This window comes from Paenibacillus oceani, assembly GCF_014705615.1.
In the GTDB taxonomy this organism is placed as follows: domain Bacteria; phylum Bacillota; class Bacilli; order Paenibacillales; family NBRC-103111; genus Paenibacillus_AB; species Paenibacillus_AB oceani.
Window position 1 is genome coordinate 1 of record NZ_JACXJA010000037.1, and the last position, 109,836, is coordinate 109,836.

Genomic DNA, 109,836 nt, shown 5'->3' on the forward strand with positions numbered 1-109,836 from the left:
GGGGAGGGGGAAGAACTGTCCGTTTTCCAGAAGAAGAGTTCTAACCCGCTGGGAAATGCCCTTCTTTTTACAGTTCAGAAACACCCCCTCCCGTTCTTCAACATTGATTCCATGCGCTTTCGAAATTCAGGGTTGGTAAAGCTTAAGCTCGAACCGGGGTCAAACAAAATGGCAGGTCCGCTGGAAACTGTTCCTAGGAAAAATTGCACGGAGATGGGAGCTGTACCGTCAGCACAGGTAATCGTTCAACTTGCGAAAAAATTACGCGCATCCACTCCAACAGCGGTATAGATAGTCAGTGGTGTTGCTACGGCGATCAAGAAATTAGAACAGACTTTATCTTGAGCCATGTGTTCTTCTTTGCAACATGTAAACAGCATTCTTCTTTTGAACCCTTATCACAGTTACAACCGCCCAGTGCTCCCTCCTTTGTAAGTTTACATATATATCCACCTACTTTGCGGGTAGTGTCAGCTTCGCTGGTTAAACCCTAAATGGACTGTCGTTCGCCAGCAATTTAAGAAGATGTGAGTAGACATGAGATTACAAGTACATGTACAAGACGTTTTTTTGAATCCGGAACTTGGACTATTTGACCGATCAGGCGTATGTTGTTGAGACGACAAGAACAGCCCGATTCAAATCCGCATAACTTGCGTTTTTTTGATTGTTGCGCGCCTGGCCAAGCTAAGCACAACTAGCCGGTGAGGGTCCGGCCGAGGTAAGAGCCGAGTCTCCTCGTAGCTGACAGGCAACTGGTGGGGAGATCCTATGGTTGAAGCCCTGTGACAAAGTAACTCCATTAAGGAGTTCGAGCAAAACAGCAGACCGTAACAGAAAGTGAATCCTGCTACATCGTCAGAATTGACTCGTAAGGGGCAAGAGGGAGCCAAGCCCCGTGCTTTGGGCGAAGGCACATGGAACGTGTGAAGCCTTGGAAGCGCAGCACCGAAGAACCCTCTGCTTTAAGGGGAACGGTATGTTGTGAACGTTGTGTCTAGACCCTACGCCGCACGAGATTTAACTCATAGTGAGCGGACCTATAAGCCCAAAAGGTGAAAAGGCTAGCTGTGGGAAGGGAGTCGGAGGGGGCGTACTACCGAGGAAACGAGGACAACAAAGCCTCGTGGAGGAAACCCCTGATTTTCCACGTACCGAAGTCGATCGGATAAATGTTTGAAGAACTTGCAAAAAGAGACCCCCGTTACACGATTCTGCAGGAACATGGTCGTAATAAAATTTAACTTGTGACAAGTCCATTGACATTATGACTTTTAAGTCATAATATATGACTATAAAGTCACAAATAACTGCGGAGGAATTACATTGCCTAAAAGAACTTTTAACCGACTGGATGAAGAGAAGAAAGAAAGAGTCATACGAGCAGCCATAGAAGAATTTCAGGCTCACGGTTTCGAAAAGGCGAAAATAGAAATAATCGCCCAAAATGCGGAAGTCGCCAAGGGTAGCATCTATCAATATTTTGATGATAAAAAAGAATTGTTTTTGTATTCCGTCACATGGGCGCTGAACTATTTTATGATGGTGATCGACAGACAAACTCCATTGAAAGAGATGGATGTCTATGATTACTTTCTCTCTGGAAACCGCGAACGTTTTGAGCTGTTAAAGAAAGAGCCTCTGCTTGTTGCGTTCTCGACGGATATCGCATCAGGCAAATACGGCAACCTGACGAAGGAAGCCAATGACGAATTGAACAGGATCGGTGAGGAATATGAGCTAAAGCTGATTGCTAACGGCAAAAAAAGAGGAACGATTCGCAACGACCTGGACGACAGCATTCTTTTGCTGTTTTTTCAGGGGGTAACGGAAAAGTTTACGGCAGTCATTATGGCAAAGGCCAAGGAGTTTGAGGGCGAGCTTACGGAAGAACAGCTTAACGAAGTGGAGAGCCTTTTGAAAAGCATGGTTACCTTATTAAAACAAGGAATGGAGAGATAAGTCTGAAATCCTTAGCCAACGCACGCAGTAACGGAAATGAGCATGCCAAACAAGCCGTTCTCTAAACGACTTTTGGTAATTTATGGTTTAATCAAAGTCAAGTCTTAGCGGCCATAATACGGTAACCCTGGGCTTGAGCCAATTTAATCGCCTGTTCTACCGTGATTTCACGGTCTACTGGGCGAATGTCGGATTTCTTGTACAAATCAGGGTTATAAGGTTCTTTGTTCTTCATAATGTGATAGATGGCCGTTAACAGCATTCGCGCAATCGCAATAATCGCGCGATTTGTGGCCTCTGCGCCTCTTGAGTTGCAAGTAGCGGTTTCGAATTTCGGGATGCTTTTCGCTTTTGACGACAGCGGTGGCACACTGAACCAAAAGCGGCTTGATGTAGATGCCAGCTCTCGAAATCCTGACTGACTTTCTCTTGCCGGCGCTCTGATCATTAGAAGGTGTAAGTCCTGCCCAAGAACACAAATGCTTGGCTGTCAGGAACACGTCCATATTTACACCGATTTCCGAAACCACGGCAATGGCGGAAAAGATGTTTTTGAAGGACGGAACAGTCAAGATCAAGTGGAGTTCTTCTGAGTAGGCGTCGGCAAGGGAAAGGATAATCGCTTCCAATTCAGCTTTGCGGGATTCAAGGTCTTCGTAATGTTGTCTAATGACCTTGATTTTCCCGGCCTGCTCGGGTGTAATAAAGCCGTCAATCGCAAGCGCAAGTTCAGGAAGTTTGCCTTTCAAGGAGCCGTGAATCAGCGGTTCAAGATCAAAAGAGGTATCCGCCGGATCGTCCAGCAGCTTGTCGATGATATTCATGGCGCTTTTGCCGAATGTATCCGAAACGACACTGCCAAGCTGGATATTCGAAACCGTCAGGCTGTTTTGAAGCCGATTCTTCTCACTTGACGTAAAGTTCGTTAGCTTGAAGCGGTAACGCATCAAGTCGCGCAACTGTCGGATCGGCAAGGGTGGCATAAAGCTTCCAGCGACAAGATCGTGTTTGAACAAGTCGGCAATCCACTTTACATCCTTCTTGTCTGTTTTCTTGCCGCGAATGGCTTTGACGTACTTCGGATGCGCGAGTGTGATGTTGCAGGAATGCTCCAGCATGTTGAACACGGGAATCCAGTATTTCCCGGTCGATTCCATGCAGACATCTTTGCAGTCATGCTCACAAAGCCACTGTGACAGCTCATTCAACCCTTTGGTGAAGGTAGAAAAGCGATGGCTTTTGAAAGTCGTGACGCCTTTGCTATTGGTGGAAGCGATGCACGCGACCACGAAGGTTTTGTGCACGTCGATTCCGCAGCAAATGGGATAAACAATTTTTAAGGCCATAGAGAAGCTCCTTTCTGTGAGGTACAGAGATAGCCAGCAGGGACTGATTGCCCAGCTATAAACGAGTTGTTTATCAAAGATAAGTCTGCGTGCTCGAGGCGACACTTATTTGTGCTTGGAAAGGCAATCTACACATATAACTATGCGGTCACCCGATAAAAGCAGTGGCCCACTCACCTCCGCGTGATTTGTAGTGTACTGAATATCTCTGCAACTCTAGAATACAAAAAAATCGCCCGAGGCGAACGGATTTCATTCCGTTTTGTGCCTTGAGCGAAGCGAAAGGAATGGGCATAACTATGTTTATTGCGGTTGAGGATTTGAAAAAGAACTATTATACAGGCAAAAGCAAAACTGAGGTATTGAAAGGGGTAAGTCTTGGGCTTGAAAAAGGACAAACAGGTGTCATACTCGGCCCTTCCGGCTCGGGAAAATCAACGCTGATGAACATTATCGGCGGCGTGGACCTTGCGGACAGCGGCAGTATCTGTGTAGACGGACTGGAGCTCGCTGCGCTTAACGACGATCAACTGACGGATTACCGCAGGGATTCGGTTGGCTTTATATTTCAGTTTTACAATCTCGTACCGAATCTTACCGTCATGGAAAATATCGAGGTGGTATCCAATATATCCAAAGCTCCGCTCGATATGAACGAGGTGCTGAAAGCGGTTGGCCTGGAAACGAAAAAAAAGAAATTCCCTAGAGAGCTATCCGGAGGTGAGCAGCAGCGTGTCGCGATAGCCCGCGCCATTGTCAAGAATCCGAAGCTGCTTTTGTGCGACGAGCCGACCGGTGCGTTGGATTATGAGACATCCCGCAGTGTGCTTTCTCTTTTACAGAAAATAAATCGCGATTTGGGAACGACCATCCTGATGATCACCCACAACGCCGCTATCGGCGAAATGGCGAATGTGGTCTACAAGGTACGCAGCGGGGAGATCGTGGAGACAATCCGGAATGAAGAAACAACCGCAGCGGAAAGGATTGAGTGGTAATGACACTGCTAAAAAAAGTAACAAGGACCATGCTGGAGCATAAATCCAGGTACATTGGCTCTATACTTCTATTGATGATCAGCAGTATGATGCTTGTCATGTTAAATATGACATCGGCCAATTTGATTCATACGTTCAATACGTTTTCCGAACGGAACGTTTTGTCCGACGCGGAGTTTTCTACCGATACCGCGATTGACGCGACCGCTCTCAGCCGACAATTTGCCGCGAAGCTTGAACTTGGCGGCACGGCGGACAGCGAGGTGAAGCCCGGTCAAACGCTGCGGGTGTTTCCGATGATGAACGCCGTCAATATTCCCGCCGTTCAGGAGGGGAACGTACCGGGCCGTTCGGAAATTATGCTCGACCGCCTGTTTGCCGAAACAAACGGCTACCAAATCGGCGACACTATCCATGTTGAAAACAAAAATTATACCGTTTCGGGTTATATGCTACTGCCTCATTTTATTTATATTATCCAGTCGAAAGATACAATGATGAACGACCCTAAAACCTTCGGCGTCGGTGTTGTCGGCAAAGCGGATTTTGATTCCATGCCGGATCGGAATAAGGTGTACGCCATTCGATTCGACGAGAGAGGAAATATTAAATCTCAGGAAGCGGCAGTAAAAAACGCGCTGCGGTCGCAGGGCGTCCACATAACGAACTGGCAAAGCACAGAAAAGAAAGTTAATGTATCCTACGTTCCTATGAAGGCAAGCGTACAATCCACGATGAGCGCAGTTGTGCCGCTTGCCATGCTTGCGCTCACCTGTGTTTTGCTTGGAATGCTGATGTGGCGGATGATCAGAAGCGAATCCGTCATCATCGGGACATTGTACGCGCAAGGTTATAGAAAACGGGAATTGCGCCGCCACTATTTAATGTTCCCGTTAATAGTGTCGGTCATCGGCTCGGCGGTCGGTTCCATATTGGGGTTATTGATGGTGGGCCCCGTATTTAACTTTATGCTGGTGGCCTTTCCTATGCCGGTTTATGAAACGATATTGAATCCATGGCTGGTGATTATCGCCGTGCTGCTTCCGGTTATTATTCTTTGCAGCGTCACATGGAGCGTTATCGGCAAAGTTTTAAAAACGCCTCCGGCCATACTTATGAAAGGCGGAGAAACCAAAAGAAAAACGAATTTTATAGAACGGAACCTGCGGCTTGACCGTATGAATTTCAATACAAAGTTCCAGATCAGAGAGCAGGTTCGCAGCTTATCGAGAAGCTTATTGCTGTTGTTCGGGGTCGTTGTCGCCACAATGCTTATCTTGTACGGTTTTGCGATGAAAAGCTCAGTTGACTATATGCTCAATAAAGGCGTGAAGGAGATGTACAACCTTAAATATGAGTATGTTTTCAAATCGGAGAAAACCGGAACTGCGCCCGCAGGAACCGACCCGTTCGGCGCAGCGTATGTAAGCCTTGTAAATAATGATGAAATCAGCTTTTATATTACCGGCGTTCTGCCCGGTACCGAGAAGATCATACTGAAAGACGGCTCCGGGCAAACGCTTAAGCAGGATTTCAACATTATAACGGCGCCGCTGGCGCAAAAGCTGAGTGTGAGCGCAGGCGACAGCGTAACCGTGTTCGATATGGAAAACGGGAAGGAGCATACGTTTGTAATTGAAAAAGTGGCGGAGACGTATGCCGGCGAATTTCTGTTTATGCCGCTCGACCGATTTAATAAAGAGTTTGGCTTGCCTACGGATGCTTACATCGGTATTTGGAGCGACGAGCCGATGAACTTTTCTCAGGGCGAGCTTCAGAATACCAAATCCATCGATGCTATCATCGCAGGCTTCGGCAGCTTGATCAATCAGATGGCGCCAATGATTTACGGCTTAATCTTTGCTGCATTTATTGTCGGTCTGATTATCATCTATATTGTAACCGGCATGATGGTTGACGAAAGCCGGGGTAGCATATCGCTAATGAAGGTGTTCGGATACAAAAAGAAGGAAATCCATATATTGGTATTGGGCAGCAATACCCTCATTGTTGCGGCAGGATTTCTGCTTGGTATTCCCGCTTTGCTGGGAAGCATAGGCGCGCTGTATCAATCGCTCACAGAGTCGTTGCAGCTCGTAATGCCGGTCAAACTTAATTTCCTCTATATGGTGCTCGGTTTTGTTATTGTAATGATTACGTTTGAGTTTGCAAAGCGGATGTGCAGAAAAAAAGTAGCCCGTATCCCGATGAGCGAGGCATTGAAGGCGGGGGCGGAATAAGATAATCGCATTTTTAAAGGAGGAAACCTAATGGAACATGAAATGAAGAACATCGCGGATAGCGCGGCACCGGTGAATGGTCGGCAAAAGCGATGGGGGATGAAGCGGCCGACAGAGGCTCGCATCCCGCTGATGGATGTATCCGCACTATCGGAAGAACAGCGCAAGATAGCTGGAATTGGAGCGTCGAACGTTCTTAGAATGCTTGCTCACCGCGGGGATTTGATGGAGACTTGGTTGGTTTTCGGAGCGCATCTCGTAACCGGAGGGGGGGCCCTTCCGGACACGCGAGATGGCGATTCTGCGGGTCGGACTTCGTTCCTCCTGCGAGTATGAGTGGGCCAACCATGTTCCCGGAGCCCTCATTGCCGGCGTAACCGCATCCGAGATTGAATCCCTTGCGAAAGGCACGGGTACGTGGTCCGACGCTGACGCGGCAGTACTGGACTTGGTCGATGACCTCTGTGCGGACAACTGCGCTTCAGAAAAGACCTGGAAGGCGCTGACAGCGACTCGCGACGAGGGAGAGATCATCGAATTGCTGATGCTGATCGGCTTCTACCGGATGAACGCCGGATTGCTGAATTCACTGGGGGTACAGCCCGAGCCTGGGCGCCCCCGCCTCGGCCAAAGTATGTCCTACGAGGTGCCTATGCCTTCGAAACGGCCGATCAGTACCTCTGCGGCTGGAACACCATCAGAGGCGAAACCGGACGGGACATGGCAGTTGAAATTTCACCACCCCGCCGCGACGCAGGAACTCCAGCTCGTGATAGAGACGAGGGAGGGTGTCTTGTCCGGAACGCTTGCCAATGAGGCAGCAGGTATCATCGTACCGATCTCAGATGTTTCGGTAAACGGGTGCCATGTAACGTTCACGTCTGAGATGACGAAACCGTTTCCGGTAACCATCACCTGGAATGGAACGATCGACGGCGACTTCTTCGCGGGTACAACCACGTTCCGTGATGCAGGCTCGTTCCCGTTTGATGGTACGAGGGTCGGTTAGATCAACTTAAGCCAATGCTTTAGTTCGACAAGCGGATCAGCCTGAAGATTATACCGGGTTTTTCGTCCGACCTTCAGAATTGCGCGATACATGGAAAGATTTGATAAATAGCATATTCTATTCTTCGACATATCAAAACACCAGAACCCCGTCGTAAACGGATTTCTGGTGTTTTTGAATATCTTCAAGAAGAAGATTTGTTGCCTGTAGTGGAGCTAAGAATATGAATCTGCTCTCCTAGGACAGTACTTGCTTTGCCTAAAAACTGTGTAATGAGCTCAAGTTCTTCAACCGTATAGGAGGAAGCCAGTTTAACCAACGCGCTGTGAAGCGGAAGGTAAGCATTGCTCACCTCTTGTTTATTTTCGTACAAAGGGACAATAATCACTTTGCGCCGGTCACTCGGATCATTTTGCCTACGTACATAACCCAGCTTTTCAAGCCGGTCAATTAATGCCGTCACGCTGCCCGTTGCAAGTCCTGTTAGTTTTGACAATTCACCGGCCGTGATCGGACCTTTTTCACGTAGGATATCCACGGAGATAAAATCATTATTGTTTAGCCCGAGTGAGGCAGCTATACGATCCTGGTATAAAATCATTCGGTCTCCCAGTCCACGCATGCTTAAGGTGAAATTTTCCTGTAATTCAGTTGGTTGATCTTTTTGATGGCTTGACAAAAAACAAACCTCCCTTAGCTTCTGTGGCCGGTCCGTTGCTCGGTGGATTGCTTGTGGAGGCAAACCTTTTTGATTTAGGCTGGCGAACTAGTTTTTTGGGTAAACGTTCCAATTGGTATCCTATGCCTTATTCTTGGCATTCGATTTTACCCGAATCACATGAACACAGCTCTACGAGACTCGACCTGATTGGTGCATTTCTCGCTGCACATGCATCCGTATTCGTGCTATTACCTCTCGTACAGGGCCGTGAATGGGGGTGGCCTTGGTGGAGCTTTGCGCTGCTTGCCTTGTCCATTCCGACAACAGCGCTCTTGATTGCGAGGGAGAACGGTTTGGCGGCACGGGGCGTTCAACCGATACTCGACCCAGCCCTTTTTCGCGGCAGGGCATTTACCACCGGCCTGTGTGCTTCGTTGTTATTCTATGGTTGCATCGGCTCCTTTTTTCTCTTGCTTGCGCTCTACCTTCAACTCGGCACTGAACGGGATGCGCTTGAAACCGGCCTGATCATTCTTCCTTACGCGCTTGGATCTCTCATTACATCGGGAATTGGCGTCCAATTTGCTTATCGTGCCGGTCGTGCCTTACTAGTGTCCGGCAGTTTACTTCTCGCGCTCTCCCAGTTGTATAAAAGGTGCTAATAGTTGAAAGGGATGCTCTTCCTGATAAACCCGTAAATCGAACCGGCACTCCCCAAGCCTTTCAACCCCATCGATTAACCCTCGCGGCAGTTTGATTCTAGGGCGGTTCTTCCCAGACTTTATAGAGGAGTTACTGGAAAACGGAGCCCCATCGAGTCAAGGAAAGCCTTTTCACTTGATCTTTCCTCACGGAAACATGAAAATAGTAACCCCGGGGAAGGATGCGATGTTCTGTCCGATGCGCTGTAATTATTGGAATCGTTATTCGCGCAGCTTGTAGAATTCAAAGTACTGTTCGCTGTGCTAACATTATCATTTGTCGAAGAGTTATCGGCGTTGATCGTATTGTCCGTTTCGTTATCGCCCGTCCTCGCCGATGAACTATTGGTCGAAGTATTGTCGCCCGTTGTCGAAGTGCTTGGCCCCGCACTTGATGTAGCATCCGTATCCGACGTATTGTTCGACCCGGCTTTGCGTGTATTTGTTTTACTTACGGAGGCTGTGAAGGTTGTGCCTGTCGAATTGTTTATACGCTTTTTCAAAGTTTTCGTTCGTGGTTTTCTTTTACATCGCCGTTTTTTACTTTTCTTTTCCGCTTACCGACGGTCACAAGTTATCTTTAGCTTTTTTAGTCCGACCATTTCTTTTTTTTGTTTTTTCGACGGCTTGCCTTGTCTCTATGCCCGGTCTGATTTCTCATCATTAACCTCCTCGTTCGAAATATGAAGACATAGTATGCTATTGGTGCTTGATAAATCAGAAACGGCATTTATTCCTCGGACAAACGTTCAATTATGACCGCAGTTTATTCTACGTACATTCCGCAGCAATTTAAATCCGCAAAGCTAATGAAAGAAGATAACATTCAGGAAGATAAGTCCGAAATGAAAAAAATAACTTGCGCGGCGTGGAAGTGCGAAGAGTCTGTTTACGGAATGGGTGTCTGTAAAGCTCATTACGACGAATGGAATATGGAATCAGTCGGCGGGTCGGCTGAAACTAGAACGAAAGGACGTAAAACTAAACAACGCTAGCACGATCTTATTTACGAAAAGAAGTACCCGAGGATTATTCAACTATATCAGGGATCGTACATATAGGATGGAGGTCAGGTGAATTCATTTGCCTGCTCCGGCGAATCAATCAGGTCGAGTTCAGAAAAGGAAGCGGAAATCCGGGTGCAGTATGTCTACACCGGAGAAGTGATGCGGACGGAACTGACAACATCTGAGGAGGGGCAGCCGAAGTGGCAGAACATTAGCGAAGTGCCGCCACTCCTGACCTCTGTATTTCTGCAAGCGGTCTGGCAGCATCTGATGACGGAGGGCTGCCTGCACAAGGAACGGATGTATACGGGTACGATGGCCGTAGACCATACGGGCCGACCGTTGGTGCACTGGAATGAGCTGATAGACCCTCTCGTATTCTGAAAAGCCAACCGTTCATCCATTCAGATAACCTGATCCAGACTCCTCCACAGTAACGTCATGGGTACAATTCGGTCCCCGATCAGTCCCGGCCCGCCTCATAAAGCTTCTGCGCCACCATGGCCGGCCTTGTGCGCGTATCCGTAAAGTGGTCCCCATCGCCGACGATCAGGCGGAACAAACCTAGCCGTGCGGACATATGCGGATTCCAGCCGAAGCCTTCTCCTTGCGGCAGTACGTTGTCTTGGTAGAAATAGACATAGCTTTTGGGCGTAGGCAGCGTATAGAACACTTGTAGATCCAGTTTCTCGAATAGCGGCTTCGCCGGCTCCGGACGGACACTTGTGTAAAACTGTTTGGCTTGCTCCAAGGTTGCCGTATTGACGAACAACTCCCGAAACAGCGGAAACGGAAGCGGGATGGTATCGTCCTCCGATCCGGCTCTGAGCTGCTCGAAGCTTTGCCTTGTCTGAGGCGGCAGCTCGTCGGCAACCGACTCGCCGTCTTTCAGGACGAACGCGTCCCAGAACACGAGACGTTTGATGCGGTCCGGTATCTGCTCGGCCGCCTTCTGGATGACCGATCCGCCGAAGCTGTGCCCGACGAGAACGATATCGCGCAGGTTGAGCCTCATGATAAAGGCGACGACGGACTTCGTGATCATCGCATGCGAGACATGTTTGTTCGGATCTGTGCCGTGACCTGCGTACTCTGGCGTATGAACGTCATGCCCTTGACTGCGCAGCGCCGCAGCTACGCCGTCCCAAAAGTGAGCGTCGGCCCAAGAGCCATGCACAAGCACGAAAGTAAGCCGCTGCTGGTCGGACATCCGCCAGCTTTCGTCCGATTCTAAAGCGCGACGCCTCCAGTGCAATCCGCCTTCGGAATAGGGGGAACTATAATGTCCGCGGGGACGAAACCAATAATCGGAATAGGGAAATTGATGAATTTCCGGGCGATAAGGAAACAAGGTAAACATCCTCTCCACAATGACATAGCTCAGTTTATGTCCAATGTGTTGGAGAGGTACCCGAGCACGATCCTTCGCTAACGAACAGGACACGATTGTAAAGCGATCCTATCTTCATTGGACGTGGTCCTTCCACCGGCCGAGTGAGCAAATTGAAACAAGCATAGCATCCCAGCCCATGCTGTGGTATAATCGCCAGAGTGAAATGAGCTTGACTCTAGTGAAAGAACTGTATCAGCCAGTAGGTGCCCAGTGTTCGGTGCAAGACGACCGGATGCCGGGTTAAAAGGGAAGCCGGTGCGAATCCGGCGCGGTCCCGCCACTGTGTATCGGGGAGAACTCCACAAGCCACTGTTCCTTACGAGGGATGGGAAGGCGGGGAACTCGCAATGCCCGAGAGCCAGGAAACCTGCCTATCTGCGCTTCAGCCAACGACATCCTTCGCGGAAAAGGATTGGGCTATCCAGCGATTTGATTTTTACCAGCATGGTTGCAGCCATGCGCGTGAGCGGACCGGTGACGGGCGCGACGCGCTGCAGCGCCGTTTTTTTGGCGTCATGGCGGCGTTCCGCCGTTGCGCCGTGCCTGGCAAATCCTTGATGTGCTGCCCCTTCCTCCGGAACGGGGTTTTTGATGTTGCGCCGTACGGCGGATACGGGCTTTCAGCACCCTCAAGCCGTTCTCTACAATTTCAAACCGGAGAGGAACGAAACGCTTCATGAACAAGATTACCGCACTATTACTCGTTATCCTTCTTAGCTTCTCGATCGCTGCTTGCGGGGCGAAGAGCGGGGAAGAATCTGCTGTGAAAAACGGGGCGTCCCCGGCGGGAGAGACGGCGGCCCCCAAACAAACAGATGCCGCTGCCACCGCCACCAAATACCCGCTTACCTTGAAAGATACGACCGGAACCGAAATAACGCTGCAAAAAGCGCCTCAGCGCATCGCTTCCACTTCCACGGCCGAAACGGAAATTTTGTTCGCGCTCGGACTGGGCGACCGGATCGTCGGCGTAACGGATTTCGATAACTATCCGGAAGCGGCGAAGTCGAAGCCGAAGCTGGGCGGCGTTTCCGCTCCGAACGTGGAAGCCGTGCTGGCGGCGAATGCCGACCTGGTCATTACCGGCATATCCATCAAGGACGACGCGCTGGGCAAGCTGCGCTCACTGAACCTGCCGCTGTACAAATTCGAACCGAAATCGATCGACGATATTATCGCCAACGTTTTGATCATCGGACAATTGACCGATAAGAATAAGGAAGCCAAAGAACTGGCCGACAAGATGAAGAAGGACATCGACAGCATCAAAACCGCCGTCGGCACCGTCAAGCCGGACCAGAAGAAAAAAGTATACATCGAGTTTTCGCCGGGCTGGACGGTTGGCAAGGGCGAGTTTATGGACGAGGTGCTGACGCTGGCCGGCGGCATTAACATCGCTGCGGATACGAAAGGTTACAACAAGATCAACGAAGAGAAAATTATCCAGGACAACCCGGCTGTCATTTTCTATACGACCGGCACGAAAGATAAAGCGGGTCTTACGCTTGACCAGATCATCAAAGGACGCAACGGATGGGATAAAATCGATGCCGTCAAAAACAACCAGCTCGTCGGCGTCGATCAGGATACGCTGAACCGCCCGGGTCCCCGTATTGTGGATGGCTTGCGGACGATTGCAAAAGGCATCTATCCCGATCTGATCCAATAAGAGACAGCCACTCGCGTTAAGGAAGCCGAAGGGAGTGTCATGCCATGAGAATCATATCGATCAGTCCTAGCAATTCGGAATTGCTAGGTTTTATGGGGCTCGACCGGCATATCGTCGGGGTCGATAAGTATACAGACTGGCCGTCCAGCACGAACGGGCTGCCGAAGCTCGGCTCGGATTTGAACATTGATATGGATGCGGTGGAGGCGCTGCGTCCGGATCTGGTGCTCGCATCGCTGACGGTACCCGGCATGGAGAAGAACATCGCCGCCCTGGAGGAACGGGGCCTGCCGTATATTACGCTTAATCCCAAAACGCTGACGGATATCGCCGAATGCCTGACCGCCCTAGGCGAGGCACTGGACGATCCGGATCGGGCCAGAGCGGCCCGGAACAAATACGAGGACCGCCTCGCTTATTATGCGGAATTGAGCCGGCGCTGTATCGACAAGCCCTCCCTTTATTGGGAATGGTGGCCCAAGCCGGTGTTCACGCCTGCCGGCGGCAACTGGCTGACCGGCATCAGCGAGCTGGCCGGCGCCGTCAACGTATTCGCGGGTGAGCCCGCGGCCAAGGTCAAGACCGATTGGGACGACGTTTTGCGCCGCGACCCGGACTATATTTTACTCGCCTGGGTCGGCGTCAGAGAACAGCAGGTCAAGCCGGACGTCGTCCGCAACCGTCCCGGTTCCGAAGGAATGCGGGCCGTCACCGAGGGACGGATTCACGTCATGGAGGAATCGCTGTATTGCCGGCCGTCGCCGCTGCTTGTAGCGGGCTTGAGCAAACTCGGCCATATGCTGCATCCGGATATCTATCCTCCTTTTGATGCCGAGGAGATAGCGCGCTGGCTGGGCGATAAGGCGATCTGATTGTAGAGATCATCATAAGGAAAGCAGGCTGTCGGCGGTGTCCGGCGGCCTGCTTCTTTGTGGTGCGCGCAATAACCCGGTACTGAGCCACAGATCGAAACTATATGATAAAATATGACATGCTGTTGTCGTATTTACTAGTATATAGTAGTGTCAAACGTGTAAGAGGAGTGATCGCCATGAGCAAAAAAATAGAATATAAAAAAGACTACAAATCCATCTACGTTCCGGGAAGCAGCCCGGTTATTATGGATATCGAAGAGATGCCGTTTATTAGGATTAGCGGTGAAGGCGATCCGAACGGCGAGGAGTTTGCCCGGGCGACAGAAGCCTTGTACAGCTTGAGCTACGCGGTTAAGATGTCATACAAACAGAAAGACGTGCCCGCCGGTTACTATGAATATACCGTTTTTCCGCTTGAGGGAATTTGGGACTTGATCGACAAGTCAAAACCGCCCACGGATAAGAGTAATTTGAAATACACGCTTATGATACGCCAACCCGACTTTCTGACAAGCGCGTTATTCCTTGCATTTGTAGAACAAACGAAAAGGAAAAAACCAAATCCTTACCTCGATCAGCTTACTTTCGGTACGATGACGGATGGATTATGCTGCCAAATGATGCACATCGGAAGCTTTGACAGCGAACCGGAAAGCTTTTTGAGGATGGAATCCTATTACAGGGAACAAGGATATGTGCGTTCCGATAAAACTCACAGGGAAATCTATTTATCCGACCCGCGCAGGACGGATCAGTCAAAAATGAAGACGGTTTTGAGATTTCCAGTAAAACGAAAGTAAGGATAGAGGAGCAATAGGGGAATAAACGGAATGTATAAAATAACGAATGGACCGAAGGTGACCGATCGGCATCGTCTGACGAGCTTCGCCCGCAGTGCTTAGCGGGTGAGGCTATTCGTCGTTTGGATGCGCGCTTGGTTCATGCAAAGTTTAAAATGTTGTTTACAAGACACCAAATGGTGTCATATAATCAAAATAGTCACCGAATGGTGTCTGATTGGGAAGTCGCCACAATGTTTACGCAAAGGGGTATACATGGATGATAAAAGGTACGAGAAATCATAAGATTGATCCATTTTTTAGCAAGGCTAAAAACTGGAAGGAAGAGTTCGAGATGCTGAGAGAAATCGTACTTGACTGCGAGCTGACCGAAGAGTTTAAGTGGATGCATCCTTGTTATACGTATCAGAACAAAAACATCGTATTAATCCATGGGTTTAAAGAGTACTGCGCGCTGTTGTTTCACAAAGGCGCCTTGTTAAAAGATCCTCACGGAATTCTTGTCCAACAAACAAAAAATGTACAAGCAGCGCGCCAGATCCGGTTCACCAGCCTGCAACAAATAGAAGAAATGCAGCTTATTCTGAAATCCTATGTCGACGAAGCGATCGCAGTCGAAAAAGCCGGTTTGCAAGTGAACTATAACAAAAGTACGGACTACATCATTCCGGAAGAATTGCAAAATAAATTCGTCGAAATCCCTGACCTGAAAACTTGTTTCGAAGCATTGACGCCAGGAAGGCAGCGAGCATACATTCTATATTTTTCCGCACCCAAGCAATCCAAAACTCGTGAGTCCAGGGTTGAAAAATATTTGCCGCATATTCTCAGCGGTAAAGGATTAGATGATTAATATCGGAACTTCAGGCAGTTGATCCCAGGGTCGGCTGCTTTTTGATTTTTGTTTCAAAAAAATGGAAAAATGCTAACCGGAAAGCATCGGTGACCGCATCAGGATTGCCGGGCTTGAGCAAAAAGGAAATATTGTGCAAAATGAGAGTATGGGACAAGCAGAAAAAAATCTGCGGGCAAAACAAATAAAGGATTGAAATTTGTGCACACGTTTGTTATTCTGTATTCAGATCTGGAGGGTAGGCTTACAATCATGATTACAATCAAAGATATTGCTAAAGCAGCAGGTGTTAATCATTCAACAGTTTCACGGGCGCTCAGGGACGACTTGCGTGTCAGCACAGCCATGCGGGAGAAAATACACACGATTGCAAAACAGATGAATTATGTTCCGAATTTGGCGGCCAAAAAGCTGGTAAGGCAAAAAACCAACTTCGTCGGATTAATCTGGCCGCCGCGGGAAGGGCTGTTTTTCTACAACATGAACTTGCAGCTCCAGCTGGAAGGGATTAAACGGGGCTACCGGGTGATGCAGATTATGGACGGCCTGACGGACTCGCTGCAAGCGTTCCGGCAGTTTGGCGTCGATCATGTGATGTTTTGGGATGCGTATTCGGCGCTGCCTGCGTCATTTGCAGTGGAGCGTCAGCGGTTCCCGGGGCGAGTGCTGGCGCTGGGTGGGTACAACAAATCGGAGGGGGTGGATTGGCTGGCGGTCGACCGCAGCGGAGCGCTGCTGCAAGCGGTGCGTCACTTGTCGGCATTGGGCCACCGGCAGTTGGCCTACGCGGGAGGGCAGAAAAACAAGCAAAAAATGTACGGTTTCTTGCAAGGGATTGCCGAATGCAAGGCGGACTATACGCCGGAACACTTTTTCGACTATTTCGGAACTACGTTTGAAGATGATGTGCACGCGGTTTTCCAGAAGCCTGATCGACCAAGCGCGATCGTCGTCGATTCGCAGCATTGTCTGTTTCGGTTGATGCGTGCGCTGCGGCCCATCCGTGTGCGCGTCCCGGATGATGTCTCAGTCGTTGTCTACGACGATACACCGGAGATGAGCGCATTTGAGATCGCTTTCACGACAGTTGGCCCGTCCATCCCGGAGCTGGCCGTCAAGGCGTGGGACATTATGACCGCTGAGCCGGAGCCTGGCGGGGAGCGTGAACTGGTGGAGGCGATGATCGGAGCGGTACTGGTGCCTCGAGAGTCGGCAATTCCGTTCAGACCGGAGACGGGATGCTCGTTCCATGCGTCAGCGACAGGGAACAAGCCCGAGTAGAAGCTGGGCGGGCGGACAGGTAGCGGGAGTACGGAGGGGGTGCCGCGTATGACGGTGGAGCGAGGTTTGGTCAGCCGCAGGAAGCTGCATGCTCCCAGCCTGGCCGCGGCGCTGCCGTATGCGGACAGACGCCGGCCGGTGATCGGCAGCTTGGCGGTACTGTCGCTTCCGCCGTATACGAAAGAGACAGTTGGGGAGAGCGGTTCTACCTTTCGGCTGCCTTCTGGCGCATTTTTGAGAGCGCTTCCATATCGATCGGATACGTACTGGGTCATCCAGAACGCGAGTCAGACCGGCTTTGCGATGCAGGGAAAGAACGATCAACGGCTAACGAAATAAACATGCGGAAACCATTGGTGAATGGGGAATGGGGACCTCGATCCGCAGAAGCGCGGAGCGTAACCGCTTTGATGAACATGGGATCGACCTTAATAAACAAGGGGGATTGACAGGATGATCAGAGCGATGCGAAGTACGGCGGCAGCAGTTTGTCTCACGACTGCGATGCTCGTCAGTGCATGCGGGGGAAGCGCGGGCGGAAACACAGCCGGACAACCGAAAACGCCGGAAGGCGTAACGAACGTACCGGAAAAACCGAAAGAAAACATTACGCTGAGAATGCTGCAGGATGGAGCAACCATCTCCGACGAGGAGTTCGCCAATCTGATCGCCGCGCCGGTAAAGGCGAAATTCCCCCACATTACGGTGGAAATGGTCCGGCTCGGCAAAGGAGAGGCGAGTATCGAGAGCATGCTGGCCCGAGGTGACTTCCCGGACTTTATGTTTACCACCTATCCGCGTATCAAGGCGCACCGGGATCTCGGGACTGCGCTCGATCTGAGCGCTTTGATCCAAACCCACAAGCTCGATATGAACCGGTTTGACGCGGCGGCTCTGGAGACTTCGCGCGTGTACGGCGACGGCAAATATTACGGGATTCCGTTTTCGCTCAACTTTCTGGCCTTTTTCTACAACAAGGACTTGTTCGACCAGTTCGGCGTCAGCTACCCGAAGGAAGGCATGACTTGGGAGGAAACGATCGCGATGGCGCGTTCCTTCTCCCGCACCGTCGGAGGCGTCACCTTTAAAGGCATCATGCTGCCGGGAATTACGGACTTGAGCACGCAGCTAACGCTGCCCCGGGTCGATCTGAAGACGAATAAGGCGATGATTGCTTCCGACGGCTGGAGACAGGTGTTTGACGTGATCAAGGCCGCCAACGACATTCCGGGTAACCAGAACCAAGTGCTGGACGATTTCCTGGTGAATCAGACGCTGGCGATGCTGCCCAGCTACGACGCCCGGTTCGCAGCGCTGGAGAAGCTGCACGGCACGCCGAACAATTTCAACTGGGACATTACGCAATTCCCCAGCTTTAAGGGATATCCGAACCGGAGCCTGGCTTCGTCAGGGCACTTCCTCCTCGTGTCCGCGTCGACGAAGAAGAAGGATGAGGCGTTCGAGGTCATCAAGCTGCTGACCAGCAATGAGATCCAGAACCTGATTACCGAGCACGGCAGATTTACGTCTCTGCGGGACGAAGCGATTCGCAACCGGTACGGCGTGAATATGAAATCGATGCAGGGCAAAAACATCAGCGTCGTGTTCAAAAGCGCGTTTGCGCCTCCGTTCACGCCTACCCCTTACGACGCGATTGCCTCGAGGCATTTAAACGAAGCGGTGAAAAAGCTGAATGCCGGACAGTCGGACATCAACACGATTATGCGGGAAGCGGAGGAATTAACCAATCGGGATATTGAAGCGGAATTGAAAAAATAGCTGCACCATACAAAGGGAGGAATCGTATGAAGACGCACGATCAAGCGCCGGAGATGCTGCCTGTAAGCAGAAGAAAAATGTTGTTGTCGATGGGAGTCGCCGGAATCTCGATGTTTGCCGGATCGTTGGCAGTGCGGGGGCAAGGCATCGGCGGGACGGTACGGCATAGCGTGTACGGCGGCGGTCCGGAGGAAGAATGCCTGCTGCGCGCAGCGGGAGCGGTCAGCGTAGCGGATTTTGGAGCGGCGGGCGACGGAGTGACGGACGATACGGCGGCGTTCCGCAACGCCGCATTAACCGGCCAAACGCTGATCGTGCCGAAAACGGACGTCTTTTATAAAGTCAGCGGGACGATTGTGATCCGCAATTCGATCTACGGCATCGGCATGCCGGAAATCCGCATGGTGGGTACGGACGGCACAGCGGAGAAGCGTATGCTGGCGATCGTCTCTTACAAGGGCAGCGGGCTGCATGTCTCCGGCCTTCATCTGAACGGCCAATATACAGGCGGTACGGCGGGGGAGCAGTCGCACTTGCTGCGCGTCACCGATTCCCGGCATGTTTACATCCATCACAACCGGTTCAATTCGGCCTACGGGGACTGCGTTTATTTCGGGTCGGACTATTTGGGCCCGTGCGAAGACGTGCATGTATACAGCAATATGCTGATCGATCCGAGGCGATGCGCGATAGCGATCGTATCCGCACGGCGGGTCTGGGTGCGGGACAATGTGATGCTGGACGGGTTTGACTACGTGGCGACGATCGATATCGAGCCGAATCATACTTCTTCGGGTTCGGATATAGTGGAGGACGTCTGGATCGAAAATAACGTATACGATACCGTTGGGGTGTTTATTAATTCGTATAATCCGAACGCTGCATTCAAGAACAAACGGATGACGATTCGCGGCAATCAGGGACAGGCCCGCTATTTTTTTCGCTGCAATGCTGGGGAGATCGGCAATACCGAAGATGTCAGCATTACCGACAACATCTTCTACGGCTCGGTGGGGGATGCGAGGATGTTCACGACCGGACGGGTCCAAAAGGGGCTGGAGATCCGCGGCAACCGCGATGCGGGGACAGGCGCGGCCGGATGGAACATCGCCAATGCCGAGGCGCCGGTCATCTGCCACAATACCATTGAAGTCAATCGTGCTATAGCTATGTCCGTACGAAATTGCAACCGTGTCCTGCTGTGCGGCAACACGATCAAGCATGTGTATTCCAGCTACGGCGCCATCCGGTTTGCAGGTCCCGAGCCGTCCGCGGGCAATGTGATCTCGCATAATGTCCTCGTCGGCACCGATTACGGCATCCGGTTCGACACGGCAGTCACCGACACGATCGTGAGCGGCAATTCGATCGAAGCAGCCAGGCAGTGCATTTTCCTGGCTGTGGAGGCGAGCGGATCGGACGTGCGTATTACTCCGGACAACGTGTTCACCGGTGCCGGCGAACCGGTGGGCAATGCCAGGTATGCGCGGCGGTTGATGACTCCGGAAGGGCTGGCCAAGGGCGCGACGATCAGCTGGGCCGAAAGCGTGCCTACGGCCGGGGATTGGGTACGGGGATCATTGGTGTATAGGACGGACACGAGTTCTTCGGATTACGTCGGCTGGGTATGTGTAACCGGCGGAACGCCCGGCGTGTGGGAGCCGTTTGGCCGGATCGGAGAAGAGCGGCTGGTGCTCCGTTCGCCTTTGGGCAGCCGGTATGCCGTGACCGTAACCGATACCGGTACGCTGCAAACCGCGCCGTTGTGAGCGATCGGGATGAAACGATTTTTGTCTTTACGTGACCCGTACCGTTCAGTAGACTGCAGGAAATAAAAGAAGTGCGGGGGAAGTGAGCAGGGTGTCACATCAGAATCATAGGGAAGACGGGCACGGGGCACGGCGCATTGGCGGATTCGTTCTCGATTGACGGCAGCGTAACAGACAGCTATCGCGATCGCCAGACTACGACTAGATGAGACACGGGAAATGGCGAAACCCAATTGACGGCCGATATGGAAAAACAAAGTACCTTTGCCAATTGGGACTTTACGGACATATGGAGTATCGAAGAAGGCAACGGTTATCCTACTTTGCGATGGCCGGATTAAATACCGGCAAGAAGGAACGCATACGAATGGTTTGTATCCTTTATATTGTGCTAAAACCGGCCTGGACACCGAATAAGAGCGGTTTGAGGCTGTAAAAATCGGCGAAAAGGATGCACATCCCGTCCGTCGGTTGAAATAAGGGGTACAAACCGCCTCTATTCGTCTCTGTCATCCTCTATTGCTGAGAATAAAGGATGGCAGAGACTTTTATTTGGTTAATCAGCGTGATCAGCGTCGCTCGCAAGCGAAGGCAACCGACTACGAACCGAACCGTTTTACCACGATTGCCGCAGCATGAACAGGTCGCGAAGCTCGTCGTTCGACAGCTCGGTAATCCAGCCTTCGGAGGAGGAGATGACGTTTTCGCTCAAGCTCATCTTGCTCTCCAGCATCTCGTCGATTTTCTCCTCCAATGTACCGAGGGAAATGAACTTGTGCACCTGCACGTTGCGCTTCTGTCCCATCCGATAAGCGCGGTCGGTCGCTTGGTTCTCGACAGCCGGGTTCCACCAGCGATCGAAGTGGAAGACGTGGTTGGCCGCCGTCAGGTTGAGGCCGACTCCGCCAGCTTTCAGCGACAGGACGAAAATGCCGGGCCCCGAACCGTCTCCCGCCTGGAACGTGTCAATCATCTGATCGCGTTCCGCTTTGGGTGTGCTGCCATTCAGGTACAGCACGGGCTCGCCCCGGTGCACCCGCAGCACGTCAGCCAACATGCGGCCCATGCCTACATACTGGGTAAAGATCAGACAGGAATCGCCCTCGTCCCGCAGCTCGTCGACCATGGCAACGAGTCGTTCCAGCTTCGCAGACCGGGTGATGAACGCATCCCGGTGTTCTTCGAGCTGTAAGATTTCCTCAGGCGGAACAGCTTCCTTCGTCAACAGCACAGGATGGTCGCACAACTGCTTGAGTTGGGTCAAGGCGGCGAGAATGGCTCCCTTGCGTTCGATCCCCTCCAGATTGTTCATCCGCTCCAGCAACTGCTTAACCGACTGCTCGTAAAGCGCTCCCTGCTCGGCGGTCAGGTTGATATACACTTTCATCTCCTGCTTGTCCGGCAGATCGAGCTGGATGGCAGGATCGGTCTTCTTGCGCCGCAGCATGAACGGCTTGACGAGCTTCTGGAGCTGTGCCGTCCGCTCCGCATCCTGATGCCTCTCGATCGGAGTGGCGAACCGATGCTGGAACCCGCGCTGATTTCCCAGGTATCCCGGGTTGAGGAAGTCGTAGATCGACCACAGCTCCGACAACCGGTTCTCAATCGGCGTTCCGGTCATGGCAATGCGATGTGTTGCCTGAAGGGAACGGATGGCGACCGATTGCTTGTTCTGCGCGTTTTTGATGTTCTGGGCTTCGTCGAGACAAAGGGAGCTCCATACGATCTCCTGCAGCACTTCCTGATCCAGCAGCGCTGTCGTATAAGAGGTGATGACGATATCCGTATCCTTCACAGCCTCAGCAATCTCCCCGCGGGCGAGCCGTCCCTTCCCGTAGTGAAGCGTAACCTTCAGTTCAGGGGCGAATCGGGCAAGCTCCTTCTGCCAATTGCCGAGCACGGAAGTGGGACAGATGAGCAGGGCGGGGAAGGCGGATTCACTCCGGTGCCGGAGCAAATAGGTGATGAACTGAATCGTTTTACCGAGTCCCATATCATCGGCGAGACAGGCGCCCAGCCCGAACGTTCTCAGATGGCTAAGCCAGGTGAACCCTTCGCGCTGGTAGCCGCGCAGCTCAGCGCGAAGTCCGTCAGGTACTGGCAGCGGTGCTAATTCCGACGGCTGCCCGAGCTGGCGGATCAGCGCCAATAGGTGAGTATTCAACTCCACCTCAAGTTGCAACTGATCTTCCTCGTCTGCGGGATCGTCCTCATCTTCTCGGGATGAGCGTCCGTTCTTGCCAGTCCCTTCCTGCTCCGATTCACTTAACAAGTGGAGTTGGAGAACGTCTTGCAGGGACAAGCCTTCTTCCGGATTCACGCTTGCCATGAGCCTCCTGATTTTCTCCAGCAGGGCAGGGTCCAGAACGACCCATTCGCCGCGGAAGCGGATTAACCGCTCTTTACGGCTCAGCAGCTCTGCGAATTCGGCTTCGTTCAGGTCCGCATCGCCGATCGCAATGCGCCAGTCGAAGTCGACCAAGGCGTTCAGCCCGAATAATGACTGGCCTCGGCCGCCTGCATCCGGCGCCACCTGTGCGCGCAGGCGAGGCTTCCGCTTCGAGGCGGCTTCCCACCAGCCGGGCAGCATGACATTCCAGCCGTCACTGAGCAATTGGCGGCTGTCCGTGGTCAGGAAGTGCCAGGCGGCTTCGTCGCTTAACGGGGCAGCGAACAGTTCACCGCGGCTGACCGTGTTCGGAAGCGCCGCCAGGAGTCTCGTTGCCCAACCGGGAGAACGCTCCCGGATGAAAGGGCTCCAGTCGGGCGACCATACGCCGGAAGTATGCCCGTCTGCTGCGAGCCGGACCGGTACAAGCGCCGATCCGTCGCTCTTGTCCTGCAGCACCAGACGCAGGCGCCATTCGTCTTGCTCTTCGTCCGGCTCAAGCAATTGCAGGATAGGGCGGAAGGGGGCCAGATCGGGTTTCCAGCCGAGCGATATGAGCCACTCCTCCTCTGTCAGCGCCAGAGCTGAGTCTGCCGGCTGCGGCCGCTGGAACAAGGCGGGATATTCCCGCCGCAGATCGGATACAGCGGCTTCGTCCGCGTAATGCTTCATCGATACGGCGGCCGAGAAGGCGGAGCGCAATCCGCTCAGGTTGCCGCCGGAGGCGTCCAGACTGGTTAGCGCCTCCCAATTGAGCTGTTCCAGCTCTGCGGAATCCGCATCCCACGTCCATTGCAGATCCCCATTCCGGTAAGCGCTGAAGCTGGGCATGTAACGTCCCGCTTGGGCTTCTTGGTATAGGAGCGGCGCAGCCTCGAATAATCCTTTCGTTCCTTCGTCCCCGCCTTCCCAGCGGAGAACGTCCATATGATTCGGCTCGGCGAAGAAGGGGAGCACCATCTCCGAAGGGAGGACCGTCACGATAAGATCCCCGGCCCGCTGCAGCTCCAGTGTTGTTCCGTAGCAGGAGGGCTCGTGCCAGGCGAACAATAATTTGCGGAATGTCTCTCCGCCAACCGGGCGTCCGTCCTCCAGCCCCCATAACAAGGCGTCTCCGGCATCCGTAATTAAGCCATATATAGTCATATCATGTAGTTTCGCACTCATTCCAGCAGCTTTCCTTTCTTTAATTCCTCATGCAGTGCCCGCAGCCGGCTGTGACGTTCCATGAACCGAGAGAGAAAGCTGTCCCAACGCTCGATCTGCTTCATCTTCTTGTACACTTTTGCCAGCCGTTTCATCAGCTTGACCGCCGCCTTGTAATCTTTGCGGTTTTTGAGGGCGACGTAATGCTCGATAGCTTGATGGTAATAAGGGAGAAGCAGCTCAGGCGCCTCCTTCTCGATAGGCTGCAGGACACTTACCTTATGGTGAAAGGGATCGTGTTCCAGAAGGATCTGCGTCTCGATCCATGCCTTCCAGTTATGCCGCTCGTACAGCATATTCTCGATCACTTTGGCGGAATGGGGAAGCATCTCTTCCAGAACGTTCCATAGCAGCTCCTCGGCTTCAGGAACATGCCGGGCCGCTTCTTTCCAAAACCCGAAATAGGTTAAACGTTCCTTGGTTACAGGACCATAGAAATGCGAGGCTGATCGATTCAGCCAATCCGCCAGCGCGCCCCACTGACCGGAACTGGACAGGAGATCCATAAAGGAGAGCAGCAGACTCGCCGGAGCTTTATCTAACATACCGCCAGCTTCTAACGCCGTCCACGCTTCGCTGCTTTTGGATTGATGCAGAAGCAGGAACGCTTTTGCCGCTGCAAGGGATGAGGAGTCACGCCCTGCGATTTGCCGCTCGACGGCGTCTAACTCTTGAGACACCCAGTAACCGGCTTCGGGCTGGGGGGCAATCCAGTATTTCCACACTGCCGCATACAGGCCGTAACCCAAGTACTTGTGGCCGCTCTCTTCCGCCAACTGCCGCCGCAGGATGCTTAACGTCTGCTCCAGACGATCCGCAGCCATCGTGCAATTGAACTGGGGCGCTGTCTGTTGCAGGAAGGCATGCGCTTCATCGTACAGACGGTATGTGGCATACGAAAAATTAATGACGGGACTCCCCCCGGCGACCAAATCGAAAATCTTCTGCAGAATAAACAAGAACTGATGCAGTTCGAAGTAAATCAAGTCCGCCGTCGCAGACAGAGCGGAACCCTTCAAGAGAGTAGCCAACGGAACCCGCAGCGCCTGTAAGTACATCCCCTGATCATAACTGGGTTTCACCAGAGAAGTAGCCTGGTTCATATATTCATGCCAGTCGGATACACTCATGCGGGCCAATTCCTGGAGCAGGGACTCGGCAGACGGAGTCGCTGCGGTCCGCACCAGATGCTGCTTGGCATTCACAATCTGGGCAGCCGGGTAGCCGAGCCGGTCGGCCAGCTCCATCATAACCGCAGCCTGATGCTTGCAGCAGGTGTGGACGGGGCAAGTGCAAAAGCTGAAAGCGAGCTGTTCCAATTGGAGTGTGACTGTATAGTCTTCATGGCCGGTTACCTTCGCCTGAACCGTACGGTTCTCGGTAATGTTCAGGGCGACGACGTATTGTTGTTTGAAATATTGAAATCCCCGACTCAAGGTGACGTCGTTGAAAGATTTCGCGGCATATTTCAGAACCTGTAACCATTTCTCATCGTTTAACGGCGGATTAGCACTTTTTGTCATAGCAGAACTCCTTGCAGCAAATAAAGATCGTATTCCCCTATTATAAAGCGACAGGCGATGAAATGAGAAGAGTCTCTATTGCAAAGTCCTGGTAAGTTCCCCGTACATTTCCCCATGTCATACCTCCACATGAATCTTTTGTCCTATGCCGTACTTGCCTTGGCGATTTCCTTGCATACACTCCAAATCGATTGCTTCATATTCCGTCATGTTTCTTGAAATTCCGACCTACCTTACCCGCCCGGTTTCCAGTTTAATTAGAGGTGTTGGTTCGCTCGCAGTTGTATGCGATCGGATCGAACGGCGGGGGGAAACGTTCCCGGCCGGTGAGCACTTCGAATCGCCGGCTAAGGAGCGGCCGCCGTCGAACGGTTCGCTGCCCGGCCCGAGGTGGGGCTGACGGGGCGCTTGCATCGCGAACCAGACGGGTTGTGTTTCACGGAAATTCCGACTACCGCGCATGAAAGGAGGTGAACAAGATGGAACAACTGACGAACGTCATCGACGTACTGTCCGACGAAGAACTGGCGGAAATCGCTGGCGGACAACGGTGCCAGGACTGCAGCGCGCTGAGAGAATTTTGCGGCAACGACTACACGGTCAATATTCTTTGTGATCCGTAAACCGCATTTCTTCTTAATCACCTGAAGACAGGGGGCAACCCCTGTCTGTATTCTTTTTACAAGGAGAGCATCTCCATGATCGATAGCATGAAACTGAGAAAGGCAACATACGCGCACGAACGAAAAGCCACGGTTCATACGACAGATTCCTCCGTCCCTTCCTCCCCTGTGCAGCAGTGGCGCGAGCGGACGGGACTGACGTCGGACGCGATCTTCTCCACGCGCCTGAAGGAAGACGGTTTAAGCGAAGCAGAATTTGCCGCCATTCTAGAGCAAGGCGACCAGTTCGAGGACGAGGGCGCTCCTGAATGGCAGCGGACGTTAAGCGGTATTTTGAGCCAAACGAGCATGAACCCGGCCGAGATCGACAGCTTGTCACCCGGTCCGTTCACGCCGTTCATCTCGCCTTTTCTTTACTGGTTGCGCCGGCGTCTGCTGGTGCGTTTTCGGGGATGGGAATGCGAATACGGGTATATGCCCGTCGACCGGGAACCGTTTCTGCGGGACGTCGTCGCATCGCTTGGCCGGCGTCTGATGCGTTTGGCCGACCGGGTGCTGATCGCCGAGCTTCATGTGGCTAAGCAGGCCGGCGCATTGACCGGCGATACGGGGGAACAGCGATTCCGTTCCTTTGTTGCGGGCCGGCTGACAACGATGCCGGATATCGCTGGTATGCTTCATCGTTATCCGGTTCTGGCACGATTGATGACCGAGCAGACGATGAATCACGAGAAGAACTGCGAAGAAATGACGGAGCGGTTTCTTCGCGACCGCGAAGAGCTGGAGCGCGTATTGGGGCAGGATTTTTCTCAACTCGTCGGCTGCAGCCGTTCCGGAGACGCTCATCGGGGGGGCAGAAGCGTGCACGTTCTCCGCTTTGCCTCCGGCGAAAGGCTGATGTACAAGGCTCGATCCCTGGCGGTCGACTCGGCGTTTCAGCGGCTGTTGGAGTGGGCGAACCGCTACGGGGCGGAGCCTCCTCTGCCGGTGTTGAAGATCGTCGACAGGCAATCCTACGGTTGGACGGAATACGTCCGTCACGAGCCGTGCGTCTCTCCGGAGCAAATCAACCGGTTCTACAGGCGGCACGGCCAATATTTGGCGTTGCTGCATATCGTTCATGCCGTCGATTTCCATTATGAAAACGTGATCGCCCAAGGCGAATATCCGTATCTGGTTGATCTGGAAACGATCTTCCATCGTTACAGCATGGAGGCGGAGGAACCGAACGAACACCCGACCGCCGCCCGCAAAGCAAGCGAACTGCTCAGACAGTCCGTGCTCCGCTCCGGCTTGCTCCCGTCCTATCGGCTCCGCTCCGGTTCCCTCGAGGGGATGGAGGTGAGCGGAATCGGCGCTTACGCCGGACAGACCTACGTGCGGCCGCTAACGAAGTACAAGGATATCGGAACCGACGAGATGCGTCTGGTCCGGGAGACGGCCCAATCGTTCAGCCCCGGCGGCAACCGCCCGTATTACGGCCGGGAGGAGGTCGGAGCCGAAGCTTACGCGGACGATGTCGCCGGCGGATTCAACCGGATGTACCGCATCTTGCTGGCGCAGCGGGAGCCTCTTGCCGCCGAGGACGGACCGATTCATGGATTCGCGAAGTGTCCGGTCCGGGTGCTCGTGCGCAATACGGATGTCTATGGCCAAATGCTGGAAGCTTCGCTGAACCCGGCATGCCTGGGAAATGGGCTTGCCCGCGTCCAGCTGTTCGATTTCATGTGGCGGATCGCGGAGGGCGCTCCGGCTCTCCTTCGGGTCATTCATTCCGAATGCGCCGATTTGCTGGACCACGACATTCCGTATTTCTCCTCGTTCGTAAGCTCCACGGATGTATGGGACAGCCGGGGTAAACGGATCGGCGGCTATTTCCCGCAGGACAGCTTGTCGATGTCGCTCGGACGGATCGGGCGGTTATCTGAAGACGACCGCGCGATGCAGGAGAGCGTCATTCGCGCTTCGATGCTGACACTGAAGCGATGCTGGGAACGTCCCTCCTTTGCCGCAGAAGCAGCGGATTCGGCGGCAAAGGAAACGCCACATGCGCCAAAGGCATTCGAAGCGGCGGCGGTGGCGATCGCGGAACGGCTCGCCTCTTCGGCTGTCCGGGGAGACGACGAACGGACCGTCACCTGGATCGGAACCGCGAAGGATACCGGGGGATTGCTGAGCTATGCGCCGATGGACGCGGGCCTATATAATGGAACGCTTGGTTTGGCGCTGTTCTTCGCTTATGCGGCCAAGGAAACGGGCGTTCGGCAATATCAGGAACTGGCGAGCGGCGCGGCGGAGACGAGCCGGGATTTTTTGCGTCTTCCAGGCGCCGTTCAGAAAGGCTCCGTGTTTTACGGCCTTGCTTCCTATCTGTATGCATCCAGTCATTTGTCCAGGCTGCTGGGGGACGATTCGCTGCTGGAGGATGCTATCGGAGCGCTGGACCGGTTCGACCGGATCGTCGCTCAGGACCGGAAGCTGGATCTCATGGCGGGCAGCGCCGGCATCTCCATCGGCGCCTTGCGATTGTACGAAGCGACCGGCGAGCGCCAAGCGCTCGGTCTCGCCGTGCGATGCGGCGAACATCTGTTAAGCCGCAAGGTCGTCTCGCCAGGCGGTGCAGGCTGGCCGAGCGAGCTGACCGAAGGCCGCATGCTGGCCGGATTTTCGCACGGCGCCTCCGGCTACGCCTACGCCTTCTCCGAGCTGTTCCGCGTTACCGGCGACGAACGCTTCCTGCAGACGGGACGGGAAGCGATCCGCTACGAGCGAAGCTTGTTTGTGCCAGAGGAAGGCAACTGGCTCGACCTTCGCTCCGACGCGCAGACCGGCCGCAATCCCGTCTACTGGTGCCATGGCGCGCCGGGCATCGTCTTGAGCCGCATCCTGACCGGCCGCGTATGCGGCGACGACCGGTTCGAAGAAGAAATCGGCGTCGGCTTGCGGACGACGCTTGCGCGTTGGCGCGGTTCCTCCAGCGTGTTGTGCCATGGGGACATGGGCAATCTCGATGTACTGCTTACTGCTGCTCTGGAGCGGAAGGACGATGGGCTTCGCCAAGCCGTGTATGAGCGGGCTTCGCTGGCGCTGGGCGATGCGGAGAAAAACGACTGGCTCTGCGACGTCCCTCCTGGTGCGTTCTCTCCCGGATTGATGACAGGCCTGGCCGGGATCGGCAATACGCTGCTCCGGCTCTCCAACCCGGCGCTGCCTTCCCTGACGGCGCTTCAGCCGCCTCCGGCCGTCATGGCGAAGCAGGCTGCCGGGATCGGGAGCGGTGCGTCATGAAGCTGCGAAGCCCAAGATGCATCCCGTTCATCGAGCAAATGGAACAGTCGGAATGCGGCGTCTGCTGCCTGGCGATGCTGCTCGGCTACTATGGCTGCCATGTGCCGCTGCACGAGCTGCGGGAGCGGGGAGGCGCCGGCCGGGACGGAACCAGCCTGCTTCTCCTGCGCGACATGGCTAGAGGATACGCGATGGAAGCGGCCGGCCGGCGGATCGGCATCGACGGGATCAGCAAGACGGATGTCCCGTGTATTCTTCATTGGGAGCATAATCATTTCGTTATACTGAAGCGGCTCGGGAAGCGCCGGGCGACGATCATAGATCCGGGCGTCGGCCGGATGAACATCCCGATCGGACAGTTTGCGGAGCGGTACAGCGGCGTCCTGATGACGATGAAGCCGGCAGCGGGCTTCGTCCCCCGCAAAAGACAGCCGATCTGGACCTCCTATTTCAAGCTGCTGGGGCGCCATTCCGGCCTCGTTTCACAGGTCGTCGTTATGTCGCTGTGGATTCAAATGCTGGCTCTGGCCGCTCCGATCTCGATCCGTGTCCTGATCGACGAGGTGATCCTGCCCAAGGAGACCGGATTCCTGCCCGCGATCGGCATCGGCTTCGCCGCTCTGGCATTCGTGCAGACGCTGTTTCTGCTGCTTCGGAGCCAAACGCTCGTCCTGCTGCAAAACCGGCTGGACTGGAGCCTGATGAGCGCATTCCTCGGCCGCCTGCTCCGTCTGCCGTATTCGTTTTTCCTGCTGCGGTCGAACGGCGATCTGATCGTCAGAGCCAACAGCAACCTGATGATCAGGGACATTTTGTCTAACCGGACGGTAACCGCCTTGCTCGACGGCGGCATGGTCGTTTTCTTCCTGCTGTTCATGCTGGAGAGGTCTCCCGCGCTAACGGGCTGGGTCGTGGTGGCGGGCGCGCTGCAGGCCGGCATATCGCTTCTGGCTCGGGTGCCGATCCGGCAGCTGTCGCAGGAGCAGATTCTGAAGCAGACGGCGGCGACTAATTCGTTTGTGGAGACGCTGCGCGGCATAACGGACGTCAAAGCCGGAGGCATGGAGTCGCTCGCCTACGAGCGCTGGGAGCGGTTGTATAAGCAGCAGCTCGACACACAGCGCAGAAGAGGGGTGTTGGAGGCAGGGGTGGACAGCGTGGTCGGCGGACTTAAGTTCGCGGCGCCGCTGCTGCTGCTCTGGCTGGGCACGAATGAGGTGCTGACCTATCGGATGACGCTCGGCGAGCTGTTCGCCTTTTTTACGCTTGCCGCCGCCTTTTTGACACCGCTGTCGACGCTTGTGACGACGCTGAACCATATGATAATGCTGGGGGTTTATTTGAACCGGGTGCTCGACATTCACCGGTCCAGGGAGGAGCAGGAGGACGGCGCGGCTGCGGCGCCGCCGCATCTGACGGGCAAGGTCGAGCTGCGGGGCGTAAGCTTCCGCTACTATCCCGGCGGTCCCGAGGTAATCCGCGATGTATCCGTCACGATCGAGCCCGGCCGGAAGGTGGCGATCGTAGGCGCATCGGGCAGCGGCAAAAGCACGCTGGCCGGCCTGCTGCTCGGTCTGTATGCACCTGCCTCCGGCGAGGTGCGGTTCGACGGCATCGACCTCGAACGCCTCGACAAACGGTCGCTGCGAAGCCGGCTCGGCGTTGTTACGCAAAGTTCGTTTATTTTCAATCGGACGATCGCTGAAAATATCGCCATTCACGATCCCGGCCTGCCCATGGAGTCCATCGTGCAGGCGGCGGTAATGGCGGGCATTCATGAAGACATCATGAAAATGCCGCAGCAATACCGGACGCTGGTGTCCGAAGGCGGAACGAACCTGTCCGGCGGGCAGCGGCAGCGGATCGCCCTGGCCCGGGCGCTCGTCCGCAATCCGGCTATCGTGCTGCTGGACGAAGCGACGAGCGCCTTGGACATGCGGACGGAGGCCGCCGTCGAGCGCAATTTGTCCCGGCTATCCTGCACGCGAATCGTCATTGCCCATCGCCATAGCACGGTCGCAGACGCGGACTTGATCCTCGTGCTGCAGGGCGGTAGGGTCGCGGAGGCGGGGAAGCACGACGAGCTGTTGGCTGCAGAGGGGCTTTATGCGGCGCTGTATCGGCAATTACAGCCTTGTTGAAGGAGGTTGGCCCAGATGCGGGTGTTGAAAATCGTGCTGCTGCTGGCGGCAGCTCTAGTACCGCTGGCCGGCGTCTATGTGTTGAACAATGCGACGCTCGTTGCGGAATGGCTTACCGATACGGGCGGGTTTCACACCGGTGAGACGCTTCCGTCCGTCACCGGTGAAGAAGTAGACGGCGGGACGATCGATACGGCCCGCTACCGGGGGATGAAGTTCGTCGCGATGATCGCCAAGATCGACTGCGAGTCGTGCAAAAGCTCGTATCCCGTGCTCCAGAAGTGGAGCGAGCTTTACCCGGAAACGCCTCTCGTCATGATCGGCGTAGGGGGGAAGGAGGCGTACGGCGAGGTCAAGCGCGATCTGCAATTTTCGTTTCCCCTGCTGGCCGCCGACAGGACCGCCCAGGACCGGCTGCGAATCAAGATTACGCCCGTCTTTTATGCGATGGATGAGCAGGGGACCATCATAGAGCGGATGAACGGCTACCGGGTAAAAGATTTTCAGAAATTCATGAAACGGGTCGGAGAAGCATGACCGGGCGGCATCGTTTGCATGTGCTGCGGGTCAGTCTTGCCGTGGCGGGAGCGCTGGTGTCCGTCTATATATTCGCGGCGAATCTGACCGGCGGGTTGTATTGTCCCATCGGCAGCTGCAGCGTCGTGAACGGCAGCAAGTACGCCTATATCGGACCGTTTCCGGTGTCGTTGCTCGGCATCTCCTATTATTTGCTCCTGATCGCCTGGCTGTTGCGCAGCCGCAAGGAGGAGGCCGCAACTCCGCTGTCCTTGCGGCTCTACCTGTGGGCGGGCTTCACTTTTTCTACGTATTTGACCGTCGTCGAGCTGTTCGTCCTCCATGCGGTTTGTTTTTGGTGCGTCGTCTCGTACAGCATTGTCACTGCGATGGCTTTGCTTTCCTTCCGTATGCCGCTGAGAGCCGGTTGATCAGGGCGATGTCGCCCTTGCGGCTTCGCCCCGGCGGAGGATACAGACGCATGCGCGTAGAATGAATTAAGCATCCCGATATGGCAGCGGAGGACGTTATGAAGCTTATTACCAAGGTCATCTGTCTGATCGTCATTCTGATGTCGCCGGTGATCGCCCTCTACGCTTACTCCAATGCGCAGAGCACGCGGCTTGTCGAGGAACAGCTTACGATCGCCAACCGACAGCGGCTTGCGATCTTCATGCACCAGATCGAAGCGGCGATGGAGCAGGTATCCCAATACTCGAATCTCATTTCACAGGACCCGGACTTCGCCCAATTCGCAGGCAACGTTATTCCGGCGAACGGGTACGACTACGCCATACTGTCCGACACGCTGCAGCGCAAGCTGTCGCTATTCAGCACCTCCAACGCCTGGATGAACCGGATCAACGCCTACTTCCCCGGCTCGGGACATGCCGTATCGTCGTATTCCTTGCTTCCTTACGACGAAGCTTACTTGCTCGACCAAGCGACGACGCGATGGACGTACCGGAACATTCGAGTCGACGGCGCTGACAAGATGGCGTTCACCCGTTTTTTTATCGTGCCTGCTTCCGCCGCCTCCGACATACGCAAGGCCGATGTAATCGTGGAGATCGACCTGATGGCGGACAACATCGAACGGCTGCTCGACAGCTTCAAGACGAAAGGCAATAACGATCCGTTCCTGTACAGAAGCGCCGGGGAGCTTGTGCTTAACGGCAGCGCCGAAGAATCGACCATTCGCAGGCTTATCGCGCAGGAAGGAAGCGCGATCGCAGCCGATCCGGCAGAGGGATACCGCTCCGTCTCGCTAGACGGACGGCGCTACCTGGTATACGGGCTCGTCTCTGCGAAGATCGGCTGGACTCTCGTCGATTACGTACCGCTGGAGACGATACTGGCTCCCGTTACGTACAGCCGGAATTTGTTCTATGTAACGGCCGGCCTGCTCATTCTGACGGGCGCGGGCGCAGCCTATATGATCTACTCGCAGGTCCAGCGTCCGATCCGCCAGCTCGGCGAAGGGACCGTACGGCTGGAGCGGGGCGATCTGAGTGCCCGGTTGCCGCCCGGCAATAACCGGGATTTTGCCGGGTTGTTCCGGCAGTTCAACCGGATGGCCGAAAAGCAGCAGCATCTGATCGAGAAGGTGTACCGGGAACAGTTGCGCGCGAAGGAAGCCGTGATGAAGCAGCTGCAATCGCAGATCAATCCGCACTTTCTGTACAACAGCTTCGCCTATATCGTCAGCATGGCCCAGATGAACCGGCTGGAACCGGTCGTCTCGATGGCGTACAGCCTGTCGGACTACTATCGCTACTCCACGCGCAACGAACGGCTGGATACGACGGTAAAGGAGGAAGTCGCTTTTGTACGGTCGTATATGGAAATTATGAACATGCAGCTGCGTAAAATCGGCTACAAAATCGACATTCCTCCCGGGCTGGAGGCGGTCGATATTCCGCGGCTGCTGCTGCAGCCTATCGTGGAAAACGCGATTATTCACGGCCTGGAACCGAAAAAGGGCGGCGGGTCGATTTCGATTTCCGGCCGGGCGGCGGACGGTATCGTCCGCTTCATGGTCGAGGACGACGGCGTAGGACTTGCGGACGAAACGCTCGAACGGTTGAACGCATCGCTTAAGGAGACGGAGCCGCCCGGGGACGACTGCGGATTGTGGAACGTCCATCAGCGGCTGACGCACCGGTACGGCTCTGCCGCAGGGCTGCTCCTGACGCGGTCAGAATCCGGGGGCGTACGGGTAACGCTCAGTTGGCCCGATGTGTCGAACCCATAACCGGAGGTGAAGCCATGTTATCGGCTCTTCTCGTAGACGATCACCCTCATCTGGTCGAGCATCTGTCGACGGTTATTCCGTGGGCGGAGCTCGGCGTCGCACAAGTGCACACCGGCTGCTCCGGAGACGAAGCGCTGGAGACGATCCGGAACAACCGGATCGATATTCTCGTTACGGATATCCGCATGCCCGGCATGGACGGCTTGCAGTTGATCGGTCAGGCGCGGGAGCTGCGGCCGGAGATCGGCTGCATCCTGCTGTCCGGCTACGGCGAATTCCAGTACGCGCAGAAAGCGATCGAGCTGCAGGCGTTTCGTTACTTGCTCAAGCCGGTGCGGCCGGACGAGTTCATATCCGTCATCCTGGAGCTGACCGGGGGAAGAGGCCGCACTTCGGATGCGGGCAAGGGACAGGCCGCAGAGCTGCGGCCGGCCGACAAGCACGAGGTGCAGCGCCGTCTGGTCGATTCGGTTCACGATTATGTGCGGCTGCATATCGGAGGCGATCTGACGCTGGCCGTTATCGCTGAGCACGTTTATCTTCATCCGGTCTATTTGTCGAAAGTGTACAAGGAGATCACGGGAACGAACATGAGCGAATTCATACTGGATGCGCGAATGGCCAAGGCGAGGGAGCTGCTCAAGCAATCGGGCTTGCGCATTTACGAAATTGGCGAGGCGGTCGGATACCGGAGCACGCAGCATTTTATCGCCGAGTTCAAAAAGTATGCCGGCTTGACGCCGAAGCAGTTCCGGGAAACGGCTGATTAACATCCCGACAAGAAAGGAATCCGGTGGTTCGAATGGCGCACAATCGCACGATCGTTATCGGCAGCCTGCTAGCCGTGGTCCTTGTGATCGGTGCTTATACCTATATGGCGAAACAGACGGCCGTACCGGCGCCGGCGACTTCGGCTGCGAATTCGGATGCGGAGCATCCGCCGCAGTCACCGATCGTCGTCACGACAGCCCGCGTACTTAGCGACAGCGATCTCGACAAGATGAAGGAGCCGGACACGATTGACGACAATCCGATTTCCCGCTGGTCGATCGCCAAATTGGGCATCGCCACCTCCAACATGTGGGTGCTGGCGGACGAGGCGGCGCTTGAGAAGAAGGTTCGGCTCGCGCTGACGGGAGAAGAGGAGCTTCCGGACGTGCTGCTGCTCAACAATCGCATTTTGCCCCGGCTGCTGGAAGAACTTGTCGCTTCCGGACGTTTCGCGGATATCGGCGAGTCGTTCGAACGGTATGCTTCTCCGCGGCTGAAGGAAGCGTATGCGCTAAATCCGGACGTGTGGAAAACGGTGCGGGTCGGCGGCAAGCTGTGGGGGCTGCCGCAAATTTCCGACGGGAAGGTAGGCGATCCGATCCTATGGGTCCGGCAGGATTGGCTCGACCGGCTCGGACTTGCCGTACCGACGACCCTGAACGAGTTAACCGCCGTGCTGGACGCCTTTACGAACCGGGACCCGGACGGCAACGGCAAGGACGACACGATCGGACTCGCGCTGGCAGGCAAAAACTCGCTGAACGGCTGGATCGGAGACGCCAGCTTCGTATTTGGAGCTTTCGGCGATCAACCCTATCAGTGGAACCGGATGCCGGACGGCTCGCTCGCTTACGGCTCCGTTCAGCCAGGCATGCGGGACGCATTGGCTGTGCTTGCCGAATGGTACGGGCGCGGCTATCTTCACCCGAATTTCGGAACCTATGACGAACAGAGTGCGTCTTCCCTGTTCGCGGAAGGGCAAGCCGGCATCATCTCCGGTCCGGGGTGGATGGGCGGCTGGCCGCTGTCGGAAGTGCCGCAAGGGCCGGACATGCCGGTGTTCAAGCCGATCCCGTTCCCGTCAGGACCGGACGGCAAAATCGGCCGGAGAGGGTCGAACATCTCGTACGGCAGCTATGTGTTCCGCCAAGGCTTCGAGCATATGGACGCCGTGTTCCGGTACTACGACGAGGTGTACGGCGCGTTGATTGAAGATCCGGCGTCGGATTTTTTACACGGATTCGCCGAGAATTACGACTACAAGCGGGTAGGGGGCGAGGTTCTTTACGATTTTCCCGGGAAAACGAGCACAATCTCCCGGCAGCTTCTCGTCGCGCTCGGCAGCACGCCTCCAGGCGTCATCCGCAGCGAAAGTATCGAACAGCGCGTCTACCGGGGGAAGATCGATACGCCGTACGAGAAGAGACTGGCCGCCACCAGCTCGAAATTATTTCTGGAAGGCAGCATCGTCAGCGACCAACAGCTCGCCTATGCCCGGAAGGACGAATTCGTGGGCGCTCCCGGACCAAAGATGAGGGCCAAATGGCCGGCGCTGCAGGATATGGAGAAGAAAGCGTTTCTGAAAATCGTCTACGGCAACGAGCAGCCGGATTCGTTCGTCCAATTCGTGAGGGATTGGCACGTTTACGGCGGAGAAGAAATAACGCGCGAGGTGAACGAGTGGGATCGGGCTAACCGGTGACGGCGGGGAGGGCGAATGTGCAACCGGCAGGCGTTGCAAAATCGGTCCGCCCCGCCGGCCCGTCCGGACGTCCTGCGCGAAGGTAGGGCGCGATTGACGGCGATTGGACTATGTCGGATCTATATATTTACAAGCAGCCGAGCTCCGCCAACATCCGGTTCCATTGCTGAAATGGAAACGAATCGTTCGCCGGGTTGCGCAAGGAATACGCATCTTCTCCCACAAAAACCCATCCGCAAGGCTCTTGATCGCTCCATTTTCCGGAACGGTCGTTCCAATAGGCTTCATCCAATTGCTTGCTTGATTCCAGCCATTCCTGTAATTCGTCCTCGGTAAACAGACCCGATGCTTGTCGCATACCGAACTCCCAAGCCGAAACCGTTTGAAACTCTGCCAAGCTTTCAATCCCTACAAATCTTCTTAGAAGCAATGCGGGAATCCAAGTTTCGATTTGATGCACGGCTACGATCCGATCCACAATCGCTAGTAATTCGTTAAATCTCATAACAGACGGATGGAAATGGGCTTCGTCATCCCAGGCGATTTCTATGTCTTCTTCCTTTTTATATTGATAACCGAGCGAAATATAAGATAAATCTTCTCCCGGGTCGAGAAGCAATGTATCCTGTGCGGTCAACCGAAAGCGGAGAGGGTTATCTTCAAGAAATTCGTAGGCGAATTCATCCTGAAGCTCCCAAAAGTATCGCTCCCAGAATGCTTTGGTGTACAACGCCTTATTCATTTTCAAAACGTTCACTACCTTCATTCGCTATTTTTGGGATTTAGAGCGGAGGTGTCATTCTAAGTATATATGTTCTTATCGTCCGAGCACAATTTATTCCAGGAGTGTGCTGTTACTAGTGGGGAAGGAGACGAATAGGAGTGGTTTGCATCCTTTATTTGGTCCGAGAACCGGTTTGGGCCTGGAATAAGAGTGTACGGGGTTGCACGGAAAAGGGACCGTCCGGAACGCTTTACCGGACGGCCCTTTTCCGATAGCCTATTAAACGCAGTTAATCCCAATACTTCACGGAAGCCGATCCGCTGAAGCTTTCGTATACGTAAAACTCTGCCTTTTTGTTGCCGCCGTCAACATAGCCGCCGATCCCCCGAAAGATCAGCGTATCACCAGGATAGAGCAAAAATTCGTGGCCGGTCACGACTTCGTCGTCCGCATTGCTCCCCGGATCGTATTCCCGGAGCTGATACCAGCCATGGAGTCGAGACAAAGCAGCTACCATTTTATTACACGGTTTTGTTCTCTTCGAAACAGAAGACGATTACAATACATGGAAGATTGGGTGAATCGCCGGAGCAGAAACCTCTGTGATCTGCCCAACAAGCGACCTGTCTTGAAAAAATCGTTTGATGGCATTATCATAATAGTTATGTATTCGGGAGGTGGTAGACCATGGCAAATCATGTTGCCGGGACTAGCTTAACTCATGCAAAGCCTGCTTATCGGGGCGATTCTTTGCATGGGGCGTAACAATCGAGATCACATCGCCCAGGCCGAGCTTATATCGTTTCTAATCGTGGGCTTTGCACCTTATTGCAGTTTTATCAAAAGATAAGGGGCTGAGTACGTCATGAACGGACCATTCATTAGAAATCATCAGTATAATTTTATTAAAAAGCAAATCGGCCATCTGCAGCGCACGAACCAAACCGTTTCCGATCGCAAAGTCGTAGAATCCGTCCGGACTGACACGGAAATGAAGATTATGGAGCTGTTTCCGGATGCGGAAGGGAGCCGTAGAGAGCTGTTCGGCAGCATTCCCGCGCTTCAAACCGCGGAGGATTGCGAGCAATATCTCCGGTCATTGGAACCCTTTATGACGAATTTTCCGGAGGTTACGGAAAATCAGATCAGGAAACTATTTCCTAAAAATAAAAAGCTGCCGATTCCTGATTTGACCATAGATTACCGGTATTTGACCTACCTCGGATGGATTAGCATTTCTACGGGGAAAATGTTCCTGGTGTACCCGCTAAACGGACAAATCGTAGGGGTTGAAGGGAAGTTTACGCCGACGAACAAAAAAGGTGTCTGCTTTTTATGCAACAAGCATGATGAGCTTGCGTTATTTACCGCGGTATCCAAAGCGAGGCCGGCTCATTCTTCACCGGATTATTACAAGGCGGTTGGCAATTACTTGTGTCTGAACAGTCAGGAATGCAACAAGAACATCACGGATGTCGCAGCGCTTGAAAGATTTTTACAAGACGTTTTGAAATGACGAAGAGAGCTGCTGCGGCAGCTCTTTCTTCTTTTTCGCGCGCCTAGCCAAGCTAGGCACAACTAGGTCAGATCTTCCTGGCAGCAATAAAATATTCCTGAGAACTCTTCTTCAGGCATTCCGTTTCGACAATTGAAAAATTGCCTTTCACAAAGGTAGCGACTAAATTGCGGATTTGAAATGGTTTTATTTCCGGCACTAAACCGACTCTACCAACAACGGATAACAAGTGTTTTAGAAAACCTTTTTCTCCCACGCATGGTGTTGCCGAAATTAGCAATCCTCCCGGTTTCAACAGTTCATTCATTCTTTGCATTGCGAGATGTTCATCTTCTAGCACGTGCAGAACATGGAAAACCAGGATGACATCAAAGAAGCCGTTCTTAAGCCGTTCATCAAAAAGGGTCGAGCGAGCGTAGGTTATATTCGTAAAGTTGCACGCTTTTGCCTTTTCTTCGGCAATTGCTATCATCTTAGAAGAGATATCGATCGCACGAATCTCTTTCATGTATGCCGCAAGTTCATTGGTAATCCGCCCAGTACCGCAGCCAAAATCCAAAACAACGTCGCTTATCCGAAGATGCGTCTTCGTTCGTTGCAGGATATCGATGGAAGTCTGTTTATCCTTCATCTCGATTTGGTCATATTTACTTGCTGTTCTGTCCCAAAAACGTTTTGATTTGTTCATTGAGCAACACCTTCTATTCCGGAGCGTTCATCTTCATATGGATGCCGCGTCCGGCTTCCCCCGGTTGAACCCTTTCAGGATTAGCCATATCGCCAAAACGAATTGTTGCAAGGCGATCGGCAGGTTCAACGTCATGTAGGTTGCATCCAGACCAATGAAGCGAATCATGAATAATAAGCTGGCCAGTATGGACAGAGCAGATCCGACAAGTCCGGAGGCCGACAACCAGCGTGGAACCCATTTTGTTTGGTACAACAGGCAGTTTAACATGAACAAAGCTGCAACAAATGACAGCGTCGTTGCCACATGATTCACCAAATCGCGTCCTGTCCTTAATAATTCGCCTACGGTTGGGATCGAGGAACCGCTCAGAGCTCCAACTATTGCAAATTCGTGGCTTACTGTCAATAACAACAGAAGAAGAAGTACACCCAGTATCAGGAACATACCCGAGATGATGCCGAAAGCCACAGAACCAAGCGCCAACCCTTTATTTTGCTTACAAAATATCGGATACATCACAATAGGAATACCCACATAGGCAACAACCATTCCCAATTGGAAAACTGCTCCCAGCAGCACTTGGTTTTCATTGGCAGAAGTCCGGGTAAGGTAGTCGGCTGCATCTATTACAGGGACCACGCTGAATATCCCCGTAACCAACCCGGCTATGAGTAACACCCCGGCAAGTCCTGCTGCCGATCTTCCGCCTGAATGTGAATGCTTGCTCGGCATATAAAACCTCCTTTGCCTACTGATCTCTGGCGGATGTTCGCGGGACGTGCGAATGAAGAGGTTTTATGTTAGCCCGCGGTTTACTGCTTATCCTCATATTGAAAGACCTCTTCGATGGACTTTCCGAAAACACGTGCGATACGAAAAGCCAGCTCCAGGGAAGGGGAATAATTTCCTTTCTCGATCGCAACAATCGTTTGTCTAGTGACCCCGGCCTTATCTGCTAATTGCTGCTGGGTCATCTCGTTATGATGAAAGCGAAGATTTCGCAACTGGTTACTGATCGCATCCTTTCCCATGTCAAACTCCTTTTCTGTAAAAGTGTAATTGAGCGATGCGTCCCATCAGATCGGATAAGAAGCCGAAGAAAATCAGCACAAGAAACGTTACGTAAGTCGGAAGTTCAGTAACGAGAGGAATCATGGCTAATATAAACCCGAAGAAAAACACATAAAGCGAAATCCGGTCTGCCTTCAACTCGATGATCTTATCGAACTCGTCTTCGAAAGAAGGCTCGTCTTCGTTCGTGGCGATCTTATTAAAGATAACAAACCCGATATGAATGATAATCTTAGCTGCAATCGAAACAGGGAGCAACACCAGAATAAAGGAGCCCCAAAAATGGAAGTCGCTGTCCGAAGTGATGCTGCCTGCCTCGGCATTTTGAATCGCGTATAACGTGTAGAGGGTGAAGATGACAATACTGCTGATCATGGACACCATAATTTTCTTTTCCTGATAGGACATAGAGACCTCCTGATATAGAATTAATTAACAAAATGTATACCAATCTATACATAATGTAATTAAAATTAGATTACATGTCAAGTTTAATTTACATAAAATAGCCATCATCAGGCAGGTTCACGCGGGACTTGGCAAATCGACTCCATCAATCCATCCGAATCAGGGAGAAGAGGTATATAACATGAGTGGAATAAAATAAGGGGGGATGACTTGTAACGACCGAGCGAGGAACAATCAATCCTTTGCATATAACGCTGCAGCGGGCGATCGGTAGGGCCTGGATTTTAACGGATGGCGGCAAGCTGGCTGTTGAAATATTTATGTAACGAACAAAAAAGAACCTGGGCACGCTCTCCAGGTTCTTTACTATTGCACATAAACAAACACAATGATATAATCAGCTTACAACTTTTTGTTGTTTTTCAGACATAATTATCTTATCTTACACTCTAATCGTACCACGCCGGTGAACTCTTGTCAAATGTTTTTTTCTCAATTTATTGGGTCAGGAGAGATGCTGAATGAGTTCGTTAGTACTCGGAATCCAGGAAATCGGAAACACGCAGCTTTCGCTAGTCGGGGGAAAAGGATTGCATCTAGGCGAATTATCCAAAATGGAAGGAGTGCATGTACCGGAAGGATTTTGCGTTACAACGGAAGGCTATCGAAAAGCTATCGAACATAACGAAACGTACCAGGCGTTGCTGGATCGACTCACCCGGCTAAAAGTAGAGGATCGGGATCAGATTGGTGAAATCAGCGGAAAAATCCGACAAATCATTAGGGAAGCCGAAATTCCCTCCGATGTTGCGGAAGCGGTGACTGCCTGTCTCTCCCGATATGGCGAGGAACATGCTTATGCGGTGCGTTCCAGTGCGACGGCTGAAGATTTACCGAATGCCTCTTTTGCCGGACAACAAGACACCTATTTAAATATCATCGGCCTAGAAGCGATCTTGCACCATATCAGCAAATGTTGGGCTTCCCTGTATACGGACCGCGCGGTAATCTACCGTATGCAGAACGGGTTCGACCACAGGCAAGTATATTTAGCCGTTATCGTTCAAAGGATGGTTTTTCCGCAAGCTTCGGGAATTTTATTTACCGCTGATCCGGTTACCTCCAACCGGAAACGGCTATCCATCGATGCCGGTTTCGGACTTGGAGAAGCATTGGTCTCCGGCTTGGTATCTGCCGATTGTTATCAAGTACAGGAAGGGGAAATTGTCGATATAAGGATAGCAGCCAAGAAATTGGCTATCTATGGACGCAAAGAAGGCGGAACAGAGACCCGGCAGATCGATCCGGAACAGCAGAATGAACAAACACTTACTGATCCGCAAATTTTACAATTGGCACGCATCGGAAGACAGATCGAAGTTTGTTTGGACCGCCCGCAAGACATCGAATGGTGTCTGGCGGATGATACATTTTATATTGTCCAAAGCCGGCCCATCACGACATTATACCCGATCCCTGAAGCGGATGATGAAGAAAATCACGTTTATTTATCGGTAGGTCACCAACAAATGATGACAGATGCCATGAAACCGCTGGGATTGTCCTTTTACCTGCTAACAACTCTTGCGCCTATGCGTACAGCCGGTGCAAGGTTGTTTGTGGACGTTACACCGATGCTGGCTTCCCCGGCCTCCAGGGATGCCCTGGTAAATACACTGGGACAATCCGATCCGCTCATAAAAGACGCACTTACGACTATAATCGAGCGAGAAGGTTTTATAAAATCGTCACTGTACCACACCAGACAGCAAGGCCCCGCTAAAAGTAATCAAGCTGTTCAGGCTTGGGCTTCTCAACCACAAATCGAAAACGATCCGACGATCGTTTCTGATCTGATTCGGCGCAGTTTGTCATCGATCGAAGAGCTGAAACAAAACATCCAAACGAAATCAGGACCCGATTTATTTGAATTTATTTTGGATGACCTCCAGCAGTTAAAGAAGATATTATTCGATCCGCAAAGCACGGCTGTCATTATGGCTGCTATGAATGCTTCCTCATGGATCAATGAAAACCTGAACGAGTGGTTAGGTGAAAAAAACGCGGCCGATCCGCTTTCTCAATCTGTGCCGGGCAATATTACTTCGGAAATGGGACTGGCGCTTTTGGATGTCGCAGATGTGATTCGTCTCTATCCGGAAGTCATCCATTATTTACAGCATGTAAGAGAGGATGACTTTCTGGATGAACTGGTTAAGCTCGATGGTGGACCGGAAACCCGGGAAGCTATCTGCGATTATTTAAGCAAATACGGAATGCGATGCAGCGGAGAAATCGATATTTCAAAAACACGTTGGAGCGAAAAACCCATTACGCTGGTCCCCCTGATTCTCGGTAACATCAAAAACTTCGAGCCTCATGCGAGCGAACGGAAATTCGAGCAAGGACGACAGGAGGCTTTGAAAAAAGAACAAGAGATATTGGAACGGTTGAAGCAACTGACGGATGGCGAACAAAAAGCAACAGAAACCAAAAAAAGGATCGACCTGATCCGGAATTTCATCGGGTATCGGGAATATCCCAAATACGGGATGGTTAATCGCTACTTCATATATAAACAGGCGTTGCTGAGAGAAGCCGCACGTCTCGTACAAACCGGCGTTATCGAGGAAAAAGAAGATATATACGATCTTACGTTCGAAGAACTTCACGAAGCCGTACGTACAAGTAAACTGGATTACCGGATCATCCGCAAACGAAAAGACGAGTACAACTTATATGAAAAGCTAACTCCGCCGCGTGTGATCACTTCTGATGGCGAGATCATAACAGGGAAGTATAACCTGGAAAATCTTCCATCCGGAGCTATTGCGGGTCTGCCTGTTTCTTCCGGAGTTATAGAGGGGCGGGCGCGTGTGATCTTAAACATGGAAAATGCCGATCTGGGAGATGAAGATATATTGGTTACCTCCTTCACCGACCCCAGCTGGACAACTTTGTTTGTATCGATAAAGGGCCTCGTCACCGAAGTGGGCGGGCTGATGACCCACGGGGCCGTTATCGCACGTGAATATGGCATACCGGCCGTCGTCGGCGTGGACAATGCAACCCAGCTAATCAAAGACGGACAGCGAATACGCGTGCATGGGACAGACGGGTATATCGAAATTTTGTAGCTGCGCCCCTTCCTAGTCGAGCCGGCAAGTGTCGAGCCAAAGTACCCATTTCCTTGCACGCACCAACGTACCGGTTTGCACGTCAAAGGACCGTCAGGTGATTTTCCTGACGGTTTTTCGTATTCAAAGGCAGTTTCCTTTGCCGTAAATGTTCATGAACGAAAGCGCCAACAAGCAGTTATGTTGAGCTAACTAATATATCCGTCCGTAAGAAATGTCAAAAAGACAGAATCTTTTGCAATGGGAGCCGTCCGCTGCCCCATGATAAGATAAAGAAGAACGAAGGAGCGCGAGATGACCCATTGTAAGCGCTCTTATCGTGACCGCTGTTGCCCGGGGGCAGCGTCAAACTAAAGTCTGGGGGGATTCGAGAAGATGATTTCAATACCAAAACAACGAATAGCTGGTATCGGCGCAGCCGTTTTGCTAGCATCGGTTGCCGCAGCTTGTGGTGCAAACGGCGGGGGGGCCGGCAGCGCTTCTTCAAAGCCGTCATCGGAGGAGCGGGCTGCAAGCAAAGAACCGGTAGAAATCGTCTTTTACTCGCCTCAGGCGGGACGTACGCCGGAGCAGTTCATGCGGGAGAACGGGAACGATATTAAAGAGAAGTTCCCTCACGTAACGGTCAAGTTCATCCAGTATGCGAAAGGAACCGAAACGGCCGATTTGCTCGCGTCCGGTCAGCCGATTGACATCATTATATCGTCGACATCGACGATCAATGAGCTGGTCGACTACAATTTGCAGTACGACATCACGGAGTTGATCAAGAAGCATAAGTACGATCTGAACCGCCTGGAGCCGTCGGCGGTGCAATTTATGAAAGAGTACGCGGGGGGCGGCATGTACGGATTGCCGACTCGGTCGAACACCTTCCTGCTGTTCTACAACAAAAACTTGTTAGATAAGTTCGGCGTTCCGTATCCGAAAGAAGGCTCGACATGGGACGATATTTACGAATTGGCGAAAAAGATGACTCGCGTCGATAGCGGCACGCAATATTTCGGACTCACGACCTCGTATTCGCATATGATTACGAACAATCAGCTGTCTGTACCGTCCTACGATACGAAAACGGACAAGGTGATGCTCGAGGACGACAAATTCAAGGCGGTTGTGAACAATTTCGCCCGCTTTTATCAGATCGCAGGCACGCAGTTCGTCAACGACCTGCTTACCAAACACGCAGACTTGTTCAAAAAAGACCAGACTGCGGCGATGTATGCGTATTACGGCAGCGACATGATTGGATACCCCGCCACGTTCGACTGGGATGTGATCCCGATGCCTTACTTTAAGGAAGCGGCAGGAGTGGCGCCCCAGCAATCGCCCGCCTTTTTCAGCATTACGGGGATGAGCAAGCATAAGGATCAAGCGTTCGAAATTATCGCGTACTTGACGTCCGACGAATTCCAGATGAAGCAGTCGATGGAAGGCACCCTGCCAACCGTTACGATCCAAACGGTGCAAAGCGCCTACGCGCAAAACCAACAGATGTATAAAGGGAAAAACATCAAGGCGTATTTTTCGGAGAAAACGGCGCCGATTTCGAACAAGGACAAATTGAACAGTATTGCAGCAGGAAAAGCGAACACAGCATTCAAGGAAATCGTAACCGGCAGCAAAGATTTGAACACTGCGCTGAGGGACGCCGCGGAAGCCGCAAGGGCAGACATCAACGCGGAAAAAAGCAAAAAGTAAGGGCACGCTCTCCGATCCGAAAAAACGCCGCGACATCGGTATCGTCACAACGATATCGCAGAGGTCGCGGCGTTCCGGAATTGCAGAGGGCTCATTCCTTCTACTTGGCTGAAATAGCGGCTGAGCTGGCTTTGCTCGCCGTAGCCTATTTTTTCGGCAATTTCTTTAATCGTGCAGGATGAATGCACGAGCAATTCTTTGACCAGCTGAATTTTGGCTTGGCGAACGTATTCGAGCGGGGATACGCCGAGTGTTTTGACGAATAAATGGCTAAGATGACTCGGGCTCAAATGCACATGTCCGGCCAGATCGCGCAGACGCAAAGGCTTGTCGAGATGAAGGCGGACGTAGTCGCACACTTTCATGACCCGATGATCGAAGCGGAGCGGTTCGCGGGGCAGGTGCTTTCTCATAATCGACAGAAACTGCTTCAGCCATCCGTAAAGAGCGCCTTGCAGTCCCAAAAAAGACAGGGAGATGTCGGTATGAATCATGTGCGTGTGATCGCCTGCGGGCGGCGCTTCCCGCTTCCGGGCTGTTATAAACTCGCCGAGCGAGTCAAACGATCTAACCACATTTCGCCATACGTCCGTAAACGGCTGTACTTCGGGAGAACCGGTCCAGTTTGTGTACGGAGGCAGCCCATACAGCGTGACCAGATCGAGGCTGCCGATTTTCAAGTCGACGCACAGCGATAAGTAGCGTATGCTTTCGTTTTCGCCTTGTTGTAACCCGATCGTCGTATTGGGCGGGAACAGGAGCAGATCGCCGGGCTTCGCCGTTAGTTCGCGTCCGTGCACGGTCATACTCCACGTGCCTTCGTACACAAGCCAAAAGATCGTGTGCGGAAACCGCATGTCGGACGTGTACGTCGAGGGCTTGTACATATCCCGGGCCCACCACACTTTGAACTGCAAATAATCGGTGTAGAACGAGTCGCTGAGGATGAACATTAGGCGAAGTCCCCCTTTCTACGTAATACTTTATCACAGATTATCGCCGTCGTGTGAATACGGCGTTCACCATGCGGACAGGAGAAAATGGAGAATGAACAAACCGAATGTACTGCTCATCATGACGGACCAGCAGCGCTGGGACACGCTCGGCGCAAGCGGCAATCCGGCAATCGAGACCCCGGTTCTCGATGCGCTCGCCGGCGAAGGCACGGTTTTCGCTAACGCATACTCGTGCACGCCGTCGTGCATCCCCGCGCGCGCCTCGCTGCTGACGGGAATGGACCCGTGGCATACAGGCATCATTTACTCGGCGGGCGGCGGCATTGCGAAAGGGATGGGCGGCGGATTCGAACATACGCTGCCGGGAGAACTGGCGAAAGCGGGCTACCATACGCAGGGTGTAGGCAAAATGCACTTCGAGCCGCAACGGGCGCTTAACGGTTTCCATCACACCGTACTGGACGAATCCGGAAGAAGAGGCGATCCTTCATTCGTCTCCGATTATCGGAAATGGTTCGAGGAACGGAAGACGGGAGACTACGGGTATATCGATCACGGGATTTCGTGGAATTCATGGATGGCCCGCCCTTACCATGCGCCGGAGTTTTTGCACCCGACGAACTGGACCGTGAACGAATCGATCCGATTTTTGCGAGCGCGCGATCCGGAGAAGCCTTTTTTTCTGAAAACGTCGTTCGCCCGACCGCATTCACCGTACGACGCCGTTCCGTATTATTTCGACCTTTATCTGGGGAAAAGCTTGCCTGAGCCGTTCATAGGCGACTGGTCCGCAGAGCACGACGTGCCGGGCCTTCAAACGGAAGCATGGAGGGGGAACCGGTCCGCCGAGGAAATACGTCGGGCGCGCGCCGGCTACTATGGCAATATCAATCATATCGACCATCAAATCGGCCGGCTGTTTTATGAAATGAGAGAACTTGGCGTATATGACAATACGGTCATTATTTTTACGTCGGACCATGGAGATATGCTGGGCGACCATCATTTATGGCGAAAAACGTATGGCTACGAAGGCTCCGCGCATATTCCGATGATCGTCCGTCTGCCAGCGGCGCTGGCTCGATTGCAAATGCGCAAGGTGGATCGGGTCGTCGGTTTGCAGGACATTATGCCGACGATATTGGAAGCGGCCGGTTGCAGCGTCCCCGGGACGGTGGACGGCGCAAGCATGCTGCCGCTCATCCGCGGCGAGAAGACCGGATGGCGGCCTTATATACACGGCGAGCACGGCGTCTGCTACTCGGAGCTGCAGGAGATGCATTATTTGACCGATGGCCATTGGAAATATATTTGGCTTGCCAGACGGGGGAGGGAGCAACTGTTCGATCTTGCCGCCGATCCGGGCGAATGCGCCGATTTGGCAAACAATTCGGAACATCGCGAAGAGTTGGGCCGCTGGCGCTCCCGGCTCGTCACCTTGCTGGAGCCTAGAAACGCCGGCTTGACGGAAGACGGGCAGCTCGTAGGCCAGGCAGGGAAGTCACGCATCGTACCGCCGAAATTCAACGAACGAATGGAGCGGTGGGACCGACTTCGAGCCGGACATGGGAGCTCGCATCCATAAAACAGAAGGATTCGGAAGGAAGCGAAGCAAATGAAACGTATCGAATGGTCAACCTTGTTAACATCGTTCTCGGCTTGAAACAAAACCCTCACTAGTACAAGCAGCGAAAGACTAAGAGGAATTTGCTGTCTGGATGTCGATACGGCGTATAAAAAAAGCTTGGCGAAACTGCCAAGCTTTTTTAACGTATAGTGAAACAAGGGCCGCTGAAAAAGGAAAATGAGGGAAAATGTCGAATGTTCTCCATAAGTTCTATCCTTTTGGCGGCACTCCGGCTTTGCCCTGTGTCAGGTTCAGGCGCGGACGTTTCTTGAAGGGGTAAAGGGGGTGTAACGATTGACTGGGAGCAAATACATAAAACTAATCGGACTGATTGCGGGCGTCGCTGTTCTCAATATTGTTGTATTTTCCCCCGGATTCGCGGGCCTTGCGATCGGCGGAAGCGCTCTCGCCACCGCTTCCGGGGTCACCTTGCTGGTGGCCAGCGCTCTGGCGCTGCTGTACGGGAGCTACGTTCTGCTGGCCCGTCAGCCCGAAGCGATACCGGTCAAGCAGATCCGTTCGCACGAGGACTACGCGGAAGCATTAACCCGCTACGCGCGCATCAAACCGCTTGAGGGCGATATCCGGTTCTCTCTGGAGCAGCTGGAGCGGATCCGGAAAAAGAAAGAAACGCTTCTGGACGTCCTGAACCAGCGGTTCGAATCGGGCGAGCTTAGCTACAAAAAGTTCGCTTCCGTCATCCGCGAGGTCGAAAAACTGTTTTACCTGAATGTGAGAAGCGTATTGAACCGGCTCCATGTGTTCGACGAAGCGGATTTTGCAACCGTGATGGCGCAGAAAACGACGCGTTATTCCAAGCAGCTGCTCCAGGAAAAAACGAATTTATACAACGAATTTCTGTCGTTCCTGAAGTATTCGCTGGACAACAACGAGGAAATTTTGTTAAAGCTGGATAAGCTGCTGCTGGAAATATCCCGCCTGGACAGCTTCGAGCCGGGCGACATCGAGAATATGCCTTGCATGCAGGAGATCGACTCGTTAATCAAGCAGACCAAATATTATAAACAGTGAGAAGGTGCTGGATTGGCAAAGAAAAAAAACAAGTTTTACTTGAGCGCGCTCCTGATCCTGGCCTTCGTGTTCGCCCTTGTCTATGTAGGAGTCAATCTGACTTCCAATCTTGGCAAGTCCAAAGCCCAGGTTACACTCGAAGACGCGGCCAAGCAGCTGAGCAAGCTATACGCCAATATCGAGGTAAAGAATGAGCCTACGGTTAAAGGCCAAATCGACCTGAACCCGATCGATGTTGCCGGATCGCTGCCGGACATCTCGAAGTTCCCGGTCACGGTAAACAATTCGACGAACCAGTTCGTGGAAATCTTCTCCTCGACCGAAAAATCGGGCACCGGGGTGGACGGGTGGCTGACCGACGTGGCGGCGGAGTTCAACAAAGAGAATATCATGGTGGGCGGCAAGCCCGTATCGGTTAAAGTGCGCAATATCGCCTCCGGGACGGCAACGGACTATATCAAATCGGGCAAGTACGTGCCGGACGCCTTCACGCCATCCAATGAGCTGTGGGGCGAGATGGTGAAAGCGAGCGGAGTCAAAGTCCAAAAGGTAACGGACCGCCTCGTCGGCAATGTGCCGGGGATCGTGATTGCCAAGTCCAAATACGACGCCCTTATGGGCACGTACGGGGCGATCAACGTCAAAACCGTAACGGAGGCGATTGCGGACAACGAATTTTCGATGGGTTACACCGATCCGTTCGCCAGCTCGACCGGCCTGAACTTTCTCGTAACGGCGCTGAACACGTTCGACAGTTCCAATCTGCTCGGCGACAAGGCTGTGCAAGGGTTTGAGAAGTTCCAGGCGAACGTGCCCTTCATCGCGTCGACGACGATACAGATGCGCGATGCGGCCAAATCCGGCGCGTTGGACGGGTTCGTGCTGGAATACCAAACGTACGTCAACGCGGCTGATCTAAAGGGCGGCTACGTATTCACGCCTTTCGGCGTCCGGCATGACAGTCCGCTGTACGCGCTAGGCGATCTGCCGCAAGAGAAGCTGGACATTATTCAGAAATTTGCCGAGTTCGTTACGCAGGAAAAGTACCAGAAATCCGCGAAGGATAAAGGCTTTAATAGTCTCGACGACTACAAGCCAGAGATGGCCGCGGTGGACGGCAGCCTGCTGTCGGCGGCCCAGAAGCTGTGGAAAGAAAAGAAAAACGTCGGCAAGCCGATCGCCGCGGTGTTCGTCGCCGACGTTTCCGGCAGCATGGCGGGCGAGCCGCTGAACCGCTTGAAGGAATCGTTATTGAAGGGTCAGAAATATTTGGGCAGAGAAAATAGCATCGGGCTTATCTCCTACTCCAGTGACGTTTCCGTCCGGCTTCCGATCGGCAAGTACGATACAAATCAGCAATCGATGTTCGTCGGGGCGGTAAACAGTCTCCAGGCGAGCGGGGGGACGGCTACGTTCGATGCGATTGTCGTGGCGATGAAGATGCTGCAGGACAAGATGGCCGAAGATCCGAATGTGAAGCCGATCATTTTCGTGCTGAGCGACGGCGAGACGAATGAAGGCTATTCGTTGAAAGACATCAAAGGACTGATCGAAGGATACGGAGTGCCGATCTACACCGTCGGCTACAATGCCAATATCAAGGCGCTGCAAAGCATTTCGAGCATCAACGAGGCGGCCAGCATCAATGCGGACACCGACGACGTTATATACAAGATCGGAAACCTGTTTAATGTGCAAATGTAACTTGGGCGATCCGTCTACTATACCGGGGGAGGAATACGATGTCATTTTCAATGGAAGTCGCTAGTCCGGAAGAAATTAAGGCCGTGATCGAGCAAGAGGTACAGCCGGTACCCGAAGAAGTAGCGAAGCTGAAAGAACTGGCGGTTGCCAACGTTGCGGCGATCATGGCGCTTGATGTCGAGTCGCTGGAGAAGCGCAGGGAGATTCTCGTCTCGATCGAATCGTTCGGCATGAACTCGATGAGGGCGTCTTCGGAGAAAAATGCGCTGCTTCAAATATCCGTCGGGAATTTGTCCAAAATAGGAGATGAGGGCGGCCAAGTCGCCCAAGGCTTGACGGAGCTGCATATCCAGCTGAAGGATCTCGACCCGAGCCTGATCGATTTTGCCAAGACCGGATTTCTGGGCAAGCTGTTTAATCCGCTGCGTGCGTATTTCCTGAAGTACCAGAAAGCTGATTCGGTCATAGCCGATATTGTGATATCGCTCGATAAGGGCAAGACTATCCTCAAAAATGATAACACTACGCTGGAGATCGAGCAGCAGACGCTTCGGGATCTAACCAAAAAGCTGCAGAAGGAAATTCAGCTGGGGGCTTTGATGGATGAATCGATCAAAGCGCAAATCGAAACAGCCAAGCGGCAAAACGAAGACCCGGACAAAATCCGCTTCATCACCGAAGAAGTGCTGTTCCCGCTGCGCCAGCGGGTGATGGACCTGCAACAGATGCTGGTCGTCAACCAGCAGGGCATTATGGCCATCGAGGTGGTCATCCGCAATAACAAGGAACTGATTCGAGGGGTCGACCGGGCCAAAAATGTCACGATTTCGGCGCTGAAAATTTCCGTAACGGTCGCGAGCGCGCTTTACAATCAGAAAATCGTACTAAAGAAAATAGAACTGTTGAATCAGACGACAAACGAACTGATCGCCGGCACATCCCGCATGCTGAAAAATCAGGGGGCTGCGATCCAGAAGCAATCGATGGAGGCGAACATATCCGTCGATACGCTGAAGCAGGCGTTTGCCGACGTGTTATCGGCGCTGGATTCCATCAGCGTATACAAGCAGGAGGCGCTGCCCAGAATGCGTCAAACGATCGACCAATTCCGGACGCTGGCCGACGAGGGCGAGAAGCAGATCGTGCGTTTGGAAAAGGGCCACAAGCTGGGGTTATAGAGCGGGGCGGCTATATCTACCTGCGCATTTTCGAGTGAGGAACGCACTTCAGAGCAAAACCAGCACTTTTGTCGAACGGAATAATGAAATGCCGGCTGAACGTATGGCCGGCATTTTTTATTTTCAACAGCGGCCAAGTCGCAATTCGTAATGGAGCGATATTATGAAGTAACTCGTCGACACTGCCCCGGCGCTGGTTGTGATAAGGTTGGGATATCCGTTACGACGGAAAGCATCGGACAATACAAAGGAAGAGGGGATCCCGCTTTGCGGAACATGGCTAAACCGGCAATGGAGGTTGGAAGAACCGGTAAGGAAGGGCCGATCGCGGTCGTGGTCGGCCAGACCGACCGATGGTCGATCATTCCGCGGATCGGCGAGGCTCCTATCATCGACGGGAGTCTGGACGAGGCGGTGTGGAGCCAAGCAGCCCGAATTAGCGGTTTTCGGGGGATTTACGTCAATGAGCCTGTGAGCCCGGACGAGGACACGGAGGTGCGGCTCGCCTGCGACGACAGCTGTCTGTACTTCGGCATCACCGGAAGGGGAGACGACGGAGCACGCGCGGCGGCGGAGAGGATCGATATCCTCTTGTCCGCTCCGCAGCGGCCCGACCGCTTTTTCCATATTCCGCTGGACATCGCGACGGGACCGCGTGAGATGAATATGGTGTACGGGCACGGCGTCAAGTTTTTGGAGCAGCCTGAAAGCATCCGTTCCGCCTTGCGAAGCGGTGGCGAAGGCTGGACTCTGGAGGTTGCGGTTCCCATTGCTTCCGTCATGGACCGGGAGCCGCTGCCGGGTGACGAATGGCGAATCAATGTCATCCGCTGCTGCGGCATTGCGGCTCCGCGACCGCTCAGCTCGATCATTCCCGTACGGCAGTCCGCGATTATCGATCTGGGCCTGCCTACGTCCGGCTACAGCGTGAGAGTCGATGTGCTGCCGGAAGGCCGGATGAGCCGTCTTTACTGGCATCGGCTTCCCGGGAACGACGAGGCGTCCCGACCGGAGCCGTGGCTGCCGGTTCAGGCGGCACTGATCTATGGCGGATTTACCGATAAAAGATTGCTTTTGGATGCAGAGGAGCTTGGCGGCTGCGACTTTGCTTCCGTCAAATTGACATGGAGAATGCCTTCCGGCGAGCGGACTACTATCCAGGAATTCGAGGTGGATGCCGCAGCCGGCACCATATCATTCCGTCACCCGAAGCCGCTCGAGACCGGCTGGTATGAGCTTGAGATGAACGTAACGGACCGGATGAACCGGCAACGCCTCCTGCTGCTCTCTTTCGACAGCCAATCGCTTATCGAGGCCGGGGAAAATTTGTACGTCCCGCCTCCGGCGGCTGACTTGCGGATCGTAGTGGAGGAGGCGCCTTCAGAGGAGGTCGTCCGATTGCTGGAGCTGATTCCGCCGCAACCCGGTTTTATCTTCGGGGGAGACCCGGAGTGTCCGGAGTTGTATGCCGGTGACAAGCTGTTCCGTTGGGAACCTAGCGATCCATTTGCGCTTGTTTCGCCCCGTACGGGAACAAGATATCCGAACGACCGGTTCCCGGAGGACAAGGCATTCGTCGTTCATAACCGCAAAGGTGAAGAGGTGCGTGTACCGTACTACGAAGACGCAGACGGCAGGCGTTATTCAATGACCGGGCTGCTCTGGTACGAGCAGAAAATATATGCTTTGAATCAGACAAGCAAGCTGGCCAAGTATGACCCGCTGGGAGCCGCGAGGTTGTTGGACCGGTGGGCCGATGCATACGCGGGCTGGGTCCCGACCAACGATTATCCTTGGGGTTGTTATCCGACGGAAGGGAATGCCGGTCCGCCTTATCATTATTGGGGGGGCGTATGGTCCCGCTGGTCGACCTCCGATCTCGGGGAGCTGCGGCATTTGGCGGAGGCGTACGCCGAAGTGAAAAAGACGAATGCATTCGAAATATTGAGCGAGGAGACCGGCGTCGATGCCGACCGCAAAATTGTGGAAGGCATGTTCCGGCCGTCGTATGCGTTTTTCGACAGCTTTTCGAACGGGAATCATAATAACGATTACCACAACTGGATCGGACTGATCGCGCTAAGCCGCGCTACCGGACACCCTCGATACATTCATCAGGCTTTGGAGCGAATACGGTTGTTCGTGGCCGGCCGCTTTTTGTTCGACGGCTTCTTCGGCGAAGTATGCGTATCGTATCATCTCCAGTCGATTGGAGGGCTTCAAGCCGCTATCGAGGCGGCAAAAGGGTGGACCGATCCGGGAGGCTACGTCTCGCCGCGTTCCGGTCAAAGAGCGGACGATCTCGACTTAGAGCGCGATTATCCGGCTCTGCATGCTTTCAAACGCGTTATCAGCGGTATAACATATCCGAACGGACATTATTACCCGATCCAGGATACATGGGCGTTCAGCAAATCGCGATCACTGGATCCGGCCGGAGCATCGTTATTTCTGCCTGCGTCTGGCATCGCCAGATTGACGCTGGGCTCGGGAGAGCGTCAAATACAGCTGTATATGAGCTGCGTGCCGAAATACGGCCACGACCATCTCGATCCGCTCAATCTGGCGCTGTTCGCCTGCGGGCAGGAGCTTTTGCCGGATATCGGCTATACACATACGCTGTACCGGCAATGGACGAGATCGACGATGTGCCACAATACAGTTATCGTAGACGGCAAAGATATGGACCGGAACAGCGGCGTCGACGGCGGCAGCTTGCGCTTGTTCGCGTCGGTTGGTGCAGACGTGCAAATGATGCGGATGAATCAGGAGAACGCGTATCCGGATCTGCGGGAATACGGCAGAGAAGCGTGGCTGATCGGCTTCGGCGGCGGAACCTGCGCAACAGGCGGAACGGTCGAGCGGCCTGGTTATGTGGTCGACTTATTCCGGATACGGGGAGGCACCCGCCACGAATACACGCTGAACGGGGATGCCAACCGCGACAGCGTCATGGAACTAAGTGTGCCGATGAGGCCGTACGGTCTTCGTCTGCTTCCTCCGGGAACGAAAGTAACGCCGCCGACTGGCGAATTGGAGCAAGGAGATGCCGAAGGTCAATATTACGGTTATATGTACATACAGGATGTACAAAAAGCGGAAACCGGGAGAGACGGATATGAAGTCACGCTCCGAACATCGGGAGAGGGCCGGCTGAAGGTGATCGGACTGAACGGATCAAGCGGCTCCGGGGAAAGAAGCGAGTTGTTTCTCGGCAAAGCTCCATCGCTGAGGGCTACCCGACTACACGATAAGTCGATGGATAACAACGTCGAGGCGGTCCGCTATTCGATGCCCAAGATGGTAGTCCGCAAGGAAGGTGCAGATCTGAGTAGCCGGTTCGTCCATGTGATGGAACCGTATTCCGAAGGCAGCGATCCGCGCATTCGGCGCGCGGAACTGCTTCAGCCGGAACAGGGCGGGGGAGGAGATGTCGCGCTGGCTGTAGCTTACGGCGGTACAACGGATATTATACTCAGTTCGGGCCCCGCCGGTCTGCGGCAGCCTCTGATAGTAGGCGATATAAGCTTGTCGGGCGGCATCGGCTTCATCCGGATCGAGAACGGGGAGGTCGCTCAGATGGTGCTGATCGGCGGCACGTTGCTGAGCAAGGGTGAGCTCGCAATCCATGGAGACGGACCGGCGGAAGGGGTTATCGATAGTGTGCTGCGCAAAGCGGACGGCGATCCGGTTGACGCTCTAGTCACTGGCGCGGCCGTTCCCGACGATGCGGCGGGGAACTGCGTCATCGTGACTCACCCGGACGGAAGCGCGAACGGGTATCCGATTCGGGACATCGTACGTGAGGAAGGACGGACGCTTCTGCTGATCGAAGGCACGGACCCGGGTTTTACGATCCGCGAGGACGGTAGCTCGGACATGAAGTTTTATCCTTTCAAAAAATGGAACGGGCCACACCTTTTCCGGATCGACAATGTTGTCCGGCTCCGATGACATCACGTACGCAGCGGCGGCTGCGAGCGGAATTGGCCGGGCGTCATCCCCATATGTTTCTTGAACGCCTGGCAAAAATACGAGAAGTTCGTGTAGCCCGACCGTTCTCCGATTTCTTGAACAGACAAGGAGGTTGTCTGCAGCAGAAGTGAAGCTTGTTTCATTCGGCGGATCGTCAAAAAATCGGTAATCGTCTTGCCGGTCGTTTTCTGAAACAAGTAAGAAACATGGTTCGGCGACATATGGGCGATTTGCGCGAGCGCCTCCAACTGGAATTCCTCCTGGTAATGCTCGTCGATCCATTTCAGGATGCGCACGACGAATGGATCGACCGACGGCCGCTGGACATCTGCCTCGCTATAGGACTGCCAGATGGGCTGGATATACTGGAAAAACGACAGCAGAAACAATGCGTTCCGCTCCAGATCGTCGATGACGGGACGCGACCGGAAGCGTTGATCGAAGTCCCGGACCCAGTAATCCAGCTTTTCGGGAGCAAGCAACTGCTGAATTTGCAGAACGGAATCGGAGTGAAGTAAGTAATCGTGAAATTTATAAAGCGCGGGAAACGGTTTCAAAAATTCCGAGAAATAGCTCGGACTGTACTTGAGCAGCGAACGGACATAAGGCTGCCCCGGGCCGACCTCCATCTGCTGGTAGTGCGGCTGAAACGGCCGGAAGAAAAGCAGGGAGCCGGACTTCACTTCGTACAGATGCTGCTCGACGATCACTTGCCCCGCGCCTTCGTGTATATAAAAAATTTCGGCGCCGGGATGGAAATGGAACACTTCCTTGTAGGGCGCGGCCCGGTCTACGACGAGCTGAAGCTCGATTGGACGTTTCAGCGTATCCGCAAATAGCATCAATTTTCGCCTGCCTTCGATCAATTCGTAATTGAGCAACATTATAGCAGATATACGGAAGGCCGACACTCCAAATTAACGCAACAGGGATGGGCCGTCCTAAAACAATCAAGGGGCAGCCGTTCACGGATCGGCTTAGCGGCGAAGTTGTGTCAAATTATGATTCAGGAGTCGCAGGAAGCGGTGGAAACAAACGTTGGGCAAGGGGAAGGCTGCCGACTGATGTCGGTGGTCTTCTCTTTTCTGTCGTTCCATCTGCGCGATGAAGACGGCATGGCGACCGGAAGACGAGGCGTACCAGGCGGGAAATGATCCGGTCGAACCGTAACGAGAAAGGAATGCGGCGGGTGTGGACAAGGGGGAGACACTCAGGTACGTCACAGTTCGAGGAGCGTCCAGATTCGTAATTGAACAACATAGATTCGTGGCTGAGCCAAACCGTGCTGTCATTAATCGTGGTACGCTTGAAGCGTCGAAAGTGCGGTCGCTTTAGCCGGCGTAGTGCCCGGGCGGGCATCTGAAATGTGGAGACAGCCGCCGGTCGTCTAGGCATCGCGTTACATTCGAATAGGAACCATAGGGGGATCGGATATGGTCAAAAAAACGTTGCATTGGAGCTTGGCCGTCATCGTGCTGGGGACCGTCCTGACGGCTTGCTCGGGAGGACAACCGGGGAGCGGCAAAAGCGAAGGGTCGTCGTCGGGCGGGAAGGAGGTGGAGAAAAAGGAACCGGTCGAGCTCGTCTTTTACATCACCTCGAGCGGGTGGTCGGAAGAGCGGTTTATGGAGGAGTACGGAAACGCCGTCGTCGCGAAGTATCCCCCTATGAAGCTGAAGTTTATACCCTCTGGCAAAGGAACGCTAATTCCGGAGCTGCTCGCCGGCGGTACGACGATCGATGTGGTGATTTCGTCGATCGGACTCACCCAGGCGCAAATACTGGACAACAATCTGCAGTACGACCTGACGGGTCTGATCCAGTCCCGCAATCTGGACCTGAACCGGTTCGAACCGACGACGATTGAGCTGATCAAGCTGTTTTCGAACGGGGGGATCTACGGATTGCCACTGAACAATACGGTCGGCCTGCTGACCTACAACAAAGACTTGTTCGACAAGTTCGGCGTACCGTATCCGAAGGACGGCATGACTTGGGATGAAACGTACGAACTGGCCAAGCGGCTGACCCGGGTCGAGAATGGCGTGCAATACCGGGGCTTCATCTCCTCCGTCGCCCATATGTCTCAAATCAACCAGCTCTCGGTTCCATACGTCGATCCGAAGACGGACAAAGCTCTATTCGATCTTGACGACAGATGTCAGCGCTTTACTTCCGATCTGGCCCGGTTTTATCAAATCCCCGGCAATGGGGTGGATGCGAAGACGGTCAGCTTGACCGAGCAGTACAAGGCGTTTACGGAAACGAAAACGGTGGCGATGATGGCCCATATCGGCACGCCGGGAGCGGAATTCCAGGCGAACTGGGATATGGTGACCATGCCGGAATACAAGGAACGCCCCGGCTACGGACCGCAGCCGTATCCGACGTATACGTTCGTGACCTCGTCGAGCAAAAACAAGGAGGCCGCCTTCGATGCCGCCGCCTTCCTGGCATCGGAGCCGTTCCAGAAGACGATGTCGAAGAGAGGGCTTATGCCGGTGATGACCGACAAGACGGTCAAGGATGTATACGGGCAGGAGACCGACTATTTGAAAGGTAAAAATCTGATGGCACGCTTTCCGAAGCAGCTTGCCGCTCCAATGCCGGTGACGCCTTACGATGCGATAGCCAAATCGAAATGGACGGCGCAAATGGACAAGTTGATACAAGGGCTGATCGATGTGAACACCGCGCTGCGGGTAGCGGCGGAAGAGACGAATAAAGCGATAGAGGCCGAGAAGGCGAAGAAAAAGTAAAGCTTTAGGCAGGCGCCTTTGCGGTCGCGAGATCCGCTTCCGGTAAAAGCAAACAGGATAAAGATAGTTATTTGTGGAGGGAACCAACTGATGAACCAAGCGCAGCAAAAGCACGAAATGTTCATATGGACTCCATTGATCGGCTTCGACAAGGAGCGGACGGATAAGGGAGTCGCCGACTATTACTCGACGATCGGCTTCAAGCCGGACGGGATCTCCCTGTTTCTGTTCAGTCCCGATATCGTTCATCATCATGAGGACGGCATGGAGCGGGAACGGGTGCTTCCTCCGGACAACTGCAACTACTATGGCAATGTCCGCAACGAGATTCGGGATATCCAGGAATGGACCAATTTTGAACTGAGGGAACTTGTGGCGGGGCTGGAGAGCCGCGGGGCCGAGACGTACATGGGCCTTATGGGCGTGTATGTCGATAAAGATCCCCGGCATCCGAGCCATTATAATACGGGACATCGCGAGTGGCTTGCCGATCATAAGGAACTGATGGGGGTGTGGACGATCGGCACCGCGAGTTTGCACGTGCTGAAGCGTTTCAAAGACGGCACGTATTACGAGGATTTTTTTCTCGCCAAAGTTCGCCGGGCGCTTCATGATTACGGCTTCTCGGGCTTGCACGTAGCCGACAACTTCTGTCCGCCGGGCTCAGGCGGCTCGGCGAAAAACGGCGACTATTCCGACGATATGATCGACCAGTTTACAGCACATACCGGCATTAAGCTTCCAGCCGAAATAAGCGCCTCCGTCGATGACAGGGACCGGGAGGGCATCCAAAAACGCGGAGCGTACATCTGGAACCGGTACAAACGGGAATGGCTCTCGTTTTTGACGTGGCGCTGGGCGGCCTTCTGGGAGAAAGTGTGCCGGGGGCTGCACGAGGACGGCAAGAAGGTGATCGTCAACAATGCCTGGTGCAGCGAGCCGTTCGAGGCGATTTACCGCTACGGGATCGATTACAAGAAGCTGTATGAGGCCGGGGTCGATTATATCGCCGCCGAATCAGTGGCTACCAGCGTGCATATGGCCAGGGAGCTGGGCCCATATCGCCTGTACAACTATATGACGATGCCGACGTTGATGAAGGCTTACGCTCCCGAAGGCAAGCTCATTTGCCTGAACGGAGTGAAGGATTCGACCGAGGAATGGAGCACCGTGGGCCATTTTGCTTCCAATGTGGAGCGGGAAATCTATTCGCTGACCCACTATTTCATCCATACGCGGGACGGCTTGAAGCGTTCGATGGACGGCTTCCTCGTCTGTCTGGGAGACGGGCTGACACGGGAGGAGTGGGCATGGCTGAGAGAACGATGGGATATCGGCTTTGCCGAGCTTCCCCGGACCGTATTGACTCCGACGTTCATCTGGTCAGATCACGCGATGCACGAGCTTTTACTTGACTATATCGAGACAAAGCGCTGGTCGATGCACAAGACGATTTACGAATTCGCCAAAGCCGGCGGCCAGATCGGGGCCGTTGCCCGCATCGAAGATTTGGACATCGTGTCCGGTCCGATTTTCATCCCGAACATCGATCTGATGTCCGAAGCGGAAATCGGGCGCATCTCGGCTTATGACCGCGGACCGGTTATTTGCACGAGTCCGTCTGATCGCCCGTTCCGATTGCCCGGTTCACCTGAGCCCGACATTACTTTCCAGGATCCGATCGCCGGCTTCAAGATGCGCATTTCCGGCTACCGGATGGGCTATCTCGATTATGCCGATATTACGGCGAGTCTGGGCGAAGACGACGGCAGTCCCGATGTGGAAGGAGATCCGCGTTATGCGGAGGATCCGGGGATATGGCGGCTGGACCTCATCTACCGCAAAGCGTCGAGCGGATTCGTACAAGCGTGCGGCAAGCTGCTGCGGGCAGCTTATGTTAGTGGGGGGGAACTTTCTGCTGACATCGAGCACCCGCTGCTGCCGATGCAGATGAGCGACGGGACGATCCGGCTCCTGATCGGAAACGACAACCGGCTGCAATACCGGCTGCCCGTCGTAAGGACGAAGCACGCCGTCAAGCAGGTCGCGAGCAAAAGCAAATTTCCGGCGCTGCCCGTCAAGCTGGTCGACCGGGAGGGCCGCACGATCCTGCCGCGTTCAGACCGCTCGCACGAATCGATTGTGAACGGCGGCTTTATCGCCAAAATCCCTCCCGGCGGAATGACGATCTTCGACGTCGCGCTGGCGGACGAGGAATAAGGCTGGCAGCGCCGGTAACGAACATTCAGCGATCGAAGCGGCCAAAGCGTCGCAAAAGCAGCTTACGGCACGTTCAAGGAAGGAAAGAAAACAGGAGGCCATCCAGATGTCCGTCATGACTGTAACCGGCAAGGTGAATGCCGATAGCTTGGGTTGGGTTCTGCCGCACGAACATGCTTTTATCGACCTGAGACCGCTAGTGTCTGCGCCGCAGAGCATCTCGGCCAAAGTTCTGGCGAGACAGAACGTATCCCTCGCCAACTCGGGTGCGCTGCGCCGCAATCCTTATGCCGTACTGGACAATGCGGTGATCGACGACGAAGCGGTGATCCTGGAGGAACTGCTTGCGTTCAAACAAGCCGGAGGCACGACGCTGGTCGACCTGACCTTACGGGAGATCGGCCGCGACCCGGTTTTGCTTGCCCGTCTGTCGCGGACGCTCGATATCCGCATTGTCGCCGGCTGCGGCTACTATATCAAAGCGACGCATCCTCCCGATATGGACGAGAGATCAGTCGAGTCGATCGCGGAGGAAATGCTGACCGACATTCGGCACGGTATCGACGGAACCTCGATCAAAGCCGGCGTCATCGGCGAAATCGGCACAAGCGAGATCATCTACCCGAACGAACGCAAAACGCTGGTCGCCGCAGCCGCCGTGCAGCGGGAAACCGGACTCGGCCTGCACGTGCATACGGACTTGTGGGCAAGGAACGGATCCGAGGCAATTCGCATTCTTGCCGGGCACGGAGCCGATCCCGGTAAGATATGCATCAATCATATCGATGTCGATATCCGGCTCGATTATTTGAAGGAACTGCTGGACCAAGGCGTCTACATCGAGTTCGACAACTTCGGCAAAGAATTTTATGCCGACCGCAGACACCGCAGCGTATTAAGAGGGTTGTTCGCCCGGGACATAGACCGGGTGCGTGCGATTAAAGCTTTGATCGACGACGGCTACGGCCCCCGCCTGCTCGTATCGAACGATGTATGTCTGAAAACCTGCCTGCACCGCTACGGCGGATGGGGATACGATCACGTCATCACCAATATCGTCCCGATGATGGAGGACGAGGGCATAACGCCGGAGCAGATCCGGATGTTGTATTGCGACAACCCGGCGGCATTTCTGGACGACGGGAAATAGGAAGAGGTGTCTCATGAAATGGATTGATTGCAGCTGCGGGATTGGCTATAGAACCGTCAATTCCGACATCGTCAATCACGAGTTTTTCCTGATCCGGGAACAAGTCGAGCAAGCCCGTCATGCGGAGGAACTGCTGGAGACATTGGACTTCTGCGGCATTGCGGGCGCAGTCGTCTACCATGCGACGATGATCGATGTCGACCCCGGCTATGGAAACGCTAAGCTGATGGAGGAAACGGCCAAAGCACCGGGGCGGCTTTTCCCGACCTGGACCATGTTGCCTGCCATCACGGACGAGGCGTTTGCTCCGGAACCGCTGTTTCAGCGGATGAAGCAAAACGGCGTACGACTGCTGCGGGCTTATCCGGAGCGCAATCGCTATTTGTTGAACGCGATAACGATGGGAGAGCAGCTCGATGCGATTGCTGCGGCGCGTATCCCGCTGTATTTGTCACCGAGTACGGGATGGGAGCACATCTACAGCGTGCTGGAGCAGTTTCCCGAGTTGACGGTGATCGTCCACAATTACGGCCTATGGAGCCACGCCCGCTTTTTGTACCCGCTGCTTCGCACATACAGCAATGTATACATCGAGTGCGGCGATATGCAGACAGCCGGCGAATTGAAGCATATATGCGGCAAATTCAGCTCGGAGCGGATTTTGTTCGGTTCCGATTTTCCAAGCAACAACATAGGAGGCCCGCTGGCAACCGTAATCGGATCAGGGATCGGTCAAGCGGACATCGCGAATATCGCCTTCGGCAATATCGAGCGTTTACTGAGCGAGGTGCGGCTATGAATCATGCAGGCATCAAAATGACGAATCCGTCGAAGCTGGCTGAGGAGTTTGTGGAGACCGGCAAGCTGAGTAGTCTGTCGATCATCGATATGCACACGCATATGGGTCCGTTTTACGGCACTTTTTTGCCGGAGGCCGGATTGGATCGGATGATCCGCATGATGGACGCGGAAAACATAGAATGGATCATTTCCGCTCCCCACAGCGCCCTGTTCGATCCGATTGCCGGCAACGGCGAGATCGTACAGGCGATGGCCAAGCATCCGAAGCGCATATTCGGCTACTATACGTTTAATCCGAATTACGCCGACGGGCTGGAGCGCGATCTCGCCGATTTCGACCGGCATCCGGGGTACGTCGGGTTCAAGCTTTTGCCGGATTACCACAAGTACCCGTTAACCGGGGCAAAGTTGACGCCGCTATATGAATTCGCGAGCGACAGAGGATTGCTGCTGCTCTCGCATACATGGGGACATAGCCCGTATAACCCGCCGCGGATGATCGAAGAGCTGGCGCGCCGGTACCCGAGAATCAAGTTTCTGATGGGACATTCGGCTCCCGGCGAATGCGACCGGGCGATCGAGCTTGCGGCGGAGCTGCCGAACGTGTATCTGGAGCTGTGCGATACGTTTCGGCTGAACGGGGTCGTGCGCAAGATGGTGCGGGCCGCGACCTCCGAGAAGGTGCTGTTCGGCACCGACATGCCGTGGTACGATCCGCACTACGGCTTGGGCTGCGTCTTGTTCTCGGGCATCGACGACCGGGAGATTGCCAATATTATTCATCACAATGCCATGCGTTTATTGGGGGAAATCGGCAAATAACAGAGGCAACTAAAGCTGCATTTGGAGAGGGAGGAACGGTATGAGTGAGACAATCCACGCAAGACCGGAAGCGTCAAAACCGGGAGGGCTGGAGGTGATCGAATCGTTTGAGGTCGCCAAAGGAAACGTGTTCGGCGATTTGCTGAGCAAGAGGTCCGAACCGCGCACATTGAAGGTCGGTCTGGTGACAGTCGGATTTTTTGAATATTGGCGAATGTTTCCCGCTTCTTTTCATGAAGAGGTCCGCCAGGATATGACGCTTGTGTACGAAAACCTGAAACGGCATGTGAAGCATGTCGTCTGGCCGGGATTGGTTCATACAATCGATACGGCGGATGCGGCAGGGCGGCGGCTGAAGGATGAACAGGTCGATCTGGTCGTATATGTGGCCGGCACATACTGCCCGGACTATATGGCCATCCAGGTGTTGTCCCATATCCGGGAAGTCCCGGTCCTCCTGTTCAATACCCAGGGGTCGGATCGCATCGATTTGTCCGGAAGTTATGCGCACATGATGCGCAACAGCGGTCTGATCGCGAATACGCAGCTTGCCGCTACCTTTCGCAAAATGGGCTGGTACCCGGACTTGAAGGTGGTTGTAGGCGCGCATCAGGAAGAGGCGGCTTATGCCGAAATCGGCGCTTATGTGCGTGCATACGAGACGTATGTCAGTTTGCAGAGTTTGAATATCGGCGTTATCGGCCATGTATTTCGGGGGATGTACGATTTCGAGTACGACAAGACGATGATCAAGGGGACGCTCGGACCGAATGTCATCTCGATCCAGGTGGACCACCTGCTGCGGCAGTTCCGGGATGCCGAGGAAGACGATATTCGCGATACTGTCTCGGCGACGAAAAACCGTTTCAACATTGTCGGTTTAGGCGACGACGATATCGAGCGCTCGGCGAAGTTTTACTATGCGCTGCGCAGTACGATCGAGAGGTTCCGGCTCGATGCCGTCACGCTGCTCGGCCAGCACTATACCGAGGAGAAGACGGGCACGACGCCGTATTTGGCCAACACGATGCTGCACGAGGAAGGCCGGTATGTGGTTAATACCGAAGGCGATGTGCACGGCCTGATCATGATGTGCATCATGAATCGGCTGACCGGACAGACGCCGGCGTTTGCCGAGTGGGGGGAATACGACGAGACGCTGAACGCGATCCTCATGATCCATCACGGCTATGCCCATACGGACTACGCGACCGATCGCGGCACGATTAAAGTGAATCGTTCACCGGAGCAGTGGGGCTTGGCGGGGAAAGGATTCGGCTTCGAATATACGCTGAAGCCGGGCGTCGTTACTCTCGGGCACCTGATCAACGATGCGGAAGGCTACAAAATGCTGATCGTCCGCGGCAAGACGCTGCACGTCCCGGACAATATCCCTTGCGAAGAAATTACGGCGCTGATCCAACTGGAGAGTCCGGTCAAATCGTTTCTCGCCGCGTTGATCAAAGAAGGGTTTGCGCATCATTGCATCATCGCCTACGGCGATCTGAGCGAGGAACTGAGCCAGATTGCACGTTTTATGAACATCCGGGCATGCATGTACTGAAGGTCCGACAAATCTCTAATTTAACCGATGAAGGAGCGAACACGATGAGTGCCATTCCGGCCGAAGAATTCGCGGCAAGAGCGGAAAAGCTGAAGCAGTTGATGCGAGAAAACGATATCCAGGCATGCTTGATCTACGGGGACGAGTATCGCAAAGAAAACTTGCGCTATATGAGCAATTATTGGCCGTTGTTCGAGCGGGGGGCGGCGATCGTACCGCAGGACGGCGAGCCGATCGTGATCGCGGCGCCCGAGGGCGATATGCTTTGCCGCGAAATGTGCACATGGACGGATATCCGGCTGCTTCCCGAATTTACGTGCGTAACCGTCCCGGAGCAGATCGATTATCCGTTGGCGCAGTATACGAGCTTGCGGGACATTTTTCGGGAGCTGGGCGAAAGGCATCCGTTGCGGCGCGTAGGCATAGTCGGCATGGACGCGATGCCGGACTCCCTGCTTCATACGATCGAAAACAGTCTGGGCGGCGTCGAAACCGTCGATGCGGGACATCTGCTCTTCAAGCTGCGCATGACGAAAAGCGAGCATGAAATAACCTGTCTCCGGCAAGCGGCGGCGATTGCCGACGCCGGCTACCGGCTGATGATCGAGCGGGTGAAGCCGGGGATGACGGAGCTGGAGCTCGCTTCACTCGCCTACGGCGAATGCACCCGGTTGGGGGCGGAATGCTTGCCGTTCTGCGTGTTGACGAGCGGCGAGCGGGTGAAGACGATTATCGGCAGGCCGACGAACAAGGTCATCGCGGACGGGGATATGATTATGGCTGCGATTGCCGTGCAGGTCGAAGGCTACGTAGCCACGATCGGCTTCCCTTTCGTCGCCGGCGGGATGAGCGGGGAACAGCGGGCGTTTATCGATACGCTGGTGGAAGCCGAGGAGTTGGCTTTGTCAAAGCTTAAAGCGGGCGCTAAGCAAAGCGAACTGGTACGCGCAGTCAAAACTTATTTTGCCGACAAAGGCGTTACCAAGTACGACCTGTATCCGCCGCTTCATGGCTGCGGACTGTCCGAAGCGGAATCGCCGTACCCGGATGAGCATGCCGTCGCTGTCTTCGTAGCGGGCATGACCGTGAATACGGATGTCAGCCTGTTCGGCCACCCGCACGGTTCGAATCGCATCGAGGAAAGCTTGCTTGTCACCGAAGACGGCTATGAATCGATGTCGAAATTGGTGCGGGAATTAAGCGCCGAGTGGCGGAACAAAACGGATTCATCCGGCGTAGTCGTCAATTAAACAAGGAGGTATCGTCGATGACGGATGTGACAAGGGCAGGGACGGAGTCGGAACAAAGCACGGCGGAGGAGCGGATGAACACGATTCTCACCCGAAGAAAGCTACTGGCTTCGTTCGGGATAACGGGGGCGGCGTTCGCGACGGCGGGGCTGCTGCCCGGAGGGGTCCGGGAGGCGGCCGGTCAAAGTGTCGGGAAGTCCGTCTACGGCAACGGGAACCCGCACTGCGACGACTGCGTTCGGGACATTACGCTGGCTGAATTGAGAGCGACTCCGGATACGACTGAAGGATATGTGTACTATGTGACCGATGCGGGACAGGACGGACATTATTACTACGATCCGGGCGACTCCACTTCATCCGACGATACGGGGGGCGTCGTCGTCTCCAGTACGGGCCAGCGGTTCAAGCGGATCATGCCGGACGGGACGGTCAACGTGAAATGGTTCGGCGCGAAGGGCGACGGCACGACGAACGATGCTGCTTCGCTAACGCTTGCAATTTCGTACGCGTTGTCGACCGCCTCTTCGACCAGCAAGCCTACGCTTTATTTTCCGACTGCTGTGGGATATGCCGTAGACTCGACGGTGACCATTCCCGCTAACATTCATGTGACCATGGAAGCGCCGCTCATCTATATGGGAACCGCAAATGTCGCGTGCATGGAGATCGGCGGCACCGCTTCGATCAACGCGCTGCTGACGTTAAAGCTGAATGTGCAGCGTGCTGCCCAAGCAGATTGGCAAAGCGAGGACAGCGTCGGTATCCGGCTGATCAATTGCTACTCCTCCGACATTCATATTGTCGAAGCGAGAGGCTTTACGATCGGCGTCCAATGCCTCGGCGCTTCGGCCGGCTTCGTCTACAACGAAGTGCATCTCGGCGCGTTGACGAACAATAAAATCGCAATCGACCTGACGAATCGCAATGCGGGAGGGGGCGTCGGCTGGTGCAACGAGAATGTGTTCCTGAACGGCAGGATCTGGTGTGCGACTACGGCTAACCCCGGCAAAGGCCGTATCGGCGTGCGTATTACGTCACAGGACGGAACTTATACGAACAATAACAACAATGTGTTTTACAAGCCGAGCTTCGAGCTGCGCGCGGTCCGGGCAAATCCGCAGGAGTCGCTGCCGATTCTGATCGAGCATGGGACGGTCAATTTCTTCACGGACATTCGCAACGAAGGAAATAGTCCAGTTACGATCCGCACGTTGAACCAGTCGAGCGCCAACGAGCTTCAAGCCGGGTACGGCACCGCGAAAGCGGACGATTTGTCCCAGTACCCGTCTACTGCCGTGAAATCCCGGCTCGGCCGGTTGATCGAATTCAACGCGATGATCTTCAACTCCGGACCGCTCCATCGGAAAGCATGTTATTACGACGGGGACACGGCCGTCCATATTCCGGGCATCGGCTTTGGTTCGTTTCAGACGGCGGACGTCTACCCCGCTTACCGACTGGGACTGCATGCGGATTATGTGGCTGTCCAAGGCTCAACATACGGTGCTCCGGGCGTGTTCGTCGATACGTCGAAGTGCAAAAGGTTCGTCGTCAAACAAGACAGCGAACCGGGATACGGGGGACGCATCCATATCGTCTGCTATGATGCTTCCGGGCAAATTTTGTCGCATCCGGGAGGTACCAATCCGGAGGCTTACGTCAAAACGTATATAAACCGGACCGTTTTCTGGCGAGGTTATTTCGGCGGCAGCTACTCGACCGGCAGCGACAGCGTAGAAGATTTGTACTTCGCCGTGACCGATGCGGTGAAAAAAGTGAGAGTGTTGTTCTGGCGAGGAAGCGCCGACTTGCGGATCCGCTCGTTCTCCCTGTATGCCGTGGACAGATATTCGCCGGCTGTCTGGTCCGGCTACGATGAGCCCGCGGGCGAGCTGAATATCGGGATAACCGCGCCAGGTGCCGGAGAGTGGGTAAAAGGCAAAGTTGTGGTTAACGCCGATCCGGTGACGGTAACCGGAACGGGAGGGCCTTATATCGTAGCGGAGTGGCGGAAGATGACGACAGGCAGCGCAAATGTACTGGGCACGGATTGGCTCGAACTGCGTACGCCGGTCGGCCTGTGATGGGCTATTCGGAGTAGCGGAGCAAACCATGCAACGAAACGAACATCGAAAGTAGTTAAAAGGGTCTGTATTCTTTCCGGAGTTGAGCGGCTCTTCGTCTACGTGCAGGACCATGTGGAGCCGTGCCCTCGCAGCGATTGCCAACAATATGGAATGGAGCTAAGAAAACCGGCTGGCTGTGTGCCTCCGGTTTTTTTAGCGTTGCAGGGGCGTTGAACAATAAAGAACAGGAGCGAATAGCGGAAGTAAAAAAAAGTTTTTGCGCTCACGTATCGAATGACCATTATTTTTCGTTATTACAGGTAAGGATGTTGATTTAAGGAACGATTTCAACGGCACGTTTCATATGGGGATATTCTAAAAGATCCGTTTCTGTTTCGGATTCGGGACCCCATTGGTAATGTGATCATCATACATAAAGGGAAATATTGATCTGAAAAATAGCTATTTTAGTAGGGAGATTGTAGAGAATGCTGATCAATAAAACGAATGATGCGGATGTGAGCGGTTACTGCTGCATGAGATTTCCGGTCACGGATTTGAAGACGTCGGTAGATTTTTATTGCAATGTGCTGGGCTATGAATTAAAATCGGCTGATTATCAGTTTGGAGAGGCGCATGTTGCATTGAAGAAAGGGAACGGGCCGGGTATTTTTTTAATGGAAACCAAACCGGAGGATGTCACTCCATTGAAGTTTGTATTTCCCCGTTCGTTCTTTATCACAAACAACACGGGACACGTGACGATGGTGGAGTTGCTAACGAACAATTTGCTCGCTTTGCATGAACGGATCATACAAGCCGGGGCTCAAGTAGATAGAGAACCCGTATTTACAAGTGCTTTCGGTTATTTCACCTTTTACGATCCGGACGGCCACTATTTTCGGGCGGTTGAAGAAAAGGCTTGTATGACGACTTGAAAACAAAGAATGTGATTTCAACAATTAAGCGAAGAACAAACTTATCGAGGGACAAGCTTTATAAATCTGTTTTATCGCATTTTTGATTTAAAGGATATAAGTTCTTGTCTTTGACTGAGGACAAGAACTTATATCCTTTTGCTGCATCTGGACATGAACGTGTATTCGCACCCGGAGGTCAATGCTTGAAATCTACATGCGCTGAAGAGCCGTTTGATGAACCCGATTAGTTGAATGAAACGGGAGGATAGTGTTATTACAATGTTGAATACTGAAGAATAGTTACCAGCACGATACGAGATGGAGACGAGGCTACGGCGAGGAGGAGCTCATATGGAAGATGCAATGTTAACCGGTACATATATGGTAGATAATTGCGGTAAAAAGGAATTTTCCGGTACGTACTTTTCATCCGAAGTATTGAATGAAGGCAAGGACGGTAAAGCTCCGAAGTTGGTTCAAAATCACGGGGCATCTGACGAAGAAATCCGGAATATGGAACAATGGTTGAAAACCTTAAGCTGCATCGTTCACGGCGGCGATAATTCCCCTAGCTGCACGGAAGAACAAATCGAAAACGCGGAACAACGGTTAGGACTTGCATTTCCGGCCGAATTACGCAACTATTATCGTACTGTTGGCAACGATCCACTACTGAGGACCGACGGAAATACGAAAAAGAAAGACCGGTATTTGCCAATTGACGAAATTCATGTTTCGGACGGAAATATCGTCTATCGGATGAGAAAAAAAGATCCCTTTGCATTATCGGCGGTCAAAAGACAAATAATGTTCAGGGACAATGAAGCATGGTACTGGGAACCCCATATGGAATCATTTTGTGAAAATGTCATGATTACAGCGGCGATCTTCGCCATCAGTCACATGAAGCATTCCGCCAAAGGCCGATTAAAAGGCGAGCTGGTTTCATCGTTGCAGGCGAGAAAGCTTGCGGAACAACAATTTAGCCGTACATTCCAGGCATTGGACACGTATTACCATCCGTTTTGCGCACTTTTCTATAACGAGCGAGAACGCAGACTAGCCTGGTTCCGTTCCAACGGAATGATGGCTGATATACTGATCGGGACGCAAACAGCGAAAGAAATCGAAGATTTTGGGGAAAAACACGGAAATATCAAATTCAAGTATAATACGGTTTCGCATCTCTAGCAGGTTGCCGATGATGAACTCGTCAAACTCTATGAAGTAAGTGAAGTCTGATTCTAAATATATAGCGGCAGCCATGGGCGGGAAAATAAAGTCCTAGACTGCCGCTGTTTGATTATCATAGGGTCAGAAATAACGGCAGCCCCTGTGTTATGCCGGGAACGGTAAGTTTAAAATTGTTGTTGACACGACACCAAATGGTGTCCTATAATCAATACGACACCAAATAGTGTCCGAACGTCGCGAAGAGCCGAAGATTCAAGAAGGGGGAGGTAAGACTGGCCGTTCATCCCGTCAAAAGATTTCCGCTCCGGAAATATAAAGGTTTGGAGGGGGTGCTATGAGCGAGAATAACCAGTTGCGTGACGTTTTTGACGCGATTGCAGACCCGACAAGGCGCCGACTGATTCACCTATTGTCAGAGGCGGAGGAGCTGCCGCTTCATGAGTTAACGGTACATTTTCCGATGGGCCGTACAGCGGTATCCAAGCATTTGACCATTCTTAAAGAAGCCGGACTGGTTCTCGACCGGAAGGTCGGCAGAGAAACGCGATTTCGGCTAAACGCTTCTCCACTCCGAGAAATTCAGGATTGGGTCACTTTTTACAGCAAATTCTGGAGTACCAATATGTTGCGATTAAGCCAACTACTAGAGGAGGAAGAATAATGAGTTTAACGTTAACCCTCGATTTCCAATACACAACAACGCTTGAGAAGCTTTGGTCCGCCTTAACCGATTCAAGCAAGCTTGCCAAGTGGGTGGCTAATATCCATACCGGCGAGGGGATGGAAAATAATTTCAAACCCGTCGTAGGACACCGTTTTCAGTTTCGCACGCAGCCTAACGAATATTGGAATGGGATTATCGAAGGTGAAGTGCTAATCGTGGAGGAGCCAAACCGATTGTCCTATACGTGGGCCAGCGGAGAGAAGCATACCGTCACCTGGACGCTGCATGATTTAGGGGACGGGAAGGTGAACCTTCATCTCGAACAAACCGGAATCTCCAACGCTCAAGCACTGGGCGGCGCCAAGTACGGATGGGGGAAATGGTGCGGCGAGCTTGAAAAGATGTTAGAGCGGTAATCATATTCGGTGCAAACATAGCCAGGATCCGAGGAGAGATGAAAATGTCCTATATCGTCGATTTCAAACAAGTATCTACGGTCGGTTTAGAGTCTTCACCTGTTGCAGAAGCGCTTGCCGGGTTGCGTGCTAATGAAGCCCGATACTTTATGAACAAATACAAGCACCCTTTTACCGTTGTACCGGCTAGCGAAAGCCAGGATACTCTTGATTATGTGAACCGAATTTTGAAAGAAGAGCGTGGTATCGAGTTTTCCAGCAAACCGTTAGAAACTTCGCGTTTTCAAGTGGAAAATATCCAAATGGCCTACGTTTTTTATGAGGACGGTCTTGGGGTTAACGTCATGTATACGGTTGATGATCCCAAGAAGCGGGCTGTTGGTTTTAAGCTTTCTGTAGGGATGGAGGTACCCCAGGAGCTGGAAGGGAAGTTCAAGTTTGCAAGGCAAAATTCGAAACTGGCTGGAACAATCCGTGGCTCGTTTTTTGTAATTAAAGGCGAATATTAAGCGCTGATACGGTTACCTCTGCCCGTTCTCACTACAACCAAATCGCATCCCTGGCTTCGATCCTATTGATCGAGGCTTTTTCGTTTGAAGTCGAAGTCTTAGACAAGGCTCAGATTGGGAACATATTTACTCAAACTCAAGCCCTAGGAAGTCGGATGTCAAACCTTAGTATAAAGAAGAAACAGAGAGCTCACTTGGAGGTGAATATAAAAAGTTTCGAAATAATGAACAAGTATCGAATAAGATGACGAGTCCATATCATTACATTATAATGGAACTGGAGTTCCAATCACGCAGGACTACAAGTTTATAGAGAGAGGTAGAGAAATGGATGACTGGAAATCGAATCGTAGGAAGAAAATTTCGCTTTCTGTACTGACCTGGGGGGTTGTGGCGTTACTTTCGAGCGCTTGCTCGATTCAAGCAGGGAATGAGGATGCGGAAATCATTGCCGCGAACATACAGACGGTTGAGGTGATTACGGTGCAGCCGGAGCCTGTTCTGGATCGGTATGCGCTGGCAGGCACCCTGCAATCGGTGAAGGAGGCTGTCGTCTCTTTCGAAGTGGATGGCCGGGTTACCGAGACTTTCGTACAAGCGGGGGACGTCATTAAGGCGGGAGACGTTCTGGCGTCGCTCGATGCATCGAATTACAAGTTTCAATTGAATCGGGCGGAAGCCGCGATCGGGCAAGCCGAAGCGGCAGTCCGTCAGGCGGAGGCTTCCGTCGCAGCCGCGACGGTGGGTGTAGAGAATGCGCGGCAATCGAGGGACGTCTTGAGTAAAAACGGAGAGGCGCTTACCCAGGAAGCTTTTCGCAAAGCGACGTACGAATTGAACAAGGTAGAGTCTAGCTATAAAGACGGAAGCGCTTCGGAGACGGATATGAACAACGCGCGTTTGGCCTACAAACAAGCGGAGACCAACTATCTCAACGCGAAGGCGCAAAGCGAACAGTCGTCGTCAGGCGTCACGTCCGCTGAAGCGACGCTGGCGCAGGCACGCGCGGGACTCGAGCAGGCCAGAGCGGCTGGGCGGGAAGCGCTTGTAGGACGGGATCAAGCACAGATGGCCGTCGACAAGTCTTCGCTTCTCTCCCCGATCGAGGGCGTCGTGCTGGAGAAGTTCGTCTCGGCGTGGCAACTGACGGGCGGAGGTCAGCCTGCTTTCCGGATCGGCGACATGACGCAGTTGAAGGTCGTGCTTCCCGTACCGGATCAAGAAATCCGCAAATGGACCGTCGGACAAGAGGTGGCGCTTACGTTATACGGAGAGTCCCGGAATGGGACGGTCAAAAACGTGTATCCTACAACGAACTCAAGCACCGGGTCAGTGAACGTCGAGGTGCTCGTGCCGAATGCGAAGGCGGACTGGCTGCCGGGACAAGTCGTGAAGGCTGCACGAACGTCGACCGGAGAAACGGGGATTCTCGTCCCTGTCGAGGCGGTCGTCAGTACAGGCAGCGAACCCTACGTCTTCAAAATGGTCAGCGGCAAAGCGGTGAAGACGAACGTCACGCTCGGAGAGCTTACAAACAATCGGCTTCAAGTGACTTCAGGCGTTTCGTCAGGCGATCAAATCGTCACCAAGGGGGCGTACAAATTGTTTGATGGCGATTCGATCGCGACAGCCGGGGAGCGTGCCAAGTGATCGAATACGTCATCAAAAAACGGAAAATTACGCTGCTCTTTCTCCTGATGGCGCTGATCGTAGGCTTTTTTGGATTTTCCCAGCTGCCGCGCCAAGAAATGCCGGACGTCGTCATTAAACAGGCGCTCGTGACGACGATCTATCCCGGAGCGGCTCCGGAGAAGGTCGAGCAGACAGTTACGAAGGTCATCGAACAGAAGATCAAGGAAATTCAAGGCATCAAAACGATCACCTCCACTTCGCATAACGGGTACTCGTCCATTCTGGTGCAGGCGGACGACGATGCGGATGCGGCTAAGAAGTGGGACGAGCTGCGCAAAAAGGTGCAGGATGCCCAGGCGGGCTTGCCCAAAGACGCGGAAGCGCCAGTCGTCAATGACGATCTCGCCAAGTCGTTCATCGAGCAATTCGCGATTACAGCCGATCGCCCGGAGGAGCTTCATAGTTTGGTCGATCTGATGGTGACGTGGAAGGATCAGCTTCGCACCGTGCCCGGTGTCGCGGGCGTCGACATCCGGGGGCTGCCGGAGCGGGAAGTCCGCGTCGAGGTGGATGCGCAGAAGCTTGGGCAGCTCGGCATCCCTTGGGAGCAAGTGCTGAACTCGCTGCAAGGCTATAACGATCGTGTCCCGACAGGCAGTCTCGATTTCGGAAGTCGCGAGTATTTGCTGACAGTGCCGGAGGCGCAAGAGGCTCAAATCTTGAACCGGGTCATCGTCACGCAAACGCAAAGCGGTTCGCCGGTTTATTTGCGAGATATCGGGAGCGCGACGTTCACGTATAAGAAAACGGACTATTATGCGTATTACAATGGAAAACCGGCAATCACGATCAGTTTGAACAGTGAAACGGGCAGTGACGTTCCTACGATGAACCGGCTTGTAAACGAAGAAATGAACAAGCTGGCTCCCAGCTTGCCCGGACATCTGAAGCTGGAGTCGCTGTTCGCTCAAAACGATCGGGTCAATGAACTATTTGCCGAGCTTAGCAAGGAGCTGTTAATCGCCATAGCGGCGGTTATCCTGATCTGTACACTCGGACTGAATCTGCTTACTTCGGCAACTGTGGCGCTTGCGATTCCGTTTTCCATCGGACTCGGGTTCATCTTTTTGCCGGCGCTTGGCATCACCTTGAATCAAATTTCCATCGTCGGCCTCATCATTGTACTCGGACTTCTGGTCGACGACGCCGTCGTCGTTAATGACAACATCGAGAGGCGAATGTCGGCGCTCGGGGAAAGTCCGGCCGTCGCCGCAGTTAACGGGACGAAAGAGGTGTCGATCTCGATTCTGACCGCGACTCTTGCGACGATCGCCGCGTTCGCGCCGCTGTTGTTTTTGCAGGGCGACATCGGCGCCTTCATCAAGCCGATTCCGACCGTCGTTTCGCTGACGATGCTGGCGTCCATGGTCATGTCGCTCACGATCATTCCGATCTTCCGAGGCTGGTACGATGGAAAGCGCCAGAAGGCGGGGCAGTTTAAGCAAAAACCTTCCGGGTTCCTCGGGAAGCAGTTCCAAACGGTAACGGGCATCTATGCGGGACGGTGGATGGCCAAGGTGCTGGAACGGCCGCTCATTACGGGGCTGGCCGGTCTGCTGATCGGCACAGCGGCGTACTCGCTTGCCTTGTTTACGCCAATCGAGCTGTTCCCGGATTCGGAACGGCCGGAAGCGACGATCAACATCCGGATGCCGGCGGGAACCTCCCTTGTTGAGACTGACCGGGTCGTCCGTGAAATCGCCGATTGGGTCGTGTCGCAGCCGGAAACGGAGCGAATCACGTATGCGGCCGGCGGAGGCGCCCCGACGTTGTTCAGCGACATCGCATCCGGATCTCCACCGTCCAGTCCGACGACCGGGCAGCTCCAGATTATTGGGGTCAAAGACAAATTCGACCGCGAAACGACGGTAGGGGCCTGGCAGTCGCATCTGAACGCCGCATACCCGGGTGCGAATCTCAGTATCCATGTCCCGCAGCTCGGTATACCGGTCGGTTCGCCGGTATCGATCCGTCTGAGCGGCGAGAACTTGAGTGAGCTTCAGGCGATGGCCGACGAAGTGAAAGTTGCGGTCGCCGGCGTCCAGGGCACAGTGAACGTGATGGACGATATGGGGATCGAGCGGTACAACCTGACTTTTCAGCCGAATCAGGAAGCCATGGATCGCTATATGGTCAGCTACAACGACTTGACCCGGACCTTGCTGCTGGTCGGCCAAGGCTTAACCGTCAGCCAATTCGACACCGGACGGGAGCTTGTGGACATCAATCTGTATGTGGCTAAGAACGAGGCCGAGCCGAATGTATTGTATCAACAAGTGCAGGTGACGAACGCCCAAGGCCGTCAAATCCCTTTGTCGCAACTGACGACAATGGTTCCCGGGTTCTCGATCCCGCAGATCAATCGGTATAACCTCGAGCGGACTGTAACGATTACCGCCGACGTATCCGGCCGGACTGCGACCGAAGTAATGGCCGAGGTGCAGAAAAAGCTAACGGACCTCAAGTTCCCGGACGGCTACGAATGGAGTATCGGCGGTGAAACGTCGGAACAAGCGGATATATTCGCGAGTCTCGGCAAGCTTTCGATCATCGTCGCCTTCCTGATCGTGCTTCTGATGACGATGCAGTTTTACTCGCTTTCATTGCCGCTGCTGATCATGACGACCGTGTACCTGGCTGCGGCCGGAGGGATTCTTGGCATTTTCTTGACAGGTATGCCGATCGGTTTCATGAGCATTATGGGCATTATATCCCTTGCGGGTGTCGTCGTGCGGAACGGGATCGTTCTTATCGAGTTTATCGAGGAAGCGCGTCACCATGGAATGGAGCTGAAGGAAGCTGTTATGCAGGCCGCGTCTGCCCGCTTCCGTCCGATTGTGCTGACATCGCTCACGGCGATCGTCGGTATGATTCCGATCGCGACGATCGGGGATATTTTGTTCCGTCCGCTTGCCATGACGATTATTTTCGGGATGATTTTCTCGACGATCTTGACGCTGTTCGTCGTGCCGTCTCTGTATATGGTGCTCGCGAACTTGAAATTGAAACGTAAAGAAAAGCTGAATGAGCCTAAACCTGCTGCGAATTCCTTCACGCAGAGCTCCGGCAGCTGAGAATGAAACGGTCCTGGGCGAAGGGGTTAAACCGTTGAGGCGGAAGCGATCATAAATCACAATCGTTTTCCCAGGAAGGGAGGGCCCCATAAGCAGGGGCGCTCCCTTTTTATTTTCAAGTCGCAGCACGAAGGAGGTTAACAATCAAGCTATATGGAACGGCTACCTATGGGAAGTTCACGGGAGGTCGTTTGGACAAGTTGGATACGCGCTAACCACCGTTCGTCTTCTTATAGTCGCGAGGCGACATGCCGGCGTACTTTTTGAACAAGCGGGAGAAATAAAACACGTCGCGGTATCCGAGCGCCGTAGCGATCACCTTAAATGTACGCTCGGTGCTGATCAGCAGCTTTTTCGCTTCCGCCACCTTAAGCCGGTGAACGTATTCGTGCAGCGGGTAGCCGGTCACCTTTTTCACCGTCCGTTTCAAGGTGGAGATTGTGCGAACAGCAGAGCAAGAACAAGGCATGGAGAAAGACTGGTGCTTCGAAATGGGTAGGGGATGAACCGGTGCATGATGGACTACAATGTGCTGCCCATGCAGGGCGGTGCCGCATCGCTAGGGGAGGCGGCACAGCGGTGGAAGCAGCTACATGTTACGGAAGGGATCGTCTTGACGACACCGGATGGGAGCAAAACGTACAGGCTGTCGATCAACAAGAGGATCGGCGATCGGAGTTAAGAGGTAGCAAACACACGTTACAGAACGTTTGTTCATCGGTAGCGTGTGTTTCTTTTATGATTATTTTTTTTCCTCGTCCAGGAACTTGTTATGCTTTTCCTCCGCTTCGTGCAGCACCGTATTCAAATCTTTTCCGCCTAACAACAGGTCGAGCGCCTCGTTAATGACAGTGGAGCTTTTGCCGTCATATAAAGCGGGCGGCAAGTAAGGAGCAGGCACGCTTTTAAAGATGGACTCGATTCGTTTGCCCTTCACATGGGGCATATCTTGTCCGATCGCTTTCTTGATCGCCGGGTTTTTCAACGGCGATTGTCTTCCAAGCTGTCTAGCTCCGATCAACTGGGCCTCTTCCGATGTTACCGCATCCATAACTTTAATAACATCGTCCATATGCTTGCTCGTTTTTAGCGGCATCACGTAGTTCCCGTCTACCTGGCCGTAAACATTCGGCAATTCCTTATAGCTCGGGTATTGAGCCAAATCCCAGTCCAGCCCTTGCTCGGTCGGTTCCTTCAGAAACGGGATAATGTTGATTGTCGCCAGCATGGCAATATTTTGTTCGGTCCAGAACGGCGAGCGCAATGATCCTTTTTTGAATTCGTTTCCAGGTATGGTGTAGATTGCTCGCGCCAATTCGAATGTTTTTCTCCATTTGTCGGATTGAAGCAGCGACTTGTTTGTCGCCGGATCGACGGTTAGCGCGGACAGCGGTCTTGCAAGCCGCTCTATTTTCTCGGGATCGAGACCTTTGTAACTCACGCCCGCATCCGTGCGGGTTAGTTTTTTGGCCAACTCGATAACATCTTCCCAGAGCATGCCGTCTTTCGGAAAATCGACGCCAAATTTGTTGAATATCGTTTTGTTATAGTACAAAGCGTTGAAGTTGACCGTATACGGGAGGGCGTAAATCTCCCCTTTATCGGAGGTGACTTTGATGGCGTCGATGTAGGCTTGATCAAACCGGGTCAAATCGACTTGGTGTTTCTTCAAATGCCCTGTGAGATCCTCAAGAAGATCCATGCTGCGCAGCGACGGAATGCCTCCCTGGGTAATCAGATTCATATCGGGCGGACTTCCCGCCATAATAAGCTCCGTAAGCGTATTGCCTTTCCCTCTTTTGATCAATTCCAACGTAATATGAGGATGCTTTTTCTTGACCGGGTCTACAAACAGCTTCTGAAAATCTTCATCCGCAATCGTAACCATCGGATAAATCGTGAGCGTTACCGGTTTTTTCGTTTCCTGAACGATTCCCTTTGCCGGCAATTCGGTCTCTCCAGCATTGTCCCCACATCCCGATGCGACGGACAGCGCACCGATCGCTACGGCAAAAAACAACACTTTTTTCATACGATCCCCCCTGGAAAAATAACGTGGCAGAACTTACTGTTCTCGTGTATAACCTTATCGCATCCCGACCTGATTATCGCTTTCTTCTTTGCCTTTTTGAACCGAAAATGCCGCAAATTTTGATGTAAATTTCACCGCGGTTTGTTATTGTATGGACTAGGAGGCGATCAAATGAATGCGCTTAAGGGTACTAATGGGGTAAGAGCCAGCTCGCATTATTTCTCCATCAAGAGTGACAAGCGTTCCGAGCATTTCGATATGAGCACGCTTCACTTCCATGCCAATTTCGAAATCTATTACTTGTTGTCGGGCGAAAGGAACTACTTCATTCAAAATCGGCTATATCGCATATCCAAGGGCGATCTTGTCTTCATTAACCCTTACGATGTGCATAAGACGATGGTGGCGAGAGTGCCCGAACACGAACGGATTGTAATGTATTTTCAAAAAGAGCTGATCGGGCCGCATCATCGTTTGCTGAAGGATGGTTGCTCCCCATTTTGCACGGGAAACCCGATACTGTCTCTCGATGTTCATGAGCAGCGCATCGCGGAGGAATTGTTTTACAAAATAATGGCGGAACATAAAAATCGGGGAAAGGAGTACGAAGTCTGCATCGGAGCGCTTGTGCTGGAATTTCTCATATTCGCTTTGAGATGCAACGAGAAACGATTGAACCGTCCGGCAGAGGATGTCAGTCCGAATCATAAGAAAGTGTTGGACATCGTCCGCCATATTCATGACCGCTTTCATGAACGGCTCTCACTTGACGTTCTTTCCAAACGGTTTTATATGAGTCCCACTTATTTGAGCCGAGTATTTAAGGCGACGATCGGGTTTTCTCTCGTGGAATTCATTACGATCGTCCGGATAAAAGAAGCCCAAAGACTGCTGCGGGAAACCGATTGCAAGGTGATCGAAATATCGGAGGATGTCGGATTTGATAACTTTTCACATTTCGGGAAGTCGTTCAAGAAAATTACGAATTGCTCTCCGCTGCAATACCGAAAACGAACAAGAATGTGATAGTCCCGCATCACGCATAGCCTTCGTCATACGCAGTAATGGCAAAATTGGCGGGTTTTTCTCGACATGCGGCAAATAAGCAGAGGACAGAACTTGCACTTTTCATTATGGTTAAGTGGAACCGAATAAAAGGGAGATGAGTTCATGTCCAAGGAACAAGGATCGGCTGGCTGCAGTTCTGTACACAACACGAACAGAAGGAGGCTACTCGGATATATGGGAGCGGCCGGAGCAGTTGCCGTGACCAGCGTTATCGTGGGAGGCGGCATAAAAATGGCCGATGCACAGGCCGTCGAACGAAACGGCGGGGTAATCCGCGACATTGCCGAAGAAGTGGTGACGGAACATCTTGCGGAATGGAGTACGGACATCCATAACCGAGCTATAAATGTAATGCATCCTCCGACACCTCTTGTCGGGGCCATTGGGGACGGCGTTGCCGACGACACGGCAGCGATTCAGGCCTCCCTTGATCAGCAAGGGATTGTTTATTTGCCCAAGGGCGTATATGCCGTCGATCTGGTCGATGGTTTAAAAAGCCTCAGCGTACGCAGCCATACAAAGGTTGTGATGCACCCGGAAGCCGTTATCCGCTTGAAGCCCCAGTCGGTGGAACGATACTACATCGTTGATATCCAAAATGTGCAGCATGTCGAGATCGTAGGCGGTACAATTGAAGGTGAACGAAATTCTCATGTTGGATCTACCGGTGAATGGGGGTACGGCATCCGGATCAATGAGAGCAGCAACGTCAATGTTTCGGACGTCAGCATGGTCGACTGTTGGGGAGATGGCGCGGTCGCGACAGGTTCTACGCCTTCCAGCCATATTACGTTCGAAAATTGCATCTTTCACAATAACAGACGGCAAGGGCTCACACTAGCCAACACCAATCATGTACGAATACTGAACTGCGTGTTTACCAATACGAATGGAACGGCTCCGCAAGCTGGAATCGATATTGAGCCGGACAATCATAGCATTGCCGAGAACATCGTCATTTCCAATTGTTATTTTGAAAATAACAGCGGCAATGGATTGTTGCTTGCGAGAAGGGATAACTTAGAGGGGAATACATTCGTGCGGAAGACGATCGTATCGAATTGCACATTCAAGGGTAACGGGATCTCGGGCGTTTATTTGAAAAACGTGACGGATATTACCGTTGCCAACAACGTGATTGAACAGAACGTTAAAAATGGTATTTATTTAGGAAATACAAAGGAATGCGCGATAATCGGAAACCGGGTATTGCAAAACGGAAATCACGGCATTCATGTATCGCATTCCTCGGACAATATCATCTCAGACAACAGCGTCATTGAAAACGCTTCCGGGATACAGGTGGAGAACTCCTCGGCAAATCTAATTAAATCCAACCAAGCCAGAAGAAACAACATTCATGGCATAGGGATTTCGCGAAGCCATCATAATCTGGTCGATGCCAATTATGCCAAAGAAAATAGTCAAGGAAATGATAACGCATACAATAATATTAGCGTGTATTCGAACAGCGATTACAATGTCATCTCCAACAATATTTGCCGAAAGGGAGATCTCGCATTCAAGCCGTATGCAGGGATAAAAATTGCCGAAACGACAAGTTCGAGTAATATGGTCAGCCAAAATGATTGCTTTGACGGCGGTACGCTGATCGGCATCGAAAATACCGCTAGCGATACACAGTTTGGTGCCGGAAACCGGGTGTTCGACGGCACTTTCAGTACAACGCCGAATTAATAGGAAGCCTCTTTCATGGATATATGCCGTTGTGGGACCGACTGGCCCGGCAAGGCTATGCCTCACACCGGATCTGCTTTGCCGGGAATGCCTGGCCGAGAGCCGGGATTAACGAATGTCGCCGGCCAGAACCTGTTCATGAAGGAACTTTAGAAAGCTGTTGTGGAAGAGAAGGATGTGAACTCGGTGCTGAGAAGCGTCGAAGAAGTGATCAATAAAGTAATTGCTTCGGAGAAGGCAAAATAACGGGTTTGCACCGATAGAGTTCTAATCTATCCCTTTTTCCAACAAAAAGCTCTGAATTGTGGTATCTAGAGGCAGCGGAAATCCAAGACTTGCTTTGGACTTCCGCTGTATGTATTTTTAGAGGATCAACTTACACAAAAGCTAGCTTTTACTTGCCGATTTCAATCCGCTGCTTCTCTTCGTTCCAGCGCACGGTCCTTCCAAAAGCTTCCGTCACAAACCGTAGAGGAACGATCGTTATATGGTTTACGATTCGGGGTGCTTCCTCGAGCTCTACTTTGGCACCATTAACTGACGCGATCTTGGAGTCGATCGAAAGTTTGATTTCGGTCTGGCCGTTGGTGGCTACAATCGATCGCGTTTCCTCGTCCCATCGAACCACGGCACCCAGAGCAGCGAAAATTTTCCTTAAAGGTACGAAAGCGATATCCTGAATGATTTGAGGTGATTCTTCCTGCGAGAAGTTTTGCAAATTCCCGTTAATCGACACTTGGATTCGCTCGCCGTAGGAAACGGTGGAGCCGTTTGCCTTCTTTTGCTCTAATATTTCGATAGATTCGCCAGATAACGGATTACTCGTCAGATAGATTTCCCATAGAGCGGGCATGGAGGCCAGCGGCGAAACATCGGTAATCCGGTTGTTGTTGGCGGATAGCACAGCGAGCTTGGATAAGGACTGGATCGGCTGAAGATCGGCAATCTGATTATAGTCGACCCAGACTTTTTGCAAATTCCGTAGAGATGCAACAGGCGTCAGATCTTGAATCCGGTTATCCGTTATATGTAAATCCATTAGGCCCTTCAGTTCCTGGATCGGGCTTAAATCCTCGATTTGATTGCCGCTGAGCCAAAGTGAGTTCAGTCGGGTAAGTCCAGATACAAAACCGATATCTTTCAAACCCGCATTCGGCACAGACAACGAAGTCAACTGACGCAAACCGCGAAGTGTCGTATAGTCCGATACAGGATTTCCGCCGATATCTAACCAATAAAGATTTTTTAGCCCAGATATGGGCACTACATTCGAAATCCGATTGTCGGTCAAATTTAACGATCGCAGTACGGACAAGTCTTTAAGACTATTCACGTTTTCAATGCGATTGCCGGCCAATTTTAACGTTTCCAACCGGGAGAGCTTGGAAAAGACCGAGATGTCGTCGATCCAATTTTGACTCAAATCGATTTGAGTGAGGCCAACATGCCGGCCAAGCGGGGAAATGTCACGAATCTCATTGTTTGCCGCTTTGAACTCAGTGAGCAAATCGTACCCCCTCAGAAATGAAATGTCCTTAATTCCTAAGCTCGAGACGTTAAGGCTCTGGATAGATTTAAGCGAATAGATCGGACTCGGATCATCGACAGCATTATCGCTCAGATCGAGACTCTCCAACAAGCGAAGCGTTTGGATCGGCTGAATATTTGTGATCCGATTCGAACCAAGCGTTAAATAGCGTAGACTCGGTAAAGATAAAAGCCCGCTTATGTCGTTGATCGAGTTTCGAAGCAACCCTAGGTAGATCAGCCGATTCAAATTGCCGAGATGGGGAATCGACTCGATCTGATTGAATGGAGCGCTGAACCACTCCAGTTCGGTCAAACTGTCAATGGGCGTAATATCTGTAATTCGATTGGAACTTAATTCGATTCGAGTCAATTTTTTCAGAGAAGCCACTGCGCTTATATCCTCGATTTCATTGAAATACAAGGTAAGCGATTTCAGGTTAACCAACTCTCGCAATGGACCGATATCTGCAATGATATTGTTATTCAGGTCGAGACGTTGTAACGAGAACAACCCTTGCAACGGTTGCAAATCCTTTACTTTATTATGGGCTAGAGTCAAGGATCTCAGATTAACTGCATGCTCCAAGCCGACCAGACTCTCAATTCCATACCAACTGCCTTTCCCCATATTTCCCAATGTTGTGAGACTCGCCATATCTCCTCGCGTAATGGATCTATCGGAGGGGACATTCAACGTTTCTCTGACCAACAGTTCCAGTGCTTGATCTTCGAACCAGACCGGATTTTGGACTTGCGCTAAGCTGGTTGAAGGGGCAGAAGAGAACAGGACCAGGACAACCATCGAGAAAACTAAAGCTTTTTTCCACATCAATATGTCTCCTTAACTTCCGAAACCGTCATTCACGGCTGGCTCAGGGATGCCTAGATTCGGACTTCTTTTAGTATAATTTACCTAATGATAGCATCTCTTTCGATATCAGGAAATGTTTAATGTGTGAAGATCTCACTGCTTTTACTTTGTCAGGATGCCGTTGAACTATCAGAAAGGAAAATTTCGTTTAAGTTATAAATGACCTACCTAACATGAGCCCAACTGGTAAAATAAGCTTAAACGCAAGTTGTGCATGAGAAGGAGCGGAAAGTATGAGTAATTCAATTGAAATTCGCCATATGACGGAAGCAGACGTGGAACTTGTGTATCGGGTATTCACCGAACATCATATTGGAAAACCCAGGGATTACATCTTAAGGTGTTGGGAACAAAACGAAACAGGTGAACAAATAACGTTGCTAGGCTTTTACCAGAGGCAGTTTGTTGGAAGCCTGCATCTTCTTACTACATCTCACTATCCTCACTTTGTTGAAAATGGCATACCGGAGATTAACGATTTTAATGTTATCCCTCCATTTCGAAAGCTTGGAATTGGAAATGCATTAATGGAAGCTGTCGAGGCAATTGCATTCGAGAAGTACAGTATTGTGGGAATTGGTGTTGGACTTTATCAAAGTTATGGCAGTGCACAGCGTTTATACTCAAAAAGAGGATATGTGCCAGACGGCCGAGGACTCATGTATCAGCAACAACCAGTTATCCCTGGCAGTATGGTTTGTGCGGATGACGATCTGAACCTGTATTTCACTAAAGTTAAATCATGAACGTTGACGGATACGATCGCGAGTTCTTGTCATATCCTGTATTTAGCTGGGGAAGCAGTTGAATAGGAGTGGTTTGCAGCCTTTAATCTGTCCGAAAACCGGCATGGGCGCGGAATAAGAGCGGCTTGAAGCTGTTAATATCGACGAATGAGATGCAGACCCCTTCAGGTGGCGGAAATAAAGGGTCAAACCGCCTCTATTTGTCTCGGTCACCCCCATATGCCGAAAATGGAGGGTGCCAGAGACTCTTATCTGGTTAGGCAGCCTGTAGGCAGGCCGTTTCAGCTAAGAAACCTAACGCGATCGGTTCGCAACATACGGGTTTACGGTTACTTTCGGGGTCGAATTGTTCCCGGAGCCAACCAACGTGCACATAAATCATCGAGGGGAATTGCAGCTTCCTTGACGTTCGTTCCGTCCTCCTTTACTTTGGAGGTAGGGAGGACGAGGGATGAACTGGAATGAACACGCGTTATTGTGGAGTCACGCATCGATTCGCATAATCGATATCCGATATTTCACCCTTCAAGGCGAGGAAGCGCCCCCGGACTATTTGCTGCCTGCCAGCGGGTTTCTGTACGTAGCCAGCGGCTATGCTTCCGTGCATTGGGGTCCGGCTCTTTATAAAGTTAATCGGAACCAGCTGCTGCACGGAGGCAAGGGGACGCGGCTGGCGCTCACGCCGGAAGGGGATTTGTTCGCCTATTACCTGGTCCTGTACAAGGCTTCGCTGAACCCGCCTCACAGCCGCAGTCTGCAGCATCTGTATGCGGAGACTAAGCCGTTCGAGACATCGTACAACTGCTCGCTGTCCCAGGCTTCGCTGCTGCAGGTACATTTGGCTGATATGTTTCGGCATTGGCAGCAGTCTCAACCGATGGACAGACTGCGAGTGAATGCGACGTTCCATCAATTCATATATGAGCTGGTGAGAATGCTGGAGGAGCGGACGAGGTCCGGAGACGAACCGGATTTGGTGCAGCAGACGATCCGCTATTTGCAGGAGCATTACCGGGAGCCTGTCACGATGGAGGAGCTCGCGGCGATGTTCAGTTGCAGCATTACGCATCTGTCCCGCTTGTTCAAACGCGAGACCGGAGTGAGCCCGATCCATTATCTGATTCAAATTCGGATGAAGCATGCGGAACAATGGCTGCTGGGCGGACAAACGGGTTTGAGGGATATCGCCGCCAAAATCGGGTACCCGGACGCCTTTTACTTCAGCCGCATGTTCAAGAAGCATACCGGTTATTCGCCTTTGCAATTTCGCAGACAGTTTGCCGAGACGAGGCAAATGCCGATTGTACCGGATTCTCCATTAAACCGTGCCGGATCTGATATGGATGAACCGGTGCGCCCCTTATATAATGATAATGATAACCATTATCATTTAGAAAAGGGAGAGAACACATTCATGCAGTTTGCAAAGTCGCCACTCATGGCCACGACCCTGCTGCTCGGCGTCACCTTGTTGCTGGGCGCCTGTCAGTCGGCTGCCAATTCCTCACCGTCGGGAGGCACGCCGGAAACGCCTTCATCCGCTACAAGAGTGTACAAGCATATCGACGGCGAGAGCGAAATCCCGGTTCATCCGAAGCGAGTGTTTACCGATCTGAAAGTGGGGCAGTTGATGGCATTGGGCGTCAAACCGGTCGGCAGCGCAAGCTACCCGCTCCAAACCGGTTTTTTCGATATTACGGGAATCGAGGATTTGGGTAAATTCCCGCTTAATCTGGAGAAGCTCGCCTCTTTGGAGCCGGACTTGATCATTTTGACAGAAGCGTGGCGTGACGGCGGCGGGTACGAGGCGTTCAGCAAAATCGCGCCGACTGTAGTTATTCCGAATCATGGTGAAGATTTGGGCGAAGAGCTCCGGATGTTTGGCGATATCGTGGGCAAGAAGGAGCAGGCCGAGCGCTGGCTGGCGGAATTTGAAACCAAGGTGTCGCAAGCGAAGCAGCAAGTGAATGCTGTCATTGGCCAAGGTCAGACCTTCTCGATCTTGAACGTGCGGGCGAAGCAGTTTTTTGTGTACGACGATGTGAATATGGGCGGCAACGTCATCTACAAGTTTCTCGGTCTCAAGCCGCAGGCCAAGGTGCTCTCCGATGTGATTCAGGGAGACGTGTGGGAAATATCCGCGGAGGTTATCCCGGAATATATCGGCGACCACTTGTTGATCGCGACCAATAAAGGGGCCGAGGAGGCGCTGGAGAAGAACAGGTACATATGGGCCAACACGGCGGCGGTGCGCAATGGCAAGGTGTACGATATCAACTTTGATTTGTTCCTGCTCACCGATCCGATCAGCGTGTCCCACCAGTTGGACATGGTGACGAAGATGCTGGTGGAGAAAAATCGGTAAGACAAGTACGCTTAAGAACGCGCGTTAATTCCAGTCGTTTATTTTCTGAATAAAGGTTCTTGTCCACAGCCCGGGACAAGGACCTTTATTCATCATCCAAACCTGCAGCCTCCTTCTATAGTATATTGGCGTAGCTGCTCACCGAAGGCATTCTGTTCCAGATGCGGGTAGCGGAGCTGTTGCGAGAAAAGGATAGTTGGTGCTAGACTATAGGTTGGAAAAGAACGGCCAAATCCTCTTGACCAGACACGACAGGGGAGTCCAGGCTAACGGGTGGGCGAGGTTGTGCAATGCAAAAAAAAGTGATTCGAAAACATTCGCAGGCGCGGATCGATGAAATGGTGAATACGATTCGGGGCGAAATCCTGGCGAACCTACAAGCCGTCGGGACGTATTTGCCTTCCGAGAGCGATCTGGAGAAGCGGTTTCGGCTCGGCAACAATTCGGTGCGCAAAGGGCTGGAGCAACTTGTCCAAGAAGGAATTATCCGAAAAATTCCGCGGGTCGGCAACATCGTAGTCGGGCAACCGTCTGGGGAACAGCCGACCGTCCGGCTCGGCGTCTATAACACGACCGACCGGGAGATGGAATTGACCGGCTTGCTGGAGCAATTTCAGAAGCGGCATCCGAACATTCGCGTTCAGACTGTAATGATCCCGACTAACGAGTATGCGGGATATATCAAGCAGCATATGGCGGACGGCACGCTGGATGCGGCGATTATTAACCATCATACGTTCCGGCAATTTTCGAGCAGGCAGAAGGCGGACTTGCTGGAGCCGCTTCAACCGCTGGAACAGACGTCCGGCTATTACCCGTTTACGACAGGGCCGTTTGCGGACCAGGGAAAGCTGCTCGTGCAGCCATTAATTTTTTCACCGCTCGTCGTCGGTTACAACCGCAGCCATCTGAAGGATCGCGGCTTGTCCGAGCCGGAAGGGGACTGGACGTGGAACGAGCTGATGGAGCTTGCCGGAAAAGCGGCGATCGAGAATGAGAGATTCGGCTTTTGCTTCCATCTGCTGTCGCGCAACCGCTGGCCGGTTTTTTTGCTGCAAAGTGGGATCGACTTCACCCCGGATCGGGAAGGCTTTTACCGTTTGCCGGACGAGGTTTTGACAGAATGTCTGGGCGTATGCCGGGAGCTGGTTGAGCAGCCGAACGTGTTTCCCACCATGCTGTCCGGACTCGACAGTGCGGCTGTGGAATGGTTCAAGGACGGCAAAGTATCCATGATCATGACGACTTACTTTTCGCTTAACCAGTTGAAGCATTCGGAGATGGATTACGATGTCGCCCCGCTTCCCTACGTCAGGGAGAAAGGCAATCTGCTATCCGTCATCGGCGCGATCGTAAGCCGTAAATCAAAGAGCAAGGAAGCTGCAAAACGGCTTGTCGAATTTCTCGGTTCGTACGAGGCGCAGGTAGTGATCCGCAGCAAAACGCTCAGCATTCCGGCGCACCGGGAAGCCGCCGAGTGGGACGGAGAGACGGACGTTCGGCATCCGGTGCATTTTCGTATTTTTGACCACATGATGCCTACTTACCGGCTGCTCGAGCATATGTCGCTTACCTCCAAGCAGCTGTCGGCGATCCAGAAAGAGTTCGAGCTGTTTTTAACCGGGCTGCAGGACGGCGTCACGATGAGCAGGCGAATGGAGCAAGTGCTGCAAGATATGAACAGCAACCAGGCAATCGAATAAATTCGCAGGAATGCGGCGTTTGGGAAAAAGTCCCAAATGCTTTTTTTTATGCGCAAATAGGAGTTTTCTCCTCATCTTGCGAGGTGTGAAGGAGGAGCGCCTCCGCTCGATTAAAAGACAATTTATAGACGGGGCCGAACGTTTTCGAAACGATTGACTGCGCTTTCAAAACGCTTTATGCTGTTTATAGGGTCAGTTTGGGGTCAATAAAGAGCTGGCCTATTATGGGGGAAGTAAGGAGAGACGGACGACATGAAAACGACGAGGCTGGGGCTCGCCTCCGTGCTGGTCGTGCTGCTGACGACGACTGCGTGTGGTGCGAATCATCAAGGTTCAGCAAGCGGAGAAGGCGGTAAGGCGGAGGCGGAAAAACCGAAAGAACCGTACACGATGAAAATTCTCGCGAACGGGGTTAAAACCGAGGAGTTTGACGAACGGTTCCGGGAAGTATTGAAGCTGAAATTCCCGCACGTGACGGTCGAGTACTCGCCGGGAGGCAAAGGAGCGACGATCAATGATAGGATCGCCTCGGGCAGCATCCCGGACATCATCCGGACCGATGTGCCGACGCTTGTAAGCGGTTATCTCGATTTGGGGTTAGGCTACGATTTGAACGAGCTCGTCAAGAAGCACAAGTACGATCTGAAGCGGTTTAACAAAGTGTTTATCGACGAAATCGTCGACGTCGGACGGGATGGAGCGTTGTACGGGTTGCCGGTGCCTCCGTATTTTCCCCAAGCGCTCTATTACAACAAGGACTTATTCGACAAATTCGGGGTGGCTTATCCGAAAAATGGCATGACCTGGGATGAAGTATACGAGTTGGCCAAAAAAATGACGCGTGTCGACGGAGGCGTCGTTTATCGCGGATTCAGCTCGCCTCCGACGAATCTGCTTCGGGACAATCCGTATTCCTTGCCGATTCTCGATCCGAGCTCAGATAAGCTCTCGAATCCGGACCGATGGTTGACGCTGTTCAACAATTTGAAACGGTTTTACGAAATTCCGAACAACAAAATCGAAAGCACGGCTACTTTGGACGGGCAAGCGTTCTCCAAAGGAAACGTGGCGCTCATGACCAACCAGCACAGCGTCTATTTGGTACTTCCTCCGGAGCTGAATTGGGATCTCGTTTCTTATCCGATTATGGAGGGAGCACCCCAGCTGATGCCGCAAAGGGGCCCGGCATACTGGTCGATATCCGCAACGAGCAAGCACAAGGAAGAAGCGTTTGAGATGATCCTGGCCATGCTGGCCGACGAAGTCCAGATGGAGGACTCGAAACGGGGCATTACGACGACTCTGGCGAATCCGGACATCCAGAATGCGCTTGGCAAAAGCCATTCGGTGTACAGCAAGAAAAACATGGAAGCGGTGAACGTTTATCCGCCGATCCCTTATACGCAGAAGAGAAAATCCGGTTTGACGGATGTGCCCGGAGTCACACAGCAAAATTTGCTGGGTCAAACGTTCGTGGATGTCGCTATGGGCAAGATGGACGTTAATACCGCTTTGAGGGATTTGGATGAAAAGCTAAAAGCGGAAGTCGCCAAACAGAAGAGCAAATAAACAAATCCGGATCAACCGGCGGATCAGGATGGAGCATACAATCGGAAAGCGAACCTGGACGAAGGATAAAGGCAGCAAACCGGGGAGCGGAGCCCGCGCCCCCTACCATTCGATCGGAGGGATGAATGATGAGGTGCAAGTTGCACACGAACGTCGCAAGTTTTGCAGTCGTACTCTGCCTGTTGGTTTCAACTTTGATGATGGGCTCCATTCGCGCACATGCCGATACACAAACGCCTAACCTGTTGACCAACCCGGGCTTCGAGGTACCCGGAGACGAGAACCAGCCCGTACCGGGATGGCATTTGCGCGGCAACAATCCGGCCGGAATATCGATGGAAGTGACCGATGGCGTCAGTTACGAAGGATCGAGCGCCTTGAAGGTAACGGACGATTCGACCTCGGTTGCCGCAGTCGTATTCAGTGACCCGATCGAAATATCGGCCGGCGACAGTTTACGGCTTCGATTTCAAGCGACCGGCACGACCGGCACGGTATACGTCGGCGTCCGCACGTATAAGCAAACAGGGGACGACGTAGTGAGCGGCAACCTTAGCAACAAATTCGTGACGCTGACGCCGTCGAGTGTTTGGACCGAATTTTCCGTCGAAGCGGACGCCCCGACCGGCGCTGCCTACGCGAGAGTACTCATTTATACCCAAAATGCAGTGAGGGGTTCCACCACCGTGGACGATCTTCAACTCCATCTCGTCGATGAAGGGACGGTTCCGTACGAACTTACGAATCTAGGACCGTTTGTACATAATGTCGATATTTCACGCGCCGTATTCCATCAGGACTCTACGGGCAAAACGATCGCTTATGCCACGTTGTCGGGATTGCCGGCCAAGCTGCTCGTGATCGATGTGGAAGCGGAAACCGTATTAAACCAAATCCCGATCGAAGATACGATCTCCGGCACCTACTACAAGGGCGAATACGTAAGAGGTTTGACCGTTACGCCGGATGGAACCGTCTACATGGTGGGTACGCCGACGAATTTGTTCAAATACGTGCCGGGCGAGAATCAGGTGCATTTCGTGAAAAAAATGCCGGGCTCCGCCGTGTACGATTTGAAAAACGGGCCGGACGGCATCCTCATCGGGGGATCGTACAACCGGAACGAGGCGTTCGAATACAATACCGCCACCGGCGAAATGATCAATCTGGGCCGGGCGACGGCAGACGAATACTACTTATACTCGGTTGCCTACGACGAAGCGAGGAACGACTATTACTTCGGAATCGGATCTCATGCCCATCTGATTCGTTATGACCGGGATACGGGCGCGAAGACGGAAATTGCACTACCCGCCCAGTATAGCTCGGCTCAATTCGTATGGGATATGAGCGTCGTCCAAAATAAACTGTTCATGAGACTATCTCCAGGGGCGACTCTCGCCATGGATCTGACGACAGGCGAGTTTGAAACGACGAGCGCGCCCGTGACGTCCAGACTCGTCTCTCCTTTGTCTCCGGACGGCGGCAAAGTGTACTTTACCGTTTCGTCGGAGCTCGGCTATTACGATTTCGCTACGAAACAGTACAACATGCTGGACATCCGGACGCCTGCAGATGCCAACGGTCTAACGTTCGCGCAGTTCTCCGGCGCGGAATTTCCCGGCGATACGCTGGTCGGCATTACGGAAGGGAACATCTTCAAATACAACTTGACCACCGGAGCAAAGCGCAGCGTGCTTATTCCGGTCAGCGGGGAACCGAGCACCCTTCAGACCGTATTCAAGGGCAATGACGGACGCATCCATACGAGCGGTTACGTGGTGGGCGGCAACGCGATTTACGATCCCGTGGACGGAACCCGGCTCGAGTATTCGAAGCAATCCGTCGGCGCCGCACAGACGGTTCCCGGCAATCAGACGGACCGGGTATTCGCTTACAAAGATAAAATTTACTTCGTCACATATACCGGCATGAGGGTATACGAATACGACCAATCGCTGCCGTGGAATCGGCAGGACCCGATTCATCCGAATCCGTCCTTCCTGTTCACCGCATCCGATGTCGCCCATCAAGACCGCGGACTTACGGGGACGGTGATGCCGGACGAAGGGAAGCTCGTGATCGGCACCGTGCCGAAGTACGGGTTCCTGGGCGGAGCGCTCGTCATCTTCGATCTGGAGACGAAGGAACGCGAAGTGTACGCCAATGTAGTCCATCAGCAAAGCGTGACGGCCGTCACGTACAAGGACGGTCTCGTGTACGGCGGATCGAACGTATGGGGCGGACTCGGCATCGATCCGACCGAATCGGAAGCGAAGCTGTTCATCTGGGATGTGGCGAATAAGCAGAAGGTGTTCGAAACGGTACCCGTTCCCGGCAAAAAAGGGATCACCGAGCTGATGGTCGGCCCGGACGGCATGATCTGGGGCTCGGTGGAGGGCGACTTGTTCATCTTTGATCCGGCAACCAGACAGGTCGTTCATCGGCAAAATCTGGTGACCCGCTCCTATAGCAGCGCTGTGTGGCGCGACGCACGGTTCCTCACCGGACAGGACGGCAACGTGTACGTCACCCAGGCGGGGCAGTTTATGAGAATCGATGCGGCGACCAAGCAAAAGCAGATCATCCGCAAGTCGGGCAAAACGAATTGGCTGGCTCAGGACGATTTCGGGAATTTCTATATAACCGAGGATACGAATCTAATCAAAATTACGATCCCCGACTTGCGGGTCTCGCCGATTGGAGCCCGGCTGGATATAGCCAAGACGGCGCTAGCACCGGGCGAATCGACGGAAGTGTCGATTACCGGACTGCTGGAGCAGGGGGGAATTGTGCAAAAGCTGGAGAGAAGGAATCCGGTATGGTTCAGCAGCAACCCTTCGGTTGCCTCCGTGGAAAACGGCAAGCTGACGGCCCATCAAGCGGGGACAGCCCAAATCCGGGCGCAGATCGTCGTGGACGGAGTGCCGCTGGAAACCGGGCACGTTGACGTGACGGTAAGTTCCTCAACCAGCTCCGGCCGGCCCGGCATGCCGGTATTATCCGATAACTCCGGTCAAGCGAACGGTCTTCGGGACGGCAACTACACGGTTTCGATGAATATGTGGTGGGGAAACAACGGTACCGCATTTAGACTGTATGAGAACGGCTCCCTGATCGGAGAGAAGACGCTGATCGAAGCTTCGCCCCAGGCGCAGAACGCTGCCATAGACATTCGCGGCAAACCGAATGGGGCGTATACCTATACTTGCGAGCTCCTTAATGCCTACGGCACGACGACGTGTCAACCGCATGTCGTTCACATTACCGATGCCGCTCCCGGCAAGCCCGCCATGTCACATGACAATTGGGACGGAGACGGAGCTTATACCGTCGCGATGAACCTGTGGTGGGGGACGAACGCCGCCGAATACCGTTTGTATGAAAACGGACAGCTGATCGAGTCGCAGACGTTGACCGCCTCTTCTCCCAATGCGCAAAAAACGACAGTCGCATTGAACGGCAAGCCGGTCGGCCGCTACGAGTACCGCGGCGAGCTCGTGAATGCGGCAGGAGCCACATCGAGCGACGTTATGATCGTTGAGGTAATCAAATAAGTAGAACCATCGAGGAACAGGTCGCCTATGTGCGATCTGTTTTAGTTTATGGATCGTCAGGATGTCTATGTCATTCCCCGCGCTAAAGGAAACAAAGGGGCCCTTTCCTTGTCGAGCCAGCAAGTGCCGCAAGCGTTTATGGTGGGGTGTGGGCGGGTGGCCGTGCGGGCTTTCAGCCCAGCTTCAAAGGGGGGAAGAGGAGGAAATGCGAATAAGAGCGGATTGTACGCTTTATATTGTCCGAAAACCGGTATGAACATAGAACAAGAGCGGTTTGAAGCTGCTAATATCCGCGATAAGGGTGCAGAGGCAATGAGTTGGTTGAAATAAGGGGTACAAACCGCCTCTAACTGTCGCCGTTTGGCGAAAAGACCATAAATAGAAGATGGAAAAGACTTCTATTTTGTTGGGACGCGGCGGTTTCACCGTTTTGGTGCCGTCGGGCTCAGCCTGCAACGGACTCCACGTATAGTTGATGAAACTGATGAAAGCATAAGGGGATTGACTTATAAAAATGGCAAGTATACTATTTTTAATAGTATGGTAAGACCATATCACTTGTTGAGAGAGGAGGTTTTGGGACTGTCCGATATTTCCGAAAGGTTGTCGAAGTGCAATCCGGGAAATGAAAGCGTCATCATTCGTGGGGTTAAAGGTGCGCGGCAACAGAGAGACGAGCGATCTACACATACGATCAAACGTCTAATTATCACACCTGATTAACACACCTGATTAACACATCGTCCGCTGAAGCCGGTCGTCGTCAACGATGTTAAGCTGTACGAGTTCCGATCCTGGAAAATGATCAGTGGCGGTAACACCGGCTGCGAACACAGGATGGCTAAGAGGCGGAAGGTCGCCGCGAATATATTGTGTGGCAGTATCTAAGTTGCCGGTACAACGGATTAGCTGATGGAGGGAAAGACATGGGGAGCGTTTGGAGAGAACGGGGCTTTGAGGATTTTGCGGACGGAACCTTCGGCAATGGCGGGCAAAATTTGTATGTGTCCCGCAAAGGCGTACTGCAGCGCATTTTTCGTTTCGATATCGACCGGGACGGGTATGCGGACGTTTTGTTCGTGAACAGTCAGGATATGGGTGAGCGGCCCCCGGTTTATGTATATCCTCATCCGTTCCGTCAGGAGGAGCGGCTCGAATTGCCTTCGGCCGGTTCCTATTATGGAGCGCTCGGCGATTTGAACGGCGACGGCTATGAGGATCTTGTCATCGCCAACCAGCACAACGGCACACATGCCGATGTGACGGCGTACGTCTATTACGGCTCGCCGGAAGGTCTAACCGAACGTTACAAAACGGAGCTGCCCGTTCCGAATTGCCGCGCGGTTGCAATCGGTGACTTTAACGGGGACGGCTTGCCGGATATCGCTTTTGCAAGCAACGGAAAGGTCGTCGTCTACCATCAGACGGCTGACGGCTTCCGCCATACGGACTGCGTGACGCTGGACATGGAAGTGACGCATATGACCGCTGGCGATATAGACCGCGACGGCTTCGCCGATCTATATGTGCGGACGAAGGGGCAGCCGCCGCTTGTGCTGTGGGGAGGCCCCGCAGGGCTGCAACTGCCGGCCAGCACATTGATTGGCGGGGACGACCCTGGCTCCCGGCAGTTGGCAAGCACGACTGCAGGCTGGATGACTTTCGTAGAAGGCTGGACGCCGAAAATCGTCGAGCTTGGCGGGAACCCGTTCATGTTCCGACAGGAGAACGATGCGGCGGCGTTTTATCCTTGCGGCAGCGACCGGACGATCGCCGAGCCGCTTGTGATCGGATGCCGCAATGTTGTTTCCGCAGGAGCGGCGGATTTGAACGGCGACGGCTATGAAGAAATCGTACTCGCCGTCTGTGCCGATCGGGATGCGAGTGAGTTGTCCTGGATTTATTGGGGTGGCGCGGCAGGCTTCGGGGATGACAGACGGACGGCCTTGCCGACGATCAGCGCGCGCGATGTCAGCATCGGCGATCTGGACGGCGACGGCATGCCGGAGATTGTCCTCTGTCAAGGCCGGACGAATGTGATGAATACGACGGAGTCGCTGATTTATCAAGTTCATCAGCCCCTTGAGTGCAATGAAGCGGCCCGACTCGCCGACCCGATTCGGCTGGTTACGCATGACGCCGCGACGGCACTGATCGGACGGACTTCGGACGCCGAGCTTCCGCAGATCATTTTTATCAACCATGTGTCGGGACGGGTGAGAGGGGATGTGTCGGCTTACGCCTATCTCGGCGGCCCTAACGGCTTCGATGAAAGCCGCCGCATCGAATTTCCGGGCTGGGCGGCCGTCGATTCGATCTGCTGCGACTTCAACGATAACGGCTGGGGCGATGTGTTTATCGCCAACTGTGCGGAGAACGCCCCGCATCTCGATCCGGGATCGTTCCTTTATTGGGGCGGGCCGGACGGCTTCGATCCGGACCATAAACAGAGTCTTCCTACGCTGCGCGCGCACGGCAGCGCGGTCGGCGACTTCCGACACAGCGGTTATTTGGACCTGGCGATCGTCGGCGTCAGCAACCCGGAGTTGCTCATCTTCAAAGGCGGACCGGACGGCTTTGATACGGCGAATCCGCAGCGCATTTTGATGGACCCGAATATGAAGGAGTACATTCCGGTTAAAGCGCTGCATTCGTACGGGGACCCTGTCGGCCTCGCTTATCGGGAGCCCAGATGGATGCTGTCAGCGGATTTCAATAACGACGGCTGGCTGGATTTGTTCGTGTCGCAAATATTCGGCTGCAGCTATATTCTTTGGGGCGGGCCTGATGGTTATTCGATGGAGCGTTCGACCCGTCTCAACTGCGATGGCGGCATTTGTGCACAGGCGGCCGATCTGACCGGCAACGGCTGGCTCGATCTGATCGTCGGCGGTCATCTGGTCATGGGCAAAAACGCGAAGTACGAATCGTATATTTACATTTATTGGGGCGGACCCGAAGGGTATCGCGAGGAACGCCGCGCCCAACTTCCGGCCCATACCGCGAATGCGCTGACTATTGCGGATTTCAACCGGGACGGTATTCTCGATATTTTTGCCACCTCCTACAACAGCGGCCGGGAACGCGATATCGACGCATACTTGTATTGGGGGCAGCCAGGAGGCCGCTACTCGGCCGAAAATCGGCTGCAGCTGCCCGCTCATTCGTCGTGCGGCGCGATGGCGATCGATTTTGACGAGGACGGCTGGACCGATCTCGCGATCGCGAATCATAAAACGTACGGCGATCATGTCGGATACTCCTATGTCATGTGGAACGGTCCGGAAGGTTTCTCGCCGAAGCGGACGACGAAGCTGCCGACTATGGGGCCGCACGGCATGATGTCCGTAGATCCGGGCAATATCGTCGACCGCGGACCGGAGGAGTTTTATATATCGAGCGTGCACGAGCTTCCCGAGGGAGAGCGGGCCGCCCGCATCGGCTGGGAAGCGGAGCTTCAGCCGAAAACGTGGGTGAAGGCGCAGCTCCGATTCGCGGCCAGCCGCGAGGAACTGGAGCAAGCCGCGTGGCAAGGTCCGGGAGTCGCCGCGGAGGCATGGTTCGAGAATGGCCAGTCTGCAGCCGGTGTGCGGCAAGCCGGCCGCTGGGTGCAGTACCGTTTGGCGCTTGGCGCCGTCAACGGCGGCAACAGCCCGCGGGTGACGGAGGTTTGGGTGGTGTCGGAGCGGGGATGATCCTGAGAGATCTTGCCGCCATGTAAGCTTGTCGGTTATAGCAAGCGGCCGGCCCTTCGCATAGCGCGATAGGTCGGCCCATAATTACAGGGAGGTAACCGATGAAATGTTTGATGATGGGTTTGAGGGTTTTGTTTTGCGCGGTCGTCGTTTTTGTTTGGAAGCGCTTACCTTCGTGACAGTTGCCAGTGCGATGCCCTTGCCTGAACGGACGGTCTCCGTTTCGGGACAACTGGCCGGGGGTGCCGGAGTCGTTAACGGCGATGTGAACCCGCAAACCGGGGCGTTAACGTCGTTCGGCGCGAGCAGCGCTTTTGCGCTCGACAGCGGCTTAAACAGCATCGGGACGGATTTGGGGAGCGTCACGGCGTTCAATACGATTGAGCTTCGCGCGTCGAACGGGCCAGCCGATTGGAGAAGAGCGATTTGTCTCTGTACATCAGCCAGGATAACAGCAGCTATTCCAAAGTGACGGATTGGGATTTCCTGAAGCTTGGCCCGGTAATCGTTCTGTACAATTTCTCAGAGACGGCCCGGTACGTCAAAATACATAATCATTTCGACGACTCTGATCCGGAGTTTGGCGTTTCGAATGTGCAGGACATGATGAGCGTATTCGATGTGCCTCCGGGGTGCTGGACCGCAAGCGGGGGAGGAGACTGGCTGTATCGCAGCCTCTTTCGTCGGCGGGGAAGGAGGGCTATACAATCGCAGAAAACACCCTGAATCCAAACTTTCAAAACACACGTAATTTTGAAGACTACAAACCTACGAAAGCCTTAAAAGTAATTCGAGGTAATATTAATCAGGAGCTTAGAAAGGATGGATTACATTTGGAAGACTCAACACCAACCAATAATGAGCGAGCGTTTGGAATGCGTATTATCAAATTGTCATTTGAATATTATGTTGATCGGTTGGGATTTTCGAAGACAGGTTCGAGGGAAGTACGCATAACTAATAGCACCAAAATTTGGATGCACCCATTAGGAAATGCTGAAGATAAGCCGAATGACGTATCGATGCATTGGTTTGAAATTGGTACGATAGACATTGAAGGATTTAATCAGAAACTAAAAGAAGAAAATGTCCCTGTGAGCGATAGATACGATAATCCAGGATGTGGACGGTATTTTGATGTATACGATCCAGATGGTCGTAAAATCACTGTTAGTCAGGATTGGTACGATCGGATTGAAGAGTAATCAAGTGGTAAACGGACACACATAGCCGGAGGTGCAGTTGAATGATTGACATGCAGTATATATACGAACTAGAGGCAGAGCTGGATGTAATGAAGCTTTCAGAAAATTATATCGAAATCAAATCACTTCTGCAGCAGAGCCCCCAGGAACAATGGTCCTATGAAATGATTTTGGTATATGCACGGGCACTGAATTATCTGCAAGATTATTCTGACCAGACCGACCCATTCGAACAAGCATATGTGCTGCTGCAAACGGTCGCGGATAAGGGAACTTCGGACGCTGATTGGCATTTAATAATGGCTTCCGTTAGTTTCAATCTGCAACTTTACGCTGAGGCCGTACAACATGCTGAACAAGCAAATACGATTATAGCCGGCTGTGCTGATGATATGCTTGAGCTATACTCCCAGTATAATGACTAGTAATAGCTTCCGAAATAACCTAGTAGAGTCGAGAACGTTGAGAGCCATAGATATTATTGATGCACCGCAATCGAAGGGGGATATGAGATGGGCTGGCTCCGATGGTGGTGCAGATCACGTAAAACAGAAACCAATGCAGATGTTGAAACGGTGGATCAGGAGTCGTCGATCGTCAAACGGACTGCGCTAATCACTTTAAGCGCACAACTTTCGGCGGACAGCGAAATTGTCGTGAGCGAAGTCGTTCTGGCCCTGGAGCATCCGGAGTTGTACGTGGAGCAGTGGGCAGACCGGTTGGCGAACCGGGGAATCGAGGAACCGATACCGGAACTGGCCTGGATCGCACTTGTTGAAGCATTGGACGAGCAAGGATTAGTATGGGAAATCGATTGGAAAGCGGACGCAGAGGACATCCTGTTCGCCGTCCATTCGCTGCTGGATCGCAGAGGATGGCATCTGCCGTCGGCAGATCGGCAATTGGAACAGGCAGTCCGATCGGGTGGTCATACCTATGACTATTTGTGTAAATTGCATGAATCGCTTCGATCTCACGGCATCGTATTAGGCAGCTTGGACATCAATAGCGACAGTTATGTGCTTATCGTCTTTCGGGAGGAAGAAGTCGAAGAAGTCCAGCAGTTGGCCAAGGCGAGCGGCTACACGTTCCATAGCAGCTTCGGATAGATCATGATGCTTGTTTGAACGTGTACAAAGAGCCCAGTTTTTTGGTAATTCCAGTTCGAATTCGGGTACGGAGTATCCACCGTTTCCCGACTTTAAGTTGATGGTATTCTGATGAAGCGCCTTGTGGTGGATGTCGCCAAGGGCGCTTTTTTCATCTGCCGCCGCAGCCGCAATCCAACAGTCCAATACCGGGGGTGATTGTGTAGTTTCGGTAAAGAAGACGAATCTCCATGTTTTCGATTGCTTTCTTCATTTTCAATTCCGGGCGCCTTCCGTATAGTTAGGGCAAACGATTCGTCGTTTGGAAAGGGGGCCGTTACCATTGAAACACATCCCGCTGCTTATTGTCGGCGCGACGTTTGCCGGACTGGGATACTCGAGCGAGTCGGGACCAGAGGCACTGGTCGTCGAGCCGTTCTCACAGCCCGGCCATGAATTTATTAGCAGTTATCGCCCGGGTGAGCAGTGGCCGCGTACAGCCCGGACAGAGGCCGGCGGGCGCTTGCTGGAGGAACTGGAACGCAGGGGAGTGCTGACCGCAGATCGCCGGCTGCATGTTCCTGCTGTGCTGCCGATCGTCTGCCGCTGGATTCGGGAACAACGGCTTCAACTGCTGCTGATGACGCAAATTGTGCGAATCGCTCCGCATCCGGACGGCTATGAAGTGACATTGGCTCATGCATCCGGAATGGAGACGCTTGTAGCCGGGCGTATCGTCGATACGTCGTCAGGCGGCTTGCCGTTGACGGCTGAGAAGGAGACCGCAATCGTCCACAAACGGATCAATGCGCTGCTGCACCGTACGAATCTGGAAGCGGACGCGTCGGTTCCGCTGCCGGAATCGTACGACGAACGTTTGTCGGTTTGCCGCGGACCCTTCGCGTCCGAGGCGATCGCAAGCCTGGAGCTTGCGTCGCATGATGACTGGCCGACAGCCAGACGGAAGCTGTATGCGGCGTGGCTCGGTCGTCCCGCAGCCTGGCAGCCATGGACGATCGCCACCATCGCAGATACGTTCGAACAGCGCGTTGGCAAAGGGCCGGCGGTCATCCGTCCGAATTGGACCCGGCTGCCGTCATGCGTGTATGAGAATTTGCTGGAAGCGCTGGAGGAAGGCGTACTGGCGGCGAGGAAGGAAGGAGGAGACCTATGAAACTGCTGCAATGGATCAACAAGCAAAGCGTGGCGACCGCGGTCGACCAACCGCGATTCGATCGGACGTTTGACGCGATCGTAGTAGGTCTGGGTACGGCCGGATCAGTAGCCGCCATCGAAGCCGCGCGTTCGGGACTGTCCACGCTCGGCATCGAGCGGCAGACGAGCATGGGTGGCACAGGCACCAACGGTCATGTCGCGTATTACTATTTCGGCGACAAAGGCGGCTTGTACGAGCAGTTGGATGAGCGGGCGGCACAGCTCGAGAAGGAAGGCTGCTTCACCGACGGGGCCGGCGTCGAAGCGAAGAAGCTGGCGCTGGAGGAAGCGGCGCTTCAAGCCGGCGTCACGATCGGCTACGAATGTACGCCGATCGGCCTCTACATGGAAGGTGGGACGATTGCCGGCGTCCGGTGGATCGGCCCCGACGGCGTACAGGAAGCAGGCTGCCGCATCATGATCGACTGCTCCGGAGACGCAGAGATTGCCGTTATGGCCGGGTGCACGGCCCGCTTCGGCCGCGGCAGCGACGGGACGACGCACGCTTATTCCAATGTCGTCTCTCTGCTACGCAACGGGAGGGTCAAATCGTTTTATACGGACTCGGGATATGTCGATCATACCGACGCCGCCGAATTGACGGAGGCGCTGCTCGCTTCCGCGACGCTGCCGACGCATTTGAAGCACACCTACAGCGAAAGCGACAGGCTGCTCAAAGTCGCGCCGCAGCTGGGCATTCGTGAAGGACGGCTCATTAACGGTGATCCAACGCTTTCCTTCGAACGGTTTGTCCGGGGCGAATGGACCGAAGAACCGCTGTTTTACGCCTATGCCAATCTCGACAACCATGCCAAGGATATGGCGCTGGAAAGCGACCTGCAGCAGGAATGGTCGGTCGTCAGCGGATTGTGGAGCCTGCGGATCGCCGTACCGGTTCCGTTGGCGGCGCTGATCCCGCGAGGAACGACTAATTTGCTGGTGGCGGGACGCAGTCTGGCGGTCGATCACGATCTCGCCTCCTGCGTCCGGATGAAGCGGGATATGCAGAAGTGCGGCGAGATCGCCGCCAAGGCCGCTTATCTGGCTGTGCGCGACCACACGTCCGTCCGTGAAGTGCCCTATGCCGAGCTGCGCCGGTTGCTGGAGGAGACCGGCTGTGCGTCAGAAGCGCCGGATACGGTTGAATGGATGACCGGACAAGACGCGATCCGCAGCGGGCTTGGCTCCGAGAATCCGGGCATCGCGATCTGGTCGGCAAGGCGACTTGGCGGCTCGATGATCGGACCGCTGCGCGAATGGTGTGTGCAAAAGCAGGACGGCCATCTGCGCAAGCACAGCGCGTTGGCGCTGGCACTGCTCGGCGATGCGGGAGCGATCCCGGTGCTGCGCGAAATGGTGCTGGAGCGCGACGCGTTTCTGTCCGGCACGAGCCATATGTACAGCCAGTTCCGGGCGCATGCGGCCATTTATTTGCTGGGCAAGCTCGGGGACGCGGAGATCGTGCCCGAGCTGGAACGGATCGTTGCGGAGCCTGGCAGCCGGGAGCCGGAGGAGAGCTGGATTCGCAACAAGTTTATCGTGAGCGCCGACGATTACCGGTTTCAGTATGTATCGTACGCGCTGCTGGCGCTGCTGCGTATCGGCGGCCGGCACGCTTCCGTCCGAGAGCGCATTGCCGCCTTCGTTCGGCGCGAGGTGCTGGACGAGTCGTTTCAGGCGCGGTTTTACTTGAACAGCGTACCAGAGTACAAGCTGCCTCACCACGCAACCGCGCAGTTGCAGCGGCTCACATGCGACCAGCTCGCCTCGTGGTAAAATGTACGCAAGGCGGCCGGAAGCGCGGGAATACCCGAGCGCGTAAGTCAACGGCAAGCGGCAGACAGCCGCAGCAGCCTAATTGCGGAGGCGGGACACGATGCAGCATCAGTACGACTTTTGGAACCAGCTTCATTCTCAGGTGTGGTTAATTACGAAACGGGAAACCCCGTTTTGGGAAGAAATGAATTACGCGTTCGGGGAATTTTGCAAAATCCATAAATTGTCGATCGTTTGCGGCGGTTCCGGCCGTCTGGTGTACAACAGCGAGGAAACGGCGTTGCAGCCGGGCATGGCCGTTTATTCGTCTCCCGGCAACGACATTCATTTTATAAGCTCCAGGCAAGACCCGCTTCAATTTTACTCGGTTATGTTTCACTATGCGCTCGTCCGCTGGGAAGGGTGGAACCGCCCATCGCTGCAAGCGGGGAATAGCGGGCATAAGCTGCCGCTCCAGCCGTTCTCGAAGCTTCGTCACGCCAATGCAGCCACCGTCATTTTGCAGCACATGCATACCAGCTGGAACAGCAAAAAGGTCGGTTACGAATGGAAGGTGAATCTGGCTTTCAAAAACCTCCTGTCCGAACTGCTCAACCAGCAAATCCGTTCCAAAGGCGACGAGGAAGCGGCGCTTGCGCTGGTCAATAAAGTGATCGGCTACATTAACGAGAGGTATCCCGAGAAGCTGGACCGCAAAGCGATGGCCGATTACGTCTCGTTATCGCAAAGCTATTTGTCGCTGCTGTTCAAAAAGTATACCGGCTGGTCGCCGGTGCAATATTTGATCAAAATCCGTATGGACAAGGCAAAGGAGCTGCTTCGCGACAGCCGCAAAAGCATCGGCGAGATTGCCGCCGAGGTCGGCTATACGGACCCGTTGTATTTTTCCAGAGTGTTTGCGCAGTACACGGGGCTTGCCCCGAAGGCATACCGCAAAGGATGAAGGCGATTGTGGATTTGCTGGCACGCTCTAGCTCTAGGTAAGATGCAGCTTAACAGGAAGCTGATACCCTAGCCGAAAGCCGGACAAGGCGAACCGGGAATGAGCAGTTATACAGGAATGGACAGATTGAACCGATGGGGGAGTTCCGAGCCATGATGCGAAAAATGAATTGGAAGCTTGTGGGACCTGCTGTTGCAGTCGTAGCAATGGTATCCGGTTGCAGCGGGGGAGAGAGCGGCGGCAGCAAGCCGAAGGCCGCGCCCTCCGACCAAGCGGCTTCAGCGGCAGTCGATTATAATGAAACGGCGGAGCTGACGATCTACGCGAGCAGTTCCTCATTTACCGAGGACATCTTCAAGTCGAGAGTCGAGCGTTATGTCCGCAGCAAGTTCCCGAACTACAAGCTGAACTATGTCAAGCCCGGCAGTATGACTGTGCCGGATATGATCGCTACCCAAAACGTTCCGGACATTTTTCTGTTCGCCCTGCCTGAAATGCAAAAGAATTTGCTGCCTAACGGCTTGCAATATGACTTGACCGAGCTGATCGCCAAGCACAAGGTCGATCTGAACCGATTCGAACCGGGACTGCTTCAGACGTTCCGCGACGTATCGGGCGACGGAAAGCTATTCGGCCTGCCCGAAAGCACCAACCCGCACGTTATGTTTTACAACAAAGACATTTACGACAAGTTCGGCGTTCCGTACCCCAAAAACGGCATGACGTGGGATGAAGCATACGAGATGAGCCGCAAGATGACCAATTTTCAGGACGGGATTCAGTACCGGGGCGTCACGATGTTTTTTCGCACCATGCTGACCAACAACGCGGCGTCGCTGCCGATCATCGACGCCAAAACCGGACGGGCGGCTGTCAATACGGCGCCTTGGAAAACTATATTCGATAATGCCAAGCGCTTCTACGAAGTGAACGGCATGCTGACCGGTTACAAGCCGGGCGACGGCGCAGCGGAGCTGACGGCCTTTTATACGGACAAAAACATAGCGGCTGTTATTTCACCGCTTTCCGCATATACCCGAGCGGGTATGAATGATATCGAGTGGGACATGGTGTCCGTTCCGGTCTCATCCGCGCAGCAAAAGACGGGGCTGCAGGTGGAGCCGAGAGCCTGGTTCATATCCAACACGAGCAAGTCGAAGGAACAGGCATTCCAGGTGCTGCTGCACGTGCTGTCCGACGAGGTTGAGCTGGCCAACAGCAAGTCCGGCAAGACGACAAGCTTGCAAAATGAAACGATCGCCAAAGCGTTCGGCGCCGAGCTGGAGCTGCTAAAGGGTAAAAACACGAGCGCCGCCTTCCACAACAAGGTCGCCCCGAGTCCGCAGGCGCCCGAGCTGGCTACCAATGGCGCGAACTTGCTCAGCAAGGAGTTCGATGCCGTCATTCAAGGCCATAAGGACGTCAATACGGCGCTGCGTTATGCGGAAGAAACGATCAACAAAGCAATCGAAGAGGAAATAGCCAAAACAGGCAAATAAGCATAAACCGAAAAACTTCTCAGAGAACCGCATCTCCCCTGTATTCGCAGCGGATGCGGTTTTTGCATTTATTACATTTTGGATACCTTCAAGGATAAGGAACTGCTTGGCATGGGCAGTTATGCGCAATAGCAGACGATAGTCATCTATGATAATATTTGGTTAATGGGGCAGGACCGGATGAACCCGGTACTCGTCCGGCACGAATAATCGTACATAACGGAGGGGACGCGAGTTGGAGTTCACGATACGAACGATTTATGGCGGTGCCGATAGGGTCACGCCCGCCGTCGTCCAATCGGTGCGCGACATACGACAACGCATAAAAGTTTCTATGCAGGATACCGTGTTTTCCTGCTTGCAGGAAATGGATGTATGCTTATGTTTCAACGGAGATGTTTCGACGTATTATGATAAATCGGGTATATACCAGCCGCTCTTTTATAAAGCAAAAAAAAAATTCATAACTACAATATGCTTCGATGCATCAGAATGGAGCGGAGACCACGAGGAGGACACGAGCACATTTCGCACCTTATTACGGGACTATCTGCTAGAAGCGGGTGCGATCGTAGAAACAAAAGCTTCCAAAAACAAACTGGAATTTGAAAGACTGTTGTTCGATCGGTGTATTCGTAACGCTTTTGGAGACGGCAGCTCTTTAGATTGAATAAAGCAGTAAACCTGGAATGATCGGACGTTTCTTTCATTTCGAAGGATATATGTTCTTGTCCTTGACTACGGGCAAAACATATATCCTTTGCTGGATCAAGCCGTTAATGATGACGGTATTGTTTCGGCGTCATGCCCAACCGTTTTTTGAATATGCTGCAAAAATAGTTAAAGTTCACCCAGCCCGATTTTTCACCGATTTCCTGCACCGATGCGGCCGTTGTTTTCAGCAGAATGCACGCTTGTTTGATACGCCGGTCCGTCAAAAACTCCATAATCGTCTTGCCCGTCGTCTGGCGGAATATATAGGACGCATAATTTGGAGAGATATGCACCGCCTGGGCTAACGCTTCAAGCTGAAATTCCTGCTCATAATTTTCGTTAATCCACCGGATCATTTTCGCTACAGTCGGTTCGGCGGCCTGTTTTTTCTGCTTCGATACCATTCCTGTTTTCCATAACGGATACAAGTAGTGAAATACGTTAACGAGAAACAGCGCATTGCCCTCCATCTGGTTATAGAAAGGATACCGCTGCAGCCGTTCGTAATTTTCCCGGAGAAACTGCTCGAAGTTTTTCCAATCCGGCACATATTGCACTTGGGAGGTCGATGTATCGCTGCAAATGTAGTCATGAAATTCGCGCAGCTGCGGAAACGCTTTCAAATTCTCCGAGAGATAGTTATGCTCATACTTCATCAGCGATCGGATATAAGGTTTTCCGGGGCCGATCTGCATTTGCAAATAATGCGGCTGGTACGGTTTGAGGAAAATCAATGTACCGGGCTTCACTTCAAATATGCTCTGCTCCAGAATGAGCTGACCGGAACCTTCATGTACAAATATCATTTCAATACCGGGATGGAAATGAAATAGCTGCTTGAAATACCGGGAGTTGTCAAAAAACATATCGAGCTTAACCGGGGCGTCAATCAGAAACGGGCAATGTTCAAAAATCAACATAATTCCTCCGATAACATTCGACGTATTTTATTAGCATTTTACCATAAGAAATTGCAACTTTGATATACCGCATTTATGATATTCTCAGGTTGTAGGGTTATAATCGATTTATGGATAGAGCGCTTACAACTCCAACATATGCGCTCAAACAAAAAGGGAGGCGTCGAGAATGGGTAACAAGAGAACTACAATCGAACTTGCGGAGAGTCGCGCAACAAAAAACGACAATAGGCGCACAGGTGTTAAATTAGCAAAGTTCGCCAAAAACGCTGCAATATTCGGACTGCTCGCCGCAGTAGCGTCAGCTTGCTCGGGCGCCAACACCGGAGGGAGTACGACTGCAGGGACGGCTGTTGGGACGACTGATAGCGGCAAAGTCCCGGAAGTGAAAAAGAAAGAGCCGGTCGATCTAGTCTTCTTCCAAACCTCAAGCGGTTGGACGGAAGCCATGTTTATGGAACAGTATGGGGACGCGATAAAAACAAAATTCCCCCACATGAATATTAAATTTATTCCAAGCGCGAAGACGACCGATTTGATTGCAAGCGGAACGACTATTGACGTATTGTTTTCATCAGTCGGACATATTCATGCGCATCTGATTGCCAATAACATGCAGTACGATATGACCGAGCTGATCAAAAAGAACAATTATGATTTAAACCAATTAGAGCCTTCAACGGTTGAGCTTATGAAAAAAATCGCAAATGGCGGAATGTACGGACTGCCGGTTACGAATACAGTTAGTGTACTTTCCTATAATAAAGATTTGTTCGACAAATTCGGTGTCAGCTATCCGAAAGACGGAATGACATGGGACGACACCTACGAATTAGCCAAGAGGATGACAAGGACCGAAGGTGGCGTAAATTATCGCGGATTGGTAGCCTCGGTGGAACACATCGCTCAGACGAACCAGTTCTCCGCAGGTTATGTGGATCCTAAAACGGATAAGTCTTTGTTTGCGACGAATGAAAACTGGAAAAAAATCGCGGATAATCTCTCTCGTTTCTATAAAATACCAGGAAATGAGGTCGATTCCAAGACTGGCGTCCTACTAGCGCAGGTGGATGCATTCCGAAAAGACTTGACAGTAGCTATGATGGCTCACCTTGCTATCCCCGATAAAAAGGATGCCATAAAAAATTGGGACATGGTCAAGCTCCCGGAATTTAAAGAGCTTCCCGGTGTTGGCTCGCAACCTTATCCGACCTATTTCGACATTACTTCGATGAGCAAGCATAAAGATGAAGCGTTTGAAGCGATCGCCTTCTTAACGTCGGAAGAGTTCCAGTTGAAGCTGGCGAAGCGCGGAGACGTGCCTGTTCATAAGAGTCAAGCCGTACGCAACGCTTTCGGGCAAGAAGTGGAGCACTTGAAGGGTAAAAATATTAAAGCGCGGCTTCCGGAGAAGCTGGCCGAACCTATGGCGATGACAACTTATGATGCTCAAGCAAAAACAAAATGGGTGACCCACATGAACCAATTGATCACAGGAACCGGAAATGATGATATCAATACACTGCTGAGGAAAGCGGCAGAAGAAGCGGATAAAGACATAGAGACGATCAAGGCATCGAAAAAGTAAGCGTTTACTCATGAAAGCAACGCGCAAGTAATGATTCCATCCGCCCGCCCAGAGTTGGTCTAAAATCGTTATAACGAAACGGTCCATAGCGGGAAACGACATCGTCCAGTATACTAAAAGTATCCTGCAAGAAGGGAGCGTGATGGAATTGAACATGCAGACAAAGGTGATTTCGGTTTAACGACCGACCTGCGTCGGTTCTGTTGAACCGATTGAGCCCAAAAACAACCGCCGCGGCATTGATGCTGCGGCGGTTGTTTTGCTAGACAACCCGATTGAGGGCGGGCGGCTGTAGCTAAGGCACTCCTTCCCTCTCACGCACCAACGCCTGGGTTTGCACGTCAAATGACCGTCCGGACGCCTTTGCCGGACGCTTTTTCATTGTAACTCACATTCCGCACCCCTACGACTCTGAAAATGGCGAATTTTGGTGTATGCTAGAGTCATAGAATCGAGAGTCGGGTCGGGAGCGGA

The 109,836-nt window shown here is 53.2% G+C and carries 82 protein-coding genes, 2 pseudogenes and 1 riboswitch; of the genes and pseudogenes, 67 read left to right on the forward strand and 17 right to left on the reverse strand.

Annotated elements, in window-relative coordinates:
- A partial coding sequence (locus tag IDH45_RS34275) for a hypothetical protein (protein ID WP_223836921.1) occupies window positions 1-291 on the forward strand: 291 nt, incomplete at its 5' end.
- A 1,035-nt stretch (window positions 292-1,326) separates the two neighbouring features.
- Window positions 1,327-1,962 carry a TetR/AcrR family transcriptional regulator gene (locus IDH45_RS23970; protein WP_190930670.1) on the forward strand — a complete coding sequence of 212 codons (636 nt, stop codon included), beginning with the start codon at window positions 1,327-1,329 and terminating at the stop codon, window positions 1,960-1,962.
- Between the two features lie 97 nt (window positions 1,963-2,059).
- Here IDH45_RS23970 and IDH45_RS23975 read toward each other — a convergent pair.
- A pseudogene (locus IDH45_RS23975) lies at window positions 2,060-3,308 on the reverse strand (IS110 family transposase).
- A gap of 269 nt (window positions 3,309-3,577) precedes the next feature.
- Between IDH45_RS23975 and IDH45_RS23980 the strand changes: the two are divergent.
- From IDH45_RS23980 to IDH45_RS23990, 3 genes and pseudogenes are all read left to right on the forward strand, one after another.
- A complete protein-coding gene (locus tag IDH45_RS23980) occupies window positions 3,578-4,306 on the forward strand; it encodes an ABC transporter ATP-binding protein (protein WP_317891277.1) in 729 nt (242 codons plus the stop codon).
- A 359-nt stretch (window positions 4,307-4,665) separates the two neighbouring features.
- Window positions 4,666-6,546: an ABC transporter permease gene (locus IDH45_RS23985; protein WP_223836923.1), complete on the forward strand. Its 1,881-nt coding sequence runs from the start codon at window positions 4,666-4,668 to the stop codon at window positions 6,544-6,546.
- Window positions 6,547-6,832: 286 nt separating this feature from the next.
- Window positions 6,833-7,555 (forward strand): annotated as a pseudogene (locus IDH45_RS23990) (carboxymuconolactone decarboxylase family protein); the annotation flags it as partial.
- Between the two features lie 184 nt (window positions 7,556-7,739).
- Here IDH45_RS23990 and IDH45_RS23995 read toward each other — a convergent pair.
- Complete coding sequence (locus tag IDH45_RS23995; RefSeq protein WP_397327103.1) at window positions 7,740-8,234, reverse strand: MarR family winged helix-turn-helix transcriptional regulator; 495 nt, start codon at window positions 8,232-8,234, stop codon at window positions 7,740-7,742.
- Window positions 8,235-8,287: 53 nt separating this feature from the next.
- Here IDH45_RS23995 and IDH45_RS24000 point away from each other — a divergent pair, with 53 nt between their 5' ends.
- The 3 genes from IDH45_RS24000 to IDH45_RS24010 all read left to right on the forward strand — a co-directional run bounded on the left by IDH45_RS24000 (window position 8,288) and on the right by IDH45_RS24010 (window position 10,308).
- On the forward strand, window positions 8,288-8,878 hold the full coding sequence (locus IDH45_RS24000) for an MFS transporter (RefSeq protein ID WP_190930673.1): 591 nt from the start codon (window positions 8,288-8,290) through the stop codon (window positions 8,876-8,878).
- A gap of 336 nt (window positions 8,879-9,214) precedes the next feature.
- Window positions 9,215-9,604 (forward strand): hypothetical protein, encoded by a 390-nt coding sequence (locus tag IDH45_RS24005; RefSeq protein ID WP_190930674.1) that lies wholly within the window; start codon window positions 9,215-9,217, stop codon window positions 9,602-9,604.
- A gap of 386 nt (window positions 9,605-9,990) precedes the next feature.
- On the forward strand, window positions 9,991-10,308 hold the full coding sequence (locus IDH45_RS24010) for a hypothetical protein (protein WP_190930675.1): 318 nt from the start codon (window positions 9,991-9,993) through the stop codon (window positions 10,306-10,308).
- A gap of 79 nt (window positions 10,309-10,387) precedes the next feature.
- Here IDH45_RS24010 and IDH45_RS24015 read toward each other — a convergent pair whose 3' ends face one another.
- Window positions 10,388-11,134, reverse strand: coding sequence for an alpha/beta fold hydrolase (locus IDH45_RS24015; RefSeq protein WP_223836924.1), 747 nt, complete (start codon window positions 11,132-11,134; stop codon window positions 10,388-10,390).
- A 369-nt stretch (window positions 11,135-11,503) separates the two neighbouring features.
- Window positions 11,504-11,706, forward strand: a riboswitch (cobalamin riboswitch).
- 287 nt (window positions 11,707-11,993) lie between these two features.
- On the opposite strand from IDH45_RS24015, the gene IDH45_RS24020 reads away from it, so the two are divergent.
- The 8 genes from IDH45_RS24020 (at window position 11,994) to IDH45_RS24055 (ending at window position 20,343) form a co-directional block, all read left to right on the forward strand.
- Entirely contained in the window at window positions 11,994-12,986 is a 993-nt protein-coding gene (locus IDH45_RS24020) for an ABC transporter substrate-binding protein (protein ID WP_190930677.1), read from the forward strand.
- 44 nt (window positions 12,987-13,030) lie between these two features.
- Window positions 13,031-13,858 carry a cobalamin-binding protein gene (locus IDH45_RS24025; protein ID WP_190930678.1) on the forward strand — a complete coding sequence of 276 codons (828 nt, stop codon included), beginning with the start codon at window positions 13,031-13,033 and terminating at the stop codon, window positions 13,856-13,858.
- Window positions 13,859-14,037: 179 nt separating this feature from the next.
- Window positions 14,038-14,661 carry a GyrI-like domain-containing protein gene (locus IDH45_RS24030; protein WP_190930679.1) on the forward strand — a complete coding sequence of 208 codons (624 nt, stop codon included), beginning with the start codon at window positions 14,038-14,040 and terminating at the stop codon, window positions 14,659-14,661.
- A 259-nt stretch (window positions 14,662-14,920) separates the two neighbouring features.
- Complete coding sequence (locus tag IDH45_RS24035; RefSeq protein WP_190930680.1) at window positions 14,921-15,514, forward strand: YdeI/OmpD-associated family protein; 594 nt, start codon at window positions 14,921-14,923, stop codon at window positions 15,512-15,514.
- A gap of 252 nt (window positions 15,515-15,766) precedes the next feature.
- Window positions 15,767-16,795 (forward strand): LacI family DNA-binding transcriptional regulator, encoded by a 1,029-nt coding sequence (locus tag IDH45_RS24040; protein ID WP_190930681.1) that lies wholly within the window; start codon window positions 15,767-15,769, stop codon window positions 16,793-16,795.
- Between the two features lie 48 nt (window positions 16,796-16,843).
- Window positions 16,844-17,134 (forward strand): hypothetical protein, encoded by a 291-nt coding sequence (locus tag IDH45_RS24045; RefSeq protein WP_190930682.1) that lies wholly within the window; start codon window positions 16,844-16,846, stop codon window positions 17,132-17,134.
- Window positions 17,135-17,248: 114 nt separating this feature from the next.
- Complete coding sequence (locus IDH45_RS24050; RefSeq protein WP_190930683.1) at window positions 17,249-18,574, forward strand: ABC transporter substrate-binding protein; 1,326 nt, start codon at window positions 17,249-17,251, stop codon at window positions 18,572-18,574.
- A 26-nt stretch (window positions 18,575-18,600) separates the two neighbouring features.
- Window positions 18,601-20,343, forward strand: coding sequence for a right-handed parallel beta-helix repeat-containing protein (locus IDH45_RS24055; protein WP_190930684.1), 1,743 nt, complete (start codon window positions 18,601-18,603; stop codon window positions 20,341-20,343).
- A gap of 616 nt (window positions 20,344-20,959) precedes the next feature.
- Here the strand turns inward: IDH45_RS24055 and IDH45_RS24060 are convergent.
- Window positions 20,960-23,899 (reverse strand): DEAD/DEAH box helicase, encoded by a 2,940-nt coding sequence (locus tag IDH45_RS24060; RefSeq protein WP_190930685.1) that lies wholly within the window; start codon window positions 23,897-23,899, stop codon window positions 20,960-20,962.
- Window positions 23,896-25,461, reverse strand: a complete 1,566-nt coding sequence (locus IDH45_RS24065; RefSeq protein WP_190930686.1) for an SWIM zinc finger family protein — start codon at window positions 25,459-25,461, stop codon at window positions 23,896-23,898. The genes IDH45_RS24060 and IDH45_RS24065 overlap by 4 nt, the downstream gene beginning before the upstream one ends.
- 479 nt (window positions 25,462-25,940) lie before the next feature.
- On the opposite strand from IDH45_RS24065, the gene IDH45_RS24070 reads away from it, so the two are divergent.
- The 8 genes from IDH45_RS24070 (at window position 25,941) to IDH45_RS24105 (ending at window position 36,756) form a co-directional block, all read left to right on the forward strand.
- A complete protein-coding gene (locus IDH45_RS24070) occupies window positions 25,941-26,084 on the forward strand; it encodes a bacteriocin class II family protein (protein ID WP_190930687.1) in 144 nt (47 codons plus the stop codon).
- Window positions 26,085-26,159: 75 nt separating this feature from the next.
- Entirely contained in the window at window positions 26,160-29,372 is a 3,213-nt protein-coding gene (locus tag IDH45_RS24075) for a type 2 lanthipeptide synthetase LanM family protein (protein WP_190930688.1), read from the forward strand.
- Window positions 29,369-31,513, forward strand: coding sequence for a peptidase domain-containing ABC transporter (locus IDH45_RS24080; RefSeq protein ID WP_190930689.1), 2,145 nt, complete (start codon window positions 29,369-29,371; stop codon window positions 31,511-31,513). The genes IDH45_RS24075 and IDH45_RS24080 overlap by 4 nt, the downstream gene beginning before the upstream one ends.
- A 15-nt stretch (window positions 31,514-31,528) precedes the next feature.
- Complete coding sequence (locus tag IDH45_RS24085) at window positions 31,529-32,050, forward strand: TlpA family protein disulfide reductase (RefSeq protein ID WP_190930690.1); 522 nt, start codon at window positions 31,529-31,531, stop codon at window positions 32,048-32,050.
- Window positions 32,047-32,460, forward strand: a complete 414-nt coding sequence (locus tag IDH45_RS24090) for a vitamin K epoxide reductase family protein (RefSeq protein WP_190930691.1) — start codon at window positions 32,047-32,049, stop codon at window positions 32,458-32,460. Before IDH45_RS24085 ends, IDH45_RS24090 begins: the two co-directional genes overlap by 4 nt.
- Window positions 32,461-32,558: 98 nt before the next feature.
- Entirely contained in the window at window positions 32,559-34,283 is a 1,725-nt protein-coding gene (locus IDH45_RS24095) for a sensor histidine kinase (RefSeq protein WP_190930692.1), read from the forward strand.
- 14 nt (window positions 34,284-34,297) lie between these two features.
- Window positions 34,298-35,053 carry a response regulator transcription factor gene (locus tag IDH45_RS24100; protein ID WP_190930693.1) on the forward strand — a complete coding sequence of 252 codons (756 nt, stop codon included), beginning with the start codon at window positions 34,298-34,300 and terminating at the stop codon, window positions 35,051-35,053.
- A 32-nt stretch (window positions 35,054-35,085) separates the two neighbouring features.
- The gene (locus IDH45_RS24105) at window positions 35,086-36,756 is read left to right on the forward strand and encodes an extracellular solute-binding protein (RefSeq protein WP_190930694.1); all 1,671 of its coding nucleotides are present in this window, start codon (window positions 35,086-35,088) and stop codon (window positions 36,754-36,756) included.
- A gap of 127 nt (window positions 36,757-36,883) precedes the next feature.
- On the opposite strand, the gene IDH45_RS24110 is transcribed toward IDH45_RS24105, so the two are convergent.
- Window positions 36,884-37,504 (reverse strand): hypothetical protein, encoded by a 621-nt coding sequence (locus IDH45_RS24110; RefSeq protein WP_190930695.1) that lies wholly within the window; start codon window positions 37,502-37,504, stop codon window positions 36,884-36,886.
- Between the two features lie 265 nt (window positions 37,505-37,769).
- Entirely contained in the window at window positions 37,770-37,985 is a 216-nt protein-coding gene (locus IDH45_RS24115; RefSeq protein WP_190930696.1) for a hypothetical protein, read from the reverse strand.
- 360 nt (window positions 37,986-38,345) lie between these two features.
- Between IDH45_RS24115 and IDH45_RS24120 the strand changes: the two genes are divergently transcribed.
- A complete protein-coding gene (locus tag IDH45_RS24120; protein ID WP_190930697.1) occupies window positions 38,346-38,996 on the forward strand; it encodes a FusB/FusC family EF-G-binding protein in 651 nt (216 codons plus the stop codon).
- Window positions 38,997-39,063: 67 nt separating this feature from the next.
- On the opposite strand, the gene IDH45_RS24125 is transcribed toward IDH45_RS24120, so the two are convergent.
- The 4 genes from IDH45_RS24125 to IDH45_RS24140 form a co-directional block, all read right to left on the reverse strand.
- Window positions 39,064-39,684, reverse strand: coding sequence for a class I SAM-dependent methyltransferase (locus IDH45_RS24125; RefSeq protein WP_190930698.1), 621 nt, complete (start codon window positions 39,682-39,684; stop codon window positions 39,064-39,066).
- 33 nt (window positions 39,685-39,717) lie between these two features.
- The gene (locus IDH45_RS24130; protein ID WP_190930699.1) at window positions 39,718-40,419 is read right to left on the reverse strand and encodes a DUF4386 domain-containing protein; all 702 of its coding nucleotides are present in this window, start codon (window positions 40,417-40,419) and stop codon (window positions 39,718-39,720) included.
- Window positions 40,420-40,499: 80 nt separating this feature from the next.
- Window positions 40,500-40,718, reverse strand: a complete 219-nt coding sequence (locus IDH45_RS24135) for a helix-turn-helix transcriptional regulator (RefSeq protein ID WP_190930700.1) — start codon at window positions 40,716-40,718, stop codon at window positions 40,500-40,502.
- Between the two features lies 1 nt (window position 40,719).
- Entirely contained in the window at window positions 40,720-41,166 is a 447-nt protein-coding gene (locus tag IDH45_RS24140; protein WP_190930701.1) for a hypothetical protein, read from the reverse strand.
- A gap of 521 nt (window positions 41,167-41,687) precedes the next feature.
- On the opposite strand from IDH45_RS24140, the gene ppsA reads away from it, so the two are divergent.
- Together ppsA and IDH45_RS24150 are read left to right on the forward strand one after the other, a co-directional pair.
- Window positions 41,688-44,303 (forward strand): phosphoenolpyruvate synthase, encoded by a 2,616-nt coding sequence (gene ppsA, locus IDH45_RS24145; RefSeq protein ID WP_190930702.1) that lies wholly within the window; start codon window positions 41,688-41,690, stop codon window positions 44,301-44,303.
- A gap of 375 nt (window positions 44,304-44,678) precedes the next feature.
- The gene (locus IDH45_RS24150) at window positions 44,679-46,004 is read left to right on the forward strand and encodes an ABC transporter substrate-binding protein (protein WP_190930703.1); all 1,326 of its coding nucleotides are present in this window, start codon (window positions 44,679-44,681) and stop codon (window positions 46,002-46,004) included.
- A 44-nt stretch (window positions 46,005-46,048) separates the two neighbouring features.
- On the opposite strand, the gene IDH45_RS24155 is transcribed toward IDH45_RS24150, so the two are convergent.
- Window positions 46,049-46,957, reverse strand: coding sequence for an AraC family transcriptional regulator (locus IDH45_RS24155; RefSeq protein WP_190930704.1), 909 nt, complete (start codon window positions 46,955-46,957; stop codon window positions 46,049-46,051).
- Between the two features lie 94 nt (window positions 46,958-47,051).
- On the opposite strand from IDH45_RS24155, the gene IDH45_RS24160 reads away from it, so the two are divergent.
- From IDH45_RS24160 to IDH45_RS24180, 5 genes are all read left to right on the forward strand, one after another.
- Window positions 47,052-48,545, forward strand: coding sequence for an arylsulfatase (locus IDH45_RS24160; RefSeq protein WP_190930705.1), 1,494 nt, complete (start codon window positions 47,052-47,054; stop codon window positions 48,543-48,545).
- 336 nt (window positions 48,546-48,881) lie between these two features.
- A complete protein-coding gene (locus IDH45_RS24165; protein WP_190930706.1) occupies window positions 48,882-49,619 on the forward strand; it encodes a hypothetical protein in 738 nt (245 codons plus the stop codon).
- A 12-nt stretch (window positions 49,620-49,631) separates the two neighbouring features.
- Window positions 49,632-51,323 carry a vWA domain-containing protein gene (locus IDH45_RS24170; RefSeq protein ID WP_190930707.1) on the forward strand — a complete coding sequence of 564 codons (1,692 nt, stop codon included), beginning with the start codon at window positions 49,632-49,634 and terminating at the stop codon, window positions 51,321-51,323.
- Between the two features lie 38 nt (window positions 51,324-51,361).
- A complete protein-coding gene (locus IDH45_RS24175; RefSeq protein WP_190930708.1) occupies window positions 51,362-52,501 on the forward strand; it encodes a toxic anion resistance protein in 1,140 nt (379 codons plus the stop codon).
- Between the two features lie 276 nt (window positions 52,502-52,777).
- On the forward strand, window positions 52,778-56,455 hold the full coding sequence (locus IDH45_RS24180; protein WP_223836926.1) for a heparinase II/III domain-containing protein: 3,678 nt from the start codon (window positions 52,778-52,780) through the stop codon (window positions 56,453-56,455).
- 2 nt (window positions 56,456-56,457) lie between these two features.
- Here the strand turns inward: IDH45_RS24180 and IDH45_RS24185 are convergent, their stop codons facing one another.
- On the reverse strand, window positions 56,458-57,318 hold the full coding sequence (locus IDH45_RS24185; protein WP_223836927.1) for an AraC family transcriptional regulator: 861 nt from the start codon (window positions 57,316-57,318) through the stop codon (window positions 56,458-56,460).
- A gap of 183 nt (window positions 57,319-57,501) precedes the next feature.
- On the opposite strand from IDH45_RS24185, the gene IDH45_RS34755 reads away from it, so the two are divergent.
- The 16 genes from IDH45_RS34755 to IDH45_RS24260 all read left to right on the forward strand — a co-directional run bounded on the left by IDH45_RS34755 (window position 57,502) and on the right by IDH45_RS24260 (window position 77,580).
- Window positions 57,502-57,630, forward strand: a complete 129-nt coding sequence (locus tag IDH45_RS34755) for a hypothetical protein (RefSeq protein WP_263364858.1) — start codon at window positions 57,502-57,504, stop codon at window positions 57,628-57,630.
- A gap of 279 nt (window positions 57,631-57,909) precedes the next feature.
- The gene (locus IDH45_RS24190; protein WP_190930711.1) at window positions 57,910-59,235 is read left to right on the forward strand and encodes an ABC transporter substrate-binding protein; all 1,326 of its coding nucleotides are present in this window, start codon (window positions 57,910-57,912) and stop codon (window positions 59,233-59,235) included.
- 90 nt (window positions 59,236-59,325) lie between these two features.
- Window positions 59,326-61,455 carry a hypothetical protein gene (locus tag IDH45_RS24195; RefSeq protein WP_190930712.1) on the forward strand — a complete coding sequence of 710 codons (2,130 nt, stop codon included), beginning with the start codon at window positions 59,326-59,328 and terminating at the stop codon, window positions 61,453-61,455.
- Window positions 61,456-61,561: 106 nt separating this feature from the next.
- Complete coding sequence (locus IDH45_RS24200) at window positions 61,562-62,605, forward strand: phosphotriesterase family protein (protein WP_190930713.1); 1,044 nt, start codon at window positions 61,562-61,564, stop codon at window positions 62,603-62,605.
- Between the two features lie 13 nt (window positions 62,606-62,618).
- Window positions 62,619-63,404, forward strand: a complete 786-nt coding sequence (locus IDH45_RS24205; RefSeq protein ID WP_190930714.1) for an amidohydrolase family protein — start codon at window positions 62,619-62,621, stop codon at window positions 63,402-63,404.
- A complete protein-coding gene (locus IDH45_RS24210; RefSeq protein WP_190930715.1) occupies window positions 63,401-64,228 on the forward strand; it encodes an amidohydrolase family protein in 828 nt (275 codons plus the stop codon). Before IDH45_RS24205 ends, IDH45_RS24210 begins: the two co-directional genes overlap by 4 nt.
- Before the next feature lie 40 nt (window positions 64,229-64,268).
- On the forward strand, window positions 64,269-65,792 hold the full coding sequence (locus tag IDH45_RS24215; protein WP_190930716.1) for a hypothetical protein: 1,524 nt from the start codon (window positions 64,269-64,271) through the stop codon (window positions 65,790-65,792).
- A gap of 44 nt (window positions 65,793-65,836) precedes the next feature.
- Window positions 65,837-67,042, forward strand: coding sequence for a M24 family metallopeptidase (locus tag IDH45_RS24220; protein WP_190930717.1), 1,206 nt, complete (start codon window positions 65,837-65,839; stop codon window positions 67,040-67,042).
- A gap of 17 nt (window positions 67,043-67,059) precedes the next feature.
- Entirely contained in the window at window positions 67,060-69,129 is a 2,070-nt protein-coding gene (locus tag IDH45_RS24225; protein ID WP_190930718.1) for a glycosyl hydrolase family 28-related protein, read from the forward strand.
- A gap of 470 nt (window positions 69,130-69,599) precedes the next feature.
- Window positions 69,600-70,049 (forward strand): VOC family protein, encoded by a 450-nt coding sequence (locus IDH45_RS24230; RefSeq protein ID WP_190930719.1) that lies wholly within the window; start codon window positions 69,600-69,602, stop codon window positions 70,047-70,049.
- Window positions 70,050-70,382: 333 nt separating this feature from the next.
- Window positions 70,383-71,222: an SMI1/KNR4 family protein gene (locus IDH45_RS24235; RefSeq protein WP_190930720.1), complete on the forward strand. Its 840-nt coding sequence runs from the start codon at window positions 70,383-70,385 to the stop codon at window positions 71,220-71,222.
- A gap of 337 nt (window positions 71,223-71,559) precedes the next feature.
- A complete protein-coding gene (locus tag IDH45_RS24240; RefSeq protein WP_190930721.1) occupies window positions 71,560-71,886 on the forward strand; it encodes an ArsR/SmtB family transcription factor in 327 nt (108 codons plus the stop codon).
- A complete protein-coding gene (locus IDH45_RS24245; RefSeq protein ID WP_190930722.1) occupies window positions 71,886-72,305 on the forward strand; it encodes an SRPBCC family protein in 420 nt (139 codons plus the stop codon). The genes IDH45_RS24240 and IDH45_RS24245 overlap by 1 nt, the downstream gene beginning before the upstream one ends.
- A 44-nt stretch (window positions 72,306-72,349) precedes the next feature.
- Window positions 72,350-72,814 carry a phage tail protein gene (locus IDH45_RS24250; protein ID WP_190930723.1) on the forward strand — a complete coding sequence of 155 codons (465 nt, stop codon included), beginning with the start codon at window positions 72,350-72,352 and terminating at the stop codon, window positions 72,812-72,814.
- 327 nt (window positions 72,815-73,141) lie between these two features.
- Window positions 73,142-74,464, forward strand: coding sequence for an efflux RND transporter periplasmic adaptor subunit (locus tag IDH45_RS24255; protein ID WP_190930724.1), 1,323 nt, complete (start codon window positions 73,142-73,144; stop codon window positions 74,462-74,464).
- A complete protein-coding gene (locus IDH45_RS24260; RefSeq protein ID WP_190930725.1) occupies window positions 74,461-77,580 on the forward strand; it encodes an efflux RND transporter permease subunit in 3,120 nt (1,039 codons plus the stop codon). The genes IDH45_RS24255 and IDH45_RS24260 overlap by 4 nt, the downstream gene beginning before the upstream one ends.
- 211 nt (window positions 77,581-77,791) lie before the next feature.
- Here the strand turns inward: IDH45_RS24260 and IDH45_RS24265 are convergent, their stop codons facing one another.
- On the reverse strand, window positions 77,792-78,049 hold the full coding sequence (locus IDH45_RS24265; RefSeq protein WP_190930726.1) for a helix-turn-helix domain-containing protein: 258 nt from the start codon (window positions 78,047-78,049) through the stop codon (window positions 77,792-77,794).
- 45 nt (window positions 78,050-78,094) lie between these two features.
- Here IDH45_RS24265 and IDH45_RS24270 point away from each other — a divergent pair, with 45 nt between their 5' ends.
- On the forward strand, window positions 78,095-78,262 hold the full coding sequence (locus tag IDH45_RS24270; RefSeq protein WP_190930727.1) for a hypothetical protein: 168 nt from the start codon (window positions 78,095-78,097) through the stop codon (window positions 78,260-78,262).
- Window positions 78,263-78,322: 60 nt separating this feature from the next.
- Here IDH45_RS24270 and IDH45_RS24275 read toward each other — a convergent pair whose 3' ends face one another.
- A complete protein-coding gene (locus IDH45_RS24275) occupies window positions 78,323-79,612 on the reverse strand; it encodes an ABC transporter substrate-binding protein (protein ID WP_190930728.1) in 1,290 nt (429 codons plus the stop codon).
- 171 nt (window positions 79,613-79,783) lie between these two features.
- Between IDH45_RS24275 and IDH45_RS24280 the strand changes: the two genes are divergently transcribed.
- Together IDH45_RS24280 and IDH45_RS24285 are read left to right on the forward strand one after the other, a co-directional pair.
- A complete protein-coding gene (locus IDH45_RS24280) occupies window positions 79,784-80,638 on the forward strand; it encodes an AraC family transcriptional regulator (RefSeq protein WP_190930729.1) in 855 nt (284 codons plus the stop codon).
- Between the two features lie 144 nt (window positions 80,639-80,782).
- Window positions 80,783-82,378 carry a right-handed parallel beta-helix repeat-containing protein gene (locus IDH45_RS24285; protein ID WP_190930730.1) on the forward strand — a complete coding sequence of 532 codons (1,596 nt, stop codon included), beginning with the start codon at window positions 80,783-80,785 and terminating at the stop codon, window positions 82,376-82,378.
- Between the two features lie 394 nt (window positions 82,379-82,772).
- Here the strand turns inward: IDH45_RS24285 and IDH45_RS24290 are convergent, their stop codons facing one another.
- The gene (locus tag IDH45_RS24290; RefSeq protein ID WP_190930731.1) at window positions 82,773-84,737 is read right to left on the reverse strand and encodes a leucine-rich repeat domain-containing protein; all 1,965 of its coding nucleotides are present in this window, start codon (window positions 84,735-84,737) and stop codon (window positions 82,773-82,775) included.
- A 275-nt stretch (window positions 84,738-85,012) separates the two neighbouring features.
- Here IDH45_RS24290 and IDH45_RS24295 point away from each other — a divergent pair, with 275 nt between their 5' ends.
- The 15 genes from IDH45_RS24295 to IDH45_RS24365 all read left to right on the forward strand — a co-directional run bounded on the left by IDH45_RS24295 (window position 85,013) and on the right by IDH45_RS24365 (window position 106,810).
- Window positions 85,013-85,525 carry a GNAT family N-acetyltransferase gene (locus IDH45_RS24295; protein ID WP_223836925.1) on the forward strand — a complete coding sequence of 171 codons (513 nt, stop codon included), beginning with the start codon at window positions 85,013-85,015 and terminating at the stop codon, window positions 85,523-85,525.
- Between the two features lie 451 nt (window positions 85,526-85,976).
- A complete protein-coding gene (locus IDH45_RS24300) occupies window positions 85,977-87,890 on the forward strand; it encodes an AraC family transcriptional regulator (RefSeq protein WP_190930732.1) in 1,914 nt (637 codons plus the stop codon).
- Between the two features lie 290 nt (window positions 87,891-88,180).
- Complete coding sequence (locus IDH45_RS24305; protein WP_190930733.1) at window positions 88,181-89,593, forward strand: extracellular solute-binding protein; 1,413 nt, start codon at window positions 88,181-88,183, stop codon at window positions 89,591-89,593.
- Window positions 89,594-89,845: 252 nt separating this feature from the next.
- A complete protein-coding gene (locus tag IDH45_RS24310) occupies window positions 89,846-91,162 on the forward strand; it encodes an ABC transporter substrate-binding protein (protein ID WP_190930734.1) in 1,317 nt (438 codons plus the stop codon).
- Window positions 91,163-91,290: 128 nt separating this feature from the next.
- Entirely contained in the window at window positions 91,291-94,719 is a 3,429-nt protein-coding gene (locus IDH45_RS24315; protein ID WP_190930735.1) for a carbohydrate binding domain-containing protein, read from the forward strand.
- Window positions 94,720-95,645: 926 nt separating this feature from the next.
- Window positions 95,646-98,414 (forward strand): FG-GAP repeat domain-containing protein, encoded by a 2,769-nt coding sequence (locus IDH45_RS24320; RefSeq protein WP_190930736.1) that lies wholly within the window; start codon window positions 95,646-95,648, stop codon window positions 98,412-98,414.
- A gap of 175 nt (window positions 98,415-98,589) precedes the next feature.
- A complete protein-coding gene (locus IDH45_RS24325) occupies window positions 98,590-98,886 on the forward strand; it encodes a hypothetical protein (RefSeq protein WP_190930737.1) in 297 nt (98 codons plus the stop codon).
- Between the two features lie 160 nt (window positions 98,887-99,046).
- The gene (locus IDH45_RS24330) at window positions 99,047-99,619 is read left to right on the forward strand and encodes a VOC family protein (protein ID WP_190930738.1); all 573 of its coding nucleotides are present in this window, start codon (window positions 99,047-99,049) and stop codon (window positions 99,617-99,619) included.
- Window positions 99,620-99,660: 41 nt separating this feature from the next.
- Window positions 99,661-100,044, forward strand: coding sequence for a hypothetical protein (locus IDH45_RS24335; protein ID WP_190930739.1), 384 nt, complete (start codon window positions 99,661-99,663; stop codon window positions 100,042-100,044).
- An 87-nt stretch (window positions 100,045-100,131) separates the two neighbouring features.
- Window positions 100,132-100,728: a DUF6630 family protein gene (locus IDH45_RS24340; protein ID WP_190930740.1), complete on the forward strand. Its 597-nt coding sequence runs from the start codon at window positions 100,132-100,134 to the stop codon at window positions 100,726-100,728.
- A gap of 322 nt (window positions 100,729-101,050) precedes the next feature.
- Window positions 101,051-101,881 (forward strand): M14 family metallopeptidase, encoded by an 831-nt coding sequence (locus tag IDH45_RS24345; protein WP_190930741.1) that lies wholly within the window; start codon window positions 101,051-101,053, stop codon window positions 101,879-101,881.
- Window positions 101,878-103,698 (forward strand): FAD-dependent oxidoreductase, encoded by a 1,821-nt coding sequence (locus tag IDH45_RS24350; RefSeq protein ID WP_190930742.1) that lies wholly within the window; start codon window positions 101,878-101,880, stop codon window positions 103,696-103,698. Before IDH45_RS24345 ends, IDH45_RS24350 begins: the two co-directional genes overlap by 4 nt.
- Before the next feature lie 100 nt (window positions 103,699-103,798).
- Window positions 103,799-104,641 carry an AraC family transcriptional regulator gene (locus IDH45_RS24355; protein WP_190930743.1) on the forward strand — a complete coding sequence of 281 codons (843 nt, stop codon included), beginning with the start codon at window positions 103,799-103,801 and terminating at the stop codon, window positions 104,639-104,641.
- A gap of 152 nt (window positions 104,642-104,793) precedes the next feature.
- The gene (locus IDH45_RS24360) at window positions 104,794-106,140 is read left to right on the forward strand and encodes an ABC transporter substrate-binding protein (RefSeq protein WP_190930744.1); all 1,347 of its coding nucleotides are present in this window, start codon (window positions 104,794-104,796) and stop codon (window positions 106,138-106,140) included.
- Between the two features lie 235 nt (window positions 106,141-106,375).
- Window positions 106,376-106,810 (forward strand): Imm12 family immunity protein, encoded by a 435-nt coding sequence (locus IDH45_RS24365; protein WP_190930745.1) that lies wholly within the window; start codon window positions 106,376-106,378, stop codon window positions 106,808-106,810.
- Between the two features lie 106 nt (window positions 106,811-106,916).
- Here the strand turns inward: IDH45_RS24365 and IDH45_RS24370 are convergent, their stop codons facing one another.
- A complete protein-coding gene (locus IDH45_RS24370) occupies window positions 106,917-107,771 on the reverse strand; it encodes an AraC family transcriptional regulator (protein ID WP_190930746.1) in 855 nt (284 codons plus the stop codon).
- Between the two features lie 172 nt (window positions 107,772-107,943).
- Between IDH45_RS24370 and IDH45_RS24375 the strand changes: the two genes are divergently transcribed.
- Window positions 107,944-109,362: an ABC transporter substrate-binding protein gene (locus tag IDH45_RS24375; protein WP_190930747.1), complete on the forward strand. Its 1,419-nt coding sequence runs from the start codon at window positions 107,944-107,946 to the stop codon at window positions 109,360-109,362.
- Window positions 109,363-109,836 lie beyond the last annotated feature (474 nt).

What these genes read in the sequence shown, in the direction of transcription:
- IDH45_RS23985 (WP_223836923.1), top strand. Translation starts at nt 4,666, where the DNA reads ATGCTCGACCGCCTGTTTGCCGAAACAAACGGCTACCAAATCGGCGAC.
- IDH45_RS24015 (WP_223836924.1), bottom strand. Translation starts at nt 11,134, where the DNA reads ATGTCCGACCAGCAGCGGCTTACTTTCGTGCTTGTGCATGGCTCTTGG.
- IDH45_RS24020 (WP_190930677.1), top strand. Translation starts at nt 11,994, where the DNA reads ATGAACAAGATTACCGCACTATTACTCGTTATCCTTCTTAGCTTCTCG.
- IDH45_RS24025 (WP_190930678.1), top strand. Translation starts at nt 13,031, where the DNA reads ATGAGAATCATATCGATCAGTCCTAGCAATTCGGAATTGCTAGGTTTT.
- IDH45_RS24030 (WP_190930679.1), top strand. Translation starts at nt 14,038, where the DNA reads ATGAGCAAAAAAATAGAATATAAAAAAGACTACAAATCCATCTACGTT.
- IDH45_RS24035 (WP_190930680.1), top strand. Translation starts at nt 14,921, where the DNA reads ATGATAAAAGGTACGAGAAATCATAAGATTGATCCATTTTTTAGCAAG.
- IDH45_RS24040 (WP_190930681.1), top strand. Translation starts at nt 15,767, where the DNA reads ATGATTACAATCAAAGATATTGCTAAAGCAGCAGGTGTTAATCATTCA.
- IDH45_RS24045 (WP_190930682.1), top strand. Translation starts at nt 16,844, where the DNA reads ATGACGGTGGAGCGAGGTTTGGTCAGCCGCAGGAAGCTGCATGCTCCC.
- IDH45_RS24050 (WP_190930683.1), top strand. Translation starts at nt 17,249, where the DNA reads ATGATCAGAGCGATGCGAAGTACGGCGGCAGCAGTTTGTCTCACGACT.
- IDH45_RS24055 (WP_190930684.1), top strand. Translation starts at nt 18,601, where the DNA reads ATGAAGACGCACGATCAAGCGCCGGAGATGCTGCCTGTAAGCAGAAGA.
- IDH45_RS24060 (WP_190930685.1), bottom strand. Translation starts at nt 23,899, where the DNA reads ATGAGTGCGAAACTACATGATATGACTATATATGGCTTAATTACGGAT.
- IDH45_RS24065 (WP_190930686.1), bottom strand. Translation starts at nt 25,461, where the DNA reads ATGACAAAAAGTGCTAATCCGCCGTTAAACGATGAGAAATGGTTACAG.
- IDH45_RS24070 (WP_190930687.1), top strand. Translation starts at nt 25,941, where the DNA reads ATGGAACAACTGACGAACGTCATCGACGTACTGTCCGACGAAGAACTG.
- IDH45_RS24075 (WP_190930688.1), top strand. Translation starts at nt 26,160, where the DNA reads ATGATCGATAGCATGAAACTGAGAAAGGCAACATACGCGCACGAACGA.
- IDH45_RS24080 (WP_190930689.1), top strand. Translation starts at nt 29,369, where the DNA reads ATGAAGCTGCGAAGCCCAAGATGCATCCCGTTCATCGAGCAAATGGAA.
- IDH45_RS24085 (WP_190930690.1), top strand. Translation starts at nt 31,529, where the DNA reads ATGCGGGTGTTGAAAATCGTGCTGCTGCTGGCGGCAGCTCTAGTACCG.
- IDH45_RS24090 (WP_190930691.1), top strand. Translation starts at nt 32,047, where the DNA reads ATGACCGGGCGGCATCGTTTGCATGTGCTGCGGGTCAGTCTTGCCGTG.
- IDH45_RS24095 (WP_190930692.1), top strand. Translation starts at nt 32,559, where the DNA reads ATGAAGCTTATTACCAAGGTCATCTGTCTGATCGTCATTCTGATGTCG.
- IDH45_RS24100 (WP_190930693.1), top strand. Translation starts at nt 34,298, where the DNA reads ATGTTATCGGCTCTTCTCGTAGACGATCACCCTCATCTGGTCGAGCAT.
- IDH45_RS24105 (WP_190930694.1), top strand. Translation starts at nt 35,086, where the DNA reads ATGGCGCACAATCGCACGATCGTTATCGGCAGCCTGCTAGCCGTGGTC.
- IDH45_RS24120 (WP_190930697.1), top strand. Translation starts at nt 38,346, where the DNA reads ATGAACGGACCATTCATTAGAAATCATCAGTATAATTTTATTAAAAAG.
- IDH45_RS24125 (WP_190930698.1), bottom strand. Translation starts at nt 39,684, where the DNA reads ATGAACAAATCAAAACGTTTTTGGGACAGAACAGCAAGTAAATATGAC.
- IDH45_RS24130 (WP_190930699.1), bottom strand. Translation starts at nt 40,419, where the DNA reads ATGCCGAGCAAGCATTCACATTCAGGCGGAAGATCGGCAGCAGGACTT.
- IDH45_RS24135 (WP_190930700.1), bottom strand. Translation starts at nt 40,718, where the DNA reads ATGGGAAAGGATGCGATCAGTAACCAGTTGCGAAATCTTCGCTTTCAT.
- IDH45_RS24140 (WP_190930701.1), bottom strand. Translation starts at nt 41,166, where the DNA reads ATGTCCTATCAGGAAAAGAAAATTATGGTGTCCATGATCAGCAGTATT.
- ppsA (WP_190930702.1), top strand. Translation starts at nt 41,688, where the DNA reads ATGAGTTCGTTAGTACTCGGAATCCAGGAAATCGGAAACACGCAGCTT.
- IDH45_RS24150 (WP_190930703.1), top strand. Translation starts at nt 44,679, where the DNA reads ATGATTTCAATACCAAAACAACGAATAGCTGGTATCGGCGCAGCCGTT.
- IDH45_RS24155 (WP_190930704.1), bottom strand. Translation starts at nt 46,957, where the DNA reads ATGTTCATCCTCAGCGACTCGTTCTACACCGATTATTTGCAGTTCAAA.
- IDH45_RS24160 (WP_190930705.1), top strand. Translation starts at nt 47,052, where the DNA reads ATGAACAAACCGAATGTACTGCTCATCATGACGGACCAGCAGCGCTGG.
- IDH45_RS24175 (WP_190930708.1), top strand. Translation starts at nt 51,362, where the DNA reads ATGTCATTTTCAATGGAAGTCGCTAGTCCGGAAGAAATTAAGGCCGTG.
- IDH45_RS24180 (WP_223836926.1), top strand. Translation starts at nt 52,778, where the DNA reads ATGGCTAAACCGGCAATGGAGGTTGGAAGAACCGGTAAGGAAGGGCCG.
- IDH45_RS24185 (WP_223836927.1), bottom strand. Translation starts at nt 57,318, where the DNA reads ATGCTATTTGCGGATACGCTGAAACGTCCAATCGAGCTTCAGCTCGTC.
- IDH45_RS24190 (WP_190930711.1), top strand. Translation starts at nt 57,910, where the DNA reads ATGGTCAAAAAAACGTTGCATTGGAGCTTGGCCGTCATCGTGCTGGGG.
- IDH45_RS24195 (WP_190930712.1), top strand. Translation starts at nt 59,326, where the DNA reads ATGAACCAAGCGCAGCAAAAGCACGAAATGTTCATATGGACTCCATTG.
- IDH45_RS24200 (WP_190930713.1), top strand. Translation starts at nt 61,562, where the DNA reads ATGTCCGTCATGACTGTAACCGGCAAGGTGAATGCCGATAGCTTGGGT.
- IDH45_RS24205 (WP_190930714.1), top strand. Translation starts at nt 62,619, where the DNA reads ATGAAATGGATTGATTGCAGCTGCGGGATTGGCTATAGAACCGTCAAT.
- IDH45_RS24210 (WP_190930715.1), top strand. Translation starts at nt 63,401, where the DNA reads ATGAATCATGCAGGCATCAAAATGACGAATCCGTCGAAGCTGGCTGAG.
- IDH45_RS24215 (WP_190930716.1), top strand. Translation starts at nt 64,269, where the DNA reads ATGAGTGAGACAATCCACGCAAGACCGGAAGCGTCAAAACCGGGAGGG.
- IDH45_RS24220 (WP_190930717.1), top strand. Translation starts at nt 65,837, where the DNA reads ATGAGTGCCATTCCGGCCGAAGAATTCGCGGCAAGAGCGGAAAAGCTG.
- IDH45_RS24225 (WP_190930718.1), top strand. Translation starts at nt 67,060, where the DNA reads ATGACGGATGTGACAAGGGCAGGGACGGAGTCGGAACAAAGCACGGCG.
- IDH45_RS24230 (WP_190930719.1), top strand. Translation starts at nt 69,600, where the DNA reads ATGCTGATCAATAAAACGAATGATGCGGATGTGAGCGGTTACTGCTGC.
- IDH45_RS24235 (WP_190930720.1), top strand. Translation starts at nt 70,383, where the DNA reads ATGGAAGATGCAATGTTAACCGGTACATATATGGTAGATAATTGCGGT.
- IDH45_RS24240 (WP_190930721.1), top strand. Translation starts at nt 71,560, where the DNA reads ATGAGCGAGAATAACCAGTTGCGTGACGTTTTTGACGCGATTGCAGAC.
- IDH45_RS24245 (WP_190930722.1), top strand. Translation starts at nt 71,886, where the DNA reads ATGAGTTTAACGTTAACCCTCGATTTCCAATACACAACAACGCTTGAG.
- IDH45_RS24250 (WP_190930723.1), top strand. Translation starts at nt 72,350, where the DNA reads ATGTCCTATATCGTCGATTTCAAACAAGTATCTACGGTCGGTTTAGAG.
- IDH45_RS24255 (WP_190930724.1), top strand. Translation starts at nt 73,142, where the DNA reads ATGGATGACTGGAAATCGAATCGTAGGAAGAAAATTTCGCTTTCTGTA.
- IDH45_RS24265 (WP_190930726.1), bottom strand. Translation starts at nt 78,049, where the DNA reads ATGCCTTGTTCTTGCTCTGCTGTTCGCACAATCTCCACCTTGAAACGG.
- IDH45_RS24270 (WP_190930727.1), top strand. Translation starts at nt 78,095, where the DNA reads ATGATGGACTACAATGTGCTGCCCATGCAGGGCGGTGCCGCATCGCTA.
- IDH45_RS24275 (WP_190930728.1), bottom strand. Translation starts at nt 79,612, where the DNA reads ATGAAAAAAGTGTTGTTTTTTGCCGTAGCGATCGGTGCGCTGTCCGTC.
- IDH45_RS24280 (WP_190930729.1), top strand. Translation starts at nt 79,784, where the DNA reads ATGAATGCGCTTAAGGGTACTAATGGGGTAAGAGCCAGCTCGCATTAT.
- IDH45_RS24285 (WP_190930730.1), top strand. Translation starts at nt 80,783, where the DNA reads ATGTCCAAGGAACAAGGATCGGCTGGCTGCAGTTCTGTACACAACACG.
- IDH45_RS24290 (WP_190930731.1), bottom strand. Translation starts at nt 84,737, where the DNA reads ATGTGGAAAAAAGCTTTAGTTTTCTCGATGGTTGTCCTGGTCCTGTTC.
- IDH45_RS24295 (WP_223836925.1), top strand. Translation starts at nt 85,013, where the DNA reads ATGAGTAATTCAATTGAAATTCGCCATATGACGGAAGCAGACGTGGAA.
- IDH45_RS24300 (WP_190930732.1), top strand. Translation starts at nt 85,977, where the DNA reads ATGAACTGGAATGAACACGCGTTATTGTGGAGTCACGCATCGATTCGC.
- IDH45_RS24305 (WP_190930733.1), top strand. Translation starts at nt 88,181, where the DNA reads ATGCAAAAAAAAGTGATTCGAAAACATTCGCAGGCGCGGATCGATGAA.
- IDH45_RS24310 (WP_190930734.1), top strand. Translation starts at nt 89,846, where the DNA reads ATGAAAACGACGAGGCTGGGGCTCGCCTCCGTGCTGGTCGTGCTGCTG.
- IDH45_RS24315 (WP_190930735.1), top strand. Translation starts at nt 91,291, where the DNA reads ATGAGGTGCAAGTTGCACACGAACGTCGCAAGTTTTGCAGTCGTACTC.
- IDH45_RS24320 (WP_190930736.1), top strand. Translation starts at nt 95,646, where the DNA reads ATGGGGAGCGTTTGGAGAGAACGGGGCTTTGAGGATTTTGCGGACGGA.
- IDH45_RS24335 (WP_190930739.1), top strand. Translation starts at nt 99,661, where the DNA reads ATGATTGACATGCAGTATATATACGAACTAGAGGCAGAGCTGGATGTA.
- IDH45_RS24340 (WP_190930740.1), top strand. Translation starts at nt 100,132, where the DNA reads ATGGGCTGGCTCCGATGGTGGTGCAGATCACGTAAAACAGAAACCAAT.
- IDH45_RS24350 (WP_190930742.1), top strand. Translation starts at nt 101,878, where the DNA reads ATGAAACTGCTGCAATGGATCAACAAGCAAAGCGTGGCGACCGCGGTC.
- IDH45_RS24355 (WP_190930743.1), top strand. Translation starts at nt 103,799, where the DNA reads ATGCAGCATCAGTACGACTTTTGGAACCAGCTTCATTCTCAGGTGTGG.
- IDH45_RS24360 (WP_190930744.1), top strand. Translation starts at nt 104,794, where the DNA reads ATGATGCGAAAAATGAATTGGAAGCTTGTGGGACCTGCTGTTGCAGTC.
- IDH45_RS24375 (WP_190930747.1), top strand. Translation starts at nt 107,944, where the DNA reads ATGGGTAACAAGAGAACTACAATCGAACTTGCGGAGAGTCGCGCAACA.